Here is a 115,343-nt window from a genome sequence, read left to right as displayed (position 1 = left end):
GTCGAACGCCTGGTCGATTCGGAAGTAGATGATTTGCAGCCCGAGCGGGTTGACACGCACAAACGCGTTCGGCACCTGCTCGCGCAGGACGAAATCCACTTGCGCGACGTAGGTCTCCCGGGACCGCTCTTGCCGGGTCCCGGGCGCGTAATGCACCTTCTGAAAGCCAATAGCGGCCTTGAAGGGCGGCCGGGTTAGCTCGCTCAGGCTGACGTTCTGGACGATGATATCGGTTTCATCAGCACCGGGATTGGTGACGAAGGACTCGATGCCCCGGGTTTGATCATTCTGCGCGATAGTGGCGTCAGCCAGCGTCGCATCGAGGAACAGCAGGGAGTCGGGATACTCGCGCTGAACAGTGGCCCGAATTCGGCTGAAGTGCTTGACTACGAATTGCGTCAGAAAATACCGGAGTTCTGGTGGTTGTGGCTGGTATCGGGTCGCGTCATACTCGACGGCTTCCGCTCGCCCGACCGAATCAATTCGGATCACCAACGGCTTTACTTGGGCGTATTTCGTCACGGTGTGGGCGTTGAGCGCAACCAGGCCGGCCGCCACCAGCGACACGAGAACGAGGGCAATCTTCAGGTAGGTGTTCAGCACCAGCGACGAGCCGTACAGCTCCACGAACTGGCGCTTCGCGTTCTCCAGCGTCTTGGGATTGATGTCGCCTACGGTCGGATTCATCGGGTGCTCGCTATCGAATAAGGTTCCAGCCAACCCAGATCACACCTGCGGCAAGACCCATCGCCCCAGCCACGATGAACCCTAAGACCATCGCTCGAGATGCTGCTCCAGAGGCCGGCGGTTCCTCGTCGTGGCTGCGCCCGGTTGGCCAACGTTTAGACATGATCAACTCCTGTTACCGCCGCGAGAATATTCGGCTGATGCTGACTCGGTTTGCCAAGGTGCTTTCCCCGCTCGATCCCGAGAAAATGGATTGGGTAAGCGAGGGCACCTGGAGAATCCCCATGCAAAAAGTGGCCACAACGGCAAACGCCTGCATCGCGTAGATTCCGTAATCTGCCTGCGTGATCACTGGCGGCAACGTCGTCACGTAGCGGAAGACGAATTGCTCGAAAATCATGAGGAAAGCTATGGCCACGACAGGGATGAACGAATACTGAATGAACGATCGGAGCCAGCCCCAGAACAGCCAGTCGAGCTTCGGAACTATGAAAAAAGGGACAAAGATTGGCCCCAGAAGTGCACATACCGCGCTGGCAATCAGTCCGAAAGAGATGACAGCCAGGGACACGGCCTTGGCGAATGCGATTAGAAACAAGACGGTCCAATAGATCAGGTTCGCCAGGATCGACCACGGATCAGGCTGCATGAAGTGAGCGGACAGCTCATCGAGGTGCCGATACACGTTGTCGAAGGCGCGCGCCTGAAGGACCGATTGGAAGTATCCGGCCTGGTCGGTGATGAGGTTGCTGAACGACACGCCGATGCCCGGAAGCGGGCTCTCATAGAAGGCGATCAGCGAGTAGCCGAACGAGATGAAGAGGAGCAGCTTGGCGAAGTCAAACATCTGTTCGCCGAGGCCGTCCCCGCTGAACATCACCCTGATGCCGTGCCAGGCGATCAGGATCACGGCGAACGACAGAAACAGCCGATAGCCGAACCGCAGGAACTCCGGCTCATATGTCAGCAACAAGCTGGTGATCGCCTGCTGAATGGTCGGAATAAGGTCGAGCGATGGGTGCGTCGGCATGACTTGGTTCCTATCCGATCAGGGCTGACGCCACGTCTGCAGGGCGGCTCCAGCGCCTGAAGCACGAGCGCTTGCGATGACCTCGCGGTAGCGCCATTCCGACAGCTGCATGTTCATGGTTGCCGCGTGGGTATCCCGTTCCCGCTTGGTGTCGACCATGAGTTGCTCGACTAGGCCAATCATCAGGTTTGTGCGGGCCTGGCGCTGGCGTGCCGCAATCAGTGAGGCACCGCTTATCTTGTCCAGAACGGCGGTAGCGCTTTGCTCGAGGGTGCCGTTGGTCACATCTCGCTCGAGCGCCTCGATCGCACGTAGCTCGGCGCGGCCCGCATAGCGGAGACGGCCGCTGTTGTGGATGGTTGCCACGCTGACGGCATCGGCGGCATCAATGGTCGACAGTTGATGCTCAAGCACCCTCCGGGCCACAGGCGGCAAACCCGCCGCTAATTCGTCGAAGCCGGCAATCTGCTCTGTAACGCTGCGGTAGCCCAAGCCCTCGGAGTCTCCGAAATCGAGTGCGGACTGGAACGCGGCGGCTACCTCGTCGCCCTCACCAGCATAGCCAGGATGGGTGCGCCAGCGAGGAGCGTCCGGGGCGCCGTACTTGCCCAGATCCGTGAACATGCTGAGCCGCTGCGCCCATCGGCGAAGCTGACCGTGTTGGGCCACCTGTGTCTCGAGCAGGTACTCCCTCAGCGTGGCGGTAACGGCATTTCTCACCGTGACAGAGGTGTCGTGCACCACGATCTGGGCATGTCCAGGTGAGGCAGCGGACAGGATGGCAACCACAATCAGGGCGTGTTTCTTCAAGGCGACCTCCTTCTAGGGTTGACGCCACGTTCTCAGCGCATCAGAACTGCCCTTGACCATGGCGTCGTTCGCACCCTTGCCACTGCGCCACGTCTCCAATTGCATGTTCATCGTCGCGGCCTCGGCATCGCGGAGCCGCTTTCCGCGCGCGAGCAGCTGCTCCACGGCGTGAGACAGGAGCTGATTCGCCGCCATATCCTGGCGCCGGCCCAGCAGCTCGGCACCGGCGACCTTGTCGAGGATCGCGGTCAGCTCGTGATATCGGAGCAGGCCGTTCATGACATCGTCCTCAAGACCTTGAACCGATTGCTGCAACCGGTCGCTGTATTGCCGAATCGCGCCCACCTGGTGGCTGGCCATCATGGCGACTGAGTCTGCGATCTCCACCGTCGCGATCTGCCTGGAGAACGCCCCCTGAGCCTTTGCGGACATTCGGGCAGGTAGCTGAGGGAACGAACCCAATGGGACTGTTGTGGCCGCATAGGCCGCACCCGTTGGATCGCCGGAGTTCAAACCTCTGAGCCAGGGCTCCGCGTGCGACCAACGGCCGGAGTCGTGCTTCGCGCCGGAGATCGGCGGCATTCGGTATCCCTCCATGTTGCCCAAACCTTGCGACATTCGCAGGATCGTTCGGTACTGCGCGGTCAATTCTTCCAGGTGTCGCTGTGTTCGTTGAGCGATCAACACCGCCTGCTCGAGGTTCGATGGGTCGATTACCGCGAGTTGCCCGCGGGCGGGGACCGCGGTGAACGTGATGACGGCGAGGGCTAGAGCCAAGCGCGAAAACATCTATCACCTCCTATTGGTCAACGCCGGTTGTGGCTACGCTCCACGCCGGCAGTTCCAGGTCGCTGGTCACATAGACCTTCACGCGGTGACCTTCTCGGATGGTGATCGTGGGCATGCGATTGAGAAATCGATTGAGCGATTGAGCGCTGGCCTGGGATGCTGCGTCCGCCGAGCCCGCCATAATCACCGTCCGGTCTCCGTCTCCGCTGCCTAACGCGGCGCTCCCGAGCAACTGCGATAGCCCGCCAACCAGACCTACGGCAGCCGCAGCACCGAACGTGGACCAGTAGTGCTGGTTGACGCGATCCTTCAGCCCGGAATCACCACGCTGGTTCAGTCCCTTGAAGTGGTCAAGGGGAACCGATTGTCCGCCCGGCATCACGATGCGATGGAAGCCGACCGCCAACCGTGTATCGCTCAAGCCCTCGACTTGTCTCGTTTCGCCGAGGATCCGCGCCCCAGACGGCACCAGAATGTGTTGACCGTCCTGGGAGTAGACCGGATTCGTCACCAGGCAGTTGACCGGCGAGGCCGCCGCGCCATCCAGGCGATTCGTCAGGACGGTGTCGATGATGGTGCCTTCGACGATCCGGTGCAGATTGCCGGCAAGAATCGAATACTCGCGGGCATTCACGGCCACACGTCGCGTGGCTCCTGGCACAGACGCGTTCTCGGAGGCGGGTCTGGCCGCGACCTTTTGAGGGCTGTTGCGTGTTGTCGCCCGGACAACCGCGTCAGCGATGGCGTCCAGGGATGGCTCGTTCCCGGCTAGGCGCGGCCGTTCGTCGGCCTGAACTCCGGACTGGTCCGCCCTCGCGTCTGGTCTCTGCAGCGGTGCTCGCCGGCTCACGACGACATTGCTGGCGAACAGGCTTTCGTAGTCTCGCCGCTGCCGCTCGCCGGCAAGGGGATCAACGGGCTGAGGCGGGAGGTCGTCCTGAAAGGCAGGAGGGAGGGAAGGCTCGCCTCTCAGGTCTGGGGCCGACAGGCCGTTGAGGGCGCTGAGGCGCTCCTGATAGTCACGAACCCTGTCAGGGCTGACGGCCTGCTGCGCCGGGCTCGCCGCATGGCCACGTTCGGGGGCCTGAGGCTGCCCGGTAAGGAAGATGATCAGGACAATTCCGAGTGCCAAGGCGACCATGAGCCAGGTCTGGATGCCCTTCGGCAGGACACCGCGCGGAACCGGCCGTCGGTCGACCACGGGCGCCGCGCCTTGTGTGTCAGTTGCGCTCATGGTTACTGCTCCCGCTGCTCGAACGACAGCCGTGCGTTACCCAGGGCCAGGTACCCACGGTCGAGAACCTTCGGGATGACGTAGACGCCGCTTCGTACCTGGAAGTTAACGATCGACGGCTTTCCATCCTTCAGTTCATAGAGCGCGGGAAGTTCGCGGGCATCGGCTTTGAGAAACGTGAAGGCCCCGTCGTGCCAGATTGCCTGGACGAAAAATGGCTTCTCATACTTCGGTGTGCCATACGCAAACCGGAGCTTGCTGGGATAGTCCTGATTGGCCGCCGCCACCGCCTCCTTTGCGCGCTGTTCCGAACGGACGACCGCGGCTTTTGCCTCGGTCAGCTCCGAGTCCAGCCGTTCGACATCAGCTGCGCTGTAGTACTTCTGATGGCCGGCAGGTGCGCTTTGATTCGCGTTCACGTAGATCTTCAAGTCCGGCTGGCCTGAACCGGCCTTCTCCTTCAGCAGGAAGGAGTAGATCGCTCCCTTTGCGGTGACCAAATTGAGATTGGTCTCGGCGTCGGCTTTCGCGGGCTTGACGTGGGCGACGTTCTGAACGGCACTGATGACCCAGAAGTCGCGGTCGCCGCAGATCACATCGAGGATCTCATCGCCGTCCGGAAGGACGATCATCGTCGTATAGCGCAGCCGAGTGTTCAAGGGGATGACATTGCGGTCGGTCGCGGTCACTTCTCGGATGCCACCGGCTTGTGCGGCAGCAGGGCAAACGTCGAGGGAAGCCCAGGTCAGCGAAGCGACGATCGGAATCAGTAGTGCGCGCATCCAGCACCTCGTTTCAGGCAGAGGCGGCCAGGCGATCCAGCCCGGCCGCGAATCCAAACTCACGGAACACCGAAGCCACCCGCTCGTTGTCAATCGGGGTGTTCGTATAGATCCAATAGCTCTTGGGATCCACGTTCAGGTCGAGCACCTTCGCGAGGTGAGCCCGCTTGAGCAGCACTTGGCGGCGGGGCAGCAGGTTCGCCATCAAGCTCAGCTCCATCTCGTTCATCTGCAGAAGGTCGCGATACTGCTCGGGATTCATGGAGGGGTTCGCCAAGAGCAGCCGCGTCGGACAGCTCTCCACAACCGTCCTCAGCAGGTCGACCGACGAAAAGTCTTCGATGCTCTGGGTGGCGACCAGCATGGCGCCATTTCGCTTGCGCCAGGTCTTCAGGGCTTCCTGCACATACGACCGCACCGCCGGGTGCTGAATGAGGCGCCAGGCCTCGTCCAGAACGCATACCTTGAGGCCGGGATCTCCGGAATCGTGGACGCACTGGCTCACCCGATGCAGGATGTAGAAGAGCAGCGGCTCCAGAACCGCGGGATACGACCGCATGGCCTCGAAGTCGAAGACCTGAAGCCGGTCGAGTGCCAGGGTGTCGGTCGCGTTGTCGAACATCGAGGCGTATCGACCGCCCTCAACCCATTTGTGCAGTCGTCCCCCGACGGCCCTCGGAAGCAGGCTCGAGAGGGTAAATAGCCTCCGCTGCGACCGTTCAAGAACATACAAGTTCTCGATGGCTTCGTACACTTCGCGGTCCTCGAGGTGGCTCAATCGGTAGCCGTCTTCTCCTTCAATCAGAACCTTGGTGAACGCATGGAGGAAGTGCAGTTGCTCCGGCGTTGGCGAGGAGATGTCGAAAGGATTGATTGTGACCGCTTGGCGCCCGAGGCCCAGCTCGACATAGCTGCCTTGGAGAAGTGCCGTCAGCTTCCTGTAGCTGTGACCCAGATCGAGCACGATGGTGAGCGGGTCATGCTGCTGAAGCTGCGTGATCAGGAAGTTGAGCAAGAAGCTCTTGCCACTGCCGGTTGAACCCAGAACCAGTGTGTGGCCGACATCATCCACATGGAGGTTGAAGTGGTAAGGCGCCAGCTGCGGAGTCTCAAACACCGCCAATGCAGGTTGACCAAGATGAGGGCACAAAGGCTCGCCGTGGTCCTGGCTGAAGATGAAACTCAAATCCGCGCAATTGGTCTCCATGAGGGCAATGCGCCGGAGGTTGTAGGCGCCGTTGCCGGGGACGATGCTTAGCCAGGCGTTGAGAAGGTTATAGGTCTCCTCGACAAAGACTCCGTCATGGGAGGCCAGAAGCTTCGCCGCCTCCGCACTGGCCATCTCCAGTGCCCTCGTATCGCGGTCGTGGAGCACGAGCGTCAGGGAGGCCGAGCCAAAGAAGTGCCCGTTGACCTCAAGCTCGGTGAGCGCGTCGCCGAGCTGGCCGACCGTCGCCCCTGCGGAGTCGTCCACCAGCATCTCGTCCGGTGAGGTGTCGGCCGACACGTAGTTCACTAGCGACACCCGTTTGTTGAAGAAATGCCGCCGGCGCGAGTGAATGTCGCGCCGCACTTTGTCGTTTGGGAGGCGTTGCCACTCGGCGCATGCCACGAACTCACCTGGTAGCTGCACCAGGTCTGAGAGCATGTGTGCGTAGGTCTGGCTCGGCGGCTCCTTCATGGAGAGCAGCTTCAGCGACCGTGTGCCAACCCGCAAGTGGTCGCGATGGCATTCGATCGCGGAGTCGGCAACGAAATAGTCTAGGTGTGTGTCGTAGCGCAGGCTGCTGGCCTCGGCGACACTGGGATCGAGGTTCAGGAGTCGCCGGAAGAACGCGAACATCTCCGACTTCGGGAGACGCCGGAGGTGGCAATCGGGCAGTTGTACAGCGAACGCCGAGGCGGCCTGGTCGAGCGTGCGGGAGGCCTCATCAAGCTGCGACTCGAGCAGGTGGAACGTGTGCGTCAGCGATAGTTGCTCCCTTATGGTCGTGAGCGGTTGTCGGATGAATCGCCGCAGCGACCGATCGAGGCGCCCGATGCCAGTCTGATCCGACAGCAGCACCAGATACTGATCGACTTGGAACAACCGATCGCGCCGGCCGTTCAGGTACTCGGCCCGGCGCTGGAAGGCCTCCCGAGCTACTGCTCGCGAACAGCCTGGGACCGCAAACGCGTCGGCGTGCCGCTTGAGCAAGTATTGGTAGAGGCGGGTCTTCTCATCCAACTGCCGCAATCCGGCTTCGAACTGGTGCGTGACGCGCTGTCTCTGCTCGTGGGGCAATGCCTCGGCGTCGGGCCCCTTTACCTGGAACATAACGCCAACGCTCCCGCTCTTGGTAACGAAAGTGACGTCATCCAGGAAGCCCCACAAGGCAATCAGTGAGTTGATGGCCCCGGACTCTTGATAGTCTCGAAAGATTCGATCGAAGCGCGTCATCGGCTCATCCTCACCTCGGCAGGCTGGTGCTTCAGTGGATCGAACCGCCTCCGTGCCTTCGACGAAGACAGGAGGATGCGAAGCATCTCGGGGTCCCGGTCAGTGGCCCACAGAGAAAAGCCATAGAGGGCGACGAACATCAGCAGCCCGGCCAGGAACGAATAGAACAGGTTGAACGTTGCGGCGCCCAGGAGCATCGCCAGAAAGAACAGCCGACGTTCGACGCCCCAGATGGTGAGCCGCCGATGGAGCCCCTTGTAAGTGACTCGGACGGACGGTCGCGCCGTTTGAAGTGCGTTGGTTGTCATGGCCGGTCAGAACAACCACGTCATGAACTGGGCTGCGAACAGAGCCAGTCCGCCACCGAATACGATCCCGGAGATCTGTCGCTTGGCCCCACCTTCGCCAAACATGAACATGAGGCCACCGATCACGATGGCTACTAGGGCGAGCGACCGCGCGAGCGGCCCGGTGAACGTGAACTCGAGATTGCTGGCGGCCCGCTCCCAAGGTGACTGCTGCGCAAACGCGACGGCTGGCAGCAGAAGCACAACCGTAATGAAGGCTTCAAGGATTGACGCGATCGACCAGCGTCGTGGCCGCGTGTTCGACGAGTCTTCCCGAAACTTTGCGCTTGAAATCGTCTGTGTGACGACGGTAGATTCTCGACTGGATCGAGAAACACGATGGATGCGATCTGGCATGTCGTTCACCTCGAATCCGACGACGACCTTTCCCCAAGATCGTCCCGTAACCGATTGAACGCCATCGGGCACTGAAACCTTACACGTCTGAGTAACGTAGAGAGTCAGTTCGATACTGAAACAATCGCTTCCCGCCGCCTCCCCGGCGATTAGGGACGCACCATGGAGCACCTACGAACGATGGGGCTGCTCGATAGCGATGGAACACCGTTCCACCCGCGACTTGAGCGAGTGCTCACCCAGTTGGCCGCCCGACTCCGCCGGGAATTTCCGGCACTGCATGACGAAGTGACGGTTACCGAAGTGATAGAAGAAGCAGGGCGTCGAATCAGTAGGCGCGAGCAGCGAGCCGGTCCGGTCGAGAAGCTTCACGGCTACGCTTGGGTCGTGATCCGTAGCGTGGCGACATCACAGCTTCGGCTCGGCTCTACCCGAGTAATGCAGAAGACTCTTGACTCGGAGGCGAGCTCAGCGAGGCTGGCGGCCGCACCCTGCAGGACGGGAACAGCGGAGGATATCGAACGGCAAGTATTGCTCCGTGAGCTGTTGGCGAAGCTGTCACGTGAAGAACGGCTGATTTGCTTGTGGAAGCAGGCCGGCTTTTCAAGCCAGGAGATTGCCAATCACCGGCAACGATCGGTGGTCTCGGTGGATACGATATTCTCTCGGGCGAAACAGAAGATCCGGCGCGTTCTCGGCGCCGCGGACCGCGCCACCGAGAAGCCCTTCGACATCCCACCTGAGGATGGGTGTAGAGAACCGTAAATGGCCAACGATGATCAGCCGAAAGGTGACCCTGAGTTTCAGGAGGATCTCGATGAGGTTTTGGGCACGGCCAATCCCAATCCCAGCCGCGTCGGCTGTCTGTCGCCAAAGATCCTCTCAGAGCTCGCCGGCCGCAACCAGCCGCTCGGGGATCCAGCCTACGAGCACCTACTGACCTGTTCGGAGTGCTATCGCGAGTTCAGGCGACTGCAGAATCAAAAGCACGGCGTTCGACGTGAGTCGTAGCGGATAAGCAGGGATTCGTTGCCGTGCTGTCGTTCTCAGGCTGTGAGGCAAGAGGGACTTAGGCGTTCGGGGCGATTGACGAGCGCGATCTCCGGTGTCGAGAATCTCTGCCGACGATCTCACGGCTGAAGGTCGTTCGCAGGGAATCCGTCTGTTCCATGCCGCCATTTGCGACCCCTTGCGCTTCGACAGGGCGGTCCATTAGACTCCTGTCGAAGCGAAAGGAGAGCGAGTATGACGTCAGCGCGAGTGGAACTGCCACAAGGGACTCTGGATCTACTAATCCTCAAGACCTTGGCCACTGAGTCACGCCATGGCTGGGCGATCGCCGAGCGGCTCCATCAGATATCCAGCGCTACGCTGGACATCCGTCAAGGCTCGCTGTATCCCGCTCTCCATAGGCTCGAGCGAGCGGGCCTGGTCAGGACGGAATGGGGAACGTCAGACAACAACCGGCGGGCCAAGTACTACGAGCTGACAAAGCGCGGTCGCGCGCGTCTGGAGACCGAGATCTCCGCTTGGAACAAGCTGAGCGTCGCCGTGGCACTCGTCCTCGACAGGACATAGGAGGACGATGTGCTCAACGATTGGTGGTGCCGATGCCGTTCCCTCTTCCGGCGAGACGCTGTCGAGCGCGAGCTGGATGAAGAGATTCGCAGCCACTTCGAGAACCTCGTAGAGGCCCATATCCGCCGGGGGCTGACACGAGATGAAGCCGTCCGAGCATCCCGGATTGAGTTCGGCGGGTTCGATCAGGTGAAGGAGGCGCACCGCGACGTGCGGGGAACCGCCTTCATCGAAGCCATCGTGTGCGACGTCCGGTACGCAATCCGGCAGGGGAGGAAGTCGCCAGGCGTCACTGCGCTGGCCATCCTCTGTCTCGGCCTCGGGATTGGGGTCAACACCGCGATATTCGGCGTGCTGAACGCCGTGTTGCTCCGGCCGATGCCGGTGACTGAACCCGACCGGTTGCTGCGGGTCGAGCGTGGCCAAGGCGGGGCATTCTCCTATCGCGCTTACCAGGCGTATCGCGATCGAGCGCAAACTCTCTCGGGCATCGCCGCCAGCGTGCCGATGGAATCAGATTTGGACGTCGATGGCGACAGCGACATCGCAGTTGCGGAAGTAGTCTCAGCTAATTATGGCGACATCATTGGCATGCGGCTGTTAGCTGGCCGGTGGTTTAGCGATGACCACGAGCTCGGAGCCGTGATCAGCGACTCGGTCTGGGAGCGCAAGTTTCAGCGCCGACTGGACGCCATCGGTCGGACCATTCGGTCCGAGTCACAGACCTACACGATCGTCGGGGTGACCGCGCCAGACTTTGGGGGCGTCTTCGCGCCGATGCGGACCGACCTCTGGGTGCCCACGCAAACGCGCCCGCGGCTGGCCGCACGGCTGGCCGAGGACCGACCCTTCAACATGCTGATGATGTTCGGAAGGCTGAGTCCTGGGGCGACTGCCGGTCAGGCAAATGCTGAACTGAATGCGATCGACGCGCAACTCCGCACGGAACGATTCGCATCGGATCCAGCGCCGTCGCCAATCGTCACCACGGTGGTTCGCGGGCAACCAAATAGCCCCGGCCGGGCCACGGCAGCGTCGCTGATGACGCTACTGGGAGCTGTCGTGGGGCTGGTTCTGCTGATCGCGTGCGCCAACGTGGGCCACCTCCTGTTGGCGCGCGGTGCGCTCCGCCGACGCGAGTTGGTCATGCGACGCGCGCTGGGCGCCTCCAGGGCGCGCTTGGTGCAGCAGTTGCTGACGGAGGCCGTCATGCTGGCAGGGGCCGGTGCCATTACCGGCATCTTACTCGCCACCTGGGCAAATAGGCTGCTGCAGGCGACATTCCCGCCGTCCGTTGCGGTGTTCGCGCTCCACGTTGATCTGTCTCTGGATTGGCGAGCACTGGTCTTCACGTCGGCGGTGACGGTGGTGGCAGCGGCTTTATGCGGTGTTTTGCCAGCGTGGCGCGCATCGGACGTTGCCGTCTCGTTTCCGCGCGATGTGCGTGGCGGTCGTCTCCGGCGCCTACCATGGGGGTTAGTAGGTCAGGTCGTTATGTCGCTCGTCCTGCTCTTTGTTGCTGGCAGCTTCTTGCAAGGTCTGGCACAACTGCGGAGTAGCGATCCTGGATTCGCGGTCACCGGCCGCCTCTACGCGCACACCGCACTCCCTCCGGCATCCTCCGATCTCGATCGACGTCGGCATTTCTACGCCGACGCTCTGGAGCGTCTGCGTGCGATCCCAGGTATTGAGGCCGCCGCCCTGACATCGATTCTGCCGCTGATACCGGCAGGATCGGACTGTTTGTCGTCGCCTGGCGGAGCGAAGGTCGCGACCACTGCCAGCGAGATCGGCGCCGGCTACCTTAGGACGCTCGGCATCCGCTTGGTGGCAGGGGAGGAGTTCGAGATTGATGGACCTCAAGGCGCTGCTACGCCAATCATCGTCAACGAGAGTCTCGCCCGAACCGTGTGGCCGGGCCGCTCGCCGGTGGGTCAGCCTGTCTTGATCGGATGCGACTCGTCAGAGTCCGCCGTAGTCTCCGGCGTCGCCGGAGATTCCGCGATTCGGCAGATGGGTGAATTACCAAAACCGCACCTCTATCGTCCCCTCATGCGACGGCCCGGCGGCACGTTCACGACCATTGTCTTGGTCACGAGCGGTGACCCAGCGGCATTAACGCAGCCGGTGCGACGAGCGCTTCTCGGCATGGGTCAAGGAATCCGGGTCTACGACGTGCAGCCGCTCGCGGTTCCAGTCGGCGAGTCACGCGCAGCTGAGAGCTGGCTGACCTCGGTGCTAGCGGTCTTTGGGCTTCTGGCGCTGGTATTGGCCGCGGTGGGCTTATGCGGGACGATCGCCTATCGTGTGAGCCTTCGCACACAGGAGATCGGTGTGCGGATGGCACTGGGGGCCAGCCGGGCCGCCGTCTTCCGGGAGGTCATGGGCCAGGGGCTCATGATCGTACTGGCCGGTGTTGGGATCGGTGAAGTCTTGACAGCAGCACTAACTGGTATGGCGGCTTCGACCCTAGAGGGAATTGCACGACCGGGGTTCTTGCTGCACGTAGCCGTGGGCACTATCTGGATCGTGGTGGCGTTGGTCGCCTGCTATCTACCCTCGGCCAGGGCGGCCCGCGTGGACCCGTTGATAGCGTTGCGCCACGACTGAGTGATTGGTCGGAGCATCCGACACTGGAAAAGACGCTCAGATGGCCACTAGTAGAGATGGATGGTTGTGACCGAGCGAAGGCCTGTATAGGCTTCGCGAATGGCTGACCTTCCAAAGGATCCTCGAAACGCGGCGCTTGAAGACTGAACGAATTTGAGTTCCGCCACAACTCGCGCAAGATGGACGACGGCCAGCGCAGGAGCCCTTAGCGGCCAAGTGCGATGCAACCGGAGGCCCAGCCTCGGATCGGTGGGAGACCACTTGCCTATCACCGTACAGATCGCTCGATTGGGGCCATGAAGCGCCGCACAAATTGATGTGCAATGGCGTTCCGGGGGGCGCTCACGATGATGGTGGTCTTGCGATGCCGACGCTCAAAATACTCGGGTCGCCCGTTGTCGCTGGGACATCGATGTCCAGAATGAAGTCTCGTGCGAGCCCCCCAAGCCTGGGATCACCGAGAAGGCGCCTCGCATAACCCAACGCAAGCTCGCGCTGGCCAAGAACCTTCGCTACGATCGCCGCGCCGTACAGCGACGACGCCTGCCATTGCTCGAGCCGCAAGATCTCGCCGGCCTGAGCCTTGACGACTCCAGCCAGCAGTGCCGCCTCCTGGTCCGCAATCGCCCGATTGAAACACGACGCCGACGCGTCGAGTCCATCGAGGGCTTTGCGCAACATATTGTCCTTGGCGTCCATTTGCGCCAAGTACGACCGCGACTCACAGTCACCGGGGTCCAGCGCGAGGGCTTGGGTAAAGTGGACGCGCGCCTCATTGTATTGTGCGAGCGCGCGCGCCGTCAGTCCCGCAAGCCGCTCGACGTGCGATGACGGCCAGAATCTAAGTGCTTCGAGAGCGTCCTTGTGCGCGGCCTGACTCTGCGACATGCTGAGCAGATTCCAGGCCCGCCAGTAGTAATTCTCGCCGGGACTCGGCGCACTGCGTTCTATCAAGGAGCTGAGGATTGTGACGGCCTCGACGTGGCGGCCCAGATAGGTCAATGCTTTCGCCTGGCCTAGCAGTGCCGACGGCTGGCCGTTCAGACCATGCGGGGCCGTGAAGAGGTGAAGGGCTTCCTCAAACCTAGACAAGGCAAGGCTGGTATTTGCCAACGAGAGGGTCACAACGGCGCTGTGTGGCAGCCCCTTCCAGGCCAGGGCGAATTGTTCATGTGCCGAGATGAGCTGGCCATGGTACAGAGCCGCCAGACCAGATTGATAGTGAACTTCCGCAAATCTTGGATCCCTCTCGATAAAGACGCTAGCGTCGTCGGCCGCCGCTGCGGTTGAGCAAGTTAGCTCCGCATAGCGCAGGGACAGGTTGGCCCGTCGGATCTGCACCCACCAATCGGAGGAGGCTGGTATGTCGCTGGATGCCGGCCTTGGGCAGGTAATCGCCAACGCGTACGCCACCGCGACATTCCGCGTGGCCGGCTTCGTCAGGAGCTGGGTCAACGCAGTGGTGGTGGCATCGGCCGGCGCCGGAGAATCTGTATCGATCGGCTTATCCCGGTCGTCCAGCTGACGGAGGACCATGGCGAATACGTCCAAAGGTAGTGGCGATGCCCAGGGAATCGCGATGACGGCGCGGTCCGCCCCGGAGTTGGGAAGTGCCAACTCCCTCTCACGAAATGCCATTAACGTCAGGGCCAGTTGCCGCTGCCTGATGGCTCGCTCGTGCATACGTGACCCAGACGGCCCGCGCGCATAGAGCTGCACCGCCTCAGCCAAGCATGCGTAGCAGCCGGTCGACACCAAGGCTTCGACCCGGTCGAACTGCGGCTGAACCGCCGTCGGCTCACGTCGACGCGAACTCGCGCATCCCGCGATAGCCGCGGCAAGAATCAAGACACAAACGCTGGGGAGACGTGCGGTCATTTGCCGAAAGCGAGAGCACGATGGACCGATTCGGCGAGCGCCTGGCGTACGTCGTCGGACAGCTCGGCGTCCTCGATCGCGAGCAGCGTAGCCAATGCCCTGGTGGATGAACCTTGGAAGAACGTCTCCACAACATGCTTCATCGCTGTCACGCGCGCCTGGTGCCGTGGCACTGTGGGCGTATAGATGTAGCGGAGGCCTTGCTCAATGTGTCGGACGTGTCCCTTGCGCTCCAGCACCCGCAACTGCGCGCGGACCGTTGAGTTGCCTCCAATCCCAATCGCATCCTGCACCTCAGAGACGGTCGCGCGGCCGACGCGGTAGAGCACGTCCAGGATCTGTCTTTCTCGCTTCGTTAGAACCAGTCGCGCCTGCTTTGTCATGAGCCAAGGTCGAAGTGTTATAAATATAACAATAAAACATCGTTGGGTGTGTTATAAAAATAACGGCCATGGGGAATCTAGGGAACCAGATGGGCAGCCTCGTCGCAGACTTGGCTGACGACACGGCGTACGCGTTCCGTGGGCTTCGGCGGAGTCCCGGCTTCACGATTGCCGCGGTCCTCACGCTTGCCCTTGGCATAGGTGCCGCCACAGCGGTGTTCAGCGTCATCAACACCGTGCTGCTCGAGCCGCTGCCGTACCGGGATTCCGATCGCCTGGTGCGAATCGTGGAGCGGGCGGCACCTGCGAATCCTGGCTCGCCGCTGCTACGCCGAACCGGCATGTCGTGGGCCGAGATGGCGGAATGGCGGAAGGTCACCACCACCATCTCGGACATGGCGTTCAGCCTGACGCCCCCGATCACATTGATGCCGACAGCGGCCGGTTCCGCACGACTGACCGGCGCGCTGGTCTCGGCGAACACATTCGCCATGCTCGGCGCCAGCGCCCGCCTCGGTCGCACGCTCGACCCCGCCGACGAGGCCCCCGGATCGACGGTCGTCGTCATCAGCACAGGCGCGTGGCAGCGCTACTTTCAGGGCGACCCCGGCATTCTTGGGCGCACCATCACACTCAAGACACTCGGGCCGGAAGCAGGATTCCTGGACGGGACACCGCTGACGATCGTCGGCGTCATGCCGGCCAGCTTCGACTTTCCGATTCCGAACGCGGACTACTGGGCGCCCATCCCCGAAGGCTCGCCGGCCCGGAAGTGGCCCGGCGGAGGCGTCATGGCCAAGCTGCAGGAGGGGATAACGCTGGCCGTTGCGGTCGACGAAGCCAATGCCATCGGCGACGGCCTCCGCCCCAAGCCGACGTCGGGACCGATGTCGAGAGCGCTACCGACCGGTGAACGGCGCTTTACGGTGGAAGGTGTCAAGGAGCAGGTCGTCGCCTCGAGCCGTCCTGCGCTTCGCGTGATCGCGATCGCCGTCACTGCGGTACTGCTCATCGTGTGCGCGAACGTCGCCGGCCTGTTGCTCGCCCGCGGTACCGCACGCCAGCGCGAAGTGGCGGTTCGCCTGGCCATTGGCGCCGGTCGTGGGCGCATCCTCCGGCAATTCCTGACCGAGAGCATGGTGCTGGCTGTAATCGGCGGCGTGCTCGGTGCCATCATGGCGGTGGGCTTCATCGACCTGCTCCGCGAGTTCGCCTCACCGCACGCGCAAGGCGTGTTTCAACTGTCGTTTGGCGGCGCCATGTTGCCACGGCTGCACGAGGTCGGGGTTGACCTCGGTCTCCTGGCGTTGGCAATGAGCCTGGCGATGGCTACCGCGCTGATGGTTGGCGTTCTGCCAGCCTTCAGGATGTCGCGCGTCGATCACGCGCAGGTCATGAACTACCGGGGCGCCGGCGGGCAAGGCGGTGCCCGTCGCGGCGACACGCGGGCCCGCAGCGCACTGGTTGTCGCCCAACTGGCGTTGGCCACGATGCTGCTCGTTGGCGCCGGCTTGTTAATCAATTCCTTCTCCCGGCTGGCGCGCGTGGACCCTGGCTGGAATGCGTCGGGGCTGCTCACCTTTTATCTGGTGATGCCGCAAGACTATTCGACCGCGCGCAAGGCGGCGTTGATCGATGCCCTGCTCACGGAACTCCGCCGCCAGCCCGACGCACAAGGTGTCGGCTATACCTATGCCGGGCCATTGCTGGGGATCGTCGATCGGCTCGGCGTGTTCGTGCCGGCGGGTCGCACGCCGGACGAGATGCGCGACAGCCCCGACAACCCGCAGATCCGCGCTGTCAGCTATGACTACCTGCAGACGGTAGGTGCTCGCCTGGTGTCGGGGCGCTGGTTCGCCCCGAGCGACGATGCCGGTGCGCCGCCGGTGATCATCGTCAACCGCACAGTCGTGCGGCGATTGTTCAACAACGAAGACCCGGTTGGTCGCCTCGTGCACCTGGACGGGCGTATGGACTTTCCGCCCCAGCAGATCATCGGCGTCGTGGAGGACATGCGGCAGTCACGTCTCGACGCGGAACCGGCACCGCAGATGTTCGTTGACTATCGACAGATGCTGGCCCTGACGCAGGCCCGCAAGATGCCGACGGCTGGGCAGGAACGCCTGGCGTTTGGCTTTCTGTCCTTCTTTGTGCGCACCGATCGTGATCCGGCCACGCTAATGCCGGCGGTGCGGTCGGTGGTCAATCGCGTGGATTCGGCGGCGGGCATCGATGCGATGCTGCCCATGGAGCAGTTGGTTGCGTCGTCGCTCACCCGGCAGCGTTTCTATGCCCTGCTACTCGGTCTGTTCGCCCTGGTCGCAACAGTCATTGCGGCGATTGGTATCTACGGCGTCCTAACCTATGCGGTCGGTCAACGCACACAGGAGATTGGTATTCGGATGGCGCTCGGCGCTGAGCGCGGCGCCGTGCTGAGGATGGTGCTCCGGCACGGCGTCGTGCTGGCGACGGTCGGCATCGGGCTCGGTCTCTCCGGCGCGGTCGCGCTGACGAGCTACCTATCGGGGATGCTGTACGACCTCACCCCGCTCGATCTGCCCACCTACGTAGCGGTCGCGGCCCTGTTCACAATGGTCGCCGTGGTGGCCTCGTATCTCCCTGCGCGCCGGGCTACCCAAGTCGACCCGGTAGTCGCATTGAGACACGACTAGTCCTGCCGTGGTCCGAGCGTCGCGAGAGGAACTGGCGCCCGGCTCCAATGGTCGACAATTGGGGCCTGTAACCGACACTCAGGCCCGCAGGCGCCAGAGGTGCTGTGAGATCTGAAGGCGCCTTGGCTTCCTCGAAGGAACGTCCGGCGTACGCCGTCGACATTCTCAGTCATTCACAGCTTGAAAACGGAGGACGGCCGAGGCGTTGGGCTTTACATACCGTCATCCCGCGCAGCGTTTCTTAGCGCTTGGCCGTGTCCATCGACTTCTCTGAAAACTACGAATGAAAGAATATCGAGGATGGGAAGTAGCATCCCTTCGCATCGTGCTAGCGTGCAAAGGTCAACCCATCTAATAGCGCTGACGCGTCGAGAGAAGCCGAGCCGTAGCCTGCTCGGGTTCTAACGGACCCGCCACCGGCCTCTGAGTTGAGGCGAGACCTTGCCAGGCCAAAAGGCTACCCACCAGCAGCAATCCCACATTGCCTACACCAAGCACGAGCGCTTGATCCGCCCTCACGAAGTCCTGCATGAATTTGAACGCGTACTGCCCCCAACTATTCAGCGCGCCGTGAGCGATGGTCACCAGCCACATGCTTTCCGACCGGAGCCAAAGCCATCCAATGACTAATCCCGCACCGACCTGGCCGATCGGCATGATCATCGCCGTCGCCGCTTGAGACATCCCATCGATGTAAAGGATGCCGGACAATGCGAACGGTGTATGCCAGAACGCCCAGATAACAGCGGTGATGACAATGGCCCGCCGGGCGCCCATCCGATCCGCGAGCCGTGGGAGCAGCCATGCTCGCCAACCGACTTCTTCAAAGAAGGCCAGCAATGACACGAACAGTATGCCAGCGCCCGCGTTCGCCACGACGCGACCCATGAGCCCCGTTGCCGTCATCGTTCCCCACCCACGCGACTCCGGCGTGTGAAACAGACCATCCGCCTGCGGCGTCAACCACTCGTGCCATTGCAGGCCACCTTCCAACATGGCTGTCAACGGCAGCATGACAGCGTGCAGCACGGCGGGCATCAGCAAGACGAGAGGCAGGTATTTCAGAGGAAATCGGCTCAAGCCTACCGACGAAACCCTCTCGCCCATGGCGAACCGGACGACGAGCACGGCGGTGGCCGGAATGAACATCGAGAGAAACCCGAGGCCGGCGATCGGACTGGCGTGGCCACCTGTAAGACCAACGACGAGACTGAGAGCGATCGACAGCGCGTATGCGATGGCAACAAAGACGAGGATCGCTCGATCCATTCTTCAGAATCCTAGAAACCCGTCGGAGGGCTTTGACGGAAAGCGGAGATCCTATGTCCGAGCCAGCCGCCCAAGGTGCCCCATATCCAAGACTCCGGCAATCTGAACAGCGGGGAGGCGATCACGCTCAGTGGGGCTGGTGAATTGGGATGCGCGCTGTAGTACGTGTACGTGAGCCCATGCTCGTGAAACGTTGTCGGCACGTCCCCCGGCCCCAGGACGACAAGGCTCAGGACACCAAACCCCATCAAAATACCGGCGAGCATGATAGGGAGACCGGCTATGAAGCAAATTCTCATGGCCGCCACGCCAGACTGCGACACCTTGCCACCGCGCCGCAGATTGATCCAACAAGCGAACCCCATCAGGAATAGAAGATAAGCTTCAGAGGCCAGAGGTCTTACAGTGATGGTCGGCAGCGTCTTTGTGGATGGCTGAAGCAATTCGGTCGAGGCGTGACCATACGGCTGTGGAGCGGCAATGTTCCAGAGGACTCCGCTCAGGATCACCAGCATCACGATCAACCCCATGACCGTGGAAGGCTCGACGGACCGCACGCGCTCCCGCAGACCACTCAAGAGGACATCGGCAATGATGTTCGCACCCAGTGGCCGAGTCAGGAGCATGTCCGTAAGCTCGGGGCCGTATTCGCTCCGCCAAGCCGAAGGGTAGAGGCGCAGAAGCAGCGTGACGACCCGATCCCTGATGTTCATGCGGGGCGCAACCTCATGAGACCTGCTGCCGCTACGCGACGCATGTCGTTGAGTTGTTCAGCCAGGCTGACTGCTCCCTTGGCAGTCAGCCGGTACGGGCGCTGCCGCCCGGCGCTCGATGTCGGCGCGATAAGTCCTTTCTCGACTAGGCGCGTAATCGCCGTGTAAAGCGTGCCGGGGCCGACCGTGACGCCCGCGAAGACTTCGATATCGCCCATTATGGCGTAACCATGTTTGGGCCCCTCGGCGAGGCTCGAGAGGATCAGGAGTTCGGGGTCGGAGGCTGGGCCGGTTCGCGGCTTTCGCGCCATACTATGAATTACGATATATCATATTGTAATTCACGGCAACTCCACCTCAGAAGCCCGCTGTAAGGCTAGCGCAAACGGCTTGAAGCGCTGGCCGAAGTACTGCCGAACCCAGGCGAAGCTCTTGGCAGTACAGCGCAAACGTCAAAAGTTGTTATCTGGCTACGTCATTCAGCGCGTAGCGCTGTTACAGGGTCGATCTGCGTCGCGCGTCTGGCGGGGACGTAAGCCGCCGTCAGGGCCGTCAGCAAGAATGCACCGATGGCCGTTAAGTAAACAGACGGGTCGTGCGGTTGGACTTCGAACAGATATGCGCCCAATGCTTGCGTCAGCAGCAGCGCGGCAGGCAAACCGAGCAATACCCCAATTGTGAGGTACTGCAGTGCGCCCCTCAGGACCATCCTCAGGACCGCGCCGGGCGAGGCGCCGATGGCCACTCGGCCGCCGATCTCCTTGGTTCGTTCAGCGACGGAATAGGCCACCACGCCGAAGATGCCTGCCCCAGCGATCACTACTGCAAGAAGGCCGAAGAGCCCCATCAGAACCATCATGAACCGCCGCTGAGCGACCTGGCCATCGTGTAGGCGGTCGAGGGGGAATTGGTCGGGAATGGGCAGGTCCGGGAACTCTACGAGCGTCCATTTCTAAGTTGGTGATGGCGCGTGACTTCTGGCTCTAAGGGGTTGAGTCCCAACCGCTTACAGCATTCTGCGAGTTCTCTGGCGTACACTGCAATCCGCGCGACTCAACCGCAGTTTTGGAAACGTGTTGGAGACGGTCCACGGTGCAGGCCGGCGATATACTCCCGCATGCTTCAAGATCTTCGGCTTGGCATGCGCCGGGTGCTTCGCACCCCTGGCTTCTCCCTTTCAGTCGTCTTGATCCTCAGCGTTGGCGTCGCCGCCGCTACGGCGATGGGCAGCGTACTCTACGCGCTGGCCCTGAAGCCTCTGAGCCTTTCCGAGCCTGGAACACTGGTCGCCGTTTCATCGGTTGATCAACGCAGTACGCCACGCAACACGCCATTGCCGGCCCTCGACCACTTGCGTGGCGCGACGCTGGTGGCCGATGGCTGGTGCGCCTACAACAGCACAATCGACGCGACCGAATCGGGCGGCCGTGTAATGGAAGCGTATGGCGAGTTGCTGAGCGGTGATTGCCTGAAGGTGGTCGGCGTCTCGCCCGCGATGGGTCGCTGGTTCACGAACGAGGAAATGCCGCTGACCGGATCGGGCCAGCCGTTGATCATCATCAGTGATCGCTATTGGAAGAGGATGTTTGACCGGGCACCAGACGTGCTGGGCCGCACCGTCCGCATGCAGGACGTGAACGCGACCGTGATCGGCGTGATGCCAGCACAATACCAGGGCTTCTCACGGGACCTTTCCAGCGACTTCATCATTCCCTTCAACGCTCATCGTCCATCGTCCGGCGGCTTTATGTACCTTGGCCGGATGCGGCCGGGTGCCACGGTGGAACAACTGCGGACACAAGTCCGCGCGGTGTGGCCATCGCTGCTTGACGCCGTGCTGCCGGCAAGTCCCACACGCGCGCAGACACTCGGGGAGTGGAGCGCCGACGCGCAATTGATTCCCGGCGGCTTCTCGACCCTGCGCCGACTCTACGCGGAGCCGGTGCGCCGACTCACCGTGCTTACCATCGTTCTCCTGGCGCTCGTCTGCGTGAATGTAGGCGGTCTGATGGTCTCGCGATTCACGAGTCGCCTGCAGGAAACGACCGCGATGCGCGCCATCGGCGCGACGACCATGCGGATTGTGTACCCGCTGGCGGCGGAAAGCGTGATTCTAGCCGTGAGCGGCACTGCGCTCGGCGTGCCGCTTGCCATCCTGGCGTCCGCGGCATTCAGCGGACTGTTTCCCGCCGGCAACATGGCCTGGACGATGACGACGACGCCGGAGGGAGTGGTGTTTGTGGCCGCTGCCGTCGGCTCGATCGTGATGGCGCTGATGATTTCGGCATTGCCGATCTGGCTGGTGGCTCGGCATTCGCCGCAACTGCGCACCGATCGAACGGTGTCTCGCGCGACCAGCCGCTGGGCCCAGGCGATGCTTGTGTCGCAAGTGGCCATCACGGTCACTCTCGTGTTCACGTGCGGTCTCGTCGTTCGGTCATTTTACGGACTGCAAACCGTTGACCGCGGCTTCAAGAGCGACCATTTACTGTCGCTGCGGTTGGCCGCGAACCCCGGCGGCTACAAAGACCTTGATGCGGCGGCGTACTACAACTCGCTGGTGCAACGGCTGGCCTCACTACCGGGCGTCCAGTCCGTCGGTCTGGGACGATATTTCGGAACGATCAACGCGCAGCTGCCAGAACAACCGATCGGCTTTGTGGGCAGCTCCGAGAATCCGGCCTCTGCGGCAATGGACTTCGTGTCCCCGGGATTCTTTGCGACGCTCGGAGTGCCACTCTTACGCGGGCGCGATTTGCTGTGGACGGACCTCCCGCCGACTGAACGCGTTGCCCTGGTCAGCGAGAACGTCGCGCGGATGCTGGCGCCGGACGGCGATGTGGTCGGCCGCGTAATCCGCTACGGCAACACACCCGCGTACGCACGGTTGCAGATCGTTGGCGTCGTCGGCAACATCAGCATTGGCAACCTGCGAAAGACCGAGGAACACATGATCTACACGTCCTCAATCCAGGCCGGCGAAACCACTTTCGCGAGCGTCCACTTGCGAACCGACGGTCCGCCGATGCAACTCGCGGCCGCGGCCTCCGCGGCAGTGATGGCGATGGGCCGCGAACATCCCCTTGGGGTCTATCCCGACATGCTGTTCGGTAACAGCGTCGTGGCGGAGCGAATGGGCACCGCCGTGAGCAGCATTGTCGCCTTGCTAGCGCTGACCATTTCGTGCATCGGCGTCTTTGCGCTGCTGTCGCATTCGGTCGAACGCCGCACCCGTGAGCTTGGCATCCGGATGGCCATCGGTGCCACGCCCGGCGCGATCTCAAGGCTCGTGATGAGCGATGCATTGCTGCTGGTTGTGTGTGGACTGGTGGTCGGCATCCCTGGTGCGCTCGGTGCCACATCGCTGGTGCGGTCACTGCTGTACGGCGTCACGTCCACCGACGCCGTCACGCTCACGATAAGCGTCGTCGTGTTGCTGGCAACGGCCGTGATGGCAGCGTTGCAGCCAACGATACGCGCGGTGAGGGTTGATCCCGCCACGGCGTTAAGAGCGGAGTGACCCAGCCTGCCAGGCCAGCCAAGCAGCCAATCATCGATCGAAATAGAGCCGGACGAGACAAGGTCAATCGTGCGGCCATTGGTCGCACGCCGGGTTGAGATGCGCGACATGCTGACCCTTGATGCGCTCAGGCTCGAGGCAAGGCTTGGTCTTGAGGTGCCAGTTGGAGCCAAATTCACGCCAGCGGGTCTGACTAGATGGAATGACGCTCAGAAAGTAGCGGCTAGCAGTGGCTGGGAAAAAACTTAGCCACATGAACAACACTGACGCTGAAAGAGCAGTTCAGTCCGCGCGTAGCGCCATCGACGGGTTCAGCCGAATCGCGCCCATGGCTGGAAGCAATGATGCGGCCGCCGCGGCCACAATCACCACGGCGGTGCCTGCGCCGTAGATCCAGGGGTCAATAACCGGAACAAGGCCGACGACTGCAGAGACGCCGCGGATCAAACCAAAGGTCGCCGCCAGTCCGATTGCCGCGGCGACGATAGCCGTTCTAACGGTTCCTCCAACTACACTCTTCATGATGTGCCCTGCGGTAGCCCCGAGGGCCATCCGGATGCCAAACTCACGACGCCGCTGCGCCATCACAAAGGCGACGACGCCATAGGTGCCGGCAAACGATAGCAGCACGCCAATTACAGCCGGAATGGCGGCAATCGTAGAGAAGGCATTGAACGACCATACCTGCAGAGCCGCGCGCTCCTGAAGCGGCGCAATCTGAATGGAAGCCGCCGGGTGCGCAGCCTCAATAGCTGCTGCGATCGATCGAAGCGCGACCGCGGAATCTCCGCGCGTCCGGATCAAGAGCCGGGTGACATTCGGCGAAGTCACAGTGGTTGGGAAATACAGTGTGGTTCGGGCCACGCCGTCGAGCAACGTGCCGTTGACCACATCCTCGGCAACGCCAATCACCGTGACGCGTGAATGTGATGGCTGGCGTTGCGTGTCGTTAGCGGGTGGAACAATCAATAGCGATTGGCCGATCGGATCCTCTCGTGGCCAGAACAAACGGGCCGTATTCTCGCTCACGATCACGACAGCTGCATCCTGCAGCGCCTCGAGCTCGGAGAACATCCGCCCGCGTCGAACCTGCACACCCATGGTTTCGAAGTACTCCGGCGAAACAGCTAAGAAGCCGGTTGACTGCTGTCTATTGCCAGGCAGCGCGACGCGCATGAATTGCATCGTTGACACGATGGGCGCGCGCCAGACGGCTGCGACTCTCTCTACATCGCCACGGGTCGCGAGCTCGCGGGCAATCACAGCCCGGACACTGTCAGACGTGCGAAGATCCAAGACTCGCTGATAGTCTAGGCCAGTGTCGACGGTCGCCATCTTGCGCGATTCCGCGACCAAACCAATTGCGGCAACCAGAAACAGGACGCACGTGCCAATCTGAACGGCCACAAACACACTGCGGAGACGTGACAGGCGCGTGTTCGGGCCGAGCGTGCCCCGCATTGCGTCAATCAGGCTCGTCCGCGTAAGCTGCAGCGCCGGACTCAATCCCGCGAGCAAGGCCGCCAAGAAGCCAGAAGCGATCAACAGAGCAATTACGCGAACATCCGGATCGAAGGGAGCAATAAATAGGCTGGCGGTCCCCGCTCCGGCCGGAATGGTGGCGGTGACCAATCTCGGAAAAACCCATGCACTGAAGTAGGTCAGAGCCAAGCCCAACACTGCCGCCGGGACGGACAGCACGAGACTCTCGATGATTAGTTGGCGGACGATGCGCGAGCGGGCCGCGCCGAGAGAGAGTCTCACGCCGAGCTCGCGTTGGCGGCCGAGGCCACGGGCGAGCAGCATGTTCGTTACGTTGGCACACGCCACAAGCAGCACTAAGCCGAACGCTGCCGTCAGCATGGAAAACAGCGTCACGGTGCTTCGGTTCACCGGGATGCGAGTCGCGAGCGAGTCGACCCGCGTGCGCGTCGGTGCGATCGCTGTTCCCGATGGGAAGCGCTGGCGGGCCCAGGTGTCGAACCACGCGACCACCCGCTCGACCTGTACATCAGCGCGGCGACGACCCACCACGAACAACGCATGTCCGTCACTTTGCGCCGGATCCGCCATGCCAAACACTGGCGCCGCGAGCAGCGGCGCCCAGAATCCAATCTGCTCGTCGCCCGGTAGCACCGCGTTTGGGGGAGTCACTCCAATCACGACGAACCTGCCACCGGCCAGCGTGATCTCTTTGCCGACGATGGCCGAGTCGGCGTTGAAGTGATTCCGCCAGCCTTCGTGTGACAACACGATCACGGCACTGTCAGATTGAGCAGCAAAGTCTGCCGCCGTGATTGTCCGTCCCATTGCCGCGGATCCCCCCACGACGCCGAAGTAATCAGGGGTCACCAGGTGCCCGAAGATTTGGGCGCCTTGCTGTCCGGTTGTCACCGGACGGCCAGCGGCCAGGCGCGAGAACACCGGGTTGCTCTCCGCCAGTGCCTCGAAGTCCGCGAGCGAAAACTCGTGACGCTGAACCGTTGCGGTGTCCCAACTCAGCGCGTAAAGCTGCTGGGGTTCGGGCAGGTTGACGGCCTTGAACAGGTACGCATTGATGATTGTGAACGCGGAACAGAGGATACCGAGACCGATGCCGATCGTACCAGCCACGCTTGCGGCAAAGAGCGGAGAGCGCCGCATGCCGCGCAGCGCGTACCGAACGTCCTGAACGATTGACTCGGCGAGCATGACCTCTGGGTAGGAATAGACGGGCGCCGCCTAGGCGGAGTTCCATGGCGGGAAGTTCGGAGGACTGCCGCCTGTAGTCTGGGTGGCCCCGTCACTCACGGTCGCCAGTGTCACCGCAACGCAGAAGCAGGATTGGCGCGGAGAATCCTGACGGTAGGAAGGGCCGCCGACACCGCGCACGATCCCATCAAGATCGCGGCGATCGCCAGAGAAGGCGGTATCGCCGTGGCGATTGAGTTGCCGGGTATGTATCCGAAGGAGGCCCCGACTGCCAGCGCGCTGGCCTCGCCTATCAGAATACCCGCCAAAGTGGCCCTGGCCGCATGAGACATGACCAACTCGAAAAGATGCTTCCTACGCGCACCGACGGCGACCCGAACCGCCAGTTCGTCCTGCCGGCTGCGGACGGAATGCCTGGTCAATAAAAAGGGTCCAATCAAGGCGAATAGCAGAATCATTACAGAGCATGCGCCCACGAAGACCATCGCAACTTGCTCGCGCCTGACGGCCGTTTGTAGGTGGAGGTCGAGGGTCGTTTCACGATCGATCTCTGGATTGTCTATCGAGCGCACGACTTCGGCGATGGCAGGGATCATCCTCGACGCTTGCCCCTCCGTCCTCGTCACAAGGTGTAGTCCTGATAGATACATGGTCGACAGTGGTACGAAGACCGTAGGCCTAACGGATTCCGCCATCTTCCGATACTTAGCGTCCGACACGACGCCGATGATCTCGAGGCGCCTGCCGGTGTCTGTCAGGAGATGTTGACGCAGCGCACCGTCAGCAAACAGAGTTTGCGCAAGAGGTAAGTTGACTATCGCGGCATCAGCGCGTGTTGCGTCGTGTTCAGCATTGAACTCGCGGCCGTTTAGGATGGGGTGGCGCATGGTCTCGAAGTACCCTGACGAGATCATTACGGTGTCGTAAGGCAAGAACGGACCGGCCTCATCTCGCGAGTATCCTGTGCGGCTGGTTTTGACCAAAGGGAGGCTGCTCGTCCAGGCCGCTGACTCAACGCCTGGAGTCCTGGATACTCGTTCCAGAACCTCGTACTGAAATCGCCGTCCTCGTGCCGGGTCTTCATAACGCTTTTGGGTGATCGCGTGAATGACGGCGACGCCTGAGGACGTGAGACCCGGGCCTACCTGCAAGGTGTGATTCAGTCCATCGCGCAACATGGCCGCACCAATAAGCGACGCGCTCGCGACGGCAACTTGAGCGACCACTAATGGCCCGCTTGGACGGGCGCCTTTTGCCTTAATCGATAGGTTGCTGGACCCTGCCTGGAGGAATGGCAATCCGAGCCCGGACGCGAACCGGGCGCACGAGAAGAATACAGCTGCACACAAGGCCAGAGTCAGCCCACTCGTAGCGAGCGTCGCGCTGGCGCTAAAGCTTTCCTCCACGATCGCCGCCTGTTCGGGAGAGAAGAACCCGAACATTGTCTGTCGCGTCCAGAACGCGAAGACCCCACCCAAGGCCGAAGCCATCAAGGAGAGGACTACGCCTTCAGCGAAGAGTTGCCGCAACAGTCGGCTGGGCGTGCCGCCGATGCTGGCACGAATTGCGAACTCGCCTAGGCGCGTCCGGTACTGGTTAGTCAAAAGAGTGGCAAGGTTGACACAGGCGGCAACAAGAACCATTCCTCCGGCGAGCAGCAGCACCGCAGCGATCGGCAGAACTGCCGCCAGGGGGTCGTCGGCCTTGGCGCCGCCAAGAATGACATCGTCAATGATGAGACGTGTCATCGGTCTGGATTCACGCGCCAGGTGTAGATACGGAGCCAACACACTTACCGCCAGGTTTACAGCCACGCCCAGAAATCCGCTCGCCGTTGCCACTGTCAGCACAACGGAAGCGGCAAACGTCCGTTGCGAGCGAAACAAGCGGAGTGCGGACCGGGCGTCATGAATGGCAAGTGGTGTCATCGTCGGACGATCTTTCCCAATAACGCACAACGGGGTCGCAAATGAAGGGGCACCATCGCAGGGCAGTGCAAGCGCAATGCCGGCGGCTGAGTTCGGTTCAGTCGACCTGGTGTGGTGTCCTGTTGACTATCAACACGAGATGTGAGACCTTCTGTTGCCTATCAACATGTCAACCAATTCCGAAGTCCCGTACGGCACCCTCGATCTCATGGTCCTCAAGACGCTGGCCGCCCTCAGCCCGCTGCACGGCTACGGCATTGCCCGACGCATCGAGCAGGTGGCGCAAGGCTCGCTGGCGCTGAACCAGGGGACCATTTATCCGGCTCTCCTTCGGCTCGAGCAGAAGGGCTGGATTAAGAGCGACTGGGGCATGAGCGAGAACAACCGGCGCGCCCGCTTCTACACGATCACTGCCGCCGGCAAGCGGCAGCTCTCGGCTGAAGCCGACTTGTGGGCGCAAACGGTGGCGACGGTCAATCGACTGCTCGAGGAATCGTGATCGATGCGAACCATCCTCTCGCGACTGGTTGACTTCCTGCTTCGGCGTCGGCGCGAGGACCGCCTGACGGAGGAGATCCAGGCTCATCTCGACCTCATGGCCGACGACTACCTCGCGCAAGGCATGTCACCCGCCGATGCGCGCTTCGCGGCGCGCAAGGCGTTCGGCGGCGTCGATCAGATCAAGGAGCGCTACCGCGACGAGCGCGGCTTGCCGCTCCTCGACACCCTGGCGCAGGACCTGCGCTTCGCCGTCCGGCTGATGCTCAAGGCGCCGGCATTCACGCTCACTGCAGCCGGGTCGCTCGCGTTCAGCATTGGCGCGCTCACGCTCGCCTATTCCGCCGTCAACGCGATCGTCTTCAAGTCGCTGCCGATCGCCGATCCGGCGCGCGTGTTCTTCGTGCAGAACGGCAACGGCGGCTGGTCGTATCCCGACTACCGCGATCTGCGTGAGCGTCTCGATGTCGATGCGCTCGCGGGCTACCGCATCGCGATGATGAACGTCGGCCTCGAACCGGCGCCGGCGATTCTTTGGGGCTACCTCGCCACTGGTGACTACTTCGATGCGCTCGGCCTCACGCCGGCCGCCGGACGATTCTTCACCCAACGGGATGACGACAGCGGGGCGCCGATCGCGGTGCTCGCCTATGACACCTGGCAGGGACGTTTTGGTGGCCGCGCCGGCATGGTCGGCGGCACGATTCAGATCAATGGACGGCCGTTCACCATCGTCGGCATCGCGCCGCGTGGGTTCCACGGCACGGAAACGCTCTACCGGTCCGAGGTTTGGGTCCCGATGCGGCTGCAACCGGACATCGAAGCGCGCGGCTCGTGGCTCGAGAGGCGACTTACGCAGAACGTCATGGTGATCGCGAGGCTACGTCACGGTGACCGGAAGGAGGCGGCCGAAGCCGAGATCGGCGCCGTCGTTGCGCAGTTGAGCGCGGAGCATGAGCGTAACGGTCCGCTGCAACTGCGCCTGACGCGACCGGGCCTGTTCGGCGATGGCCTCGGCGCGGCAGCGCGAGCGTTCGTGTGGGGTCTGTTCGGCCTCGGCGTGGTGCTGATGCTGGCGGGCTGCTCCAACCTCGCGGGCCTGCTGCTCGCGCGCGGCAACGACCGTGCGCGTGAGATTGCGCTGCGCAGCGCGCTGGGGGCCGGCAAGTCGCGCATCGCCCGTCAGCTCCTGACCGAGTCTGTGTTTCTCGCCCTGTGCGGCGGCATCGGCGGCGGTGCGCTGGCGTGGGTCGGCACGCGCGTCGTGAGCGCGTGGCCGCTTCCGACCGAACTCCCGGTTCGGCTCGACCTGACCGCCGACCTCGGGGTGTGGTCGTTCGCCACGGCCGCGGCGATCGTCGTGGGACTCGTCGTCGGCCTGGCGCCGGCGAGGTTTGCGTCGCGGCTCGATCTTAATCGCTCCCTCAAGGGCACGTCGGCGTTCGCACTCGGTGGGCGGCGCATCCAGGGTCGCGAGCTTCTCGTCTGCCTGCAAGTGGCGTTCTGCATCGTGCTGCTGCACGCCTCTTTCCTGGCGATGCGCGGCCTGCAGCGGGCGGCCACGGCGTCGCTCGGGTGGAACCCCGATGGCATCGCGATGGCCGCCACCGAGCTCGGCCTGGCCCGCTACACTCGGTCACAGGCTGACGCGTATTGGCGCGCCGTTCTCGAGGAAGCGCGCGCGTTCCCAGGGGTAGTGTCAGCAGCAACCTCGAACTCCCTGCCGCTCCACCTCGACCAGTCGACCACCCCGCTATTCAGCACGACCGCAACAGCGCCCGAGGGCGGTATTTCGGCGTCAAGCTACCAAGTGTCACCCGGTTACTTCGCGACGCTCCAGATCCCGCTTCGCGAAGGCCGAGACTTCAGCGACTTCGACGGTCAAGGCAGCCCGTTGGTCGCGATTGTCAATCGGGCCGCAGCGGACCGGCTTTTCGGCGGCAAGGCCCTTGGCCGACAGCTCACCGAAGGACGTGGCGGCACGCCCATCCAGATCGTCGGCGTCGTCGAAGACGGCAAGTATGTCGGCCTCGCCGAAGCTCGGCGCGCGGCAATTTTTCGCCCGTTGTCGCAGCAGTACAACAACTCGTCGATGCTGATCGTGCGCGGCGCCAGGCCCGGAGCGGTGAGCAGCAACGACGCACGCGAAATCATCCGGCTCATCGACCCGGGGCTGCCGATCCGCAGTGCGGCAACTGGCGCGCAGATCACGGCGCTACCGTTGCTGCCCTATCGCGCTGCGGTGGCAGCGCTCGGGCTACTCGGCCTGATCGCCAGTGGCCTGCTGCTTTCCGGCCTGCACGCCATGCTCGCCTACGCGGTGGTCAGGCGGCAACGTGAAATCGGCATCCGCGTGGCCCTCGGCGCCGACCGGGTATCGGTCGTGCGGGCGATGCTGACGCGCGTGGCCTGGACCCTTGCCATCGGAGTGGCCCTGGGCGCCTTCCTGACGGCCGGCACCGGCCCCGCGATCTCGTCAATGGTGCTGGGAGTCTCTCCCATCGAACCGCAGCTGGTCGTGGCGATTGCCGTCATGCTGACCCTGATCGCCGGGGCGTCGTGTGCCGGACCGATTCGCCGTTCGCTGCACATCGACCCGTTGAAGGCGTTGAGGGAGGAATAGATGGGGACATGTTGTCACGCCTCAGCGAGATTCTGTTCCGACACTCCCGGGAAGAGCGGCCTGCTATGCGCCGGCACGGCGCGCCGCACGGCTGGGTCCAGCTGTCACCTTACGCAACGACTGAGCGCGACCAACGATCAGGGCCAAAAGTGACGCGGAACCCAAGCCTATGAGAACCTCCCTTTCGCGATTGCTTGATCTCGTGCTGCGGCGCCAACGAGAAGAGCGGCTGACGGAGGAGCTGCAGTCGCATCTCGACATGCTCACCGATGAACACGTCGCGAACGGGCTGTCGCCGGCTGAGGCCCGGCTGGCCGCGCGCAAGAGCTTTGGCGGCGTTGACCAGACGAAGATGCGCTACCGCGAGCAACGCGGCTTCCCCATTGTCGAGACGGTGCTGCAGGACGTTCGCTTCGCAATCCGAGTGCTCACGCGCGATCGTGGCTTCGCGCTGACCGCCATCCTCGTGTTGGGTGTGGGGCTCGGAGTCAACAACATGTTCTTCACTTTGGTCTACGCGCACAAGTTTCGAGGCGTCGACATCAAAGACGTCGAACAGGTGATGCACATTTCCACGTTCGACGATCGCGGCACCAATCGCCTGATGTCGCTGCCGGAATTCCACGACCTGCAAGCAGCGGCAACCAGCTTCGACGGTTTGGCCGCCTACGTGAACGGCATCGCGACCGTTGGCGATGAGGGACGTGCGCCGGACCGGTTCAGTGCGGCCTATGTCAGCTCCAACGCCTTTCCGCTGTTGAACCTGTCCCCATCGTTGGGACGCCTGCCGTCTGCCGACGATGATCGTCCCGGTGGTGAGCCGGTTGTACTGCTGGGCAGCGATGCGTGGCGACAGCGCTACAACGGCGACCCGCAGGTTCTGGGCCGCACGGTGCTCATCAACGGATCACCGGCGATGGTGATCGGCATCATCCCAGAGCGATCCGGCTTCCCGAGCGCAGCGAGCATCTGGCTGCCGCTTGGTCAGTTCCCGGAACTGAAGTCTGATCGTTCAGCGAAGCCACTGAACGTGGTCGGCCGGCTGCAAGACGGCGCAGGCGAGGAAGCGGCGCGCAGCGAAGTCGAAACAATTTTCGGCGGCTTCGAGGCCGCCCATCCCGACACCAACCGCAACGTGCGTGCCCGGGTCGTGCCGCTCAACCAGCGACTGCTCGGGAGTCTCGACGGCTGGATGCCGTTCATCTGGGCTGGCATTATCGTGATCCTGGTCGCGTGCGCCAACGCGGCAAACCTGATGATGGCGCGCGCGGTCCATCGCGCCCCCGAGATTGCCATCCGCACGTCACTCGGTGCCAGCCGCACCCGCATCGTCGGCCAGCTCCTGATCGAAGCGGTGGTGATCGCCAGCGCTGCGGCCATGGTAGGCGCCGTGATCTCCGTTGTTGGGGTCCGCGCGGTGCAGTCAGGCATTCCCGAAGGCACCCTGCCTTACTGGAACGACTACGCGATGGACCGAGCGGTGTTCGGCGGATTAGTCGCGCTATCGCTCGCGACGGTTGCGGTGTTCGGGTTGATTCCTGCCATTTACGCATCGGGCACCGACGTAAGTTGCACTCTCAAGGACGGCGGCCGCGCCAAGACCCGCGGGGGAATGGGTGTCGTAACTGGTGGGTTTTTGAGCGTGGAGTTAGCTCTGGCGATGATTCTGCTCGCCCAAGTGGCGCTCGCTTCCTACATCGCGAACCAGCCGATGCCAACCGACGCCAACATCAACACTACGGAGATTGTCACGGCTGCCGTGACACTTCCGACCGCGTCATACGCCACGGCACAGCAACGGAGCGACTATTTCGTACGGCTTGAGGAGCGCTTGCAATCGCGCGCGGAGGTCGTCAGCGTATCACGCGCCACCGTGCTGCCTGGCGGCGGGACGAGCCCACAGCGCCTGCAGATCCGCGGCCAGAAGCCGCCTCAAGGCGAACCGCTGCCAACGGTGCTGACCATCGACACCTCGCCACGGTATTTTGAAACGCTGGCGCTCGACATGCTGAAGGGACGTGACTTCACCCTCGTCGACGGCGGCCCCAACAGCGCCGTGGCGATCGTCAACGATCGTTTCGCGCAGGTGTTCCTGGACGGCGCCGATGCCATCGGCCTGCAACTCGCCCTCACCGCGGCGAATGCCCCTGCCAATACCGAACCGCGCTGGGTGACGGTGATTGGCGTCGCTCCGACCGTGCGCCAGCAGGGTCCGGGCGGCGTCGAACAAAGAACGCCGGTGGTCTACGTGCCGATTGCCGCTGCGGCGCCTGCAACCTCGGCGGTGCTCATCAGGCATCGGGTGGACGCTGAGCGCGCCGCCGGCGTGTTGCGCGCTGAAGCACAGGCGACTGACCCCAACGTGGCCTTTTACAGCATGCGCACGATGGAGCGAGCGGTCAGGGAAGCGCAATGGAACCGCCACATGTCGGCGGTACTGGCGGACACGGTAACGTGGATGAGCGTGTTGTTAGCGATGGTCGGGCTCTATGCCGTGACCGCGCAGCGGGTCACGCTCAAGACGCGAGAGATCGGCCTGCGCATGGCCCTCGGGGCACGATCGGCGCAGGTCGCCGAGACGATCGTCGCCGGCCTACGAGTGCCGTTGCTCGCCGGCTTGCTGCTCGGCACGGCGGGCGCGATGGCGTGGGACGGGGCGTACTCCTCAGGCATCGCCGGCGTCTACGCCAGCGCGCCGCCAACGCTGCTCAAGATTGCCGGCTTCATTGTCGCGCTTATGGTCGTGTCGTGTTTCATTCCGCTGCGCCGCGCGATGCGGATGAGTCCCGTGTCGGCCCTTCGTGACGACTGATACAGATGCCAATCGGCCGGGCCACAGGTCGTGTGGATCCGGTGCGCGCGTTACGTTCCGAGTAAGAGCGCCCCGATGTTCACAGAAGCGAATCAATGCATGCGGCACTGTGGCCTCGAATCTGATACACCACCGAGTATTCGGCTTTCGCTTGTCCCCGTGCTGAGCTGGGACTAGACTCCGGCGCATGGGCGTACCCGTCTCCAACGATTGTCGCTACGCGTTCCGCCATCTGGCGCGATCGCCGCTCTTCTTCCTCGCTGCCGTGCTGACCCTCGCGCTCTCGCTCGGCGCGAACGCGGCGATGTTCAGCCTGCAGAACGCGATCGTGCTCCGCACGCTGCCGATTCCGGATCCGAACGGGTTGATCGGGATTTCAGGACGAAGCGCGCAGGACCAGTTGCGGCTGACGCCGATCCCCGCTGTCGCTGAACTTTCAAAGGACGGTAATCCATTCGTCGGTACCTGTGGCTACAACGCGGGGGTTGTGCTCGCGGTTGCGTCTGAGAGTGCCACGTCGCAGGCGATTGGAGGGTTGGTCACCGGACGCTGTTTCGACACCTTTGGCGTTCGTCCTATCCTCGGGCGCACCATTTCGGACCAGGATGCGCCGCTAGATCGTCCGGGAAGCATGGTCGCGGTTATCAGCCACCGGCTATGGATGCGCATCTTTGGCGGACAGCCCTCGGCAATTGGCCAATCGCTGCGCGTCGAGGGCGCGCGGCTGGTCGTGATCGGCGTGATGCCAAAGGGATTCGATGGCCTGGAGCTCGATGCTGGTGTCGACGTCTACGTACCGTTCGACACCATCTTTCCTGCGCGGGCGGATCGGCGCCCGGCTGCCAGCTATATCCTGGCGCGCTTACGTGACGGCGCCAGCTTCGAGAGCAGTGCGCAGCAGGTAACCGCCGGGTGGCCGACCCTCCTGGACGCGGTCGTTCCAGCGTCCGTGCCCGCCGCAGAACGGGCCAGCCTGCTAGAGGCGCGCCCGCGCGTCGAACGCTTGTCGACGGGCTTCTCATTCCTTCGCACCAACTACGCGCGGCCACTAACGATCATGTCCGGGCTTGCCGGAATTCTGTTGATCCTGGCGTGCATCAATCTCGGCAGCCTGTTGTTATCGCGCGCGATCGAGCGGATGCCTGAGATGTCGATGCGACTGTCGCTCGGCGGAAGCCGTCTGCAAATGGCGAGACAGCTTTTGATCGAGAATGCGATGTTGTCGATGCTAGGCGCCGGACTGGCGATCCTAGTCGCCTTCGCCATTGTCGAGGGCGTCACTTCCTTCCTGCCCGTTGGCAACATCGCCCGCACCATCTCACTCACGCCGGATGCGTTCGTGATCCAGTCAACGCTCGCAGCAGGCTTGGCGAGTGGGATCGTGATGAGCATCCTGCCGATCGCCATGGCTTGGCCTCGCCGGGAGGACCTCGTCATCGCCTGGCATCGCACGGCCGCTCGCGGGACGACGCGGTGGGTGCGAGGGTTGGTGGTGGCGCAGGTCGCGCTCTCGCTGGTACTGGTGGTTGGCGCTGGACTGCTGGGGAGATCCCTATATCTGTTGCAGTCCGTCGATCCCGGAATCGATTCTAGCGACTTGTTGATGGTCAGACTGATGCCGCTCCCAGATGGCTACAAGGACATCGACAACGCTGCCTACTATCCGCCGTTGATCGAGCGTGTGCGGGCGTTGCCTGGCGTGCGATCCGTTGGCCTTGGCCGGGCTTTCCCGCGCATGTTTGGTGCAGGGGGCACCCAGGTGATCAGCGTCATCGGGGAGCCGGCCGAGGGCGTCGGCGCCTTCCTTGAGATCACGTCTCCTGCCTATTTCGAAACTCTTGGCATTTCGTTGCTCGAGGGGCGCACTACCACGTGGGACGACAATGTTCGGACACGTCCGGTCGTGGTTGTGAGCGAACGGCTGGCGCGAATGCTGAGCGCTGACGGCCGCGTCATCGGACGCCGGGTGAAGTTCGGCACCGACCCAATCAACCAGGACGTCGAGATTGTCGGGGTGGTGCGAAGCGCGACGATGGGCAATCCGCGCAACCCGAGCACGCCGGTGTTTTACAGGCCGGCGCTGCAGATGGCGAGGTATGCCAACTACGGAAGTCTCTTCATTCGTGCTGACGAGAGTGTGCACGGGTCGATCAGCGCCGCAACGCGACAGATCGTAGCTGAGGCCGGCCGTGAGTTCGTGCCAGAGATCAGCACCGTCGGCGACGTGCTGAACCGCGCCCCGGCGAGCGAGCGCATGAGCGCCACGCTTGCGGCCACGCTCGGCTTTCTCGCGATGCTGCTGGCGTTCATTGGAGTGTTTGCGGTGCTCGCCTACGACGTCGCTCGGCGCACGCGGGAAATTGGCATCCGCAGCGCCATCGGTGCAACGCCGCGGCAAGTCGTGCGACTGGTCCTTGGTGAAGGAGCGTTGCTGACCGGGCTGGGCGTGATCATCGGCTTGCCGATTGCCTATCTCGGTGCGCGGGTGCTCGGTAACCTGCTATACGGCATTCCTCAATTCGATCCCGCGACGTTTGCGATTGCGGCAGTCTTGTTCATCGCTCTGGGCCTAGCTGCTGGCGTCGTGCCGGCTCGGCGGGCCGCGCGGGTCAATCCGGTGATCGCGCTGAGGGCCGAATAGAGCAGGTCATCAAAGTTGGCACTCGGCTGCATGCCGGTTCGATTCTCGTGTGCGAGGCATCGGAGCCTACGGTAGTCGGACATCTTCGATTGCTGCAATCGAGCGATAGTGGCGGCCGAAGGCCATCACTTTGAGCACCCGCTCTGTGCCGCCAACCAACTGAGAGGCAGGCTGCCTTTGCCGACTTCAGACGGACCGTCCCATAGGTCGTCCGGCTTCACGCCTTCTTGGTATGGCGTTCCTGTCCGGTCCACAAAAGCCCCAGTCGTCAAATTGAGGAGGGAGCCGTCGGACAGAGGGAAGACACGGTTTGCGGTCGTCAGCCCGCGCGTCGTTGCTCCAAACAAGCGCGTTGAGGAACGGCCACGGAACGCAATCGCGATGGCCTCGCCGGAACTGGCTGTGGCCGGCCCGACTAAGACCGCAACCGGCGGCGCATCGACATGAAGATTGACCGTAGGGTTGAGGGTCCTCGCGAGGGTGCGACCATCGGATTTCGCCTCGCCGTTCTCGTAGGACCACGAGGCGCCACTGCCGTCGGGATTCCGAAATGAACCGAGGCGGCCCGCACCCAAAACCGGGCCGATACCAGCCAGCATTGGCCACATATTGCCACCGCCATTTGTACGCAAATCGACGATCCACCCGCAGGGCATAGAAGCCTCAACCGAACCGATTACCCCTTGGAGGTCGGTTGCGAACTTGTCTATTAGCGCTTGATCCGGCGAACCGAATGTGGGGACCAGCACATACCCAAAGCGATCATCAACAATCCGGCCCACAGGTGCGCCCGCTGCCGCCGCACTGCGCGCCGGCAGCGACTTAAGCGCTGCGGGGTCGAGGAAGGCGCTGTGGCGGTCTCCTAGCGCTGTCACAAGCCATTGGACGGCGGCGTGCGTATCGGCCGGCACTTGAGCACCTGCGGCTCGGGAGAGAACCTCCCGTCGCACCATTGGCCAGTCAATTGTGGCCCGGTTGATCGAGTTGGTCTGAGCCAATGTGATCACCGACTCGACGTAGTTGCGAGCGGTGTCTGAGAGGGCCGGCGACGATGCGGTTTGTGCTGTCGCCAACGAACAACTGGCTACCCACACGAGGTACGTAAGAATCATTCTAGCGACGGGCGCAATTCGGCTGTCCTTGGGCATGATGTCCTCTGGCAAGAGATTCAGTGAGAGCTGAAGGAAAACTACTCCGAGCGTAGCGCGATAACAGGGTCGACGTTCGCAGCCTTGCGCGCAGGAAGAATCCCGGCCAGCAGGCCAATCACCAGGAAGATCGCTCCGGAAGCAATGAAGGTGAGCGTGTCGGTTTCGGAAATTCCGAACAGCATCGCCCTCAACAATCGGGCGGCTAGGAAAGCCGCTGGAACGCCGACGGCCAATCCGATCATAGTGAGGACGCTGGCGTCCCTGATTACCGACCGTGCCACCATCCCCGGGTCCGCGCCAACCGCGACGCGCACGCCAATCTCGCGCGTGCGGCGGGTCACGGAGTAGGACAGGACGCCATGAATGCCGATTACGGCGAGCAAAACCGCCAGCCCGCCCATCACGCCGGCCAGTGTCGCGGTCATACGCTCACTCGAGGGAGCGCGCGCGAACAATTCTTCGAGGGTCACGATCTCCCGGGCATACTCCCTTCCGGTTTCCGCCAAGATTGCGCGAACGGCGGGTGCAGTCGATTCCAGGCTGTTGGTCGTTGCGATCAGGATGTTCGGCGCGCTGAAGTTCGCGCCTGATAGCGCCGGTGGCACGAACGCAATCGGCGGCTGTTCAACACGGAGGTTGCCGAGATTGAGGTTGCCGACCACGCCAACGATGGTCATGTCCTGGCGGTCCCGCAGCGTGCCGAACCGAATACGGCGCTGCAGTACATCGCCATCCGGCCGTAACTGTCGTGCGAGGCTTTCCGTAACGATGCAAACCCGGGCCGCGGCCGCGCTGTCCGACCACGTAAAAAATCGTCCGGCGATCAGTGGTGTGCCGACAGTCTCGAAGAACCCCGGCGACGCGGTGTCGGCTAGCGATAGGATGTCCGACTCGGGCTCGCCGACGAACGAGACCGGGGTCGCAGGGGCGAAAGTCTGTCGCGGAAATGCCTGCGACATCCCGACGGATTGCACGCCGGGCAACGCTGCGATCCGCTCGAGCATTGCCGGGTAATGGGAGTCGGAGATGGTGCCCGTCGCGGACGCCGGCGTCGCCGAGCGGCCACGAGGCAGTGGAAACAGGTCGACGTCGATGACATTCGCAGTCCTGACTCCGATGTCCACGCGCTGAAGCAAGTACAGGGACTTCACGAGCAAGCCGGCGCCGATCACAATCACCACCGCTACTGCGACCTGCACGATCAGCAGGCCACGCACCCACCTATTCGTCGACGGGGCGACCGTCCGGTCCCAGGTAAACGGAGCGGAAACCTGCCGGCGGACAGCAAGCCATACTGGCAGTGCTGTAATCAGCACACCGGCCAGCACCCCAATTACCGCCATCAGCGCAAGAATCGACGCATCCGGTGTCAGGTCGATTGTCCGGTGGATGCGGCTTTGCGGCATGAACGAATCGATCTGTGCGACGAGCGCGTACGACAGCGGAATTGCCAACGCGGTGCCCAAAATAGAGAGGACCAGTCCCTCGACCAGCATCTGCTGCGCGATACGGTAACGACTACCACCGAGCGCGAGCCTCACCGCCAGTTCGTTGCTGCGTGCGCTGAGCCGCGTCAACAGCAGGCCGCCGACGTTCACGCACATCAGCACCAGCAGCAGCGTCGTCAATGCGGCCACGATGCGAAAAGCCGTGCCGTACCGGCGGCGCAATGTTGAGGAAATGCCTGTCCCGATCTGCGCAAGGTTCGTGGTGTTTCCGTAAAGATTCGCCCCTTCGGAGGCCTTGGTGACGTCGCCGGTGGTGGCGGACCTTATTTCCGGCCACATCGCGGCGACCCGCGCGGAAGCCTGTTCGAACGAAACGCCATCCCGCAGCCGGCCGACGAGTTGGGTCGCGACGGGCCGCCGTTCCTTTGGCGCGGGAAAGATCGTGTCGGGAGGCACAAAGAAGTCGACCGCCGTATCCACGTGCAAACCGCCGAATCCTTCCGGTGTCACGCCGATGACGGTCAGCTCGATGGTTTCAACGCGAAAGGTCCTGCCGATTACTGCGGGATCGCGGCTGAACATCCGAGTCCAGAAGCGGTGACTGATGACCGCGACTTTGTTGCCCGGCGCCGACCATGGGGCATCGTCGGCAACAATCGGCCGGCCCATGAATGGCGCGACACCAAAGATCTCGAAGCAGCCGCCGGAGATAAACGCATACAGAGCCATGGCGGGAATGCCGTTCGCCTCCACGGTCGAGACGCCACCGCCGTTGTAGCCGCACAATGTGGAGAAGGGCCCAGTCGCGAGGAATGCGTGAACGGCAGCATAGGGCAAATAGCGTTCACGCCCGCGTTCGTCAACGGTTGTCAGACTGACGAGGCCGTCGGGATTGGGAACCGGCAGCCGTTTGTATACCAGGGCATTGAGAACGCTCACCATGGTGGCATTGGCGCCGATGCCGATGGCGAGCGTGAGCACCGCCGACGCCGCGAATCCGGGCGAGCGGCGCATCTGACGGAACGCGCACTTCAGATCCTGAAAAGCTGTTTCTATCAGCATCCCCATCCTGATGTCCCGCACCTGTTCCTTGATCGGCTCGATCCGATTGAGTTCGATCATCGCCCGGCGACGCGCTTCAATTGGCGCGAGGCCGGCTGCAATCTTCTCGTCAATCAAGAGATCGAGTGTCGAGTTCATCTCGTCATCCAGGTCGCGTTCGACTCGATCGCGGTGGCGGAGATTGCGCCAGAGGCTACGCAGGCGTGAGACCAGCACGGTTACGTCTCAAGCGCGTGGCCAATCGCCATCGCTACACGATTCCACTGGGCGGTTTCATCCCCGAGACGCCGTCGCCCCGACTTGGTGAGCGCGTAGAACTTGGCGCGCCGGTTGTTCTCTGACGGTTGCCAGTCCGACGATAGAGCCCCGGCCTCCTCGAGACGGTGCAAAGCGGGAAAGAGCGAACCGGGCTGGACAGAGAAGGTGCCCCGGGTGATCTGCTCGATGCGCCGAGAGACGCCCAAGCCATGCAACTCGCCGGGGCTGAGCGCCTTGAGAATCAGAAGATCCAGCGTGCCTTGCAGAACGGTTGCTCGAGTATCGTTCATCGGGGCTCCTATCGAGATTCGATAGGAGTCTCACCCAACTAGCTACTTGGCGGCAAGCGGTATTTCATGACGTCATGATTCGTATGGAAATAACCTTGCGGGCCGGCCCTAGATGCATGAGCCCCAAAGATGGACCTGCTCCGGCCGCAGTTCGCTCCAGAATTGCGCACGGATCGGTCGGCCTACGGCCAGTGCTGGCACGCGCCGCCTACTCTTACCCGACGACGTAACTCAACACATACCGTAAATCTGGTCGCTGCTGACAATACCCTGCGCCGCCTACCCATGTGCCAACGGCCTCAGACGTCACGCGGCCGGGGAGCATGCCCTGCGGGGTAACTTCCTCAAGGGGAAAGAACCTCGATGGCATCGAGACCGGGAATCACGATAACTGGGAGCAGACGGAATACAGCGAAAGCCACTGGATCCAGTGCTTCGCGGAGCGCGGCGGCGTCTGCGTCGCCCAGAGCGACAGATTCATCATCAATATCTGGAACCCCGCGTTTCCCGCTTAGGGCGCTTTTGCGCCAGCACACACAAGTCAGGCATCGCGAGGTTTACTTGCCCATGTCCTGCACCAGAAGGACGATGGCAGCTGCCGTCGCGGTCACGGCATATTGCGCGACGTGACGGTCTACGTTGCGCACGGTGGACCCGCCGCCATGCGAGCTGCTCAAGCGATTGCGCATTCGGGCGACGAGTGTGAGTGGTTCCTGAAACGTGCCGGCGTCGAGCGTCGACTTCGCCAGAACGGCCGGAATGAGATGCCCGGAGGTGTCTTTGCCCGGTTGAACCGTGATGCCATTCCTCTTGCAGAGGACCTTCAGCACGCTCTCGAAGGCGCTGCCGCACTTCCCGAGGCAGTCGGCATAGTCCGCGGCCCGGTAGTCCTGCAACGCTCGGCGGAACTCGTCGTCCGCGCCCGCATAGACGGGGTCGGCGAGCACCGAGAGCGCCGGGAGCACGGCTTCAGTGTGCGCGGCCTCCTCATCCACGCGCACCACGCGCGGGAACGCCACGCGGATGATGCTGACGTAGCGCGGGCCCGGCTCTTCCCGCGTGATGCCTGGAAGAAGCTGGAACGGTGCGCCGTCTCGTCGGAAGATGTCGTTAAGTGCAGCGACGAATTGATTCTCCTCGCCGAGCATGCGTGACGACACGTCCAGCTTGAAGCTCGCCTCGATGAAATCAAAGAGATGCTCCGCCGTGCACTGATTCGTGAAGGCCATGACGTCTTCGGCTTCGCTGCGCTGCCGCTGTTCGGCGAGATTCGCCCGTCCGTAAAGCAGTCGCAGGGCCTGGTGAATCTGAGCGAAGAACGCGGCGCCGTGGTCTTCGGCGTAGCCCCATCCGCGCGTATTCAGGCGTCCAGAGATGACCTCGTCGTAAAGCAGTAGGATTCGCCCGTGCAACTCGCGCGAAATGGTCGGTGGCTTGTAGCCGGGGCCGTGAGCCTTCTGGCGGTTCGAGAAGACATCGAACAACTGGCCAAGACGGTCCGTCAGAGACATGGATGGCGGCAATTCTATTCGGCATGCTCTCGATGGTCCACAAGCTCGCTGTGGGGCTAGCCTCAACGGCTGGAAGCGTTAGCAGCGATGCCGATCGCAAGCGAAGCCCCTGGGAGCAAGGCCCAAGCGTCGGGAGATCAACCGCTACGTCATTCAGCGCGTAGCGCCGTTACCGGGTCGATCTGCATCGCGCGTCTGGCGGGGACGTAGGCTGCCGTCAAGGCCGTCAGCAAGAAGGCACCCAATGACCACTAGGTACACAGACGGGTCGTGCGGTTGGATCTCGAACAGATATGCGCCCAATGCTTGCGTCAGCAGCAGCGCGGCAGGCAAGCCGAGCAACAGGGGTCACATGCGCTGCGGGAGTGTGCAGGAAGGGCTTACGAGGTGTTCTCCGTATGCTCATGATCCCGAGACATTAGGCTCTTGAGGGTCTCAGTGCAGCAAGTCGTAGCGCCGTTCTCTTCGACGAAAGGCGTCCGTGCCTCCTTCGAGGATCCGGCAGACCTGTTGCTTTATGCCGGCCTGGGGTGGCCGATCGTCCTCTAGCGCCCCACTCACGTAGGTGATGTGCGGCAGGCCGTTCGGCTGTCGGGAACAGTGCGCTACGACGACCTGTTCGGAATCAGCGTTCACAACGAGATTGGGGTTGTGAGTGATCAGAATGATCTGCCGTCGCGTCTTGGCCGCCCTGAAATAAGCCGTCAAGAGCTGAAAGATCGACTCGTTGTCGAGGTTTTCATCCGGCTGGTCGACAATCAAGGGCCGTGAATCTCTAGTGTCCATGCCCAAATACAAGATCAGCAAGACGATCCCCTTGGTGCCGGGCGACAGTTTTTCGAGGTCCACGCCGTTGTACTTCAACCCATAGCGCAACGAGATGTGAGCGACGTCATAGAGCCATGTAAGAAACTGCTCCACCGTCGTGTCGCCCCTGAGATAGTCTCGATGGGACTGTTTCTTGAATTCCGCGACAAACATCTCTACGGCCGGCTTGATTGTGGCCGGGTCACCTGAAGTCCAAGCAGGAACGAGAATGTTCTTTGCCGCCTTACCGAGCTCAGCGAACGTGCCATAGGGCAGGGTTCGGCGCTGATCAAACAGAGCGACACCACGTGCGAGCCACTGTTCCAGATCCGCCTCCCACTGAATAGCGAACTCAAGCTCCTTTTCTGTGGCAGATGCCGATTCCGATCCCAAATGTTTCTTCACCGGACCGTAGAGTTCTTGCAATGTCTTGTGCTCAGCCGTTAGGTTTGCAAAATAGCCGACATAGGCCGCACTTCGCTCCTCATATGCAGCTGCAATCCGTAGCTTCTCCGGTCCTTCTATCTGCTTAATCTCGGCGTCCAAGCGCATGAGCTCAGCCTCAATCAATGCGATGCGCATCTGGATCGATTGAATGCGGGACTGACGGGCCTTGTCTACAGACTCCTTGGCCACAAGGGCTTTGATCTGCGCCTCAAGCCATCGCATGGTGTGCTCAGCCGGATTGTCGTTCCCTCCCTCCAGGGCCGCTACGGATGCTTTCAATTCTGTGGTCCGCTTCAAGAGTGGGCTGTCCGTATCGCCGGAGAAGGTTGCTTTGAAGGCGGCATGCTCTTCGGCAGGAATACCCGCTTCGCTCAGGAGCGCAGCCAGATCGGCACTAAACCGACCGGCGGTCACCGTGAACTGCTGCACTCGGGCTCTAATATCGGCTACCTTCTGCAGGCGTTGCTTTTCGCTGGCAATCTTCTGTTGTATTGCTACAAGGGCTGCTCGCTTGCCCTGCAACTCTACCTGTAGCTTCGCTTCCTCCTCAGTCGCGGGCTTCGGCATCTGTTTCAACAGGCCGACCTTTTCTTCCGTCAGGGTCGTGACGCGCTTGCGCTTCTCGGGCAGCCGGCTCTGACTATCGCGAAGACGACACTCCTCTCGAATCAGATCGCGCACCTCAGAGGCGAGCCGCTGCGCTTCTGTCCTGATTGCATGAGTCCGCTCTGACCTGAGTTCCTGGAAGTTTGAAGCGTTCAGGGTCTCGGTTGGGTCAATATGAGTAAATACAACATCCTCAATTTCTCGAACCAGCTCGCCTCCGATGTGGTCATCCGAGCAGAGCCTTTCGACAAACTTCTGAGATAGATAGCGAACTTCCCGATTAGCAGGCTGGGCATCGCCAAGTCTTGCCTTGGTGGTTCTCCCATCCAGCCAATTCAGGCTGACGGTTAGGTCGTTCAGGTTGGCGCCCGCTCTGTTCAGGAAGCTCGTAGGTTCGTCGGTGTCCCAACTGCCAGCCGTGTAGGCCGACATTTCGGCGAGCGCAGACTTGCCCGAGCCCTTCTGGCCGATGATTGACACAAGGCCAGAGTTGAGAGCAATCTCGCGCTCCTCGAACCAGCCGTTGGCTTTACTGAGACCGATCGACTTAATAATGCGGGCTTCGTCGTGGTAGATGGGCGGCGTCGGGCCGATGTGAATTCGATCAGCCGGCTCATAGAGCAGCTGGCGCAAGCCCTCAAACGTCGGGTTTGCTTTGACCCAGCATTGTCGATCTTGATCCGGCTTGAAGAGCTTTTCAATCGAATGGGCGTCCGAGCCGTGGATGCATGGTTTCGGGCCTCCGAGCTTCTTAACCGTGTCCGCGTCTTCGCCGGCCCCCTGTGCAAGCCAAAACTCACGCTCGCCTGGACGTCCTGAGAACAGCATGTGACTAAATCGTGTAATTTCCTCCCGATGGGCGGCCCAACCGCCCTGTTTAAGAAAACCTGAAAGGCCGTCGTCGCCAGCGGAAACTACGACGAGGCTGTTCGTCTTTAGCCAATGCTCATCCTCGTACCAACTTCGAAAGGCCGTGAAATCGATCTTGAATTGCTCGACGCCCTTGGTGAGGGCTTTGACCTCGTCGCTGATCGATGGGTCAAATGCCTTTCCCAAGTCAATCAACTGAGCGCGCGTACACGAGTAGGGACGCCGGTTGTATGTCCACGAGAGGCGTGTCAATGCTTCATTGATCAGTTTTTCGTGATCAGCATTGTCCGGGCAAACGAGGAGGTGGATATTGACCGGCGTGGCCTTGTCGGTTGGCGGAGCGAAGCGGAATTCGATGTTTGGAATCAGCAGCTCGACGCTCGGAATGCGCCCTGACGCCTTCTCAGATTTCAGCCGTGAATAGCCTTCTAAGGTGAGGTAGTCGGTCACGCCGATTACACGAACATCGGTATGCGCTTCGATTGCCTTGAGGTACTCCTCCCAGTCACCGAACTGGTTGTTCATGTTTGTTGCAGGGGTGTGGACATGGAGGTCCCACCGCCGCCACTCTGATCCCTTTGAGAACATTGATACCCCAGCGGTCGCTGCTATCCGTCCGCGTCTGCAGGAATATGGCACGACTACCGTTGAGCTGCCAGCGGTATCTAATCCATAGCCGTAGCGCGTTAGCCATGAATCCTCGCAGACTTATTCGGCGGTCAGGATATCGCTTGGGGATGTTAACGACGGTCGACGCACACACGCAACAACCACAATTATCGACAGTGTCAGCATCGTGGCGATGACCCCAACGGCGCCCACTAGGTCAAAGGGCGAAAGTGAGTTCGCGACTAAGTCGGCGTAGCGCCACGCCAAGCCGATGGCGAACACCGACCCCGCCATGCTCCCGGCGGCAACGGGCCACAAGTGACTGCCGACCAGCAAGGTGACAATTTGTTTCGGCGTTGATCCCAAGGCGAGCCGCAGTGCGATCTCGCGCCGCCGCCGCGCCACGTTGTAGCTGACCAGACCAAGGAGAGCGGTCGTCGTAAGTAGCACGCCACCGACTCCGAAAAAGGTGAACAGGACGGCCAAGGCACGCGCGGGAAAAGATGCTTTAGCCACGCGATCCGAGAATGCGTACCCGCCACCGGCGGCCCCCGGGGCTGCCGCGTCGATCGAGCGAGACAGTTCCGTGATCGCTGTTGACGCATTGTGTCGCGTTCTCACGACAAAGCTTGAACTGGTCGAGGCGAGCGTATGAATCAAGGGCGGCGGCGTTTCTCCAGGGACTCGGAATGGAGTATCAGCGGAAACACCGACGACATGGATAGGCACGGGTGGACGACCATCAACATGGCGCCAGAGGGTCAAACCAACAGCCGACTGGCTGCCGAACACACGCCGGGCCAGCGTCGAATTGATCACCGCGATTGAGGACTCAGAAGGCTGGAGGATGTCGCGGTCGACAAATTCGCGTCCATCAAGGACGCCAATACCCAAAGTGTGAAAATAGCCAGGCCCCACACCCTGCTCGATCGCCTTCACCTCAATCGCGCTCTCCCCGGACTGTGAGCGGAGGATTGGTTCACCGTATGCGGCCTGAAATGGCAGGTACCAAGCCCAAGACACGCTCTCCACGTCAGGGTGCTGTTCAAGCGCCTGGCGTATCCGGCCTCTTGTGGCAGTTCGCTCTGCGGGTGGAAGGCGCCGATCAAAGACGACATCGACCCAGGCGGCACGTTCGACTTCAAATCCTGGACTTTGCGCGCCGATGACTCGTGTGTTCTGCCACGCCAATTGAGTCACGAAGAGCAGGACGGTTGAGAGACACACCTGAATCGCCAGGAGCCATCGACGGGCCTTCGGCTCTCCGTTGATCGCGCGCACGCTCATCCCTGCAAGGCCGGCGCGGCGAATCTGAAGGATTGGCCAGAATCCAGTCACGGCTGTACTGCCTGCCCCTAATGCGGCGCATATCGCGATCGTGCCGAGGTTCGGTGAGAAAGCCATCGACAGCATGACGTCCTGCACTGGAATCTCGACAGCCGAGGCTAGCCGAGCCGAGGCGGCACAAACGAGGACACCTGTACCCGCGCCGAGCAACCCGAGCATCGATGACTCAAGCACTTGCTGCCGCACCAAGTGAGCCGAGGTCGCACCTAGAGCCCGGCAGACCTGGTGCTGTGGAATGCGCTTCGTCGATCTGGCCAGAAGCATCCCTGCGGCATTGCTGCATGCGATGGCCATAAAGAGGATCGCAATGCTGCCAATGACGCTGGCGACGATCACGACGGCTCGATCGAATCCCTCCGACGCGTACTTCGCTAATCCACTGGCCGGGGTCAAGCGTAGCCGGCTTGCCTGAGCTTCATCCAGCATGGGCACAAGCTGCTGGCGAGTACTTTCGATTGTTGCTCCCGGTCGAAGGCGCGCTACTGGCCAGAACCGATCTCTCGCCGGAGCGCTGCGATCCAAAGCTTGAGGATGCAAGTCGAGGTTAAATGGGATGAACACGTCGGGTGTGACGCCGTATCCCTGAATCGCCCTGTAGGTAGGCGACATGACCCCGATGACCGTGTACGGCACATCGTTGAGCACCAGCGTTTGCCCCAGAACCTCTCGATCGGTGCCAATTCTTCTAGAGAATCGGTGTCCGAGAACGATAACCCGGGGATTCGATTCGAGGCGGGTTTCATTCCCTGTCCACAAGCGGCCGAACGCCGCGGTTCCGCCAATCGCGTCCCAGAAATTGGCCGACAAGCAGTTCGCGACGATTGGTCGCAGCTGATCGCCCTGCCGCCAGCGCACCGGGCTGGCACATTGCCCACCCGCCGCGACCTCATCGAAGATTCCGCTGTCGCGCACTTCACGCCAGATCGGGTAGGACACCGACGAGAATCGGACAAGGCGTTCGGGTTGCCGAGCGGTGACGTCGTGGAGCATCACCGCATCGACGAGGGCAAATACCGTCACGACGACGCCGATTCCCAAGCCGAGGCACAGTGTCACTGCGACGGACGTCAGCCGATCTCGCCAAATGCTGCGCCACGCGTATCGCACGTCTCGCGCCAGTCCGTCCACAGGTGATGCCAACACGGCGTCAACGGTCTGAGCGCGAATAAGTGAGGGGTCGCCAAACCGGTCGCGTGCAGCTGCTCGGGCTTCGTCTGCGTCAGTCCCGTCCTTCTCCAGTTCGGCCTGAATTCGACTGTAGTGATAGCCGATCTCTTCAGCAATGTCATCGTTTGGATCGTCCCGTCGCTTGCGGCCGAACCACGCCATATCAAGACTCCAGCACGAGGGACATCGCTCGAACGACGGCGCACCAGCGCTCTTGTTCACTTTGGAGTCGACGACGACCGCGTGCGGTCAGCGCGTAATACCTGGCGCGGCGATTGTTATCGGAGATCGCCCACTTGCCGGTAACGAATCCGTCGCGCTCCAGTCGCCGGAGGGCCGGGTAGAGCGAACCTTCTTCGATCCGGAGCACGGATCGTGATTGGAGTTCGATTGACCGGGCAATGCCCCAACCGTGCATCGGTTCCTGTGACAGAGCCTTGAGAATCAGTAAGTCCAGAGTGCCTTGCACCAGCTCACCGCCCGATCGTTTTGCACTCATCCATGAATCCTTCGGTCAACAAGTTGGGCGATTCTCCTATCATGCGTCTAGGGAAGTCAAGGGGAGCACCCGGCCGTCTGTTCAAGAGCCCTTGGCTGATGATGTCGACTTCAGGTATATGGGTAGTGCCAATCAGTTGTGAGATCGCGTTTTCGCGCGAAGCGATGCTTCGGAAAGAAGGGCTCGAATGAGGTGTGCGAGGCGATCAGCCATCAGGCGAACCCTGGGTTTTACGATTGCTGTCGTGGCACTCGGGTGTTCTTCGGAGCCCACGTCGGCCGGAGGCTACGTCAATATTATCCACTCTGAACGCGCCGCCAAGGACGCCGCGCTTCGCGATGCGTCAGAGCCTATTCCGGAAGCCCTCAAGCCCACCCTGTTACCACTTAAATACTACGCGGTAGACGAACGGTGCGATATCCCGGCAGCGATGACTCCTTTCAGCGGCGCCCTTCCGCAATCGATGGTTTACTCGGACGGCGCGGTGAGAAAAGTTCGGCGCGTCGGCACACTCCGGTTTCGACTAAATGGGCGGGCGCTTGAACTGAATGCATTCGTAGAAGTTGGTGCCTCCGAGCAGGACCTGTTCGTCCCTTTCGGCGACCTTACGAACGGCACCGAGACCTACCCGGCAGGTCGAATGTTAGATGTCAGGCGCACCGTGACTGATCTCTACGATTTGGACTTCAATAAAGCGTATAACCCCAGCTGCTACTACAATCCGGCTTACTCTTGTCCGATTCCGCCCAGGGAGAACCGGCTAGCGGTTGCTGTGACCGCGGGCGAACACGTCAACCCTAGGCACCCGTAGACCGGCCCACGCCCGTTGGGCTGACAATACGGCGAGTTTCACCATGCGGCGATTCCGACTCCACGTGACCGGCAACCAAGGGCACATGAGGCCATTCAGACCTCGCCAGTTAGCCGGGATTTGCACGGGCCTGTCACGGTGAGCTGCCGCTCTCTGGATATGTCGCGGCCTCTGTCAGTCTATTTTCCAACGTGCAAACGATTCTAAGGACAAATAGGCTAATGACGCGTGGCAATCAGCAGAGTAAGCCTCTCAACCTTCGCGCAATCAATGCGCTCTGATATCGCAGGCGGCAAAGTCATCTTTCTCGCTGGGGCCGGTATTTCGATGATTCCGCCTTCGGCATTTCCCTCGGGTTTCGCGCTTAAGGATCTAGCGGTCGAGGCGTTGTGCACTACGCGCGACCTGAGACGAGCACTGAATAGAGCAAGGCGGAATCCTCGTTACGCTACGATCACGCCGGAAATCGTGTTTCAACGGTTTCATGCATCCTTAGCGCAGGGGTCAATCCGGCCGTTTTTTAACATCTTCAATTGTGGCGTGCCCAATGACGTCCACAAAGCTCTAGCCGGCTTCGCGCGGGCCGGAAGTGTCCTCTACACGACAAATTTTGACATGTTGTTTGAGGCTGCCGGTGCGCCCCGCAAACGTGTCGAACACCTGCATGGAGCTGTATCGAGACCAGCGAGCCTGGTCGCCAGGATTCATCAAGTTCGGCTGGGGTTACCCCATAAGGTTGAAGCCGACTTCAAGAGACGGCTGGCGGGCCGGACATTGTGTGTCCTTGGTTACTCTGGCAACGACGAGGAGGTCCGACGAGCAGTGACCTCAAGTGGACTCAAGCGAATCCTGTGGCTAACACGCGACTCGAACGACTGGGCTTGGACAAATGTGCCGCGTTACGCAGACCGCCATCCAGTTCAAGTCGCCAACGGCGACCTTTGCTCACTCCTGACTGTATCGCCGGCGTCGACGTTGAGCATCTCCGTGAATCGACAAAACGTAGAGACGCGGCAGCGCATCATTGCTGAATGGGCGCAAGGCACCAGACTGGTCGACCGTTATGCATGCATCAGCGAGCTTATGTTCGAGCTGGATGACTTTCGAGGAGCCTACTCGATTTCCAAGCGAGCTTTGGAAATCGCTCGCGGAACTGAGTTGGCGGGATGGTTTCGTATTCAGATGGCCGACGCACTAAAGATCATGGGGCAATTCGCTAAGGCGGAAAGACTCGTCCGCCAGGCAATTCGCATCAACAACCGGCTGAACGACCCATATGAGATCGCGGGCGCCTACAACAATTTCGGCGTGTTCTTGACTGAAAAGGAGCGACCCGAACCACGACGGGCGCTACCGCTTCTTCAGCGAGCGGTTGATGCATGCGAGAGTGTTGATTTGCGTAAGGTGGACGCTCGGCGTCGCGAAGGTCTGAAGTTGGTTCGAGGACGAGCTCTCAACAACTTGGGCTTGACGCATGAGACGTTGAGGAACTACGAAATTGCTCTAGATTTCTATAGGAAATCGCTAGCAGCGAAGTGCAATGTTGGTGATGTGCTGGGTGAAGCAAAGACGCTCGGCAATATCTGTATCGTCGAGGCGATCATGAACGATCCAAATGCGGCTGAGTCAAGGGAGCGTGCGTTTGCATTGATGGATAAGTATGAGCTCTGGTCGCAGAAGGCTTACGTTCTCAGGCGGCTCGGCAAGTTCGCATGCGACCAGGAACGAACTGTCGACGGCCGACGGCTTCTGAAGGAAGCGCTAGATCTGTATCGCTCAATCGGTGCTATGGACTTTGACAAAAAACTAACCGAGGCTGCATTACGGGGCTGTTGCTGAATAGTGCGGGGTTACAAGCACTTCTGTATCGGGCGACTACAGAACGCTCAGGTCGAGACTACTCGTGCTCCTTGGGTCAATGAATCGATTGTGTTCGAGAGGCTGGCTTGGCGCGTCCCTGTTTCACACTCGGAGTACCGGTGGCTTTCTTTCGATGACGGAGTGACGGTGTCGGCTCCCAAGTCAGTCGGACGTCAGCCTCGAGTTGTTCCTGCCTCGCTCTTACCCAAGGTGAGTAGTGGCGCTCGGTCACCTTCACGGAGCTATGCCCGAGCAGGATTGACACGTGAGATAACTCGACGCCTTTCAGGAGCAGCGAAATTGCGAACGTGTCTCGGAACCGATGAGCATGACCACCGACGACTGGCGGATCGGTGGTTGAGAACAGCTTCTGAAACACCCGGTTCCAGCTCTTTACCGTTGTCTCGCGCTCGCTCTTGCCATCCCAGAAAAAATACTCTGCTCTCTCGTTGACTAACGCTCCGAGAGCCTTTGTCACTTCTGGTGGAAGCGGACAGTAGACGGGAGTGCCTGTCTTCTGCGTGTAGAGAAATAGCTTGTCACCAGTCAACCGACTGCGCTCAAGACAAGCAGCATCCTGGAGTCGCAAGCCTGAATAACGCAGGAGGAGCACCATCGCCTTTACCTTAGGTCCGAACGAGCCCCATTCCGCCAACTTGTCGGCCGCTTCAAGTGCCCGCTTGACGTCCTGTTCTTCGAACGGCAGCGTCGGCGATTGGGTGACCTTTGGGGGCTTAATCGCCCTCGCAGGATTCCGTTCGATCCACTCCGACTCTTCGCAGAACCGCATGAACCCGCGCAAGTATTCGAGCCTCTTGACCGCCGAAATCGCGGAGAACTTCCAGGTCTTGCGAAAACTGCGAAGCGCATCCACGTTTAGGTCTTTGAGCCGGCTGAAACCTTTCGTTTCGCAATAAGGAAGCAGCTTTCCTTCGAGCAGCTCGCGGCGCTTTCGGACGGTCGAGGGTGCGAGGTGGCGGGCCTCGACGTCGTCAAAATATTTCTGAAGCGCCTGTTTGATCGTCGGGACTTCTTGCCTCCTGCCGCCGATCTCTTTCGCCGCCTCCCATTCGTGAATCGTTGCGGCGGCCACGCTCCAATCGCGAGTGTTCAGGGATCGCTTGATCCACTCGCCACCCAGGGACCCCTGAGCCCAGACGGCACAATTACATCTGGTCCACCGCCGCCCCTTGGAACGGTGTGGGCATGTGCGAGCATGCCAGCGAAATAGAGCTAAACTTCCAGCAGGCATATATTGGATTTAGCCTAGCAAAGCGAAGGGGCTGTATTCCAGTTTTATTCCAGTAACGACGAATTTCGAGGATTCTGTTGTTTCTATTGAGGCGTATTTCCGAATGTTTTAGCGTTTGTGGTGTTGAGGAAGGTCCGAATCCCACCCTCTCCGCCATCTCACTCAATCTGGCGTCTCGTTCGATGGCGGCTCGGGTGCGCCTCGGGCTCAATGGCCGGCGCTTCGCGCCGCCCACAGTGCGAATCCCTCAAGCCTCCGCCATCACTCGACATTCCGCGTGAAAATACTTTGACGCGCGGCGTGCCGTCTGATACATGTATGCGCATCTATCTACCAATGTCACGCCCTCGAAAGCCCCCATCTCCTCGTCGCGCGTCGACAGCGCTTCCGGCGGCCGGCGACCTGTTCGCCCTGCCCTGCGCCTGCGCCAACATCCGGCGGCTGTCGCGACAGGTGACGCGCTTCTACGACGCTGAGCTCCGCGACTCGGGGCTCGAAGTGACGCAGTTTGGCGTGCTGAGCGCGCTCAACCGGCTCGGCGACGCCACGCACGGGCAGTTGGCGAAGGGCTTCGGGATGGACAGCACTACGATGACCCGGGTGATGGCCGTGCTGGAGCGGCGCGGCTGGGTCGCGCGGCGGGCGGGAACCGACCGGCGACAGCGCATCTATCAGACGTCGCCGGAGGGTCGTGAGCAGCTCGACGCCGCGCGCGCCGGGTGGCGCCGCGCACAGGAGCGGCTGCGCGCCCTGCTGGGCGACGACACGCTGTCGGCCCTCACCAACGCCACGACGAAGTTGCGCACGATCGGCTAGGAGCCCTTGAGTGATGCCGCACCAATGCGCGTGAGCCCGATCCTCGTCTTGGTCGCGGCCGGACTCGCGAGCCTTGGCGCCGGCCGGGTCTCCGCCCAACCGGCGCCGGCCCGCCCGGCTCAAGCCGCGCCGGGTCCGCCTCCTCCCACGCTGCCAGAGACGATCGCGCGCGATGACCAGGGGCGCGCCACCGTGCGCGCGGTGCGTGTCACGACGCCCATGCGCATCGACGGGCGGCTCGACGAGGCGGCCTACAGCCGCGTGCAACCCGCGTCCGGCTTCATTCAGATGGAGCCGGACGCGGGTCAGCCCGCCAGTGAGAAGACCGAGGTCTGGGTCTTCTACGACGACGACAACGTGTATGTCGCCTTCAGAGCGTGGGAAAGCGAGCCTGGCCGCCGCATCGCCAACGAGATGCGGCGCGACAGCAACAACATCCGCCAGGGCGACTCGGTCGAGTTTGCCTTCGACACATTCCGGGATCGCCGCAACGCCATCTTGTTCGAGGCCAATCCACTGGGGGGACGGACGGAACTGCAGAGCGTGAACGAGCGCCAGTTCAACCCAGACTGGAACCCGGTGTGGAGCCTCAAAGCGGGCACCTTCGAGGGTGGTTGGACCATCGAGGCCGCCGTGCCATTCAAGTCGATTCGCTACGGACCCGGCAACGTGCAGGATTGGGGGTTCCAAGCCCGCCGCTCGGTCAAGGCCAAGAACGAGATTGCCTACCTGACCAAGCTGCCGCCGTCGCTTGGGCTGGGCCGCGCCGACTTCTCGGCATCGCTGTACGCGAGTCTGGTTGGGCTCGAAGCGCCGAAGGTCACTGGCACCTTCGAAGTGAAGCCATACGCCATTGCCGATCTCACGTCGGATAACACGTCGACGCCGAAGCGCACGAACGACGTCAGCGGCGACCTCGGCGTTGACGCGAAGTACGGCATCACGAAGAACCTCACCCTGGATCTCACCTACAACACCGACTTCGCGCAGGTGGAAGGCGACGAGCAGCAAGTGAACCTCACACGCTTCAGCCTGTTCTTTCCTGAGAAGCGCGACTTCTTCCTCGAAAATCAGGGTCTGTTTACCTTCGGCAACAACAGCTTCTCCGGGGGCGCCGCCGCCAACACCTCCGACCTGCCGTTGCTGTTCTACAGTCGCCGGCTGGGCCTGTCGGGCAGCCGCGAGGTGCCGATCCTGGGCGGCGGACGCCTGACCGGGCGCGTCGGCCGCTACTCGATTGGCATGGTCAACATGCAGACCAGAGCAGATGCCGCGGCAAACGCGGCCGCCACGAATTTCTCGGTCGTCCGGGTGAAGCGAGACATCCTGCGCCGGAGCAGTATCGGCGTGCTGGCCACGGCGCGGTCGAAGGCGCAGACGCTACCTGGGTCGAACCAGGTCTACGGCGTGGATGGCACGTTTGCCTTTTTCAACAACCTCACGTTTGCCACCTACGTCGCCAAGAGCGTGTCCGACCGCGTCACCTCCGCCGACATGAGCTATCGCGCGCAGATGGAGTACGGCGGCGATCGCTACGGTGTTCAGCTGGAACGCCTGTCGATCGATCGGGACTTCAATCCCGAAGTCGGCTTCCTGCGGCGGGCCGACATCCGCAAGAACTACGCGCAACTGCGCTTCAGCCCTCGCCCGAGGAGGAGCAGGCGCGTCCGCAAGGTCTCGAACATCGCGCAGTTCACCTACCTCGAGGACAGCGCCGGCCGGCTCAGCACGCGCATTGCCGACGGCGAAGTCGCGGTCGAGTTTCAGAACAGCGACCGGCTGAGCGTGGGCCTGAACGACGACTACGAGCTCATCACCCGCGCGTTCACGCTGGTGCCGGGCGCACGCGTGCCGATTGGCGGCTACCGGTTCACGACGGCCCGCGTCGGCTACAACATGGGGCAGCAGCGGCGCCTGAGCGGCAACGTGCTCGTCGAGAAGGGCTCGTTCTATGGCGGCAACCGCACGGCGGTCACCTTCAATCGGTCGCGGATCAATGTCACGTCGCAGCTCTCGATCGAGCCGAATATCTCGGTGAACTGGCTCGACCTGCCGGCCGGTGCGTTTGTGAACCGGCTGGCGGGGTCGCGCGTCACCTATACCGCGACGCCGCTGCTCTTTGCGAGCGCGCTCGTGCAGTACAACTCGAGCACGCATGCGGTCAGCGCGAACGTCCGTCTGCGCTGGGAATACCGTCCTGGCAGTGAGCTCTTCGTGGTGTTCAACCAGGAACGAGACAGCGATGCGCGGCTGGGCGCGCCCGGCCTGCTGAACCAGGCCTTGATCGTGAAGGTCAACCGGTTCCTCCGCTTCTAACAAACCAATGGTCAGGAGATCAGCGAAGGGAGTCCGTCCAGGCCGCGAGGCACTCAAGGCCTTCCTTGCGGCTCCGTCGCGTCCGGCCGGGACGGAGCAGTATCAGCAACTGCAAGGCTTCCTCTTTAGCGTCACCAGTTCGCCCGAATTGATCCTTCCGTGATGGGGGAGGGAGGCCAAGTACGCCGCCATCGGGCGCTTCGCGGGAGTCACGCCAGGAGCGTTACTTCTGCTTTTCGACCACCACCCGCCCCTCGGCATTCAGGTAGACCCGATACTTGTTCCCGTCCTTGCACGACGCAGCGTAGTCGCTGTCGGCCAGTACCTTTACGGCGACGACCTGGCCACACGGCAATCCGTGGAGCGCAATGACCGCCGTCAGGTCCTTCTTGAGCGCCTCGTCGTCCTGGGCCTGGGGCGGCACGGCGAGCCACGCCACGACGACCAGCGATTGGACGAGAGCCACGGTGGGTGCATTCATAGTTTCTCTCCCGCGTTCAACCCTGGAGGGCCGCGAACTTCTTCGGATCCGCGAGCAGGCCCCAGATCGCCTCGCGCGAGGACACGATGGCCGACGACAGCGCCTGGTCTTCGTCCTGCAGTAGCGAGAGCACCTTCATCATCATCAGCTCGTAGGACCGACGGAGATCGGTCATGGTGACCTTCGCCTTGCCCTGGTGGTACGCGCGGAACTGGTCCAGCAGATCGTCGACCTGGTTCTTGAGCGTGATCTTGGTGAAGAAGCCAATGGCCTTGGTCTCCTTGAGCCGCTCTGTCAGTGCGTTCAGGTCCAGCGATGGCGCCGGGGCGGGAGCCTTAGCGACGGGCGGGCCTGCCTTTGGCGCGGCCGGTGGCGCCGGAGTGCCCGCGCGCGGTGCAGGCGCAGGGGCCTTGGGGGGCGCGGGCCGTGGTGCCGCCGGCTCCGCTGGCGTGGGAGCCGGCGGCGGCGTCCGGGGACGTGGCGCGGCGACCTGGGGTTCAGGCACCGTCGTCTCGGGCTTGCTGCGCGCGCAGCTTACGGCGAGCAGCAGCAGAAGCGCAGCGTGGGCGAGGCGCATGGGCAAATCCTCAGCGATCGATCTCGGTGGCGAGGGCCGAAGCCCTCGCCCTTCATAACCGCACCCGTGGCCCCTCAGAACTGAAGCCGGAACGTGAACTGCACCATCCGCATGTTGTTCGCCTGATTCCTGATCTGGCCGAACGAGGCGTTACCGAACGCCGAGCTGGCCGGCGCGGCCCACTGCACGAGGTTCAGCATGTTCAGGACCTCGATGCGCGCCGATAGCGAGGTGCGGCCGCCGGTCTTGATGTTCTTGCTCACCGACAGGTCCACGTTGTTCCGCCAGGGCGAGTAGACGCCCGGCAGCGTGCGCGGCGCGTTGCCGAACTGGTTGGCCGCCACGGCGACGAAAGCCCTCCCGTTCAAGTACAGGTTGTCAGTGGGGCTGGCAGTGATGCGGTCGGTGATGTCGCCGGGGACGAGGAAGTCTTGTCCGGGCACGAGGTTCGGCCGCAGGTTGTTACCAAGCAGGAACCCCGTCGAAGTCTGGTTCTGGCTGACGCCCATCGGGAATCCGCTCGAGAAGGTGATCACCGGCGTAATCGACCATCCGCCAAGAAATATGTCGGCGACGCGGCTGTCGGCCAGGTACTTCTGGCCTTCGCCAAAGGGCAGGTTCAGCGTCGGCGCGACGACGATCTTGTGCGGAGAATCGAGAAGGCTCAGGCCGTACTCCTGGTCCGGGTTGTAGTACGGCGAGTCGGGCACCACGGTGTAGTTGTTCTGCAGGCCGGGCGCGCTCGTGTAGTAGTTGCCCTCCCCGAACTGGTTGTCTTTCAGCCGGCTGTAGGTGTAGCTGAAGTTGCCGCCCCAGATGCCGGTGCTGCGCTTGCGGATCTGGAAGATGCCGGCGTGGTACTGCGAGTGCGCTCCGGTCGACTGCATCATCAGGACGTCGCCGAACTGCGGGTACGGACGCAGGAGCTGCCCCCGCTGGATCGTGGACTGCCGCGAGAACTGGCCGGCCGCGGCCACCCCGAAGAACGGGTTGGGCACCTGCTGCAGCGTGTTGATGCCGGAGGTCTGGTACTTCGGATCGAGCTGGTTGATGTTGATGGTGGCGTTGCTCGAGCCGCCCCAGCTCATGTTCGAGCCGGTGAGGCCGGCGTAGCCCACCGAAACGCTGATGCCCCAGGGCATCTCACGCTGGAGGTCGAACGAGTACTGCTGGACGCGCGGTGCGCCTTTGGTGGGATCGATGTAGCGGATTTCTCCGCCGGCGCCGGTGAGCAAGCCCAGGCTGCTGCCGCTCGGTTGCACGAGCCCGCCCGGGAACGGGTTGCTCAGCGAGATGGTCGGCACCGCGCCGGTCCCCTGCGGCTGGATGATCTCGGTGGTGGCCGAGTAGCCGATCTGACCCCAGCCGTTGGTGCCGGCCGCCGGATAGTTCCACGGCGAGTAGTAGAGCCCCCACCCGGCGCGGAGCACCGTCTTCGGGCTGAAGCTGTAGACCGCGCCGATGCGGGGCGCGATCTTCACGGCCGGCTGGTTGCCCTGCTCGGTGGCCGCGCCGCCCTCGCCGGCGTAGACCAGGCCGCCCATGATCTGCCGGCGCGCGCCGGTAATCGGATCGAGGACGTTCACCAGCGAGTCGAGCGGGCTCGCCGTGGTCTTGGCGAAGTCCACCGTCATGTTGTTGTTCTTCTCCCGCATGCCCGTTTCGCTCTCCAGGCGGATGCCGAAGTTCAGCGTGAATTTGTCGTTGATGCGCCAGTCGTCCTGCGCGTAGGCGGCGTAGTAGTTCACGAAGCCGTCGAGCTCCGTGTTGAGGGGCACGTTGCCGCTCTGCGGATAGCCCAGCAGCACGTCAGCGGCGGCGTTGCCGCTGTAGGTGCCGGTGAAGGTGTAGGTGCCCGTGGAGGCGCCGTAGTTGAGCGAGCGGACGCCGAGCACGCGGTAGTCGCCACCGAACTTGTAACTGTGCGAGCCCGACAGCTTGCTCAGCGTGCCGTTGACGCCGTACTGGTAGTAGCCGTTCGCCTGCCGCTGGGTCCAGCCCGTGCCCTTGTAGTCGGTGATCGCCGTCGTCGGGAAGCGGTTGGTGTCGGAGAACTGGCCGGTCAGCGCGGGGTTGTTCCACAGCGCCTTGGCGTCGAACTCGAACGGCAGGTTGTAGTTGTCGTCGAAGCTGTTGTAGCCGCCGCGTAGCGTCAGCACGGTGGAGTTGTTCAGGACGTAGGTGTTGTTGATCACGAACGTGCCAATCACGCGATCGAGCTGGTAGCTGCCCCCGACGAACTTGTTCTCGGGGTTGTAGTTGGAGTTGGCCTCGTGCGTCACCTGGCGCAGGACGAACCCGCTCAACGCGATCGAGCTGTTGAACTGGTGGTTCACCTTGGTGGTGATCTGGTACGCCTGGTTCGGCAACAGGTCGGTCATGCTGAAATTCGACGCGCCGTTGTCCACTTCCGAGTCGGGCTTGGGAAAGTACCCCAGGATTTTCGCGCCGACCGGATCGATGCGGTTGGCCGGGATCTGGTTGCCGGGAAACGCCTGCCCCGTGAGCGGGTCACGGATGGTCACCGGCTGACCGTTGCGCAGCAGGCCGGAGAAGTCACCGTTGCGCTCCGCCGTTGTCGGCAGGAGAAACGAGTTCTGCTGCGGCTGATTGTTGACGTACTTCTCGCCCGCCACCCAGAAGAAGGTCTTGTTCTTGATGATCGGGCCGCCGCCGCCGCCGCCGCCGTTGCGCCAGTACTCCGGCACGTTCGGCTGTTTCTGGAGTTTGGGAATGAGCAGCTGCTCCACCAGCGATTCGGGCCGGAGCACCCCGTAGGCCGAGCCGCGCCACTCGTTGCCGCCCGAGCGCGCGGACATGTTCATCACGCCGCCGCCGGTGCGGCCCATCTCGGCGTCGTAGGTGTGGACCTGGACCTTCATCTCCTGCACCGCTTCCATCGACGGGTTGGTCGAGGCGCGGTTCTGGAGGTCGGTCACGGGGAAGCCGTCCACCAGGAAGTTGTTGGCGCGGACCGGGCCGCCGCCCATCGAGACGGCCGAGTTGCCCACCTGGTCCTGCATGCGGTTCCAATGCGCGTTACCGCTGGCCTGCACGGTGGGCTCCAGCGTCGCCATCAGGAACACACTGCGGCCGGAGCTGGGAATCGCCTCGAGCGCCGCGCTGTCGATCACGCCGCCCACCGAGGCGTTGGTGGATTCGATCAGCGGGGCGTCGGCCGTCACGGTGATGGTCTCTTCGAGCGTGCCCACTTCCAGCACGATCTCCAGGCCGACGTTCTGCTGCGTGCCAATGCGCACGCCCTTGCGCTCGAACGACCGGAAGCCGGTCACGGCCGCCTTGACGGTGTAGGTCGACGGCTCAATGGCCGGGAACGAGTATTCACCCGACGCGTTGGTCACGGTCTCCCGCGAGATGGTGGTCGATTCGTTTACCAGCGCGACGGTCACGCCGGGAATCACGCCCTGGGCATCCTTGACGACGCCGCGCAGGCTGCCTGTGGACGACTGGGCATGCAAGCTGAGAGGTGAAGCCGCCAGCAGCGCCGCGGCGCACACCGCCCAAAACGCTGACGCGGGAGCCTTTCGGATCATCACGCACCTCCAAATTGAAAAGGCAAATGCCACCGACTGCGAGTGGTCGAGGAGACCGAGAACTGACCACGAATGAGGGGGATATTAGTAAGTGAGTGGAGATGGAATGTCACCACTCGTAGACAATCGTAAGACGCAGATCGCGTGACGATTCATCTCGTCAACCGGTCCACCGCGCGTGCCACCCGGCAGGTCGTCGTGGTTTGACAAGCTGGAGGCGCGAAAGTATTGTTGGCTTCTCCCTTCTGCTTTGTTCACGACCGCATTTCTCTCGAGGGGGCATCAATGAAGCGCATCGTCTCGATCGCCGTTCTGGCCTGCCTTCTGGGTTCGGGGACCGCTGCCCAACAAAGGCAGCAAGACCAACAAGGCAAGCAAGACAGAGACGACCGAGACGACGGTCCTGAGAACACCTCGCAACAGAACCCGCTGGTCATTACGAGCGTCACCACAGACGCGTCGTTTCTCTACATCGCGGGCATCAATTTTGGCGCCAGGCCAAGTGTCTTCCTGAGCGGGATGCCGCTCAGTCGCGTGGTGAATGCGGCTCGCACGCAGATTACGGCGTCATTGCCGACGCTGCCTGCCGGTTCCTATCTCCTGCACGTGTCGCGCGGCAATGCGCCGCACCAGAATTTTTCCTTTTCGGTGGCGATCGGCGCGATGGGACCGGCGGGTGAACCGGGCCCGACGGGTCAAACCGGTCTGACCGGTTCGGCAGGTGATCCGGGTCCCGCGGGCCCTGCGGGTCCGGCAGGTGCCACGGGCCCGGCTGGCCCAGTGGGCGCGGCAGGTCCGATGGGTCCGATAGGTCCGGCGGGTCCGGTGGGGCCGATGGGTCCAATGGGGCTGATGGGTTTGACAGGTGCGCAGGGGCCGGCCGGCGCGGCGGGCGCAGCCGGCGCAACCGGCGCGGCGGGGCCGAACCCGTTTGCCGGCCTTTCTTGCCCGCCGGGGCAGGCGGCCGTGGCGTTCTCGCTGACCGAACCCATTCAAGTCCAGTGCGCGGTCGTACCGGGACTCTCGAATGACCAGACCGTGCCGAGCACGCTGGCGACCTACACGAATCAGGTCATCACCGTCTCGTTCGATCCGACCAACCGCAACCTGCCGCACCCCACCTACAACGGTGCGCCGACGATCTTCAAGGCGATCGCGCGCAACTGCACCGGCGACATTGTTTATTCGTGGGATTTCGGCGACGGCAATTCGTCGGGAGACATCACCACCACGAATCGCTATGACCTGTCGGCATCGCATCAATATGCCATTGGCTACGAGGATGTCGCGTACAACGCGGCCATTACCGTCGTCAGCTGCAATGGCGTGGCCCAGACCGCGAACAACCAGGCGGTGTATCCGGTCATGCACTACGGATCGATCCTCGCGGCCGAGGCCGACGCGATTCGCAGCGCTCCCGCCGAGAACATCGACCTCACGAAGAACTACGCCGCCAACGGCCTCGGCCGCCAGTGGCGGAAGCGGATGAGCGACAAGGCGATCGAGGATGGCTTGTGGCGCCTGCACAACGACGTCGCGAACCGCGCCGGAGACGGTACCGCGACGATGACCGCGAGCATCGGGTCGAGTTATCCCGTGGCGAACGTGGCGATCGCCATGACGGCGATGCAGAAGCGGAAGCACATGGCGGCGTATCCGCCGGGAACGTACGCCGACGCCACGCCGTCGCCCACCTGGCTCGCCGAAAACGATCTACGGTACGCGAGCGACCCCTATGCCGAGGATTTGGTTCGGCTGTTCAATTACAACCTCTCCCAGATGGGCGTCGTTGGCGTCGCTGCGGCTGACGAGGCCGACGACCTCGCCACCCCGATTGCCGGCACCAACGACGGCATTGGCTTGAGTTTTACTGTCAACCCCGTAAATGAGGCATATGTCTCCGGGATCGCGGCCGCGGCACTCGCCACCTCCGGCATGGCCGGAACTGTGGCCCAGGTAGGGGATACGAACCGGGTCCGCTTCAAGCCCATCGAATTCATCGCCCAGCAGGCGGTGGACTACCTGGTGTGGTTCCAGAACGACAGCGGATCGCATCCCGGCAGTTTTTACTACACCCCGAACGCGAACGCCCCCGACGCATCCACGTCCCAGTGGATGTATTCCGCACTGCACGCCATGGCGACGTCGCCCATGGCCGCCCGCGGCGTGTATGTCAACAACATGGTGAAGGCCCGTGTCGGGTCGTTTCTTCGAGCCACGATACACAATACGGGCGCGGCAGTGGCCGCGGGCCGTCCCTACGGCAGCGGCGGGTTTTCCTATACCCCGTCTCTCACGGGCTATTCCTTCCAGTTGTCGGCGGGCCCACTGATGGCGATGGGGCTGATGGGCTGGAACAACCCCCTGTGGGAAGGCAGCACCGCATTGATCCCGAACGATGCCGGCTTCACTGGCACCACCCGCGGACAGGCCTACACCACGTTCCGCCAGGTCTTCGACTACATCGGCGACGACTGGTATGGCACGGGCGGCCAGGATGTGCAGTCCTGGGGCTTGGGGCAGTGGGCGGGCGGCGCCACCGGATATCTGCTCAACGATAACGACTACAACCTGTACTCCATGCATTGGGCGGCGAAGGGACTGTCTGCGGTTGGCGCCGTGTGCGTCGGCGGGATGGACGCTCAGGACGCCAATGGCGCGTGCACCGATGGCAACGACTGGAGGCACCAGCACTCCGTCCTGCTGGTGCGTCGTCAAGCGGTGACCACCGCAGGCGCGACATGGACGTCGACCCGCGGCAACCCAGTGCAGTACATGGATGCGACGATGAAGAACTCAATTGCGGTCCTGACGCTGGCGTTGGCGCAATAAGGCGCGCCGACGTGATTCGCGCCGCCGTGTGCCTGGTCCTCGCCCTCGCCGGTGCGGCATTTCCGGTGCATGCCCAGACTCCGGCCACCGTCGTGGAGATCGCGGCATCGCTGCACGTGCTCGTGCTGCTGTCGGACGGTTCGGTCGTCGCCCTCGGCGAAAACCGCTCCGGGCAACTAGGCCGGCCCAAGGCTGGCCTTCCGTGCACTGAGCAGTCAGTGCACACTGCGCAACAGCTGGCAATCTGGAATTCATCCTCGATCGCTCAGGAAATAGCAGTATCGGCAGGTCACATGTAACTATTCAGTTACAACAGCTCATTTTGTGAGCACGCGCGATTATTTCGTCAACATCTTATTGACAGTCCTTTTTTCTGGGCGGATGATGCCTTGTTGGCTGGATGATACGGCTCAATCTGTATTACTCAGCTTTGGCAGGTTTGGCATAGACCTCCACGAGGAACGTCATGCGGAAATCGCCTTCGCAGATCTGGTTGATCACCGCGTTGTGCGGCGCACTCGCTTCCATCGCCCTTCACAGCGCGGGCGCGGCCAATCCGGACCATGTTGCGACCTTCAAGAAAACCCTCCGGTGCCCTGGCTGTGATCTCTCGCAGGCCAGTCTCATGGGCATTCAGGCGCCCAACGCCCAACTGCAAAACGCGGACTTGAGCCACGCCGATCTGTACGGCGGGAGTTTGCGGAACGCGGACCTGAGCGGCGCGATTCTGAATGGCACCAACCTGGAGATGGTAGACCTCACCGGCGCGATCGGCGCGGTCCTCGAGCCCGCGAAGACCGATAGCCGGACCACCTGTCCGGATGGCACTGGAGGTCCCTGCAGTTAACTGATCGCGTTCGGTACACCGGCGAGGTTTCCGTAGGGGGACTGTATGACCGCCATGGCGTCTGCTGTTTACCGCCAGACTCGCGTGCTGGCCGGCTTTTCGGTCATGTTGGGGTTGCTGCTCGCGCCAACAGTTACCCAAGCACAAGAACTGTGGTGGAACGACGAGGGCGCCGGGTTCGCCACCTTCGGCCCCAACGCCTCGGTGACCATCAACACAGGCTTCTACAATGGCGGGCAGTGCGGCGCCTTTTTTCCCGTCGTCCACATCTACGTCGTCAGCGCATCCACGTTGAGCGACGGAGAACACATCACCGACGTGTCGAACCCCGGTGGGATCCCGAACACGGTGACGGACCTCGCCTGGGGCGGTATGTTCATTTACGAGACCATCGCCAATACGGCGCCCAGCGGCTATCTCGGGCCTGGCACGTACGGCGTGGTCTACAAGGCGTGCAAGGACGACATCTATCACGCAGGTGTCGACGCGTTCTTCCCTTCCGCCTTCGCGGTGGTGATTCCCGCGAACATCCCAATCCTCCCGAACGGATCGATCGCCGCGATCAAGGCGCAGGCCAACGCCCAGGGATCCCATTGGCAGGGGCTGATCGATGACCTCGATGCGCTGGAGAAGCTGCAGCAGATCAAGGAGGCCATCGAATGTGTTGCCGACCCGGTCGGTTGCGTGGTCGGGTACGTCGTCAGCGCCATCGAGGACTACGCCAAGGCGCAGTTGATGGGACTGTTCGGTTTCGTAGATCCGAAAGAGGCGGCCAAGAACACGGTCATCAACACGATCTCACACTACGGCGGCATCGCGGCCGATCCGCCAGATCCAAGTTTCCAGCAGGTGACACCGCTCGGCCCGGTGGCGCGCATCGCCGACACGAGTGACGATCCAATCGTCAAGAAATACATCGCGATCGGCAACGCGGAGCGGAACGAATCGGCCATTCTGGCGGCGTTGCTGCACTCGATCGAACGCTATCAGGGCGCTGACGCCGCGGACGACTCCACCTGGGCGCTGGTGCACGCGCGCGCGATTCAGTCGTACTCGGCCGTGCTTGCGGCGCAGCTGTCGTCGACCAACAGCGCGTTGTCCGACCTGGGCGCCACGCTCGCGGCTGACACGCGGGATTTCGACGCGTTGTCGGCGGCGGTCGCGCCGATTCACACCCAGATTGTCTCGGCCGGCTTCAATGCGCTGCAACTGCAGGCGCTGAGCAATTTCGGCATCGCGGATCAAGCCGGGGCCCTGCGCACCTTCATCGCCCGCACGGCATCGTTGAACTTCACCGAAGCGGGCATGCAGAGCGCCATCGACGTCGTGCTGGCCGCCGACGCCGATCTGACGTCAGTCCTCGCGACGCTCATAGCCGACATGGACGGCGTCGTTACCACGCTCGCAGGCCCCGACAACCTCCCGAGCACCCGGCCCGTCGCACATGCCGGGGGCCCGTACGCCGCCAACGAAGGGGCGTCCTTCGCGCTCAACGGCTCGGCTTCGGCCGATCCTGGCGGTGCCATCACCGGTTACGCCTGGGATGTCGACGGCGACGGCCAGTTCGACGACGCGGCCGGCGCGACGCCGACCGGGAGTTTCCCGTCCGCCTTCGACGGGTTTATCGGCCTCCAGGTGTCCGATGCTGACGGGAACACCAGCGTGGCCTATGCGCACGTCACGATCGCCGACGTCAACCACCCGCCGTCCATTGACGCGTTTACGCCGGCATCGGCGCAGCAGCAGGTGCTGGCCGGAGCGAACCTGCCCTTTACCGTAACGCCGAGCGATCCGGACGGCGATGCGGTCAGCGTCCAGTGGCTGGTCGACCTTTCGCCGGCGGGCGCCGGCTCGAGCTTCACCTACAGCCCCGCCATTGGCGCGCTCGGCGCGCACGTGGTAAGCGCCGAGGTCTCCGACGGGAACGCCGCGGGCGGCACCGTGGCGCATGAATGGTCCGTGTCGGTCCTGATGCCCGACGCCGACGGCGACGGCTGGAACGCGAACGTGGACTGCAACGACGCCGATCCTGCGGTGAACCCCGGCCAGTCCGAGATCGCCGCGAACGGGAAAGACGACGACTGTAATCCCGCAACGCTCGACATGGATCCCGACATCGACCACGACGGGATCCTGAACGCCGCCGACAACTGCGTGTATGTCCCGAACCCCGGCCAGGCCGACGTCGACGGCAACGGCATTGGTGACGCCTGTCAGGACACGGACGCGGATACCGTGCTCGATGTCAACGACAACTGCCCGACGGTGGCGAGCACGAACCTGTCGGACCTCGACGGCGACGGCATCGGCGATGTCTGCGACCCCGACAAAGACAACGACAGCGTGCTCAACGCGGCAGACAATTGCCCGACCACCGCCAATGCGACCCAGGCGGACGTGGACGGCGATGGCCTCGGCGATGCCTGCGACGCGGACCTCGACAACGACGGGGTGGCCAACGGCAGCGACAACTGCGTGGCCGTTCCCAACAGCAACCAGCGCGATACCGACGGCGACCTGCTCGGCGACGCGTGCGATCCGGACATCGACAACGACACCGTGGCCAACGCGGCCGACAACTGTCCGATCACGCCCAATCCGACGCAGATCGACACGGACGGCGATGGCTTCGGCGATGCGTGCGACTCGGATATGGACAACGACGGGCTCCCCAACGGACGGGACAACTGCATGTTGGTGGTCAATCCCGATCAGGCCGACGTCGACGGCAACGGCATCGGTAACGCCTGTCAGGACACGGATGCCGACACCGTGCTCGACATCAACGACAACTGCCCGACAGTGGCAAACACGAACCAGGCGAAGTCGAACCCCTTCGGAGTCGGTGATGCATGCGTGACGGCTCCCATCACGGTGCCGTGGCTGGGCGTGCCGACGCAGCCGCACCAGGTGTATAGCGGCGGTTCGCTGGTCCTGCAGGGCGTGGCCGTGTACCCCGACTACTCGCCGGCCGTCATCACGGCCGCAACATGGGATCCGGGTGACGGCAGCGGGCCGGTGGCGGTCAGCATTGCGAACCCGCGCGCGCTGGAGCGGACGCATACCTACACTGGCGCCCCCGGCACGCCGTACACGGCCGTGCTAACAGTCACGTTCCTGGGTGGCTTCACGCGGAGCGATGACTTCAAAGTGATCGTCCAGGCCAAGACGCTCGACGTCGAGGCGAACATGGCTATCGACCGAGGCCTCTGGAACCTCCACAAGCGGATTAACCGGACCACCGCTGGCACCATTCCGGCCGGGTATTGGACAAGCCCGGAAGCCGTGTCGGCGACGTCTTCCACGGTGCAGGCGTTGGAGATCAACAACCACCGCGAAGCTGGGGATCGGTTGGAAGATCCGTACGTGGACGATGTCGCGCGCGGGCTTGCGTGGCTCGAGACCCAGTTGAGCGGGGTGACCATCGGCGCGCAGGCGGCCGGGAATCCTGACACGAACGGCAACACCATTGGCCTGCAATACGCGGGCAATCCCATCTACATCACCGGCCAGGTAGCCGACGCGTTTGTCGCCAGCGGCACGCCCGACGCCGTGGCCGTCGCCGGTCTCGCCACGTGGGTGAAAGGGCGCAAATACCGGGACCTCGTGCAGGACATGATGGACATGTACTGGTGGGGTCAGGTCGATCCGGGGAATTGGGGGCGCGGCGGCTGGCATTACGGCTGGAACTATGGATCCGCGGACAACTCGACCGCCCAGTGGGGCGCCATCACCGGGCTGGCCGGGGAGAACGCCTGGAACATTCCCGTCCCGGCTTTCGTGAAGACCGAAAACCTGAACAACTGGCTCAAGAACTCCCAGACCATGAGTTCCGGCTTCTACAATGGCTCGCTCGGCTACGGCGGCACCGGCTGCGCCTGGTCTGGCTGCATGGCCACTACGCCCTCGGGCATGGTGCAGATGGACTTCGACGGCGTGAGGAACGACCCGAACGCCACCACCGACAACGAGCTGCGGTTCCAGGCGGGCGTCCGGTTCATGGCGCGCGGGATGAGAGCGAACTGGCACCTGTCCGATCCAACCTGGGGCAGCCATAACCTCTACTCGCTCTATGCGATGGCCAAGGCATTCCGGTTGGCGACGGGTCTCGATTCTGATGGACACGTGATCGCCAACCCCGTTGTCATCATCAACGACGATCCAGCCACTCCGAGCCGGGCCTTCGACTGGTACCGGAGCGACCCCACGACCGGCGGCACCGGGCCGACCGGGGTCGCGCGGCTCCTGATTTCGAGGCAACTGGCCGGTGGCGACTGGTACGGCGGCAGCGGATACTGGCCCCAGGGCGATCTGAGCACCGCGTACGCGATCATCATCCTGTCGCCGACCATTTTCGAGTTGGGCCCGGCAGCTGTCTGCACGGTGGTTCCCTCTACCATCGGGGCCGGAGACTCGGCCAGGTTCAATGGCGGCGGGTCGTTCCACAACGACCCGGGCGGCACGATCGCAAGCTACTCCTGGGACTTCCTGGACGGCTCGCCCATCCTGACCAATACGGCTCCGACCTCGACGGCGAGCCACACGTTCACCAATCTGGGCGGATATAACGTGCAGCTGACCGTCACGGATGGCAACGGCCTCACGGCGACCACCAGTTGCCCCGTCAACGTGATTGCCGGCAACCTGCCGCCCGTCGCCGAGCCGGGCGGCCCGTACGATTTCTGCGTGGGCAGCCCGATGGTGCTTGACGCGACGGCGTCGAGCGATCCCGAAGGCGGGGCGTTGACGTTTGCGTGGGACCTGAGCAGTCCGCTGAACTTTACGGGCGCCGAGGGCACGACGGCGGTCTTCGATGCGACGGCCGCGTTCTCGTCGCGGGCGCCAGGCACCTACCAGATCGGCCTTCGGGTGACCGACGACAACGCGTACGCGACCCCGGTGTTCCCGACCATCACGATCCATGCAGCGACGGACCCGGTGTTCTGCAACACGGCGCCGACGCTGACGGTGCCGCCAAACCTGACGGCACCCGCGACTGGCCCCGGCGGCGCGGCGGTGACCTTCTTACCGGCACCGACGGGCTCCGATTTTCAGGACGGCGCGCTGACGCCCGTCTGCACGCCGCCATCGGGTTCGATGTTCGCGATCGGGACCACGACGGTGGCCTGCACCGTGACCGACTCGGGCGGTGCGACGGCGACCGGGTCGTTCACCGTCACGGTGACCAACAACGCGCCGACGTTTACGCCGCATGTCGACCTCACGACCGCCGCGACCAGCGCGGCGGGCGCGACGGTGACCTTCACGGCGGCGGGCAGCGACATCGAGGACGGCGCGCTGCTGGCCGTCTGCGAGCCGGCGTCGGGCACGACGTTCGCGATCGGGACCACGACGGTGGCCTGCACGGTGACCGACACGGGCGGTCTGACAGCGACCGGGTCGTTCACCGTCACGGTGACCAACAACGCGCCGACGTTCACGCCGCCGGCCAACATCATGACCGAAGCGACGAGCGCGGCGGGCGCGACGGTGACCTTCACGGCGGCGGGCAGCGACATCGAGGACGGCGCGCTGACGCCCGTCTGCGAGCCGGCGTCGGGTTCGATGTTCCCGATTGGGACCACGACGGTGGCCTGCACCGTGACCGACTCGGGCGGTCTGACGACGACGGGGTCATTCACCGTGACGGTCGTCGACACTACGCCGCCGGCCTTCACGGTCAGCGATCTGACCGCGCATGCCACGAGCGCTGCCGGCGCCGTGGTGAGCTACGCCTTCACGGCGACCGACATCGTGGACGGGACCGTGCCGGTGACATGCGTGCCCCTGACGGGCAGCATCTTCGCGATTGGCGTGACGTCGGTGCGCTGCACGGCAACGGATGCGCACGGCAACGTGGCGACGCGCACGTTCACCGTGACGGTGTTCAACACGGCGCCGTCCTGCGTGGCGACGCCGAGCCTGCCGAGCCTGTGGCCGCCGAACCATCAGTGGGTGCCAATTACCATCAACGGCGCCAGCGACCCGGATGGCGACCCGGTGGGGATCACCATTGTCAGCATCTTCCAGGATGAGCCGATCAATGGCCTCGGCGATGGGGATGCGGCACCCGATGGCGCCGGCCTCGGCACCACCACGGCGCGCGTCCGCGCCGAGCGGACGGGCACGCCGAGGGTGCCGGGCAACGGGCGTGTCTACTACATCAACTTCGCTGGCAATGACGGCCGCGGCGGCACCTGCACCGGCACGGCGACCGTGGGTGTGCCGCACGACCAGTCGCCGCAACGGGGGACCGCCATTGGGGACGGTCCGCTGTTTAACTCTGTGACCGGGGCGAGGCAGTAAGCCGGGCTGGACCCGCGACCATTCGAGAATCCGCAGGGGCGGTCGGCCCGCCGCCTGCGGATTGTCGTGAGGATGAGGCCGCGATGAATTGCGGTCAGGCAGACCCTTCACCGCATTCGCGCGCGATACCAGATCCAGCCGCCCACCGCCACCGCCAGGCGTCCGCCGCCGATAGGCCGCCGGGCCGCGCGTCGAGCTCGGTGAGGACCGTCTCGACGGGCGCGGACCAGAACGGCGCCACGGTGCGAGCTATCCGCGCATCGCGCGCTCGTGAACCGACTTCAGCGCCTGCCAGCCGGCCGACACCGCGCCTTCCTGCCAGTCGGGCTCGGAATGCGGGGTCGTCGCCGCCGAGCCGATGATGATGCGGTTGTCCACCTTCGACAGCTGCTCACGCCGCACGGGATTGCGGCCGCTGGCGTAGCCGCCCATGTTGTACTTGACCTTCTTCCAGTACACCGCGTAGGCGCTCTCGAACTCGGTGCGGATCTGCGGATGCACCTTGCTGGCGTGCGTCAGCACGTGCTCGATGCGCGCCGCGATCGGCTGGTCGAGCAGCGTGCCGATTGGCCCGTTGGAGTAGAGGCCGAGCAGCACGCCCTTCTTGGTGAAGTAGTCGTTCGACGGGTACGAGAATTCCCCGATCGGCAGGTTCGAATACAGGTGGCCGCCGAAGATGCCATCGTCTTCTTCCCAGAAGCGGCGCTTCATGGCGAGACCGATCTTGGCGCTGTTGCTGTACGGCACCGCCTTGACCGCTTCCATCATCTCGGCCGCCAGGTTAATGTCGAGGCCGGCGACGATGTTCAACGGCATCGAGACGATGACGTAGTCGGCGGAGATTTCGGTCTTCTTGCCGCTCTTGGTGTCGAGATACACGACCTTGACGCCGGCGTCGCCTTGGTGCACCGACTGGATCTCGGCATTGAAGGTGATGCGCTTCGGGCCCATCGCGCGCTGGAAGCCCTTGGCGATCTGATCCATGCCGCCGACCGGCTGGAACATCGGCGCGGCGGTGGTGCCTTCCATCGCCGGCACCGAACGCAGCCGATTGCCGAACCCGGCCTGCAGCAGCGCGGTCAGTTGATACGGGTCGCCTTCGCCGCGGTTGGCGAACGCCTTGTAGGTCCGGGTGGTGGAGTCGAGGTAGCCCTGGCCCAGGAGGTAATTGGTCAGCCGCTTCTGGTCGTCGGCGGTCAGTGGGAGGTCGAGCTTGTTCTGATCGATCGCCTTGATCAGGAGTTCGTTGACCTGGCCGGTGATGTCGGCCTTGACCTCGCGCAACCGCACGCGCTTGTTGGCCAGCGATCCGGCCGCGGGGCCTTCGTAGTAGAAGTAGGACGCGTCGGACTCGTTGAGGAACACCTGCATCGGCACGCCGAGTTCCTTGCAGTAGTTCAGGACGCCGTGGTGCGAGTGCGGAATGCGCCAGGCGCCGACGTTGACGTAATGCCCTTCATCGAACGTGCAGACCTGCCGATCGCCGCCGGCTTCAGTGTGCTCCGATCCCCGCCGCACGCTCCACTGCAGTCCGCCGACGCGATCGCGCGCCTCGAGCAACTGGTAGTCGTAGCCGAGCTTGCCGAGCTCGTAGCCAGCCACGAGGCCCGACAGGCCGCCGCCGAGTACCAGCACTTTGGCCTTGGCCGGACGGCCGCTCAGTTCAGGCCGCTGACCCGCCGAACCGGCCATCAGGTCCCACGAACTCATGGCGCTCATGACGAGGGACGAACCGCCAACGGCCCCGAGTTGCTCGAGGAACCGTCGTCGTGTCAGGGGGGGGAAGGATGAGGAAGAACGATGCGTACTCATGCCTTCAGGTTATAACAGAAGCGGGAGCACGATCAGCCACTCGGCCCCACGTTGCGTTTACTTCTGCCGCGGCGCCAGCGCGCCTCGGAGCTTGTCGGCGAGCGAGCCCATCCCGCCCGACGACGGGACCTCCGTGCGGGCCCTGTAGTCGCGCAGTTCTTCTTTCTCCGCCGCGTCCAGCACCGCCTTGCGGCTGACGCGGATGCGCCGGCCCGAGGCGTCGGCCTCGAGCACGATCACCTCGACCTCCGCGCCGGCCGGAAACGCCTTTGCCACGTCGGCTTCCCTGGTGAGGCCCGTCTCGCTCAACGGCATGAGGCCGGTGCGCCCCGGGGCGAGGAACACGAACACGCCGAACGTCTCGTGTCGCTCGACCTTGCCGGTGACGCGTGCCCCAGGCACGATCCCCGACGGCGCGGACGCCGTTCCGCCGCTTCGCGCCGCACCCTCCTGGACCAGCGCGAGACCAATCCGCTTCTTTTCCGGATCGATGCTCAGGATCTCGAATTCCGCCGTCATGCCCACGGCGACCGACCGGGACCAGGCCTGCGATTGTCCCGTCGGCGCGAAGGTGGAGGCGTGCGCCAACCCTTCGATCCCCGGCTCCAGCTCGACGAAGGCGCCGAACTCGGCGAGCCGCGTGACGCGGCCGGTGCGCACCTGGCCCACCGCGCAGGTGGATTGGACCGTCGTCCACGGATCGGCGCCGAGCTGCTTCAAGCCGAGGGAGATCTTCTGCCCGCCCTCGTCAACGCGCAGCACCTTGACGGAAATCTCCTGGCCCGGCGACAGCACCTGCGACGGGTCCGCCACGCGGGACCACGCCATCTCCGAGACGTGGAGCAGGCCCTGCACGCCGGCGCCCAGCTCGATGAATGCGCCGAAGTCGCGGACCGAGGCCACGCGCCCGGTCATCACCGCGCCGGCCACGATCGATTTCCGGACCTCGCCGGCATTCGCCCGCTGCTCCTCCTCGAGCAGCGCGCGCCTCGAGACCACGAGGTTCTTGCCGCCGTCCTTGTACTCGATGATGCGGAAGGAGTAGACGCGCCCGACGTGCTGCGCCGGGTCGGTGGTCCGGACCGTGTCGATCTGGGAGAACGGGCAGAAGGCCCGCTGCCCGCCGATGCGGACCTCGTAGCCGCCCTTCACGTCGCGCTCGATCTTGCCTTCCACCGCCAGCCCGGCGCGGAACGCGTCTTCGATCTGGCGATTGGTGGCGGCGCCTCGCGCCAGCTTCCGCGACAGCGTCAGCCCGCCCTCGGTGGACACGACCGTCGCCTGGATGCGATCGCCGACGGCGACCTCGAGCGCGCCATCGGCATCCTTGAGTTCGTCGATCTCGATCAGGGCCTCGCCCTTGCCACCGACGTTGACGAACGCCACCTCCGGGCCAATCGCGACGATGGTGCCCTCGATGGTCTGGCCCCGCTCGAAGCGCTTCGCCTTGAGCGAAGCCTCGAACATCGTGGCGAAATCTTCTTCTGGCTCGGTCACGGCGCGTTCTCCTAAGGACAAGTGAAGACTTCAATTATACGGGCGGGGCGCAGCGGGAGCCCGATATGGAATGATCGATGTGGACCATTCATACAAGGAGACCGGTTATGTGCCAGCGAGTTCAGTGCCCGAAATGCGGAAAGCCGAGCTGGGTGGGATGCGGCCAGCACGTGGAGCAGGTGCTGGGCGACGTGCCGAAGGATCAGCGCTGCCAGTGCCCGCGGCCGAAGTCGTTCCTGCAGAAGCTGTTCAGCCGCTAGCGGCGCGCCCGCGGCGTCTCGGCCGCCGCCTTCGCTTCATCTGGTTTCGGCCGCCACAGCACGAGTATCTTGCCCACGCGCTGGACCTCCGCCGCATCCGCCCGGGCGGCGATGGCCTCGCACAGCGCTTCGCGGGCGTCGCGATCCGCCCCGTTGATTCTCACCTTGATCAGCTCATGAGCGGTCAGCGCGCGGTCCACTTCCGCCGCCACCTTATCCGTGAGTCCGGCATTCCCGACCTGCACGACGGGTTCGAGCGCGTAGGCGCGGGCTTTCAGGTGGGCGCGCTCGCGCGGCGTGAGTGAAACGGGCATACCCCAATTGTAATGGACCCTGGAACGCTTCCCAGGTTGAGAATGCAGGGACCGATATGAACCGCATCCGCACCGTCACCTGGAACTGGCGGTGCCAAGCAGGGTCGTCACCACGTCCGCCGCGGTGTAATCGGCGGCGCCGTGGACCAGGAACCGGCTGACGCCGGCGAGATCGTCGCCGGCGGTGACCAGGCCCTTCTCGACGTACTTCCCGCCGCGAATCTGCGCCTGGCCGATGTTCGAGATCAAGGCGTTGCAGATGCACTTGCGGTCGGTGGTCTGCTCGAGGCTGCCGCCCTTGGAGATGTAGAGTGACTGCGGCTCGGCGGGACAGCGAAACCCGATCGTGCCGTCCGGCGTCCGGTACGCCTCGCGCAGGTAGCCGAGATCGCAGATGCGCGGCCGCGCCAGGTAGTCATCGTGGCTGGACAGCGTGCCGTCGAGCCCGGCGATCTTGAATGGAAAGCCCGTCGGCGACGCCAACGGATCGGTAAAGACCGTCGCCGTCCCGGCGACGATGTTCTCGAGCAAGGCGGCGCGGTAGTCCGCCCTGAGGCCCGACTCGGCGCACAGCGCGAAGGCGGTCCCGACCTGGATGCCGGTGGCGCCAACGGCGAGGGCGTCGCGGAGTCGTTCGGGGCTGCCGTATCCGCCCGCCAGCCAGAAGGGGAGACCGAGGCCGCTCAACTTGTGCAGGTCCACGTGATCGCGCTCGCCATACACCGGCTCACCGCTGTCGTTGAGCTGCAGCTTGCCGCGCGGCGGCGCGTTGTGGCCGCCGGCCGTGGGACCTTCAACGATGAACCCGTCCACGCGACCGGTGGACTTGCGCTGCAGCGTGATCGCCAGCACGTCGGATGCGATGATCGCGAGAAAACGCGGGCGCGTCAGCGGCGGCAGCGCGCCCTCGGTGAACTCGTCCGGCGTGAACGTGAGTGTCGTGTCGTCGCCGGGCATCGCGCCCGTCACCGTCAGCGGGTAGGTGGCGGGCTCGTGGTGAACAAAGCGATCGAGCACGCCGGGGATCTTCAGCGGGATGCCGGCGCCCATCAGCACGTAGTCGACGCCCGCGAGCATGGCTCCGTAGATCGACGGCAAGTGCGGAATCTGGATCTTCTCGAGGTAGTTGATGCCGACCGGCTGGTCGTGGCCCTGGCGGGCGAGGAACACTTCCACGAAGTTGGCGACGATGCACAGTTCGCGGAAGTCGCGCGTGCCTTCTCGTGATTGAAGCGGCAGGGTCTGGTACGGCTGGCGCGCGCCCTTGCCGCCGGGCACGTGGTAGGCCTGCCAGATCCGATCGGCCATCGCCTTGACCGGGAAGTGATCGAGGCCGCGCCGCATGTGCCCTCCCGGGTCGCCGTCCTGGAGGCGCCTCGCCAGGATCTGATCGAGCGCGGTGCCGGAGACGACGCCCAACTGGCCGAGCCGCGAGACCGATTGCGCCAGCCGCCAGTGGGACACACCAACGCCCATGCCACCCTGAATAATCCTGGGAAGCTCACGCATGCCTCCAGTATCGCAGCCGCCACCTATGACGCCTGTCATGCCGGACGGGCTCCCGCCTTGGTCCGCGCGGAATCACGGGAAAAGTCGTAAGATCCAGTCGGCCCTGATCTTGCTCCCACCACGGTAATGCCACCTCCTGTCGTTGAGTTCGACCACGTCTCGCTGGCGTTCGACGATAACGTCGTCTTGAACGACGTCAGCTTCGCCATTCCGAAAGGGGAGATGCGGATCCTGCTGGGCCGGAGCGGCTCAGGGAAGACCGTTCTCCTCAAGCTCATCCTCGGCCTGTTGCGGCCCGACTCCGGCTCGGTCACGGTCAACGGCGAACCGGTGAACCAGATGACCGAGCACGATCTGCTGCACGTGCGGACCGGCATCGGCATGGTGTTCCAGGACAACGCCCTGTTCGATTCGCTGACGGTCGCAGAAAACGTCGGCTACGGATTGTCCGAGGCGCACGTGTCTCGGGAGCGGCTGCGCGCCCGTGTCGAGGAAGTCGTCGGGTTCATCGGCCTCCGTGAGTACATCGACCGGCTGCCCTCGGAACTCTCCGGCGGCCAGCGCCGGCGCGTCGCGATTGCCCGCGCCATGGCGCCGGAACCGGGGCTCCTGCTGTTCGACGATCCCATCACCGGTCTCGATCCGATCATCGCGATGACGGTGGACAACGAAATCATCAAGCTGCGCGACCTGGGAAAGGTCACCTCGATCCTCGTCACGCACCAGATTCGCGACGCCTACTACATTGCCTCTCACCAGGCCGTCCATCGCAACCAACGCGTGCACATCGTGGACGCCGACGCCGCCAAGGTCGCGCAGGTCGAGTTCATGGTTCTTAACGCCGGGAAGATCCATTTCAAGGGCAGCGCCGCCGAACTGCTGGCGTCCCCGGATCCCTTCCTGAAGGGTTACCTGCAGAACACGCTGCCGCCCTGGTAAGGTCCATTCCTGCACCTCCGACGGGCCTGTTCGACGACAGGCGGACCGTTCCAGAGCAGACCCTGTGCCAGCGGGAACGCCAGCAAATCCGGGTCCAGCCGGCTCCAGGCACGTGAGATTTCACCCAGCCTGCGAAGTTCTCCGCATTTGGCGATCCCGGCTCGCGCCCTCGATTGAGGAGGGCCCCGGCGGCGGTGACCAGGTGCACACGGCGAAGTCGGGCGCAGGACTTGCAGTTCAGGGTGGTAGATCTGACCCACGAGTAACCTCAAGTGCCCCGCTTCGTTCACGTTCTCGTCACCCTCGGCACGGTTGCCGTTTTCGGGATGGGCGCCGTCGGGGCGCAACGCCCTGCCGGCGCTCCGGCCGCCCCGGACGTCGAGACCCTGCTCCAGCATCTTGACGACCTCTACCGCTCCAAGAGCAGCATCGCGCGGATCCAGATCGACGTTACCAGTCCCCGCAGCTCGCGCAGCATCCGCGTGAAGGCGTGGACGCGGGGCGAAGAGCACGTGCTGGTGGTGATCGAGGCGCCGCCCCGCGAAGCCGGCACCGCGACACTGCGCGTCGGCAACAACCTGTGGAACCACCTCCCGCGGATCGCGCGCACCATTCGCGTGCCGCCGGCGGCCATGCTCGGGTCGTGGATGGGCACCGATTTCACCAACGACGACCTGGTCAAGGAGTCGTCGCTGCGAAAAGACTTCAACGCGCGCATCGACCGCCGTTCCGACGCGCCGGCCGGCTGGTGGCTCGCACTCGAGGTCAAACCGGGCGTGGTGGGCCGCTGGGCGCGCATCGACATCCTGGTCTCCGACGATCGCCTGCCGGTTGAGGAGCGCCACTTCGATCGCAAGGGCCGCCTGGCCCGGACGATGCGGTTCGACGAGGTGCGGATGCTCGGCGGGCGCCGCCTGCCCGCCCGGATTGAGATGGTGCCCACCGACACCCAGGGCCAGAAGACCGAGATGCGGTATCTCGAGGTGCAGTTCGACGTGCCGCTCCCCGACGACACCTTCAGCCTGTCGCGCCTGGAGCAGGTGAAATGACGAGCGTCCTGATCCCGTCGCGCAGTACCGCGCGGATGGCGTGGCGCAATCTCTGGCGCAACCGCCGCCGGACCATCCTGGCGCTGGTGGCGATTGGCCTCTCGGTGACGCTGGTCATCGCCTACACCTCGCTCATGCGCGCCTACTCAGGCTGGATTGTCGAGACCATTACCGGCCCAATGCTGGGCCACGTCCAGATGCACGCACCGAAGTGGCGAAAGGATCGCCTGATGGATCGCACGCTCCGCGACGCCGGCGCTCTGCTCGACCAGGTGCGCCGCGATCCGAATGTGGCGGATGCCACGGGCCGCATCTACGCGCCGGCGCTGGCGGCACTGGGAGAGGAAGGCTTCGCGGTGATGGTGGTCGGCGTCGACACGGTCGCCGAGTCTGGGCCCACCAGGTTGATCAACGAGGTCATCGGGCCGCTGACGGCCCGGCAGGCGCTGGTCGGCCGGCAGCTGGCCGAACTCATGGGTGTGCGCACCGGTGACGAGATTGCCGTGGTCGGCCAGGGCATCGACGGCTCCCTCGCCAACGACCTGTTCACGGTGAAGGCCATCGTCACGACCCCGGTTGACCTGGTCAACCGGCAGGGCATCATCATCGGCGTCGCGGAGGCGCAGACCCTGTTTGCGATGCGGGACGAAGTGCACGAGATCGTCGTTCACGCGCGCCGGGCAGAGGCGGCGGCGCCACTGGCGCAACGCCTGTCGGCCGGCCCGGCCTTCAGCGGCGCCGAGGTGCTGGATTGGCAGACGCTGGCGCCCGAGATGGTGAACCTGGTGCGAATCGCCGACCTGGCCGGCATGTTCGTGCTGATTCTCGTGTTCATCGCCGCGGCTGCGGGCGTGGCGAACACCATGGTGATGGCCACCTTCGAACGCACGCGCGAGTTCGGGATGCTGCTGGCCCTGGGCACGCACCCGGTCCGGCTGGTGCAACTGGTGGTCGCCGAGTCCCTGGCGCTGGGCTTCATCGGCGCGCTGGTTGGCTCGGCCATCGGGGTCGCCATCGTCGCGGTGACCCACCGGACCGGCATCGACTACGCGATGCTGACCGGTGGCGGTCCCAGCGAGCTGTCGTTCGCCGGCATGCGGTTCTCGCTCCGCTTCTACCCAACCCTCGACGCCATCGATGTCGTTCGCGCCATTGGCGCCGTCGCGGTCACCTCGCTGGTCGCCTCGATTTGGCCGGCCGTTCGCGCCAGCCGGCTGCAGCCGGTGCGCGCGCTGAGGGGCGCATGACGGGCCCGGCCTGGACCTACGCCGTCCGCAGCCTGGGCCGCAACTCGCGCCGCACTTGGCTGTCGATTGTCGGCATCGGTGTCGGCTGCGCGCTGGCGCTGATCACGGAGAGCACCAATCGCGGGAGCGAGGAGTTGTTCGCCCGGATGGGCGCCTACGCCGGGTCCGGTCACGTCAGCATCGTCCCGGCCGGCTGGCGCGAGCGTCGCGACCCGCGATTGCGGCTGGCCGACTGGCAGGCGGCGTCCGCCCGCGCGCGCGAACTCCCTGGCGTGGCCGCCGTGACCACTCGCGCCCGCGCGCAGGCCCTGGTGGCCATGGGCACGCACGTCGTGCCCGTCGAGATCGCCGGCGTCGATCCCGGCACCGAGCCGGGCACCAACCGCTTCGTGCGGACGATGTCGCAGGGCCGCTACTTGCAGGCGTCGGACAGCGGCGCGGTGGTCGTCGGCCAGGCGCTGGCCGATCGGCTGGTCGCCGGCCTCGACGACGAGATCCTCGTCACCGCGGTGGGTAAGAGCGGCGACATCGAGAGCATGTTGCTCAGGATCGTCGGCCTGGTGACTACCGGCAGCGAGGAGATCGACTCCACCATCTGCCAGGTGGTCCGGTTGGACGTCGAGCGCCTCACGGGACTCGGCGGCGCCGGCGAAGTGACGCTGATTCTCGATGACTGGGAGGCCGCCGATGCCGTCAAGGCCGCGTTGAGCCGCGTGCTGGCCGGTGGTGACGAGGCGCTGACGTGGGGCGAGATCAGCCCGGAGTTCAAGGGCCACCTCGAACAGGACGCGGCGGTGTCGCGCGTGATCAGCCTGATCGTGCTGCTGATCGTGACGCTCGGCGTCGCCAGTGCGCAGTTGGCCGCGGTGCTCGAGCGGCGCCGGGAGTTCGCGGTGCTGTCGGCCCTCGGCATGCGCGGCCGGACGATCGTGATGATCCTGCTCGAGGAGGCGGTCGTCATCGGCGCGGCGAGTGCCGCGCTCGGCCTGGCGATCGGGCTGCCGGTGGTGTGGTACATCGCCACCCACGGCATCGACCTGACCGCCTACATGGGCGCGAACTACACCTTCCAGGGCGTGCTGTTCGATCCGATCTTCTACGGCGACATCGGTTCGTGGGCCCTGTGGTACGTGTTCACCGTGGCCATTGTGGTGACGGTGCTGGCATCGCTCTATCCCGCGTGGTTTGCGACCACGACGGATCCAGCCGACGCGTTGCGGGTGGCGTGATGCGCGAACCCATTCTGATTGCACGGGGGCTGACCAAGGTCTTCCAGACCGGCGCCACCGAAGTGCGCGCGCTGCGGGGCGTCGACCTCGAGGTGCACGAGCGCGAGTTCATGGCGCTGGTCGGTCCGTCGGGCAGCGGCAAGACGACGCTGCTGAACCTGATTGGCGCGCTCGACGTGCCGACGTCGGGTGAGCTGATCGTGCTCGGGCACCAGGTGGCCGCGCTGTCCCGCCGCGAGCGCGCCGAGCTGCGGCTGCGATCGATCGGGTTCGTGTTCCAGGCCTACAACCTGGTGCCGGTATTGACCGCCGTCGAGAACGTCGAATTCGTGCTGGAACTGCAGGGGCTTGGGCCGGAGCGGCGCGACCGGGCGCGGGCCGTCCTGCAGGAACTGGGCCTCGCCGATTTGGCCGACCGGCGGCCCAGCGAACTGTCGGGCGGCCAGCAGCAGCGGGTGGCGGTGGCGCGGGCGATTGCCGCGCGGCCGGCCCTGGTGCTGGCCGACGAGCCGACGGCGAACCTCGATGGCGAGAACGCGGAAGTCCTGATGCACATGATGCGCGACCTCCGCGACCGGCACGGGATGACGTTCCTGTTCTCGACCCACGATGCCAGGGTGATTGCGCACGCCGTGCGGGTCGTGACGCTGGTTGATGGACGGGTGGCCGGCGACGAGCGCACCGCCGGCGAGGCGCCGCACGAGATCGTGCCCCGCATCGGCAAGGCGCCCACCGCGATCGGCGGACCACATGCGCCGGCTCCTTAGCGCCGCCGCGGCCACGATGGCCGTCGCCTTGAGCCCGTTGCCGGCCACCGCCCAGGCGGCCGCGCCATCGGGCGCGCCGCCGCCGACGTTCAGCGTCCGCACCTCCATCAAGACCAGCTCGATGCTGTTCAGGGCGCCCGATGCGCCTGAACTCTTCCCGGAGCGGACCGGCGCGGAATCGGTGTGGCGGTTTCGGGTCGAGCCGGAAGCGCGAGTCGGGAATGCGGTGTTCGCCGTGTCGTACGAGCAGCGGTTGCGGTACCGCACCGGCCAGGGCGGCGTGACCGCCGTCGGGATTCTGCCGGCGCAAAGCGCCGCACCCTTCCGCATCCGGCAACTGGACTGGAACCTGGCCGAGACATCCAGCGCGTCGTGGCGCCACGAGATCGATCGGGCGAGCGCGGAACTGCACGCCGGCCGCGCCCACCTGACCATTGGCCGGCAGGCGATTGGCTGGGGGCGCGGCGTGATGTTCGGCGCCGTCGATCTGTTCGCGCCGTTCTCGCCGCTCGAGGCGGATCGCGAGTGGCGACGCGGCGTCGATGCCGTCCGCGCCGACATCAAGTTGACCAACCGGTCGTCGCTCGATCTGGTTGGCGCCGTCGGCACCAGTTGGGATCAGTCGGCGGTGGCGGCGCGGGTGCGCGGCTATGCCGGCGCGGTTGACATCGAGGTGATCGGCGGCCGGCGCGCGCGCGACGTGTTCGGCGGCGTCACCACGTCGGCGGCGGTCGGCGACGCCGAGCTCCATGGCGAACTGGCGGCCTTTCGCGTTGACGCCGACGCCCTCCACGCTGCCGCCCGCGTCGTCTGGAAGGCGGTGGCGGGCGGTTCGTACCGCTTCCCGATCGGCTCGGGCATCCTCGCCTACGCCGAGTATCACTATTCGGGGTTCGGCGCCGCGCGCGCCGAGGACATCCTGCCGCTGTTCTCAACGCCGGGCTTCGCGGAGCGATACCTGCGAGGCGACACGCAAATCCTGTCTCGCCATGCCGTGGCGGTGACGGGCTTCTACGAATCGTCACCGGAGTTCAGCTATTCGGGATCCTGGCTGCACAATCCGCGCGACCACTCGGGTATCGTCACTCCCGGTGTGACCTACACCGTGAGCGATCAGATGTCGCTGCTCGGCACGGGGTACCTGCCGTACGGACGGACACCGCGTGGCCTCTTGCTGCGAAGCGAGTTCGGCACGGCGTCATTGTCGGCGCTGCTCCAGATTCGCCTGTATCTTTAGTGTTGAGGAAAGGCAGGGACTGTCATGACGCAGGGATTAGGTTTTGAAATCGAGTTACCGCTGGCGTTCGATGCGGCGGTCACGCGCGTGAAGGACGCGCTCAAGCAGGAAGGCTTCGGTGTGCTGACCGAGATCGACCTGCAGGCGGCGTTCAAGGAGAAGCTCGGGCGCGAATTCCGGCCGTACGTCATCCTCGGCGCCTGCAATCCGCCGCTGGCGTACGCGGCCGTGAACGCCGACCCGTCGGTGGGCCTGCTGCTGCCCTGCAATGTGACCGTCGAGTTGCTCGACCCGGCACGGTCGCTCGTGCGGCTGACGGATCCGGCGGCCCTGCTGGGCGGCGCCGGGTTGATCCCGTCCGCGGACCTGGCCACCATCGCCCGCGATGCACGGGAGCGGATGGAGCGGGTGGCGGCATCGCTGAAGCGCGCCGGCGGTTAAGCAGGGGGATAAAATCAGGCATGCAGACACAACGCTTTCTCATCACCGGCGGCAGCCAGGGCATTGGCGCCGCGCTCGTCGCCCAGGCGCGCCAGGCCGGTCACCAGGTCGTCTTCACCGGCCGCAACGCGGCGCAGATCGCGGAGGTCGCCACGGCCACCGGCGCGCACGGCGTCAAGGCCGACGTCGCCGTGGACGCCGACAACGCGCGGGTCGTCGAGGCCTGCCGCGGCCAGATGGGCGGCATCGACGTGCTCATCAACAACGCCGGCACCGGCTACTCGGCGGAAATCGGCGCCCTCGACATCGACAAGATGCGGCAACTGTTCGGCACCAACGTCTTCGGGATGGTGGATCTCACCAATCGCGTGGTGCCGCTGATGAAGGCGCAGGGCAGCGGCGACATCGTCAACCTGGCGTCCACGTCGGGCATGAAGGGCGCCAAGGGTGGTACCGCCTACGCGGGCAGCAAGTGGGCGGTGCGCGGCATCAGTCAGTGCTGGCAAGCCGAGCTGCGGCCGCTCGGCATCCGCGTGGTGTGCATCTGCCCGTCGGAGGTCCAGACTAACTGGATGGGCCGCAGCGGGCGCAACAACCCGAACAAGCTTTACGCCGACGACATCGCGGCGACGATCATGGCCGGCCTCAACCTGCCGCGGCGCGTGCTGTGGCCGGAGGTGGCGGTCTTCGCCAACAATCCCTGGAAGGAAGACTGACGCGCATGGATCTGCTCGGCATCCACCACCTCACCGCCATCTCCGCGAAAATCCGCGAGAACCATCGCTTCTACACCCAGACACTGGGGATGCGCCTGGTCAAGCGCTCGGTGAATCAGGACGACGTGCGCGCGTATCACCTGTTTTACGCGGATGCGAAGGGCAGCCCCGGCACCGACCTGACCTTCTTCGACTGGCCCGCGCCGCGCGAGCAGCGGGGCACCCGCAGCCTGGTCTGCACCGGATTGCGCGTGGCGGGGCCCGCCGCCTTGACGTGGTGGGCGAGCCGCTTCGACGAGCTCGGCGTGCGCCACGGCGCGATGGCCGAACACGACGGGCGCCTGATGCTCAACTTCGAAGATCCCGAAGGGCAACGGCTGGCGCTGATCGACGCCGGCGGCGCCGGCGATCCGCCGGTGGCCTGGGCCAGGAGCCCGGTGCCGGTGGAGCACCAGATTCGCGGGCTCGGGCCCATCATGATGAGCGCGCCGATGCTCGAACCGACCGACGTGCTGCTGACGAAGGTGCTCCACATGCACCAGGTACGCGATTATCCGCATCCGGAGAACCCGTCCAACAAGGTTCATGTGTTCGCCATGGGCAAGGGCGGCGCGCACGCGGAGCTGCACGTCGCGGTGCAGCCCGACTTGCGCGAGGCGCGGCAAGGCGCCGGCGGGGTGCATCACGTCGCGTTCCGCACGCCGGACGCGGATTACGACGCCTGGGCGGAACGGCTGACGGAACTCGGCATTTCCAACAGCGGCAAGGTCGATCGCTACTGGTTCCGCAGCTTGTACCTGCGCGAGCCGAACGGCGTGCTCTTCGAGATCGCCACTGACGGTCCGGGCTTCGCCGTGGACGAGGACCCCGCCACGCTCGGCGAGAAAATCGTGCTGCCGCCGTTCCTCGAGGGGCGGCGCGAAGAAATTGTCGGCAACCTCCTGCCGATCGACTGACCGCCATGGCCAACCACCTCGACCCTCATGCCGGCCAGCCGGTCCTGCACCGCGGCGCGGCAATTGCCGGGGCGCGGCTCGCCGCGATCCTGGTCCACGGCCGCGGCGCGTCCGCGGAAGACATCCTCGGATTGTCGGAGGAGTTCAGCGCGACCGACGTCGCGTTTCTGGCGCCGCGGGCGGCGGGCGCGACCTGGTATCCGTATTCGTTCCTGGCGCCGATCGCGCAGAACGAGCCGTATCTCGGCTCCGCGCTCGGTGTCATCGCGGCCATGGTCGATCAACTGGCGCAGCAGGGCCTTCCCGCCGACCGCGTGGTGTTGATGGGGTTTTCGCAGGGCGCCTGCCTGGCGTCGGAATTCGCCGCCCGCCACGCGCGCCGGTATGCCGGCCTCGCGGCGCTCAGCGGCGGCCTGATCGGGCCGCCGGGCACCGCGCGCGTGTATGCGGGAGCGTTCGACGGCACTCCGGTGTTCATGGGCTGCAGCGACGTGGACCCGCACATCCCGGTCGAGCGGGTGCGCGAGTCCGCCGAGGTCTTCCGCCGCATGGGGGCCGTGGTGGATGAACGGATCTATCCCGGCATGGGCCACACCGTCAGCCGGAATGAGATCGAGGCGGTGAATACCCTCCTCGCGACGTAACCGGCGAGCGGGCGCCCGGCCCAAACGCTGAGGATTCATTCCCAGTCCTGCGAAAGACTCCCTGCCCGCGCCCTGGAAGGGCCGACGCGCGCCGCCATTCTCCAACAAAACCGCGAGTTGTCCGTGGTACCGCAGTTGCATTGCACACCTGTGGCGGAGGCCGTACATGAAGACTCGCACAGCCGTTCTCTGGGTCGTCGCGTTTTGCCTGTCGGGCACCACCTGGGTGGCCGCGCAGCGCGCCGAACCGATTCAACCGATCGCACCGGTGATGGCGGTTGATCCGCACATGATGGAGCTTGGAAAGAAGCTCTACTTCGACCCGCGCCTCTCGAAATCCGGGTTCATCTCGTGCAACTCGTGCCACAACCTGAGCATGGGCGGGTCAGACAACCTGTCCACCTCCATCGGCCACAACTGGCAGAAGGGCCCGATCAACGCGCCCACCGTGCTGAACTCCAGCATGAACGTGGCGCAGTTCTGGGACGGCCGCGCCCGCAACCTGAAAGAGCAGGCGGGCGGCCCCATCGCCAACCCGGGCGAGATGGCCTTCACTCACGAACTCGCGGTCGGAGTGATCGCGTCCATTCCCCAGTACGTGAACGATTTCGAGAAGGTGTTCGGCACGCGCCAGGTGGACATCGACAAGGTGACGCGGGCGATCGCCGCGTTCGAGGAAACCCTGGTGACGCCCAACTCGCGTTTCGACAAGTGGCTGCTCGGCAACGACGCGGCGCTGACGGCAACCGAGGTCGAGGGCTATCAGCTGTTCAGGAGCAGCGGCTGCACCGCCTGCCACAACGGCCCGGCCGCCGGCGGCACGTCGTTCCGCAAGATGGGGCTCGTCGAACCGTATCGGACCGACAACCCGGCCGAGGGGCGCGTCGCCGTGACGGGGCGTGACGCGGATCGCTTCAACTTCAAGGTGCCGACGATCCGCAACGTGGAACTGACCTATCCCTACTTCCACGATGGCGCCGCTGACACCCTGACCACGGCCGTCGAGGTGATGGGGCGCGTGCAGCTCGGCCGGCGGTATACCGACGAGGACAACGCCAGGATCGTGGCGTTCCTCAAGACCCTGACCGGCGATCAGCCGGCGTTCAAGCTGCCGCAGCTGCCGCCATCGTCCGACACGACGCCGCGACCGAACCCGTTCAAGTGAACGGGTCGAGTGGGGAGATCAACCAGGCGAGAGGAACGCGCGGAGTCGCGATAATTCGGCGTCCACCTCTCGCTTGAACGCGCGGTCGCGTGGCGGTCCAGCGCCGGCATAACCAAACGCCGCCGAGACCTCTCCGTCTTTCGCGGACACGTTCCCCCAGCCCACGACGCGGTCGCGCCAGAGGAGCGGCAGGGCGTAGTACCCAAGTTTGCGCTTCGGCTCCGGCGTGTAGGCCTCGAATCGATACGCCCATCCCCACAGCAACTCGAAGCGGCGGCGATCCCACACCACCGGATCGAACGGCGCGAGCAGGCGGACCTCATCGGGGGCGGGCGTGGACGAGAGGCGCTCGCCCTCGGGCCAGTACCAGGTGATGCCATCCACCTGCGCTTGGGAGAGCCGCTTCTTCGCCCGCGTTACGGCGGCAGGGAGGTCGGCGCGCCACTGGGGAACGGCGTAACGAAGGCGGCTGATCACAAACGACAGGCTGGACGCCGGCAAGGGCGCGTACTTGTGGACCACCGCATCCACCAGCGCATCGATGCGGGCGCGGCGCGCCGGCGCGCCCGTCGGCTCCGCCGCCGGCTCGCGCGCGGCGTAGAGGCGGATGCCGGCGTCACGCCCGGCCACACGCAGCAGACCCTTGTAGTGCATGGCTTCCAGCAGGTGGGTGGTCGCGCTCGATGACCCGCCCCAATAGTTGGTGACGCGGCCATGGGCGAAGTGCGCGTCCGCATCCCGCGGATGCACCTGGCCGTGCTCGCGGACGAAGGCCAGCACCGCTTGCGCGCGCTTGTTCGCCGCCGTCGGCGACAGCCCGGTGCGCGGGTGCATCAGGCCATGCAGGTCACGCGTGACGAAGCCGTAGTTGATGAAGATGTCTTCTTCGATCGGGAGGGAGGCGTAGCGCCGCTCGAGGTCGCCGGCGCGATAGCCCTTGACGCGATGGCGCAGCGTGAGATCCTGCGCGCGCGCCGGGGCGCGGATGGGATCGGCCTGGACGAACCCCAGCGTGTCGATGGCGCGCTCGAGCGTCGTCGGCCGGAACAGGCTGCGCGTGACAGCGGCGCGCCGGATGTCGTCGAGCGTCGGCATGCTGATCGGCGGTCCGGATTACGGGGTGGCCGTGCGAACGGCGACGCGTCCGACCACCCGCACCCACTGGACGGACCCGTCTGCGCCACGGATGAACTCGATCGACTGGCCGCGGTCGGCGCCATCGGTCACCACGGCGCGATCGGGGCCGAAGAAGGCGATCGGCATCTCGGGCCTCGCCTCGCCGGTGTTGGGGCGTTCCTGTACGAACACCCGGTTGCCGTCGGCGCGGACGACCACCGCGTTCGACGGCCGCAGATACCGGCCGACGTACGGCGCCGGATTCGGCTGCGCCGCCAACGGTTCAACGCTGGGCAGCGTTTCGACGAGGCCGCGATGAGCAATGGCCTGGTTCTTCGCGAAGGTGGCGCCGTGATACGCCGACAGCGCCGCGCGCTCCACGTCCTGGATCAGCCGCCACCCGTTCTGGGCGTTGGTGAGGATGGCGATGGCGAAGTTGCGCTCCGGCACGATCTCCAGCAGGAGGATGTGCCCGGCCAGCGTGCCGCCGTGGGCGGCCACCCGGAGCGGGCCCACGGCGCGCAGGTGCCACGCCAGGCCGATGTCGTCATCGGTGCCCTGCTTGTGCAGCTGCACGGTCCGCATCTGCTCGAGGGAGGCGCGGGTCAGCACGCGCTCGCCCGTGGCTGACGTGCCGTCGCCCAGGTGGAACTGCGCGTACTTCAACAGGTCGGTGATGCACAGGCCGACGCCGCCGGCGGTCACGCTGGTCGAGGGGGAGAACGGCCGCTGCAGCGCGGGCGGGTTGTCGCCGCGATTGGCATGCCCGGCGGCGAATCGATTGACGATGAAGTCGCCGGCCGTGGTGCCGGCGTGCGCCAGCCCGAGCGGGATGAACACCAGGTCGCGAATTGCGCGGTTGATCGACGTGCCGGTGACGGCCTCGATCACGCGGCCGGCCACGCTGAAGCCGGCGTTGTTGTAGCTCCATGCCGCGCCCGGCGGAGCCAGTTGCATCAGGTCGGGTATGGTCGTCGCGACGAAATTCCGCAGCGTGTCTTCACCGCGCTCCGGGCCCGACACCTGGCCCTCCCAGCCGCTGGAATGCGTCAGGAGGTTCCACACCGTGACGTCGCGGCTCACCGCCTCGTCTCGCACCTTGAAGTCGGGTAGATACTTGCGCACCGGCGCCTTCAGATCCACCTTGCCTTGCTCGACCAGGCGCATCATGGCAGTGGCGGCGAAGGTCTTCGAGATCGAAGCGATCGGGAACACCGTGTGCTCGGTGACCGGCAGCGGATCCTCGACGTTGGTCACGCCCAGGCCGCGCGTGGTGAGCACGCCGTTGTCGATGATGCCGATCGCGACGCCCGGCACGCCGTACTCGCGCATCCTGGCTTCCGCGAGCGACACGATCGACGCGAAGCGCGCATCCGTCCGTTCCTGCGCCTGCGCCGGTGACTGGAGTCCGGCGTACACGGCGACGAGCGCAACGATGAGCTTGTTCATGGGAATGGGAGATTGTAGCCGACTCCGATTCTCGCGGTCGCGGCGCGAACACCAATCGCAGGTGGTAGACTGGAATTCCCCCCGGCTGAAAGGCACTTCACCTTTGTTGTCCTTGAGTAAGGTCGTGCTTCACGTGTGGAGCGACGGCACCTGCAGTCTATTGACCGTACCGCTGAGTTGGCGCCAGGACCAGCCGCTGCCGCCTGATGTACCCGACGAGCGCTTCGAGACGCCCACGGCGGCCATGGCCGCGCTGGCCGAGACCGGCCGCGCGCAGAACCCGGCAATGCGATTCCACCGCGGCGAGCCGCCCGCGCCGGCTATTTCACCGGCTGAAATGTCCGCGGATTAATCTTCGAGTTGATGCGGTAGCGGTCAACGATGTTCAGGACCGTGCCCGTGGCCGGCCCCACCCTTCTGTTTACCGCCCGAGCAGACCGGCTATAGTTTCGACATGCGCCGACTGCTTCCGTTGCTGCTTCTGGTCATTCCGGTCCTCATGTCGGGCCAGGCCCCGGCCTACGATCTCGTGCTTCGGGGCGGCCGCATCGTCGACGGCACCGCGAGCCCGTGGTACCAGGCCGACCTCGCCATCAAGGGCGACACCATCGTCCGCATCGCGCCCCAGATCACTGAGCCGGCCGCACGCGTCATCGACGTCAAGGGCCTGGTCGTGGCGCCCGGTTTCATCGATATTCATACGCACGCCCGCCGCGGCATTTTCGAGGTGCCGACGGCCGACAACTACGTGCGGCAGGGCGTGACGACCCTGATCGAAGGGCCGGATGGGAGCTCGCCGTTGCCGCTCGGTCCGTTCCTGGCGAAAATCCAGGCCCTGCGCATCACGCCGAACTTCGCGTCGTTCGTCGGCCAGGGCACGGTGCGCAGCGAGGTGATGGGCGAGGTCGATCGCCCGGCGACTCGGGCCGAGCTCGATCGCATGCGCACGCTGGTCACGCAGGGGATGGAAGACGGCGCGTTCGGCCTCAGCTCGGGTTTGTTCTACGTGCCGGGCAACTTCACCCCGACCGAGGAAGTGATCGAGCTCGCCAAGGTCGCGGGCCGCATGGGCGGCACCTACATTTCGCACATGCGCGACGAGGCCAGGGGCCTGACCGACAGCGTCCGCGAGACACTCGCGATTGGCGAGAAGGGCGGCCTGCCGACGCAGATCACGCACCACAAGGTCGTTGGCAAGAAGTACTGGGGCGCTTCGGTCGAGACGCTGCGCATGGTGGACGAGGCCCGCGCCCGCGGCGTCGATGCGACCATCGATCAGTATCCGTACACCGCGTCGGCCACCAGCATCGGCTCGGCGCTGCTGCCGGCGTGGGCGCTGGAAGGCGGCCGCGAGTCTACCCTCAAGCGCCTGAAGGACCCGGCGACGCGGGCGAAGATCAGGGCCGAGAGCACGGCGATCATTCGCGATGAACGCGGCGGCGGCGACCCGAAGAACGTGTCGGTGTCGTCGTGCGAGTTCGATTCGAAGCTGGCGGGGCAGAACCTCGCCCAGGTCACGCAAGGCCGTGGCCTCACGGTCACGCTCGAGAACGCCGCCGACACCGCGATGTGGATCGTGGAACAGGGCGGTTGCCGCGGCATCTTCCACGCCATTGGCGAAGAGGACCTGCAGCGCATTCTGGTTCACCCGGCGACGATGATCGCCTCCGACGGCGAGGTGGTGGTGTTCGGCCGCGACGTGCCGCACCCGCGCAGCTACGGCACCTTCGCGCGCGTGCTCGGGCTCTACGCGCGCGACAAGAAGCTGCTGCCGCTCGAAGTCGCGGTGCAGAAGATGTCGGCGTTCCCCGCGCAGCGGCTTGGCCTGAGCGACCGCGGCGTGCTCCGCACCGGGTTGAAGGCCGACATCGCCGTCTTCGACGCGGCGCGCGTGCGTGACACCGCCACGTTCGAGAGGCCGCACAGCTACGCCGAAGGCGTCAGCGTCGTCATCGTCAACGGCCAGGTGGCGTTCGAGGGCGAGAAGATGACGGCGGCCCGGCCCGGCCGCGTGTTGTACGGGCCGTCGACGAGGCCCCGGCCGTGAGGCGCGCGCTGCTGGCCGCCGCGCTGTGCCTCGGCCTCGGCGCCGCGGTCCCGGCGCGGCAAGGCTCGTGGAGCGTCACCGGCGCCCAGCTCGCGGTGGCGGCCATCGGGAAGGCCGAGTCCTTGGTCGCTTGCTCAGGAAATATGTTAGGTATATTATTTCTGTAGGTATGTTTGGCCCAGTTGCTGAAAGCGCCGTTTCCCAGCCTGTTGACGATGCGGCGGTCGTCACGAAGGCGGTGCTGCGCGCGGCCGAACGGCTGGGGGTGTCGAACCGGCTGCTTGCCGTCGTTATCGGCTGCTCCGAGGCCACGGTCTCGCGCATGGGGTCTGGCGCCTATCAGCTCTCGCCTGGCGACAAGCCCTTTGAACTTGCCGTCCTCTTCCTCCGCCTGTTCCGCTCCCTTGATGCCATTGTCGGCGGCGATGCGGCGGCCGCGCGCGCGTGGCTGCAGAACGACAATCTCGTCCTCAATGCGCCGCCGGTCCGCTTGATCGTGACGGTGGCCGGCCTGGTCACCGTCGTTGGCTACCTGGACGCCCGCCGCGCTCTCGTCTAGCGCGCGCCGCCTCTCCGGCACCTGCTGGCGCGTCGTCGAGGCCCAGCACGTCGTCTCGACGCTGGCGCTGGTGGATACGATGGCGGAGCAGCAGCGCCTGGAGCAGTTGCTGGACGAGAGCAAGCCGCCGGTGCCTCCCGAGTGCCGTGCGCTGCACTACCTGCTCGCGACGCCGTTTCGCTACGGCGCGCCTTATCCCAATGGGTCGCGGTTTCGTCGCGCCGGTTTCACGCCGGGCGTCTACTACGCATCGACGTCGGTGGCCACGGCGGTGGCGGAGATGTCGTTTCGGCGGCTGTTGTTCTTTGCCGAGTCACCGGCCACGCCCTGGCCGGCCAACGCGGGCGAGTACACCGCGTTCTCGGTGCGGTTCAGGACCAGCCGCGGATTGGACCTCGACGTCACGCCGTTCGACAAGCCTGCCGGACGCTGGCGGCACCCCACCGATTACACCGCGTGCCAGCAACTGGCCGACACGGCCCGTGTGGCCGGCGTCGAAGTGCTGCGCTATAACTCGGCTCGTGCGCCGGGACGCAATGTGGCGCTGCTCACGGGAAAGGCGTTCGCCTCGCGCGAGCCGCAGGAGCGGCAGGTGTGGCGGCTGCATACCGGTCCGCCTGGCGTGCGCGCGATCTGTTCGTGGCCCGAGCAGCGGCTCGCGTTCGACCGCCAGGCATTCGCCGCCGATCCGCGCATTGCATCGTTGAATTGGGAGAGATGAGTTCACAGGACAAACCTGAAGGTTTGTCCCCACCTGAAGGAAGGATGATCAGATGGCGCAGAAAAAATCTGCGCCATCTGTGTCATCTGCGGCCCTGGTGTTATCTGACCGCCATCGGCGTCAGAATTCGTATCTGAGTGCGAACTGCATGCAACGTCCGGCCTGCGCGTCACAGGTCGCCAGCGTGCCGTTGTAGCGGCCGAAGCCCGAGATGTCGGGCGTGTTGGTCAGCTGGCCGACGTCGAACTTCGCCGCGTTGGTGGCGTTGAACACGTCCCAGCGGAAGCGCAGGCGGTGATCGGCGATACCGATCGTGAAGGCCTTGCTGAGGCTGAGGTCGACGTTGAAGTAGCCGTCGCCGCGGAACACGTTGCGCAGGCCGACTTCACCAGGCAGCTGGCGCCGGAACATCGCGATGGCGCCCTGGGGATCGACAAACGGGCTCGGCCGGTTGTCCACCTTGTTCAGTGTGGTTTCGGTTTCCGGCAACTTGTTGGGATCCACCAGCATGGCGTTGCCCTGCAGGTTCCAGTTGGTGGCCCAGCAGGATCGGCAATTGGCGACGTTGAAGGGGAACCCGCTCGTCCAGCGCACGAGGCCGGCGAGCGACCAGTCGCCGATGAAGTGGTTGACGAGGTTGCCGACGCCGCCGCCGAAGCGCTTGCCCTGGCCGAACGGCAGCTCCGCGAGCCAGTTGGCGTTGACCTGGTGGCGCACGTCGAAGTCGGAGGTGCCGTAGTTCAGCTCGGGTTCGAACGAGTTGATCAGGAACCCCGAGTTGCCGCCATTGCTGAAGTTGCCGAAGCCGCTGCCGCGCTCGACTTGCGACCCCATGTCTTCGGACTTCGACAGGGTGTAGTTGATGTCGAACTGCACGCCATCGGAGAACCGGCGGCGCAGGGTGAGGTTGAGGCCGTTGTAGTTGGAGCGGCCGATCGAGCTGATCGCGGCCAGCGAGTCGTACTGCTCGGCGAAGTAGGCGTAGGGCCCGAACTTGCTGCAGGCCGGCGAGCAGGACGTGTCGAGGTCATACAGCGCGGTGATGTAGTCGGGACCGTTCTGCATGTAGGCCCGGGTGATGGCTTGCGTGGCGGTGAGGCCATTGGCGGCGGCCCCCGGGAAGATGTTCTGCCAGTAGGCGACGGCCGGCAGCCCCGCATAAGCGGAGGCCGGTGAGCCGCTGGTCAGGCCGGCGGCCTGCGCGGCACGGATGATCTGCTGGGCCGCGGTGAAGTAGTCGCTGCCCGACGCCGGATCCACCAGGTTGAGCGGCATCGCCAGGTCGCGGCGCACCAGCAGGTCGCGGCCGAAGCGGCCGACGTAGCCCGCCTCGATCGTGTAGTTGCGGCCGAAGTCGATGCCGACGATCGCGCTCCCCATGTGGGCCGACGGCGTCACCAGCGTGTCGTCGATGCTCTGCGTGATGATGCCGGCGCGAATGGGCGGCGTCTGCGGGAAGCCGCCCTTTGGCGCCGCTGGCATCGTCGGCGGCATCTGGTCGATGCCGCGGAAGCGCGCGGCCGGGTTGGTCTCGTAGGCGCCGCCGAACGGGCTGCTGATCTGCGTCGACATGCCGTAGGCGAAACCTTCGTCGAAGTTGGTCGCCAGGCCGACGCCGACGCGATCGAACACCTTCGAGTAGCCGCCGCGAACGACGATGCGGGCGGTCGGCGTCCACGCCACGGCGAGGCGCGGCGCGATGTTGTCCTTATCCCAGTCGTAGAAGCCCTTCTTGCCGTTCTTCGGGCCGGCCAGGTCGAAGGTGACGATCTCGCTGGCGTTGGAGGGGATGCCCTTGAGCGCGTTGGCGGCGCGGGTGTCGAACCACTGGCCCATGCTGATGGTCGGGGCGACCTGCAGGCCGTTGGTTTCGTATGGCGGCGAGTAGACGCTGTAGCGCAGGCCGGCGGTGACGGTCAGGTTCGGGCGGACCTGCCACGCATCCTGCAGGTAGAACTCGTATTCATCCGAGGCGATCTCGCGCGCGACCGCACTGCCCGGCTCCTGCGGCGTGCCGTCCTTGTTGTAGTTGGCGCGCTGCGTCGCCTGGGACAGCACGCCCAGGATGTTGAGCCACGCATCGGCGTAGCCGGCCTGGAAGCCGGTGGCGACCGCCGGGATGCTGCACCCCGGGAGCGTGCAGAAGGAACTGCCCGGCATGTTGCGGCGGCCGACGCCGGCCACCCACGAGGGGTTGACCTGGGCGGTCAGGTACGAGGACTGGAAGCGCTCCTTTGGCACGCGGGTGAAGCGGATATTGGTGCCCACCTTGGCGGTGTGGCGGCCCTTGAACCACGACAGGTCGTTGACGAAGTTCTGCGTCGGCGTCTGCCGCGTGTCGGTGAAGGACGAGCCGAAGCCCTCGTACGGCGAGATAAATCGGAAGGTGACGTAGTTGGCCTTGGTCAGGCCGGCGTTGTTTTCGTCGATCTTGGTGAACCCGTAGCGGAAGCTGTTGGTCAGCGTCGGCGACAGCACCGCGTCGTAACCGATGGCGCCGCCGAAGTTGTTGAACAGTCGCTGGCGGAGCGGCTCCAGGCCGTCGAACTGCGGCGCGGTGTTGATGGTGTCGTCCTGCTTGCCGAAGCGGCCGAAGAAGCTGTGGTTGTCGGCCATCTTGTAGTCGACGCGGGTGATCAGATTCAGGAACTGGTTCTCGATCGGCGCCGCGAAGCGGTAGTCCATCAGGTTGCGGCCATCGCGTCCCGGGTCGTTGGGCGAGGGGTACTTGCGGAAGTACTCCATAACGGCGGCGCCGGGGCCGATGCCGAGCGGATCGATCGCGGCGATCTCAGCCGGGGTCATGCCGTAGTAGCCGGCCTGGACGGTGTGGTTGGCGGTGGCGCCGCGCACGGTGCCGCCCGGGCACAGCGCCGCGACCGCGCACTGGTAGATGAGCACGCCGTCGCGCATCGAGTTCGAGGGCACGTTGCGCAGCACCGGCGCTTCGCTCTGCTCCTTCAAGGCCTCGACGTTGCCGAAGAAGAACAGCTTGTTGCGGCGGATCGGGCCGCCAAATGATCCGCCGAAAATGTCCTTGTCCAGCTTGGGTGCCTGGCTGGGCTTGCCCGCCGCCAGCTGCGACAGCTTCAGGAAGTACTCGTTGCTCGAGGTGGCCGTGCGGCGCAGCGTCCAGTAGGCGGAGCCGTCGTACTGGTTGGTGCCGCTGCGGGTCACCAGCGACACCTGGGGTCCGCTGGACCGTCCCATCTCGGCGTTGTAGTTCGACGTGCTGACACGGAACTCCTGGAGCGCTTCCTGCGTCATGCGGATCGCCGACGTGTAGGCGGTGGCGAGTTGCGGGTCGTTGACGTCGATGCCGTCGAGCGTCACGCTCTGCTGGTCGGCGCGCGCGCCGCCCACTGAGCCGTATCGCGGATCAACCGTGGCCGGATTTGAGGTGGGAATGAAGACCGCGCCCGGCTGCAGGCTCAGCAAGTGCACCACATTCTGCGCTTCGACCGGCAGGCTGCGAATCTGCTCGCGCGACATGACGTTGCCGACGCTGGCGTCGGTCGTGTTCAGGTGGGTCGCCTCCGACACCACGTTGACCGTTTCCGAAATGCCGCCCAGTTCGAGAATGATGCTCTGGCGCGACACCGTGTCAACCTGGAGCTCCACGCGCTCGACCTGGGTGGTCTTGAACCCGCCGAGCTCGACCTTCAGGGTGTACAAGCCGGGCTGCACGTTGCCAAACCGGAAGCCGCCGCGCTCGTCGGTCACGGTGACCTGCGCAGCGCCGGTGCCCATGTGCGTGGCCGTGACGGTCGCGCCCGGCAACACCTGTTTCTGCGAGTCCAGGACCTCGCCGACCAGGGCCGCGGTGCCCGTCTGGGCCCACGCCGCCGGGCTGGCGACAAGTTGGAGCAGGAGAGCAAGAGCGACGGCGGTTAGTCCTCCGCGCAACGACGGACGGGACATTTTCACAACGACCTCCAGCAAGAACACCACAAACAACACACGCTCGTCCCTGAATGCAGCGTGATCGCACCCAGGATTCGGCAGTTGGCACCACGCGATCCCGCATAAAATGGCCCGGCGAGTCCGCCATGTCAAGAGATGCAACGGCGTTGGTTACCGGCATCCTGCTCGCGGCCGTAATCACTCCGCTGTCCGGTCAGCAGCCCACCTTTCGATCGGGCGTCGACCTGGTCACCGTCGATGCCACGGTGCTGAGTGGCGACGGGCATCCGATTGATTCGCTCGGCCCGGACGACTTTCAAATCAAGGTTGACGGCCGGCCCCGGCGGGTGGTGTCTGCACAGTTTGTTTCGCAGGCTGCTCGCAGCACACGCCCATCACGGCCGGCCGCCGCTCATTTCACCTCGAACGAAGACGCCGACGCCGGCCGCGTGGTGATCGTGGCGGTGGACCAGGCGCACATCCGCCGCCTTGAAGGGCGGCCCGCGCTTCAGGCTGCCGACGCGTTCATCGAACGGCTGGACCCGTCGGATCGGGTCGCCGTGATCGGCCTCGCGCGGCTCGGGTCGCTCGCCCTCACGCGCGATCGTGTGGACCTCACGCAGCGGCTGGCGGCGCTGGCCGGACAGGCCGACCCGGTCTCCCACCAGTTCAACGTCGGGCTGAGCGAGGCGCTCGAGATTGCCGAGGGCAGCCGCACGCGACTGGCCGATGCCGTGCTCCGCGAGTGCGGGCGCGCCCTCACCGACTACGTCAACCTGGCGCGCGCGGCCGACGATGCGGCCGGCGGGCGCGATGCGTGTCCCGAGCAGGTCGAGCAGGAAGCGCGCGCGACGGCCCAGCACGCGCACATCCAGGCGCGCATTTCGCTGAGCGCCCTCGAAGCGCTGGTCGCGAGCCTCAAGGACCTCCCCGGCCCGAAGACCGTCATCGTGCTGTCGGAAGGCATGGTGGCCGACCCTCGCCGCGTGGACGTGATGAAGCTGGCGGCGGAAGCACAGGCGGCCCGCGTCACCATTTACGCCCTGCACCTCGAGGTGCCGGCCTTTGAAGCCGCGCAGGACCGGGTCTCGCCGACGTTCGTGCGCGACATCCAGGTGCTGGGTGACGGCCTGGCGCGCGTGGCCGGCGCCGCCCGCGGCACCGTGTTCCGGCTGGCCGGGAGCGATCCGAAGCCGTTCGATCGGATTGCCCGCGAGCTCTCCGGCTACTACCTGCTCGCGTTTGCCCCGCTCGACGCGGAGCGCGACGGCCGCTCGCATCGCATCCAGGTCGCGCTGGCCCGGGGCCGCGGCGACGTGCGGGCCCGCACCGGGTTCACGCTGCCCGTCGCGCCGACCTCGGCGCCGACCCGCGACGCGCGGCTCGCCGCGGTGCTGCGCGCGGCGGCGCCGTCAACCGAGCTGCCGGTGCGGGTGTCCACCTACACCTACGCCGAGCCGGATTCAGCCAGGCTGAGGGTCGTCGTGAGCGCCGAGACCGGCTCCGGCGAACGGGCGCCGTCGAGCGCGCTGCTGGGCTTCGTGGTGATCGACGCCCGCGGTGTGATCGCCGCGACGGCCGGCCACGAGTCGCCGACGGGGCGCTATGCGTTCAGCGCCACCGTGCCGGGTGGCGACTACACGCTGCGGGTCGGGGCATTGGATTCGTTCGGGCGGCAGGGCAGTGTCGAGCGCCCGTTCGCGGCACGCCTGATCGAATCAGGTGGCGTGCGCATCAGCGACCTGATGCTGGCCCCGCTGCCGGCACGGCCCAGGGATCCGCTGGAGCCGCTGGTCGATCGCGTGAGCCCCGGCAACGTGATCGCGTACCTGGAAATGCTGGCCGCGGCCCGCGAGCAACTGCCCAATCTCGTCCGCATCGTCGTGGTGCCGGAAGACGGAGGCGACAGCCTGGTGGCGGTGACGGCCGACCTGACCGCGCCGGGCGCGGCCCGCTCCCTCGAGAAGGGCATTGCGACCGGGGCCTTGTCGATCGCCCGCGCCGTCCTGCCGACGGCGACGCTGCGCCCCGGCCGCTACGTCGCCAGAGCGGAGGTGCTGTTCGGCGACACCGTGGTCACGCGAGTGGCGCGGCCGTTCAGCATTCCCGACTGAGCAACGCCGGGCGCGGCGCCGGCCTCATAGCTTCTCGATCTTCTGGTAGAAGCCGCTGGTCTTGAGCTTGATGGTGACCGGCTCCCAGGTGAGGTTCTGCCAAAACCAGCCGTGGCGGCCGTCGAAAGGCGCATGGAACGTGCCGTGCGCGCTCGACGCCTCGTCGCCCTTCCAGTAGCTGGCCTCGCCTCCGGACCCATCGGGATGCTCGCCGTGCATGTCGAACTCGACGGTGCCGCCGTCAACGGTCCAACTGAACACGTAGCTGCCGCCGCGCGCCATGGTGGCCTTGATCTCGGCGCCCTCGCCCGGCTTCAGCGTGAGCGTGATCTCGTCGCTGCGGTAGGCCACGGCCGACCTGGTGACGGTGGCCGCGGCCTCGGCGGTGACGGGAATCGACATGTCCACCACCGCCGCGGGCGGACGCAGCAGGCCCACGGCACCGCCGATTCCAGAGGGGTCGATGCCGTATTCCGCTGGCAGGACGGCGACCACCAGGATGATCGCCGCGGCCACCACCGCCACGCCGATTGCGCGCAGCAGTCGAGACACGGACGGCAGCGGTGGCGTGGCGGGCGTGGTCATGCCGGAGATCCTATTGAATGGCGAAGCCGGCGAGCTGATAGCCCGCCAGGATGAAGCCGCACGTCATCACGATCACGTTGGCGGCGTAGGCGTGGTGGGTGAAGCCCGCCGACCGGCGCCAGAAGCCCATCGCGATCAGGATCGCGCTGAGGCCCAGCACCTGCCCGAGCTCGACGCCGACGTTGAAGGCCAGGATGTTGGGCACCAGCCCGTCGGCGGAGAGCGAGAAATCCTGGAGCTTGGTGCCGAGCCCCAGTCCGTGGAAGAGACCGAAGATCCACACCGCGAGCCTGGTGTTGGGCTGGAAGCCGAGCAGGCGGTGGAGCCCGCCGATGTTGTCGAGCGCCTTGTAGACCACCGACAGGCCGATGATGGCGTCGATGATGAACGGGTTGACGTGCGTGCCGCTCAACACCGCATAGAGCAGCGTCACGCTGTGGCCGACCGCGAACAGCGTCACGTAGATCGCCACTTCCTTGAGCCGATAGAGGAAGAAGATCACGCCGAACAGGAACAGCAGGTGGTCGTAGCCGGTGACCATGTGCTTGGCGCCGAGGTAGAGGAACACCGCGAGCTGGCGGCCCTGCGTGATCAGGTCCTTGTCACTGGCCGCCACGCCGTGCGCCAGCACGTCGGTCGCCAACGGGGCGGCAATCAGCAGCAGGAGCGCGGCGATCCAGCGGATGGTGTGGCGGGGGGGCACGACCATTGGATTCTACCCGCATGGTCGGGCTGCTGGATTTTCCGCAGTTCGGCCCGGGAGATTCCACCACCCCCAGGCCAGCCGAGGCGCCGAACGCGGGAAATTCGCCCGGGGACGAGCCGGGCGGTTCGGCGCGTGGCTTGCACGCCAGACGGGGTGTGCCCATGGCGAGGCAATCACAGGGCGTCCACCGGGCCGTCGCCGGGCGCGGCCTGCAATACGCATTGACCGCCCTTGCGGTGGCGGTGTCGCTGTCCGGCGGCAGCGTCACCGGCCTCTCGCTGCCGAGCCGGCCCGAGTCACTCAAGTTCGCCGTCCTGGGGGACTTTGGCGACGGCGATCAACCGGAGTACGACGTCGCCGCCCAGATGGCGCGCGTGCGCGAGCGGTTTCCCTTCGAGTTCGTCATCACCACCGGCGACAACTTCCTCGGCAGCCAGGAAGACCCGCACCACCTGGCCGAAAAGTTCGAGCGGCCGTTCGCCCCGCTCCTCCAGGCTGGCGTGCGCTTCTACGCCTCGCTCGGCAACCACGACAAGCCGTCAATCAGCCAATACCCGCTGTTCAACATGAGCGGACGCCAGTACTACACGTTCGCCAGGAAGAACGTCCGCTTCTTCGTGCTCGACACCAACTACTACGATCGCCGGCAGGCGGCGTGGCTGGAGGAGGCGCTCCGCAGCAGCCAGGACGACTGGAAGATCTGCTACTTCCATCATCCCCTCTACTCCAACGGCAGCTCCCACGGCCCGGAGATCGAACTGCGAATCCTGCTCGAGCCGCTGTTTGCCCGCTACGGTGTCGACGTCGTCTTCTCGGGGCACGAGCACGTCTACGAGCGCCTGACGCCGCAAAAGGGCATTCAGTACTTCGTCAACGGCTCCGGCGGCCAGGCGATCGGCAAGATCGAGCCGGGCGGTTCCACCGTGGCCGCATACGCGGACGACCAGAGCTTCATGATGGCCGAAGTGATCGGCCACGATCTGTACTTCGAAACCGTGTCACGCACGGGCGCGACGGTGGATGGCGGCGTTTTCCGCCGGCCGCCAAGGAATTGAGGCCCGAAAGTGATCAACAACTTCCTGCTCTTGCCGATTGGCGCCGCGCTGGCGTTGGTGTGGGCCAACGTGGCCGCCGAGAGCTACTTCCGCGTCGCCCTGGCCCTGCGCTTCGCGGTCAACGATATCGGGATGGTGTTCTTTGTCGGCCTGGTCACCGAGGAGGTCATCGAAGCGGTGCGGCCGGGCGGCACGCTCCACCATTGGCGCCGAACGCTGCTGCCGGTGGCCGCCGCCGTCGGCGGCACGCTGGGGTCGGTGGCCGTCTACCTGGCATTCGTGCACTCGTATGGCGAGTTCAGGCTGCTGCGTGGCTGGCCGGTCGCCGCTGCCCAGGACGTGGCGTTCGCCTACCTCATTGCCAGGCTGATCTTCCCGAGGCGTCGCGGGCCCGTCGCGTTCCTGCTGGCAGTCGCGATCGTCAGCAACGCGCTGGGCATCCTCAGCATTGCGATCTGGTTCCCGGAACCGGGCGCGTATCCGATCGGCCTGTTCCTGATGGCGGCGGCGGTGCTGATGGCGGCGCTGCTGCGCTTCATGGGGACCAACGCCATCTGGCCGTACCTGGTGACCAGTGGTGCCGTCTCATGGCTGGCCTGTTACTGGAGCGGCATCCAGCCGGCGTTGGCGCTGGTGCCCATCGTGCCCTTCCTGCCGCACCGGCCGCGTGCGCTCGACGCGTCCGCCGATCGGCCGGACGACCAGCGCCTGCCGCAGCGGCGGTTCGAGCACATCTTCAAGTACCCGGTGCAGGTGGTGCTGTTCTTGTTCGGCCTGGTCAACGGCGGCGTGCTGCTGACGGCAGGGATGACGGGCGCGTGGGCCGTGCTCACCGCGGCACTGGTCGGCCGCCCAGTCGGTATTCTCGTCGCGAGTGGCCTGGCGGTCATGGCCGGCTTGCGCCTCCCCGCGCACTTGCGCTGGCGCGAGCTCGTCGTGGTGTCCCTGGCGGCGTCGGCCGGATTCTCCTTTGCGCTGTTCTTCGCGACTGCAGTGGTGCCGCCGGGTCCGCACCTGTCCGATCTGAAACTCGGCGCGCTGTCCACCGTCGCCGGCGCCCTCGTTGCGATCGCGGCCGGCCGCCTGTTGCACGTCGGCCGCTTCGGCCGGCGCCCGCCTCAGGCCGCGACGGCCTGACCACGTCTCAATCCGCGCGCGTTGTATAGTGGAACCGACGCATGCTTCGACACACCGCGCGCCTGCTCGTCTTCGCCCTCATCCTGGGTTCGGGCCGTTTGCTGGCTTGCGGGTGGGAGTGCATCGACGAGCTGGCGGCCCCGGCCGAGGCGTCGTGCCACCAGAAGTCCGCGCCGGCTGGTCCCGTGCTCGAAGGTGGCGCGCCCCACGCGTGCCTGCCGGACGTGATCGAGACGCCGGTTACTGTCGCCCAGAAAGCCGGCGCCGCATCAATGGACCCGATCGCGTTGGCCGGCGTGCCGGTGACGATTCGTCCCGGCGTCGATGCCAGGGCCCACTCCCTGCTTCGTTCTTCAGGCCCATCTGCGGGCTATCGCGCCCGCGTGACATCGGTCCTTCGCGTCTGATCCTCCGCTTCTGTTAGCCAGTAGGGCCGCACTTCAGTGCGGCCGAGAAGCCCCGCGTGACGTGTGTACGCGGCCCGAGGAAGAGGCAGATGATCAATCGACGTACTTTCGTGAAGGGACTGGCCGTGAGCGGCGCCGCGGCCGGTCTTGGCTTATGGCCGTCCCGCGGCTTCGCGCAAGCCGGCGCCCGGCCCAGCCCCGCCACGTTGCGCGGCACCGAGTTCGATCTCCGGATCGCGGAAGCACCGCTGAACTTCACCGGTGCCACCCGCATGGGCATCACGGTGAACGGTTCGGTGCCGGCGCCCCTCGTGCGATGGCAAGAGGGCGACACCGTGACGATGCGCGTCGCCAATGCGCTAGAGGAAGACACCTCCATCCACTGGCACGGCATCATCCTGCCGGCCAACATGGACGGCGTGCCCGGGCTGAGCTTCCACGGCATCCATCCCGGCGAGACCTACACCTACCGGTTCACCGTCCGCCAGGGCGGCACCTACTGGTACCACAGCCACTCCGGCTTCCAGGAACAGCGCGGGCTCTACGGCCCGCTGGTGATCGATCCGCGCGAGCCCGAGCCGTTCCGCTTCGATCGCGAGCACGTCGTGATGCTCACCGACTGGACCGACGAGGACCCCAAGCGCGTGCTGGCGAAGCTGAAGAAGCAGTCGGACTACTACAACCACGATCGCCGCACCTTCCAGGACTTTCTCCGCGACGCCAAGCAGAACGGCCTCGCGGCCACCATCGCCGATCGCCGCGCCTGGGGCGACATGCGCATGTCGCCGACGGACCTCTCCGACGTGTCGGGGCACACCTACACGCACCTGATGAACGGCGTCACGCCCTCGGGCAACTGGACCGGCCTGTTCAACCCGGGCGAACGCGTGCGGCTCCGCTTCATCAACGGCTCCGCCATGACCTACTTCGACGTCCGCATTCCCGGGCTGAAGATGACGGTGGTCGCCGCCGACGGCCAGTACGTGCATCCGGTCAGCGTCGATGAGTTCCGGATCGCGTGCGCCGAGACCTTCGACGTGATCGTGGAGCCGTCGGGACAGGACGCGTTCACGATTTTCGCGCAGGCCATGGATCGCACCGCCTACGCCGCCGGCACGCTCGCCGTTCGCGAGGGCCTGCGGGCGCCGGTGCCGTCGATGGATCCGCGTCCGCTCTTGACAATGGCCGACATGGGGCACGGCGGCGCGGGTCACGACATGGCGGCGATGGCGAAGCCCGCCGCCGATGCGGCGGCCGCCGACCCGCACGCCGGGCACACCATGCCCGCGCCGCCTCCGGATCCGCATGCCGGGCACACCATGCCTGCAGCCGCCGGTGCCGCGATCGTGCATCCCGAGACCGAGCGCGGCAACACGCTCGTGGACATGCAGGCGATGATGGCCACCGCGAAGCTGGACGATCCCGGCATTGGCCTCCGCAACAACGGCCGGCGCGTCTTGACCTACGCCGACTTGCGAAGCACGTTTCCGGATCCCGACGGGCGTGAGCCCGGCCGCACCGTGGAACTGCACCTCACCGGGCACATGGAACGCTTCGCCTGGTCGTTCAACGGCGTCAAGTTCGCGGATGCCGGACCCCTTCGCCTCACCTACGGCGAGCGCCTGCGCATCGTCCTGGTCAACGACACGATGATGACGCACCCCATCCACCTTCACGGCATGTGGAGCGACCTCGAAGACGAGGCCGGCAACTTCCAGGTGCGCAAGCACACCATCGACATGCCGCCAGGAACCCGGCGCACCTATCGGGTGCGCGCGGATGCGCTGGGACGATGGGCGTATCACTGCCACTTGCTGTTTCACATGGAGACCGGCATGTTCCGCGAAGTGCGGGTGGAGGAGTAATGCGCCGCCTTGCGCTCTCCACTGTCGTCGCGCTCCTGCTGGTCGGCGCGCTGGCCGCCAACGCCGGCGCGCAGGCGACCCCACCACCGCCGCCCACGGAGGGCGAGAGGGCCGCGGCCTTTCCACCGGATCTGCAGGGGCACGCGGTGCACGATGGGACCCTGAACTTCATGGTCCTGTTCGATCAACTGGAATGGCAGCGGTCCGGTGTCAACGGCGCGATCTGGGACACCAAGACCTGGGTCGGCGGCGACGTGAACCGGATCTGGCTCCGATCCGAGGGCGACGTGCAAGGCGGGACGGTTGAAGACGCCGAAGCGCACCTGATGCTGGGCCGCGCCGTGTCGCGCTGGTGGGACGTGGTCGCCGGGGTGCGCCAGGACTTCGCGCCCGGTACGGGCCGCACGTGGGCCGCCCTCGGCATCCAGGGACTGGCGCCGCAGTGGTTCGAGGTGGAAGCGACGGCATATCTGGGCGAATCAGCCCGCACTGCCGTTCGGCTGGAGGTGGAGTACGAACTCCTCCTGACCAACCGCCTGGTCGTGCAGCCGCTCCTGGAAGTGAACGTGTTCGGCAAGGCGGATCCGGAGCGGGAGGTCGGCGCCGGCCTCAGCACGGTGGAAGTGGGCGCCCGGCTGCGCTACGAGATCAAGCGGGAGCTGGCCCCGTACGTGGGCCTGGTGTGGCATCGCAAGGTGTTCGCCACCGGCGACCTGGCGCGGGAACACGGCGGCGATGCCGGCGGATGGCGACTTGTCAGCGGGCTGCGGGTGTGGTTTTGAAATCTGCGCTACATTCTTAGCCAATCATGCGCCGCATTCTCCTCTGCCTGATGCTGTTCGTGGCCGTGTCAGATCCGGCCACGGCCCACGAGAAGATCCGCATCGTCGGGGTGATCGTCAAGGTGCAGGCCACCCAGCTCGATGTGAAAGCGGTGGATGGCGCGACCTACGAGACCGACATGAACGACTCCACGCAGGTCATGCGAGGCATGAAGAAGGTGCCGCAGTCGGAATTGCGGCCCGGGCAGCGAGTGGTGGTCGATGCCCTGGGCCATGACATGTTCGATCTGGAGGCCGTGTTGGTGACGCTGCAGTAGCTGCCGGTGGAACGCCGGCTGGTCGTCCGGCTAAAGCCGGACGCCACATTGGCGCGCCCGCTCGAGGAGCAGGTCGCGCTGGCGGGCGTTGCGGGTCAGCGTGGCGGCGCGCTCGAACTCCGCGCGCGCCTCGTCGAAACGTTCGAGCTTGAAGAGCAGGTCGCCGCGCACGCCGGGCAGGAAGGGATAGCCGTTCAGGGACGGTTCCGACATGAGGGGATCTACCAGCTTGAGGGCGGCCTCGGGGCCGAACGCCATCGAGTGGGCCACCGCGCGATTGAGCTCGACCACTGGCGACGGCGACAGCACGGCCAGCGCGTCGTAGCCGGCGGCAATGCGGCGCCAGTCCGTCTCGCCGGCCGTGGCCGCGCGCGCATGGCAGGCGGCAATCGCGGCTTGAAGCGTGTAGGGCCCGACGGTGCCCAGTGATTCAGCCCGGGCCAGCGCCGCCAGCCCGCGCTGGATCAGCAGTTGGTTCCAGCGGGAGCGATCCTGATCGAGCAGCAGGATCGCTTCGCCTGAAAGGCCGACGCGCGCGGCCGCCCGCGACGCCTGGATCTCCATCAACGCCACGAGGCCGTGCACCTCGGCCTCCAGCGGCGCCAGCTCCGCCAACACCCGCCCCAACCTCATCGCGTCGTCACAGAGTGCCGGGCGCATCCAGTCGTCGCCGGCCGTGGCGGAGTAACCCTCGTTGAAGACGAGGTAGATCACTTCGAGGACCGACGACAGGCGCGCGGCCATCTCGGGGCCCCGCGGCACTTCGAACGGGACCTTCTTGTCGGCCAGGGTTCGTTTGGCGCGCACGATGCGCTGGGCGATGGTCGGCTCCGGCGAGAGAAAGGCTCGTGCAATCTCTTCGGTGGTGAGGCCGCCCAGGAGGCGCAAAGTCAGCGCCACCCGCGCCTCCGTGGAGAGCACCGGATGGCACGAGATGAAGATCAGGCGGAGCAGATCGTCGCCCACGTTGTCGTCCAGCGCGGCGTCGAGTTCAGCGGCGCTGTCGTCCTGCCGGGATTCGAGTTCGTAGCCGAGCTCCTCGTGCTTGCGCTCGATGCGCTGGTTGCGGCGGAAGTGGTCGACGGCGCGCCGCTTGGCAATGGCCATCAGCCAGGCGCCGGGGTTGCTCGGCACGCCGGAGGCGGGCCACTGCTCGAGCGCCGCCACCAGCGCGTCCTGTGCCACCTCTTCGGCGACGCCGACGTCGCGGACGATGCGGGTCAGGGCGGCGATGATCCGGGGAGACTCGATGCGCCAGACCGCGTCGATGGCACGGTGCGTGTCGGTGGCCGTCACAGCCACCGATCACACCATCAGAAGTTGGAAGTGAAAAGTGAAAAGTTCGGTGGCATCGTGCCGGCCGCCGCAGTTTCGTAGCCCTTCGGAATCATCAACATCATGAATCGCATGGCAAGTCTCGCTCCTTACCCATACGTCGAATGGCGCCGCCGAAGATCGACAGCGGCGCGCGCGAATCTTTCAGCGCGTGGGGCTCGCGCCTCCCGGCGCTCGTCGGGCTCGCTCGCTGCGCTCGCTTTGTCGGGCTCACTTCGTTTGTGGGGAAGGGATTCCCCCCACGAGCGCCGAAGGCGCGAGCCCTACGAGGCGCGGAGCGCCGAGCCCCACGCCGCCGTTACTTCGCCAGGAGCCTGAACTTCTGTACCCGGCGGCCGGTGGAGGCTTCCCCGACGAACAGGTTGCCCTTCGAGTCGATGCTCATGCCGTGCGGGCGCAGCATTTGGCCCACCTGGCGTCCGCCGCGGCCGAACTCGCCGACCACATCCATGGTCGAGCGATTCAAGATCCACACCTTGTGGTTGGTGCCGTCGGCCAGGTACAGCCACTGCTGCTGGGCGTCGGGTGAGAGCACGATGACGAACGCCGAGCCTGACGACAGCGTCGCCGGCGCGATCACCTTCTCGGAGAGGAACTTGCCCTTCTGGTCGAAGATCTGGATGCGGTTGCCGCGGCGGTCGGCCACGTAGATCTTGCCGTCGTTCGATCCGGTGATACCGTGCGGTGTTGAGAACTGCTTGGGCAGCGCGCCCGTGACCATGGTCTTGGAATCGAACTTCTCGGTGTCATCCGGCACGTTGCCGTAGGCGCCCCAATGCCGCAGGTACTTGCCCGTGGCACCGTCGACCACGATCACGCGACGGTTGCGATAGCCGTCGGAGATAAAGGCTTCGTTGGTCTTGGGATCCACCCAGATGCCCGACGGCCCGCCAAGAAGGTGCGTGTCAGCGCTGCCGCCGGTCTTCTCGTACTCGCCGATCGTGAGCAGGTGCTTGCCCTCGCGCGTGAATTTCATCACGCGGTGACGGTTATAGCTGCCCACCCACACGAAATCGTTGTGATCGACGAAGATGCCGTGCGGTTCGCGCGGCCAATCCGTGAAGTCGGTCATCGAGCCCTGGCCCCAGCCCTGCACGAGCTTGCCCGCGGCGTCGAACTCGAGCACGGGAGGCGCGGCCTTACAGCACGTGCCCATCGGCGGCTTCTGTTGTTCGTAGAGTTCTTCTTCCGTCAGCGTCTCGGGCAGGTGCGTGACCCACACGTGCTGCCTGGCGTCGACGAAGACGCCGGTGACGGCGCCCATGACCCAGTGGTTGGGCATTTCGAGCGGCCACGAAGGATCGATCTGGAATCGCGGGGCGGCCGGCTTGGCCTGCGCGCTGGCGACTTCGCGTTGCGACGCGATGCCGCCGACGAGAACGGTGAGGAGAATGATCAGGGACAGGTGCCAATTCGTTCGCATGGCGAAGAACGATAGCATGGCCGTCCGATCGTCAGCCACAAGCGGCCCTGCGTGGCATGCCCGTTGCACGGTTGAGGGCGATGTCCCGCCTGTTGTCGCGCCCCAAGCCGCTTTGGATTCGCGCCGTGGTCACTGCCTTCGCGCTCGCCCTGGCTGCTTTCGCGTGGGTTTTCTACGACTTGGTGTCGGGCATGCCCGGGCGGGACGAGTTGCGCGCCTTCCAGCTGATGCCGAGCGCGACCGTGCTGTATGACTCGGCCGACCGTGCAGTTTTTACCATCGCCAAGGAACACCGGATTGAGGTGCCCCTTGACGCCATTTCGCCCTGGCTGGTCAAGGCGGTCATTGCGGTTGAAGACCGGCGCTTCTTCGATCACGACGGGTTCGATCCGATTCGCATGGCCGGGTCGGCGCTGGCTGACCTGCGCGCGGGCGGGGCCGTGCAGGGCGCCAGCACGATCACGCAGCAACTGGCCCGGCAGTCGGTGGGCCGCCGGAAGACGGTGCGCCGCAAGCTGAAGGAGCTGATGTTTGCCGTGCAGCTGGAGCGCTACTTCACCAAGGCGGAGATCCTCGAGTTGTACCTGAACAAGGTGTATTTCGGGGATGGCCTCTATGGCGCCGAGGCCGCGTCACGCGGTTACTTCGGCAAGCCAGCGGCCGACGTCACGCTGGCCGAAGCGGCGCTGCTGGCGGGGTTGCTGAAGGCGCCATCGAACTACGCGCCGACCGTGAACGCGGCAAAGGCCGAATCGCGGCAGGGCGTGGTGCTCGAGGCCATGCTGGATTCGAAGGTGGTCTCCAAGGCTGACTACGCCCAGGCGGTTCATGCCACGGTCGTCATTCACGACGGTTTGCGCGCCAGCGAGCCCTACGGGCCGTACTTCAAGAACGAAGTGCGCCGCCAGCTTGTGGAGCGCTTCGGCGCGCCGCGCGTGTCGGAAGGCGGCCTGCACGTCTACACCACGATCGACCCGTTGATGCAACGCGCGGCCGAGGCCGCGCTCGATCGCAGCTTGAAGGAGATCGACACCACGTTGCCGGCGCGCGGTGCCGGCGAGCCGCCGCTCGAGGCCGCGCTGATTGCGATCGACCCGGCGACCGGGGCGGTCCGCGCCTTGGTTGGCGGCCGCGACTTTGCCCGCAGTTCCTACGATCGCGCGCTGCAGGCCCGCCGCCAGCCGGGCTCCGCGTTCAAGCCCTTCGTCTACGCCGCGGCGCTTGAAGCCGGCTTCGGACCCGATGACACGATCGATGGACTCAATGAGCCCCTGCGGGTCGCCAATACCTCGTGGTCTCCGGACGACGAGCACGTGACCGACGAGTCGTTGACCTTGCGCGACGGCTTGCGGCTGTCGAGCAACCGCGCCGCCGTGCGGTTGCTGGACGAGATTGGCCTGCCGCGCGTGCTGCAATCGGCGCGCGCGTTCGGCTTTACCGATCTGCCGGGCGTTCCGTCGGTGGCGCTCGGCTCCGGCGAAGTCACGCTGGCGGCGATGACCTCCGCCTACACCGCGTTCGCCAACGGCGGCGTCGTGACCCCGCCGTGGTTGATTCGCAAGGTGGTGGACGCCGATGGCGCGTTGCTCTTCGAGTCGGTGGCGGCGCCCCGCCAAGCCATTCAGCCGGTCACCGCGTACCTGATGGCCGACATGTTGCGCGGCGTGATCGACGCCGGCACTGGATCCGCCGCGCGGCGTGATGGATTCACGCTGCCCGCTGGCGGCAAGACCGGCACCACCAATGACTACCGCGATGCCTGGTTCGTGGGTTTCACGCCGGCGGTGGCCGCCGGCGTGTGGATCGGCTTCGACCAGCCGCGCACCATTCGCCGCGGCGGCTACGCATCGGAACTGGCGGTGCCGATGTGGGCGCGCTTCATGAAGGCGGCGACCCGCGGGGCCGCCGCGGCGTGGGTGCCGCGCCCGCCCGGCGCCGCGCGCGACGCGCGGGTGGAGCCGCCGCCGAACAAGCGCGGCTTCTGGGCCCGCTTGTTCGGAAGGGGTGGAGACAAAGACAATAAGGAATGACCCAGCCCCGCCACCCGTTTGCCGCGCCCGCGCCGGGCGAGCCGCGCCTGTTCTGCGCCAGAATCAAGGAATGAAACCCAACGCCACGGTGACAGTGACTCGCGAAGGCGCGGGCGGGGTGCAGGCGTTTGTCCTGCGCATCGATGGCGAACGACTCGGCTCGCTCGACTTCACGCAGCCGGATGCCGGCATGATGCGGATCGAATATGTCGAGGTCGCGCCGGAACTCCGGGGCACCGGACTGGGCCGCCAACTGGTCCAGGCCGCCGTCGATTGGGCGCGGGAAAGCCACCTGGCGGTGGTGCCGATTTGTGGCTATGCCCGCGCCGTCATCACCCGCGACCCGGAGATGAGCGCGTTGCTGCGCTAACCCAGGGCCGCAGATGACATAGATGACGCCGATGCCGTCACGGTGACCGGCGCGCCCTGGTATTGGGATACCTGGCCCGCGGACACCGGCGAAGCCGGTGTCGGGCTGCGACCTGCGGCCACTCCGCGCGCCCCGGATCTTGCGATTGTTGTAGGGTATCGGCATGCCGCTCATGACCCTCAACGCCCTGCCCATGCGCGAGATCTTCCCAGGCCTGCGCGCCCGGCTCATTCACACCGACCGCCAGACCCACTCGTGGGTCGAAGTGGACGCCGGCGCGGCGTTCCCCGAGCACCAGCATCCGCATGAGCAGATCGTCAGCGTGCTCGAGGGGGAACTGGAACTGGTCGTGGACGGGATCGCCCATCGGCTGACCCCGGGGATGGTGTTCGTGATTCCGCCGGACGCGCGGCACTCGGGCCGCGGCATCACCGCGTGCCGCGTGCTCGACGCGTTCGCGCCGGCGCGCGACGACTATCGGTGACACAGCCCCCGGCACTACTTGCGTCTGGCCACGAATCAGGCGACGCGAATTCAAGAGAAACTGTCGGCTGTGATGGGTCTCTCTTGAATTCGCGTCGCCTGATTCGTGGCAGCGGCCTGCGGCCGCTCCGCGGGCCACAGCCAATCTGTGAAATCTGCGAAATCTGCGGCTGAGACAACGGGGCGGGCCGCGACGAAGACGCGAAAGAGCTCTCGGCGGCTAGGTTCGGCGGCCCAGCGTGATGCGCACGACGTGCGTCGCGCCGTCATCGACGAGCGGCATCGCCAGGTGATTCACCTGGCTGCCATCGAGTTCGGCGCGGATCACGCCGTTCCAGAGGCGATCGGGGTTCGTCACCTGGATGTCATATCGCGACGATCCGTGGCGCCACTCGATTGAGTACTCGCCCCACGACGAGGGCACGCACGGGTCCACCATGAACGTGTCGCCGCGGCGGCGGAGGCCGAGGATGTTTTCGAGGCCGGCCCGGTACAGCCATCCGGCCGATCCGGTGTACCAGCTCCAGCCACCCCGGCCGGCGTGCGGCGGCCGCGCGTAGACATCACCGGCCAGCACGTACGGTTCGAGCCGGTAGCGCGCCACTTCCGCGGCCGTGCGCGAGTGGTTGATCGGGTTGATCATGTGGAACAGCTCGCTGGCCTCGTCGCCGCTGCCCAGCTTGGCGATGGCCATCACCACCCACACCGCCGCATGGGTGTACTGGCCGCCGTTCTCGCGGACGCTCGGCGGGTAGCCCTTGATGTAGCCGGGATCCTGGTCGGACTTGTCGAAGGGCGGCGTGAGCAGCAGGATGACCTTCGACTGGCGGGCGATCAGCGATGCGCGCACGGCGTCGATGGCGCGCTCGGCGAAGCGCTGGGGCACCGCCCCCGACAGCACCGCCCACGACTGCGAGATGGAATCGATCACGCACTCGTCGTTCTGCGCCGACCCCAGCGGCCGGCCATTGTCGTAGTAGCCGCGGCGATACCATTCGCCATCCCACGCCTCTTCGAGCCGCGACGACAGGTGGCGCGTCTGCTGGCGGAATCGCGCGGCCACGGCGTGTTCCCCCCGGGCCTCGCACACGGGAATGAAGTTGGTCAGCACGGTGTGGATGAAGAAGCCGAGCCACACGCTTTCGCCGCGGCCCTCGGCGCCGACCCGGTTCATGCCGTCGTTCCAGTCGCCGGCGCCGATCAGCGGCAGGCCGTGCGCGCCGCTGGTCAGGCCGCGATCGATCGCGCGCCGGCAGTGCTCGAAGACGGTGCCCATCTCGCCCGACAGGGTCGGCTGCTCGTAGGCCTCGGGCTCGCCCTCCGGCAGCGGCGGCGCCGACAGGAACGGGACCTGCTCGTCGAGCACGCCGGTGTCGCCGGTGGTGCGGACGTACTCCGCGACGACGAAGGGCAGCCACAGCAGGTCGTCGGAACAGCGGCTGCGCAAGCCGCGGCCGGCCGGTTCGTGCCACCAGTGCTGCACGTCGCCTTCCGCGAACTGCCGCCCCGCCGCGCGCAGGATGTGCTGGCGCGCCAGCTGCGGCGCCGCCAGCATCAGCGCCATCACGTCCTGCAATTGATCGCGGAACCCGTAGGCGCCGCCCGGCTGGTAATAGCCGGCGCGCGCCCAGATGCGGCACGACAGGTCCTGGTAGAGCAGCCAGCGATTCATCATCAGGTCGAACGAATCGTCCGGCGTGTGGACCTTCACCACGTCGAGGGTGCGATCCCAGAAGGCCTGGACCTGGTCGAGCGCCGCAGCGGCCTGGTCCGGGGAACCGTGGGCTTCGATCAGCTTCAGCGCATGCACGCGGTCGCGGCCCTCGCCGAGCAGGAAGACCAGCTTGCGCGACTCGCCCGGGTTGAGCGTGATGCGAAGCTGGAGGGCCGCGCACGGGTCGAGGCCGGCGCCGAACTCGCCGGTCAGGCTGTCGTCACGCAGCGCCGACGGCTGCCCGGCCGAACCGTTGCGGCCGATGAACGATCGCCGGTTGCCGGTGGCCGACACCGGCTGTTCGCTGGCCGCCGCAAAGCAGACGCGGCCCGCGAACTCGGTGTTGTAGGCGTTGGTGGCCAGCACCGCGCCGCGCACGGCGTCGTAGCCGGTGGTCACGTGACGCTGTTCGCCTTCGCGCGGCGGCCCGATCACCCAGTCGTTGTAGGCGAACACGCTCAGGTGGCGTTGCGTCTGCGTCGTGTTGACCAGGGTCAAGTGGGAGTACTTCACCGGGTCGTCGGCATCGACGAAGACCTCGAGTTGATGATGCACGCCCTGGAACGACCGCGAGAACCGCGTCACCCCGGCACCATGCCGGATCAGGAAGCGCCCGCTGGTCCGCTGGCGCGGCAAGGGGCCGGGTGTCGGCGACCACGCCGCCCCGCTGTCGTCGTCGCGGATGTAGATCGCTTCGCCGCTGGGGTCGGTGACCGGGTCGTTGGCAAACGGCGTCAACCGGTTCTCTCGGCTGTTCTCCGACCATGTCGTCGCCGCTCCGCTGGAGCTCACCACGGTGCCGAACCGCGGGTTGCTGATCACGTTGGACCACGGCGCCGGCGTGTCCTGGTCGCCTTCGAGCACGATCGCGTAGGTCTTGCCGCCGTCGGCGAAGCCGCCGAGTCCGTTGCCCATCGTCAGGGCCGGCGCGCTCACGCTCATGCTCGGCCAGGACGGGTGCGCCAGGTCGGGTGAGGCAACCCCCGGCAGCTTGTCGCCGGAGGTGAGCGCGACGGAGGCGACCGGCGCGAGGGGCGGCCGCGCGAGGTGGGCGCGGAGGTCGCCGCGGCTGGTATCCATGACCGCGCGGGCGACCGCATGGAACAGCATGCGCTCACCGTGGCCCATGACGTCGGTCCGCAACAGGAACACGCCCCCAGGCTGGTGCTTCCACATGCGCCACGGGCCGTCGTCCAGGAGGGAGGTCAGGCGCGCCTGGACTTCGTCCATGTAACTGACCGGGTGCTCGTTGAGGATGACCAGGTCCACTTTCAGGCCCTTCATCCGCCAGTATTCCTGCGCCTCGAGCGCTTCGCGGACCAGGTTCAGCTGCTCGTCCAGCACGCGCACCAGCAGGAGGGGCAAGTCGCCGGAGATGCCGTGCGGCCACAAGCTGTTCTGCCCGAGCTCGTTGGCCGCCAGCACGTCGGCGCGGGGCCGCAGCGAGCCGTCGCCGCCGACGACGCGCGACGCCAGCCGCTCGAAGAGCACGGCCTCGTCGGCGGAGATGTCCATGTGCCGCCGCGTGCTCTGCGAGTTCGCGAGCGCGAGGGCCAGGGTTCGTGCCGCGGTGCTCGGGTCGCGATAGGTTTGCGCGAGGGCCCGCGCCGTCTCGCGATCCGGGGCAATGCCGGTGGCGAAGCACAGGCGCGCCGATTCGCCGGGCGAGATGCGGATGCGCTGGCGCAAGCTGAGGATCGGATCCAGCACGTAGCCCGTGGTCCCCGACAAGGGGCGGCCGTCGAGCGCGATCGGATCGGCGAGCGTGCGCCCGCGGCCGATGAAGCGGGCGCGGTCGGTTTCCCATTCGAGCGAGCCCTGGGGCCGGCCTTCGAGGCTCATCACGTGCATCGCCCAAATGCCGGGGTCGCGCGCGTCGCGCGGGCGGCGGTGGCATAGCAGCGCCGACCGCTCCGGCATGTACTCCGTTTCGACGAACAGCTTGCCGAAGGCGGGATGGGCGAAGTCGTCACGCAGCGACGCCAGCGCGACCTCGACGTAGCTGGTGACGTCGATCTCACGGATGCGGTCGCTGTGGTTGACCAGCTGCAGGTAGCGGATGTCAACGTCGTGTTCGGGCGCCACCGCGACTTCGAGACGCGCCGCGATCTCCTGGTGCTTCGAATCGAAGGTGGCCTTGTCGGGCATGAAGGTGGCCAGGTAGCTGTCCGCTTCCTGCCGCACCGGCTGATAGGTGGGCGACCACACCGCTTCGCTGCGGATGTCGCGCAGGTAGATGAACTGGCTGCCGGGGTCGGTGGTCGCATCCTGCCGCCAGCGCGTGACGGCGGAGCGGTCGATGAAGCTGGCGCCGCCGCCGGCGTTGGTCACCACGGTCACGTACTTGCCGTTCGAGAGGAACTGCGAGTGCGGGAACACCGTGTGCGCGGTCTTGTAGCGGCGGATCGGCACGCCCAGCGACGGCGCCGTCACCAGCATCTGGTTCAACGGCCGCGGCTCGGTAATCGGCTGCTGCCGGGGAATGCGTTCCTGCAGCAGCAGTTCGGTAGCCCGCACGCGCGGGTCGCCGTGGAAGCGCTCGATCATCCGGTCGCGGGTGATGGCGTTGGCGAGCGCGACCATTGACATGCCGGCGTGGTGGGCGAAGAAGGCGGGGACCACCATGCCCTGCCCGGTCTTGCGCGGCGCGCCGCTGCCGCGATCGGTGTAGTCGATCGCCTCGTAGAACCCGTAGTCGCCGAACAGCCCGGCTTCGGCCAGACGCCGCAGGTTGCGGGCGCCCTTGGCCGGGTCGATCATCACCGCCAGCGCCGTGGCGTACGGCGCCACGACCACCTCGTCACCGAGACCGCGCCTGAGCCCGAGTCCGGGCACGCCGAAGGCCTTGTACTGGTAGTTGCCGTGGCGGTCGACGGAGGTGTACGCCGATTCCGAGATGCCCCATGGCAAGCCGCGGGTGGCGCCGTAGTCGATCTGCCGCCGCACCGCCATGCGGCACGACGAGTCGAGCAGCGTCGCCGGGTAGCTGCGCATCAGCAGCAGCGGCATCAGGTACTCGAAGATCGTGGCCGACCACGACAGCAGCACCGGCGCGCCGTGCACGCTGGTGATCAGCCGGCCGAGGCGGAACCAGTGGACTTCGGGCACGTCGCCTTTGGCGATGGCGATGAAGCTGGCCAGGCGCGCTTCCGAGGCCAGCAGGTCGTAGAACGAGGTGTCGAGCCGCGCCGCGCCGAGGCTGTCGGCCAGGCGGTAGCCAATCGCAAACAACCGGCGCTTGCGGTCGTAGAGGAACGAGAAGTTCATCTCGTCGAAGTAGGCCGAGGCGCGCCCGGCGAGCGAGTCGAGCCGCGCCGCCTGCTCGGGTCCGGTGTCCGCGTGCTTCGCCAGCGCCCGCAGGCCGACCGCCAGCGCCAGCAGCGCGCCGGCCAGGTTGCCGCTGTCCACGGTGGAGACGTACTTCGGC

81 protein-coding genes and 4 pseudogenes (1 of these 85 running past the window's edge) are annotated in these 115,343 nt (G+C 64.8%); 46 read left to right on the top strand and 39 right to left on the bottom strand.

Annotation, left to right across the window (positions count from 1 at the left end; all coding sequences use genetic code 11):
• From WC815_17470 to WC815_17430, 9 genes are all read right to left on the bottom strand, one after another.
• Nucleotides 1-687: the 5' portion of a VirB8/TrbF family protein gene (locus WC815_17470; GenBank protein ID MFA5910574.1), read on the bottom strand. Its footprint begins 15 nt before the window's first position; only the first 687 of its 702 coding nucleotides appear in the window; the start codon lies at nt 685-687; the stop codon falls past the left edge of the window.
• A 175-nt stretch (nt 688-862) separates the two neighbouring features.
• Complete coding sequence (locus WC815_17465; protein ID MFA5910573.1) at nt 863-1,717, bottom strand: type IV secretion system protein; 855 nt, start codon at nt 1,715-1,717, stop codon at nt 863-865.
• Between the two features lie 18 nt (nt 1,718-1,735).
• Entirely contained in the window at nt 1,736-2,527 is a 792-nt protein-coding gene (locus tag WC815_17460) for a hypothetical protein (protein ID MFA5910572.1), read from the bottom strand.
• Nucleotides 2,528-2,539: 12 nt separating this feature from the next.
• Entirely contained in the window at nt 2,540-3,316 is a 777-nt protein-coding gene (locus tag WC815_17455) for a hypothetical protein (protein ID MFA5910571.1), read from the bottom strand.
• A gap of 10 nt (nt 3,317-3,326) precedes the next feature.
• Entirely contained in the window at nt 3,327-4,550 is a 1,224-nt protein-coding gene (locus tag WC815_17450) for a TrbI/VirB10 family protein (GenBank protein ID MFA5910570.1), read from the bottom strand.
• Nucleotides 4,551-4,552: 2 nt separating this feature from the next.
• Nucleotides 4,553-5,332, bottom strand: coding sequence for a TrbG/VirB9 family P-type conjugative transfer protein (locus WC815_17445; protein MFA5910569.1), 780 nt, complete (start codon nt 5,330-5,332; stop codon nt 4,553-4,555).
• A gap of 13 nt (nt 5,333-5,345) precedes the next feature.
• Complete coding sequence (locus WC815_17440) at nt 5,346-7,772, bottom strand: DUF87 domain-containing protein (GenBank protein MFA5910568.1); 2,427 nt, start codon at nt 7,770-7,772, stop codon at nt 5,346-5,348.
• Entirely contained in the window at nt 7,769-8,080 is a 312-nt protein-coding gene (locus tag WC815_17435; GenBank protein ID MFA5910567.1) for a VirB3 family type IV secretion system protein, read from the bottom strand. The genes WC815_17440 and WC815_17435 overlap by 4 nt, the downstream gene beginning before the upstream one ends.
• Nucleotides 8,081-8,086: 6 nt before the next feature.
• Nucleotides 8,087-8,548, bottom strand: a complete 462-nt coding sequence (locus tag WC815_17430) for a TrbC/VirB2 family protein (protein MFA5910566.1) — start codon at nt 8,546-8,548, stop codon at nt 8,087-8,089.
• Nucleotides 8,549-8,638: 90 nt separating this feature from the next.
• Between WC815_17430 and WC815_17425 the strand changes: the two genes are divergently transcribed.
• The 3 genes from WC815_17425 (at nt 8,639) to WC815_17415 (ending at nt 12,664) form a co-directional block, all read left to right on the top strand.
• Entirely contained in the window at nt 8,639-9,241 is a 603-nt protein-coding gene (locus WC815_17425; GenBank protein ID MFA5910565.1) for a sigma-70 family RNA polymerase sigma factor, read from the top strand.
• Nucleotides 9,242-9,487: a hypothetical protein gene (locus WC815_17420; protein MFA5910564.1), complete on the top strand. Its 246-nt coding sequence runs from the start codon at nt 9,242-9,244 to the stop codon at nt 9,485-9,487.
• Between the two features lie 576 nt (nt 9,488-10,063).
• Entirely contained in the window at nt 10,064-12,664 is a 2,601-nt protein-coding gene (locus WC815_17415) for an ABC transporter permease (GenBank protein ID MFA5910563.1), read from the top strand.
• 342 nt (nt 12,665-13,006) lie between these two features.
• On the opposite strand, the gene WC815_17410 is transcribed toward WC815_17415, so the two are convergent.
• Nucleotides 13,007-14,512 carry a tetratricopeptide repeat protein gene (locus WC815_17410; protein ID MFA5910562.1) on the bottom strand — a complete coding sequence of 502 codons (1,506 nt, stop codon included), beginning with the start codon at nt 14,510-14,512 and terminating at the stop codon, nt 13,007-13,009.
• Between the two features lie 26 nt (nt 14,513-14,538).
• On the bottom strand, nt 14,539-14,925 hold the full coding sequence (locus WC815_17405; GenBank protein MFA5910561.1) for a BlaI/MecI/CopY family transcriptional regulator: 387 nt from the start codon (nt 14,923-14,925) through the stop codon (nt 14,539-14,541).
• 68 nt (nt 14,926-14,993) lie between these two features.
• Here WC815_17405 and WC815_17400 point away from each other — a divergent pair, with 68 nt between their 5' ends.
• The gene (locus WC815_17400; GenBank protein ID MFA5910560.1) at nt 14,994-17,597 is read left to right on the top strand and encodes an ABC transporter permease; all 2,604 of its coding nucleotides are present in this window, start codon (nt 14,994-14,996) and stop codon (nt 17,595-17,597) included.
• Nucleotides 17,598-17,948: 351 nt separating this feature from the next.
• On the opposite strand, the gene WC815_17395 is transcribed toward WC815_17400, so the two are convergent.
• The 3 genes from WC815_17395 to WC815_17385 form a co-directional block, all read right to left on the bottom strand.
• Nucleotides 17,949-18,866, bottom strand: a complete 918-nt coding sequence (locus tag WC815_17395) for a CPBP family intramembrane glutamic endopeptidase (GenBank protein MFA5910559.1) — start codon at nt 18,864-18,866, stop codon at nt 17,949-17,951.
• Nucleotides 18,867-18,877: 11 nt separating this feature from the next.
• Nucleotides 18,878-19,579: a hypothetical protein gene (locus tag WC815_17390; protein ID MFA5910558.1), complete on the bottom strand. Its 702-nt coding sequence runs from the start codon at nt 19,577-19,579 to the stop codon at nt 18,878-18,880.
• 475 nt (nt 19,580-20,054) lie between these two features.
• Entirely contained in the window at nt 20,055-20,438 is a 384-nt protein-coding gene (locus WC815_17385) for an FtsX-like permease family protein (GenBank protein ID MFA5910557.1), read from the bottom strand.
• Nucleotides 20,439-20,696: 258 nt separating this feature from the next.
• Here WC815_17385 and WC815_17380 point away from each other — a divergent pair, with 258 nt between their 5' ends.
• Nucleotides 20,697-23,099, top strand: coding sequence for an ABC transporter permease (locus WC815_17380; GenBank protein MFA5910556.1), 2,403 nt, complete (start codon nt 20,697-20,699; stop codon nt 23,097-23,099).
• 282 nt (nt 23,100-23,381) lie between these two features.
• On the opposite strand, the gene WC815_17375 is transcribed toward WC815_17380, so the two are convergent.
• Together WC815_17375 and WC815_17370 are read right to left on the bottom strand one after the other, a co-directional pair.
• Nucleotides 23,382-25,790: an FtsX-like permease family protein gene (locus tag WC815_17375; GenBank protein ID MFA5910555.1), complete on the bottom strand. Its 2,409-nt coding sequence runs from the start codon at nt 25,788-25,790 to the stop codon at nt 23,382-23,384.
• Between the two features lie 110 nt (nt 25,791-25,900).
• A complete protein-coding gene (locus WC815_17370) occupies nt 25,901-27,718 on the bottom strand; it encodes an FtsX-like permease family protein (protein ID MFA5910554.1) in 1,818 nt (605 codons plus the stop codon).
• Nucleotides 27,719-27,884: 166 nt separating this feature from the next.
• On the opposite strand from WC815_17370, the gene WC815_17365 reads away from it, so the two are divergent.
• The 4 genes from WC815_17365 (at nt 27,885) to WC815_17350 (ending at nt 36,292) form a co-directional block, all read left to right on the top strand.
• Nucleotides 27,885-28,217, top strand: a complete 333-nt coding sequence (locus tag WC815_17365) for a PadR family transcriptional regulator (GenBank protein MFA5910553.1) — start codon at nt 27,885-27,887, stop codon at nt 28,215-28,217.
• Nucleotides 28,218-28,220: 3 nt separating this feature from the next.
• Complete coding sequence (locus tag WC815_17360) at nt 28,221-30,839, top strand: ABC transporter permease (GenBank protein MFA5910552.1); 2,619 nt, start codon at nt 28,221-28,223, stop codon at nt 30,837-30,839.
• 169 nt (nt 30,840-31,008) lie between these two features.
• Nucleotides 31,009-33,651 carry an ADOP family duplicated permease gene (locus WC815_17355; protein ID MFA5910551.1) on the top strand — a complete coding sequence of 881 codons (2,643 nt, stop codon included), beginning with the start codon at nt 31,009-31,011 and terminating at the stop codon, nt 33,649-33,651.
• 187 nt (nt 33,652-33,838) lie between these two features.
• Nucleotides 33,839-36,292, top strand: a complete 2,454-nt coding sequence (locus WC815_17350; protein MFA5910550.1) for an ADOP family duplicated permease — start codon at nt 33,839-33,841, stop codon at nt 36,290-36,292.
• A gap of 125 nt (nt 36,293-36,417) precedes the next feature.
• On the opposite strand, the gene WC815_17345 is transcribed toward WC815_17350, so the two are convergent.
• From WC815_17345 to WC815_17315, 7 genes are all read right to left on the bottom strand, one after another.
• A complete protein-coding gene (locus tag WC815_17345) occupies nt 36,418-37,365 on the bottom strand; it encodes a S41 family peptidase (GenBank protein MFA5910549.1) in 948 nt (315 codons plus the stop codon).
• A 116-nt stretch (nt 37,366-37,481) separates the two neighbouring features.
• Nucleotides 37,482-40,169 (bottom strand): ADOP family duplicated permease, encoded by a 2,688-nt coding sequence (locus WC815_17340; GenBank protein MFA5910548.1) that lies wholly within the window; start codon nt 40,167-40,169, stop codon nt 37,482-37,484.
• Between the two features lie 2 nt (nt 40,170-40,171).
• The gene (locus WC815_17335) at nt 40,172-40,501 is read right to left on the bottom strand and encodes a PadR family transcriptional regulator (protein MFA5910547.1); all 330 of its coding nucleotides are present in this window, start codon (nt 40,499-40,501) and stop codon (nt 40,172-40,174) included.
• A 557-nt stretch (nt 40,502-41,058) separates the two neighbouring features.
• Nucleotides 41,059-42,012, bottom strand: a complete 954-nt coding sequence (locus WC815_17330) for a hypothetical protein (GenBank protein ID MFA5910546.1) — start codon at nt 42,010-42,012, stop codon at nt 41,059-41,061.
• A 435-nt stretch (nt 42,013-42,447) separates the two neighbouring features.
• A complete protein-coding gene (locus WC815_17325) occupies nt 42,448-45,267 on the bottom strand; it encodes a hypothetical protein (GenBank protein ID MFA5910545.1) in 2,820 nt (939 codons plus the stop codon).
• 183 nt (nt 45,268-45,450) lie between these two features.
• Nucleotides 45,451-48,027: an ABC transporter permease gene (locus WC815_17320; GenBank protein ID MFA5910544.1), complete on the bottom strand. Its 2,577-nt coding sequence runs from the start codon at nt 48,025-48,027 to the stop codon at nt 45,451-45,453.
• Between the two features lies 1 nt (nt 48,028).
• A complete protein-coding gene (locus tag WC815_17315; protein MFA5910543.1) occupies nt 48,029-48,364 on the bottom strand; it encodes a PadR family transcriptional regulator in 336 nt (111 codons plus the stop codon).
• A 244-nt stretch (nt 48,365-48,608) separates the two neighbouring features.
• Between WC815_17315 and WC815_17310 the strand changes: the two genes are divergently transcribed.
• Nucleotides 48,609-49,175, top strand: coding sequence for a DUF1684 domain-containing protein (locus WC815_17310; GenBank protein ID MFA5910542.1), 567 nt, complete (start codon nt 48,609-48,611; stop codon nt 49,173-49,175).
• A 228-nt stretch (nt 49,176-49,403) separates the two neighbouring features.
• Nucleotides 49,404-51,014, top strand: a complete 1,611-nt coding sequence (locus WC815_17305; GenBank protein MFA5910541.1) for a tetratricopeptide repeat protein — start codon at nt 49,404-49,406, stop codon at nt 51,012-51,014.
• A 76-nt stretch (nt 51,015-51,090) separates the two neighbouring features.
• Here WC815_17305 and WC815_17300 read toward each other — a convergent pair whose 3' ends face one another.
• Nucleotides 51,091-52,128, bottom strand: a complete 1,038-nt coding sequence (locus WC815_17300; protein ID MFA5910540.1) for a site-specific integrase — start codon at nt 52,126-52,128, stop codon at nt 51,091-51,093.
• A gap of 495 nt (nt 52,129-52,623) precedes the next feature.
• Here WC815_17300 and WC815_17295 point away from each other — a divergent pair, with 495 nt between their 5' ends.
• Both WC815_17295 and WC815_17290 read left to right on the top strand, forming a co-directional pair.
• The gene (locus tag WC815_17295; protein MFA5910539.1) at nt 52,624-53,103 is read left to right on the top strand and encodes a MarR family winged helix-turn-helix transcriptional regulator; all 480 of its coding nucleotides are present in this window, start codon (nt 52,624-52,626) and stop codon (nt 53,101-53,103) included.
• Nucleotides 53,104-53,127: 24 nt separating this feature from the next.
• A complete protein-coding gene (locus WC815_17290) occupies nt 53,128-55,419 on the top strand; it encodes a DUF5916 domain-containing protein (GenBank protein MFA5910538.1) in 2,292 nt (763 codons plus the stop codon).
• A 223-nt stretch (nt 55,420-55,642) separates the two neighbouring features.
• On the opposite strand, the gene WC815_17285 is transcribed toward WC815_17290, so the two are convergent.
• The 3 genes from WC815_17285 to WC815_17275 all read right to left on the bottom strand — a co-directional run bounded on the left by WC815_17285 (nt 55,643) and on the right by WC815_17275 (nt 60,031).
• The gene (locus WC815_17285; protein MFA5910537.1) at nt 55,643-55,885 is read right to left on the bottom strand and encodes a hypothetical protein; all 243 of its coding nucleotides are present in this window, start codon (nt 55,883-55,885) and stop codon (nt 55,643-55,645) included.
• Nucleotides 55,886-55,916: 31 nt separating this feature from the next.
• Nucleotides 55,917-56,477, bottom strand: a complete 561-nt coding sequence (locus WC815_17280) for a hypothetical protein (GenBank protein MFA5910536.1) — start codon at nt 56,475-56,477, stop codon at nt 55,917-55,919.
• Between the two features lie 74 nt (nt 56,478-56,551).
• Nucleotides 56,552-60,031, bottom strand: a complete 3,480-nt coding sequence (locus WC815_17275) for a TonB-dependent receptor (protein ID MFA5910535.1) — start codon at nt 60,029-60,031, stop codon at nt 56,552-56,554.
• 285 nt (nt 60,032-60,316) lie between these two features.
• On the opposite strand from WC815_17275, the gene WC815_17270 reads away from it, so the two are divergent.
• The 8 genes and pseudogenes from WC815_17270 (at nt 60,317) to WC815_17235 (ending at nt 70,016) form a co-directional block, all read left to right on the top strand.
• A complete protein-coding gene (locus WC815_17270) occupies nt 60,317-62,863 on the top strand; it encodes a hypothetical protein (protein MFA5910534.1) in 2,547 nt (848 codons plus the stop codon).
• Nucleotides 62,864-62,874: 11 nt separating this feature from the next.
• Nucleotides 62,875-63,162 carry a hypothetical protein gene (locus WC815_17265; protein ID MFA5910533.1) on the top strand — a complete coding sequence of 96 codons (288 nt, stop codon included), beginning with the start codon at nt 62,875-62,877 and terminating at the stop codon, nt 63,160-63,162.
• Nucleotides 63,163-63,329: 167 nt separating this feature from the next.
• A complete protein-coding gene (locus WC815_17260) occupies nt 63,330-63,710 on the top strand; it encodes a pentapeptide repeat-containing protein (protein ID MFA5910532.1) in 381 nt (126 codons plus the stop codon).
• Between the two features lie 45 nt (nt 63,711-63,755).
• Nucleotides 63,756-65,378, top strand: a pseudogene (locus WC815_17255) (PKD domain-containing protein).
• A gap of 303 nt (nt 65,379-65,681) precedes the next feature.
• Nucleotides 65,682-65,975: pseudogene (locus tag WC815_17250) on the top strand (thrombospondin type 3 repeat-containing protein).
• A pseudogene (locus tag WC815_17245) lies at nt 65,976-66,089 on the top strand (thrombospondin type 3 repeat-containing protein). It abuts the pseudogene before it with no gap.
• 18 nt (nt 66,090-66,107) lie between these two features.
• A pseudogene (locus tag WC815_17240) lies at nt 66,108-66,413 on the top strand (thrombospondin type 3 repeat-containing protein).
• The gene (locus WC815_17235) at nt 66,402-70,016 is read left to right on the top strand and encodes an HYR domain-containing protein (GenBank protein ID MFA5910531.1); all 3,615 of its coding nucleotides are present in this window, start codon (nt 66,402-66,404) and stop codon (nt 70,014-70,016) included. The pseudogene WC815_17240 and the gene WC815_17235 overlap by 12 nt, the downstream one beginning before the upstream one ends.
• Nucleotides 70,017-70,265: 249 nt before the next feature.
• Here the strand turns inward: WC815_17235 and WC815_17230 are convergent, their stop codons facing one another.
• The 4 genes from WC815_17230 to WC815_17215 form a co-directional block, all read right to left on the bottom strand.
• Complete coding sequence (locus WC815_17230; GenBank protein ID MFA5910530.1) at nt 70,266-71,726, bottom strand: FAD-dependent oxidoreductase; 1,461 nt, start codon at nt 71,724-71,726, stop codon at nt 70,266-70,268.
• Between the two features lie 159 nt (nt 71,727-71,885).
• A complete protein-coding gene (locus WC815_17225) occupies nt 71,886-73,325 on the bottom strand; it encodes a S1 RNA-binding domain-containing protein (protein ID MFA5910529.1) in 1,440 nt (479 codons plus the stop codon).
• Nucleotides 73,326-73,581: 256 nt separating this feature from the next.
• Nucleotides 73,582-73,899: a ribosome assembly RNA-binding protein YhbY gene (yhbY, locus tag WC815_17220; GenBank protein MFA5910528.1), complete on the bottom strand. Its 318-nt coding sequence runs from the start codon at nt 73,897-73,899 to the stop codon at nt 73,582-73,584.
• A 75-nt stretch (nt 73,900-73,974) separates the two neighbouring features.
• The gene (locus WC815_17215) at nt 73,975-75,408 is read right to left on the bottom strand and encodes a nitronate monooxygenase (GenBank protein MFA5910527.1); all 1,434 of its coding nucleotides are present in this window, start codon (nt 75,406-75,408) and stop codon (nt 73,975-73,977) included.
• A 126-nt stretch (nt 75,409-75,534) separates the two neighbouring features.
• On the opposite strand from WC815_17215, the gene WC815_17210 reads away from it, so the two are divergent.
• The 11 genes from WC815_17210 (at nt 75,535) to WC815_17160 (ending at nt 85,798) form a co-directional block, all read left to right on the top strand.
• On the top strand, nt 75,535-76,347 hold the full coding sequence (locus tag WC815_17210) for an ATP-binding cassette domain-containing protein (GenBank protein ID MFA5910526.1): 813 nt from the start codon (nt 75,535-75,537) through the stop codon (nt 76,345-76,347).
• A 272-nt stretch (nt 76,348-76,619) separates the two neighbouring features.
• On the top strand, nt 76,620-77,396 hold the full coding sequence (locus WC815_17205) for an outer membrane lipoprotein-sorting protein (protein MFA5910525.1): 777 nt from the start codon (nt 76,620-76,622) through the stop codon (nt 77,394-77,396).
• On the top strand, nt 77,393-78,643 hold the full coding sequence (locus tag WC815_17200; protein ID MFA5910524.1) for an FtsX-like permease family protein: 1,251 nt from the start codon (nt 77,393-77,395) through the stop codon (nt 78,641-78,643). The genes WC815_17205 and WC815_17200 overlap by 4 nt, the downstream gene beginning before the upstream one ends.
• Entirely contained in the window at nt 78,640-79,872 is a 1,233-nt protein-coding gene (locus WC815_17195; protein MFA5910523.1) for an FtsX-like permease family protein, read from the top strand. The genes WC815_17200 and WC815_17195 overlap by 4 nt, the downstream gene beginning before the upstream one ends.
• The gene (locus WC815_17190; protein ID MFA5910522.1) at nt 79,872-80,639 is read left to right on the top strand and encodes an ABC transporter ATP-binding protein; all 768 of its coding nucleotides are present in this window, start codon (nt 79,872-79,874) and stop codon (nt 80,637-80,639) included. Before WC815_17195 ends, WC815_17190 begins: the two co-directional genes overlap by 1 nt.
• Nucleotides 80,623-81,876, top strand: a complete 1,254-nt coding sequence (locus WC815_17185; GenBank protein ID MFA5910521.1) for a hypothetical protein — start codon at nt 80,623-80,625, stop codon at nt 81,874-81,876. The genes WC815_17190 and WC815_17185 overlap by 17 nt, the downstream gene beginning before the upstream one ends.
• A 24-nt stretch (nt 81,877-81,900) precedes the next feature.
• On the top strand, nt 81,901-82,317 hold the full coding sequence (locus WC815_17180) for a DUF302 domain-containing protein (GenBank protein ID MFA5910520.1): 417 nt from the start codon (nt 81,901-81,903) through the stop codon (nt 82,315-82,317).
• Between the two features lie 20 nt (nt 82,318-82,337).
• A complete protein-coding gene (locus tag WC815_17175) occupies nt 82,338-83,033 on the top strand; it encodes an SDR family NAD(P)-dependent oxidoreductase (GenBank protein ID MFA5910519.1) in 696 nt (231 codons plus the stop codon).
• Nucleotides 83,034-83,038: 5 nt separating this feature from the next.
• The gene (locus WC815_17170; protein ID MFA5910518.1) at nt 83,039-83,989 is read left to right on the top strand and encodes a ring-cleaving dioxygenase; all 951 of its coding nucleotides are present in this window, start codon (nt 83,039-83,041) and stop codon (nt 83,987-83,989) included.
• A 5-nt stretch (nt 83,990-83,994) separates the two neighbouring features.
• Nucleotides 83,995-84,633 carry an alpha/beta fold hydrolase gene (locus tag WC815_17165; protein ID MFA5910517.1) on the top strand — a complete coding sequence of 213 codons (639 nt, stop codon included), beginning with the start codon at nt 83,995-83,997 and terminating at the stop codon, nt 84,631-84,633.
• A 166-nt stretch (nt 84,634-84,799) separates the two neighbouring features.
• On the top strand, nt 84,800-85,798 hold the full coding sequence (locus tag WC815_17160) for a cytochrome-c peroxidase (GenBank protein MFA5910516.1): 999 nt from the start codon (nt 84,800-84,802) through the stop codon (nt 85,796-85,798).
• Nucleotides 85,799-85,816: 18 nt separating this feature from the next.
• On the opposite strand, the gene WC815_17155 is transcribed toward WC815_17160, so the two are convergent.
• Both WC815_17155 and WC815_17150 read right to left on the bottom strand, forming a co-directional pair.
• Nucleotides 85,817-86,893, bottom strand: a complete 1,077-nt coding sequence (locus tag WC815_17155; GenBank protein ID MFA5910515.1) for a crosslink repair DNA glycosylase YcaQ family protein — start codon at nt 86,891-86,893, stop codon at nt 85,817-85,819.
• Nucleotides 86,894-86,911: 18 nt separating this feature from the next.
• A complete protein-coding gene (locus WC815_17150; protein ID MFA5910514.1) occupies nt 86,912-88,363 on the bottom strand; it encodes a serine hydrolase domain-containing protein in 1,452 nt (483 codons plus the stop codon).
• Nucleotides 88,364-88,487: 124 nt separating this feature from the next.
• Here WC815_17150 and WC815_17145 point away from each other — a divergent pair, with 124 nt between their 5' ends.
• From WC815_17145 to WC815_17130, 4 genes are all read left to right on the top strand, one after another.
• Nucleotides 88,488-88,715, top strand: coding sequence for a hypothetical protein (locus WC815_17145; protein ID MFA5910513.1), 228 nt, complete (start codon nt 88,488-88,490; stop codon nt 88,713-88,715).
• A gap of 102 nt (nt 88,716-88,817) precedes the next feature.
• The gene (locus WC815_17140; GenBank protein ID MFA5910512.1) at nt 88,818-90,410 is read left to right on the top strand and encodes a D-aminoacylase; all 1,593 of its coding nucleotides are present in this window, start codon (nt 88,818-88,820) and stop codon (nt 90,408-90,410) included.
• Between the two features lie 169 nt (nt 90,411-90,579).
• Nucleotides 90,580-90,969 carry an MbcA/ParS/Xre antitoxin family protein gene (locus tag WC815_17135; GenBank protein MFA5910511.1) on the top strand — a complete coding sequence of 130 codons (390 nt, stop codon included), beginning with the start codon at nt 90,580-90,582 and terminating at the stop codon, nt 90,967-90,969.
• Complete coding sequence (locus WC815_17130) at nt 90,935-91,690, top strand: RES family NAD+ phosphorylase (GenBank protein ID MFA5910510.1); 756 nt, start codon at nt 90,935-90,937, stop codon at nt 91,688-91,690. The genes WC815_17135 and WC815_17130 overlap by 35 nt, the downstream gene beginning before the upstream one ends.
• Before the next feature lie 120 nt (nt 91,691-91,810).
• Here the strand turns inward: WC815_17130 and WC815_17125 are convergent, their stop codons facing one another.
• Nucleotides 91,811-95,596 carry a TonB-dependent receptor gene (locus WC815_17125; GenBank protein ID MFA5910509.1) on the bottom strand — a complete coding sequence of 1,262 codons (3,786 nt, stop codon included), beginning with the start codon at nt 95,594-95,596 and terminating at the stop codon, nt 91,811-91,813.
• Between the two features lie 143 nt (nt 95,597-95,739).
• Between WC815_17125 and WC815_17120 the strand changes: the two genes are divergently transcribed.
• The gene (locus WC815_17120) at nt 95,740-97,707 is read left to right on the top strand and encodes a VWA domain-containing protein (protein ID MFA5910508.1); all 1,968 of its coding nucleotides are present in this window, start codon (nt 95,740-95,742) and stop codon (nt 97,705-97,707) included.
• A gap of 24 nt (nt 97,708-97,731) precedes the next feature.
• Here the strand turns inward: WC815_17120 and WC815_17115 are convergent, their stop codons facing one another.
• Nucleotides 97,732-98,292: a hypothetical protein gene (locus WC815_17115; GenBank protein ID MFA5910507.1), complete on the bottom strand. Its 561-nt coding sequence runs from the start codon at nt 98,290-98,292 to the stop codon at nt 97,732-97,734.
• A 10-nt stretch (nt 98,293-98,302) separates the two neighbouring features.
• A complete protein-coding gene (locus WC815_17110; protein MFA5910506.1) occupies nt 98,303-98,995 on the bottom strand; it encodes a HupE/UreJ family protein in 693 nt (230 codons plus the stop codon).
• Nucleotides 98,996-99,159: 164 nt separating this feature from the next.
• Between WC815_17110 and WC815_17105 the strand changes: the two genes are divergently transcribed.
• From WC815_17105 to WC815_17080, 6 genes are all read left to right on the top strand, one after another.
• Entirely contained in the window at nt 99,160-100,053 is an 894-nt protein-coding gene (locus WC815_17105; protein ID MFA5910505.1) for a metallophosphoesterase, read from the top strand.
• 9 nt (nt 100,054-100,062) lie between these two features.
• Nucleotides 100,063-101,190 carry a Na+/H+ antiporter NhaA gene (locus WC815_17100; GenBank protein ID MFA5910504.1) on the top strand — a complete coding sequence of 376 codons (1,128 nt, stop codon included), beginning with the start codon at nt 100,063-100,065 and terminating at the stop codon, nt 101,188-101,190.
• Nucleotides 101,191-101,231: 41 nt separating this feature from the next.
• On the top strand, nt 101,232-101,597 hold the full coding sequence (locus WC815_17095) for a hypothetical protein (protein ID MFA5910503.1): 366 nt from the start codon (nt 101,232-101,234) through the stop codon (nt 101,595-101,597).
• Nucleotides 101,598-101,686: 89 nt separating this feature from the next.
• The gene (locus tag WC815_17090) at nt 101,687-103,462 is read left to right on the top strand and encodes a copper resistance system multicopper oxidase (GenBank protein MFA5910502.1); all 1,776 of its coding nucleotides are present in this window, start codon (nt 101,687-101,689) and stop codon (nt 103,460-103,462) included.
• Entirely contained in the window at nt 103,462-104,244 is a 783-nt protein-coding gene (locus WC815_17085) for a copper resistance protein B (protein ID MFA5910501.1), read from the top strand. Before WC815_17090 ends, WC815_17085 begins: the two co-directional genes overlap by 1 nt.
• A 26-nt stretch (nt 104,245-104,270) precedes the next feature.
• Entirely contained in the window at nt 104,271-104,561 is a 291-nt protein-coding gene (locus WC815_17080; GenBank protein ID MFA5910500.1) for a hypothetical protein, read from the top strand.
• A 30-nt stretch (nt 104,562-104,591) separates the two neighbouring features.
• Here the strand turns inward: WC815_17080 and WC815_17075 are convergent, their stop codons facing one another.
• Nucleotides 104,592-105,863 (bottom strand): RNA polymerase sigma factor, encoded by a 1,272-nt coding sequence (locus tag WC815_17075; protein MFA5910499.1) that lies wholly within the window; start codon nt 105,861-105,863, stop codon nt 104,592-104,594.
• A 331-nt stretch (nt 105,864-106,194) separates the two neighbouring features.
• A complete protein-coding gene (locus tag WC815_17070; GenBank protein ID MFA5910498.1) occupies nt 106,195-107,319 on the bottom strand; it encodes a hypothetical protein in 1,125 nt (374 codons plus the stop codon).
• A gap of 125 nt (nt 107,320-107,444) precedes the next feature.
• Between WC815_17070 and WC815_17065 the strand changes: the two genes are divergently transcribed.
• From WC815_17065 to WC815_17055, 3 genes are all read left to right on the top strand, one after another.
• The gene (locus WC815_17065; GenBank protein ID MFA5910497.1) at nt 107,445-109,349 is read left to right on the top strand and encodes a PBP1A family penicillin-binding protein; all 1,905 of its coding nucleotides are present in this window, start codon (nt 107,445-107,447) and stop codon (nt 109,347-109,349) included.
• A gap of 70 nt (nt 109,350-109,419) precedes the next feature.
• Nucleotides 109,420-109,719, top strand: coding sequence for a GNAT family N-acetyltransferase (locus tag WC815_17060; GenBank protein ID MFA5910496.1), 300 nt, complete (start codon nt 109,420-109,422; stop codon nt 109,717-109,719).
• Between the two features lie 163 nt (nt 109,720-109,882).
• Nucleotides 109,883-110,203 (top strand): cupin domain-containing protein, encoded by a 321-nt coding sequence (locus tag WC815_17055; protein MFA5910495.1) that lies wholly within the window; start codon nt 109,883-109,885, stop codon nt 110,201-110,203.
• Between the two features lie 219 nt (nt 110,204-110,422).
• Here WC815_17055 and WC815_17050 read toward each other — a convergent pair.
• A partial coding sequence (locus WC815_17050; protein MFA5910494.1) for a glucoamylase family protein occupies nt 110,423-115,343 on the bottom strand: 4,921 nt, incomplete at its 5' end.

Source organism: Vicinamibacterales bacterium (genome assembly GCA_041659285.1).
Classification (GTDB): domain Bacteria; phylum Acidobacteriota; class Vicinamibacteria; order Vicinamibacterales; family UBA2999; genus 12-FULL-67-14b.
Note: the sequence above shows the minus strand (reverse complement) of the source record. Positions and strands in the feature narration are given on the sequence as shown.

Bases quoted from the DNA above. Each gene is read 5' to 3' on its own strand.
- WC815_17435 (MFA5910567.1), bottom strand. From the start codon at position 8,080: ATGACAACCAACGCACTTCAAACGGCGCGACCGTCCGTCCGAGTCACT.
- yhbY (MFA5910528.1), bottom strand. From the start codon at position 73,899: ATGCCCGTTTCACTCACGCCGCGCGAGCGCGCCCACCTGAAAGCCCGC.
- WC815_17295 (MFA5910539.1), top strand. From the start codon at position 52,624: ATGTCACGCCCTCGAAAGCCCCCATCTCCTCGTCGCGCGTCGACAGCG.
- WC815_17235 (MFA5910531.1), top strand. From the start codon at position 66,402: ATGTTGGTGGTCAATCCCGATCAGGCCGACGTCGACGGCAACGGCATC.
- WC815_17360 (MFA5910552.1), top strand. From the start codon at position 28,221: ATGCGAACCATCCTCTCGCGACTGGTTGACTTCCTGCTTCGGCGTCGG.
- WC815_17105 (MFA5910505.1), top strand. From the start codon at position 99,160: ATGGCGAGGCAATCACAGGGCGTCCACCGGGCCGTCGCCGGGCGCGGC.
- WC815_17465 (MFA5910573.1), bottom strand. From the start codon at position 1,717: ATGCCGACGCACCCATCGCTCGACCTTATTCCGACCATTCAGCAGGCG.
- WC815_17375 (MFA5910555.1), bottom strand. From the start codon at position 25,790: ATGCTCGCCGAGTCAATCGTTCAGGACGTTCGGTACGCGCTGCGCGGC.
- WC815_17180 (MFA5910520.1), top strand. From the start codon at position 81,901: ATGACGCAGGGATTAGGTTTTGAAATCGAGTTACCGCTGGCGTTCGAT.
- WC815_17085 (MFA5910501.1), top strand. From the start codon at position 103,462: ATGCGCCGCCTTGCGCTCTCCACTGTCGTCGCGCTCCTGCTGGTCGGC.
- WC815_17425 (MFA5910565.1), top strand. From the start codon at position 8,639: ATGGAGCACCTACGAACGATGGGGCTGCTCGATAGCGATGGAACACCG.
- WC815_17215 (MFA5910527.1), bottom strand. From the start codon at position 75,408: ATGCGTGAGCTTCCCAGGATTATTCAGGGTGGCATGGGCGTTGGTGTG.
- WC815_17080 (MFA5910500.1), top strand. From the start codon at position 104,271: ATGCGCCGCATTCTCCTCTGCCTGATGCTGTTCGTGGCCGTGTCAGAT.
- WC815_17405 (MFA5910561.1), bottom strand. From the start codon at position 14,925: ATGACAAAGCAGGCGCGACTGGTTCTAACGAAGCGAGAAAGACAGATC.
- WC815_17155 (MFA5910515.1), bottom strand. From the start codon at position 86,893: ATGCCGACGCTCGACGACATCCGGCGCGCCGCTGTCACGCGCAGCCTG.
- WC815_17275 (MFA5910535.1), bottom strand. From the start codon at position 60,031: ATGATCCGAAAGGCTCCCGCGTCAGCGTTTTGGGCGGTGTGCGCCGCG.
- WC815_17370 (MFA5910554.1), bottom strand. From the start codon at position 27,718: ATGACACCACTTGCCATTCATGACGCCCGGTCCGCACTCCGCTTGTTT.
- WC815_17420 (MFA5910564.1), top strand. From the start codon at position 9,242: ATGGCCAACGATGATCAGCCGAAAGGTGACCCTGAGTTTCAGGAGGAT.
- WC815_17280 (MFA5910536.1), bottom strand. From the start codon at position 56,477: ATGCGCCTCGCCCACGCTGCGCTTCTGCTGCTGCTCGCCGTAAGCTGC.
- WC815_17455 (MFA5910571.1), bottom strand. From the start codon at position 3,316: ATGTTTTCGCGCTTGGCTCTAGCCCTCGCCGTCATCACGTTCACCGCG.
- WC815_17395 (MFA5910559.1), bottom strand. From the start codon at position 18,866: ATGGATCGAGCGATCCTCGTCTTTGTTGCCATCGCATACGCGCTGTCG.
- WC815_17260 (MFA5910532.1), top strand. From the start codon at position 63,330: ATGCGGAAATCGCCTTCGCAGATCTGGTTGATCACCGCGTTGTGCGGC.
- WC815_17315 (MFA5910543.1), bottom strand. From the start codon at position 48,364: ATGAGTGCAAAACGATCGGGCGGTGAGCTGGTGCAAGGCACTCTGGAC.
- WC815_17330 (MFA5910546.1), bottom strand. From the start codon at position 42,012: ATGTCTCTGACGGACCGTCTTGGCCAGTTGTTCGATGTCTTCTCGAAC.
- WC815_17400 (MFA5910560.1), top strand. From the start codon at position 14,994: ATGGGGAATCTAGGGAACCAGATGGGCAGCCTCGTCGCAGACTTGGCT.
- WC815_17365 (MFA5910553.1), top strand. From the start codon at position 27,885: ATGTCAACCAATTCCGAAGTCCCGTACGGCACCCTCGATCTCATGGTC.
- WC815_17200 (MFA5910524.1), top strand. From the start codon at position 77,393: ATGACGAGCGTCCTGATCCCGTCGCGCAGTACCGCGCGGATGGCGTGG.
- WC815_17350 (MFA5910550.1), top strand. From the start codon at position 33,839: ATGGGCGTACCCGTCTCCAACGATTGTCGCTACGCGTTCCGCCATCTG.
- WC815_17165 (MFA5910517.1), top strand. From the start codon at position 83,995: ATGGCCAACCACCTCGACCCTCATGCCGGCCAGCCGGTCCTGCACCGC.
- WC815_17185 (MFA5910521.1), top strand. From the start codon at position 80,623: ATGCGCCGGCTCCTTAGCGCCGCCGCGGCCACGATGGCCGTCGCCTTG.
- WC815_17210 (MFA5910526.1), top strand. From the start codon at position 75,535: ATGCCACCTCCTGTCGTTGAGTTCGACCACGTCTCGCTGGCGTTCGAC.
- WC815_17440 (MFA5910568.1), bottom strand. From the start codon at position 7,772: ATGACGCGCTTCGATCGAATCTTTCGAGACTATCAAGAGTCCGGGGCC.
- WC815_17335 (MFA5910547.1), bottom strand. From the start codon at position 40,501: ATGAACGATACTCGAGCAACCGTTCTGCAAGGCACGCTGGATCTTCTG.
- WC815_17175 (MFA5910519.1), top strand. From the start codon at position 82,338: ATGCAGACACAACGCTTTCTCATCACCGGCGGCAGCCAGGGCATTGGC.
- WC815_17055 (MFA5910495.1), top strand. From the start codon at position 109,883: ATGCCGCTCATGACCCTCAACGCCCTGCCCATGCGCGAGATCTTCCCA.
- WC815_17115 (MFA5910507.1), bottom strand. From the start codon at position 98,292: ATGACCACGCCCGCCACGCCACCGCTGCCGTCCGTGTCTCGACTGCTG.
- WC815_17270 (MFA5910534.1), top strand. From the start codon at position 60,317: ATGAAGCGCATCGTCTCGATCGCCGTTCTGGCCTGCCTTCTGGGTTCG.
- WC815_17325 (MFA5910545.1), bottom strand. From the start codon at position 45,267: ATGAACAACCAGTTCGGTGACTGGGAGGAGTACCTCAAGGCAATCGAA.
- WC815_17450 (MFA5910570.1), bottom strand. From the start codon at position 4,550: ATGAGCGCAACTGACACACAAGGCGCGGCGCCCGTGGTCGACCGACGG.
- WC815_17060 (MFA5910496.1), top strand. From the start codon at position 109,420: ATGAAACCCAACGCCACGGTGACAGTGACTCGCGAAGGCGCGGGCGGG.
- WC815_17170 (MFA5910518.1), top strand. From the start codon at position 83,039: ATGGATCTGCTCGGCATCCACCACCTCACCGCCATCTCCGCGAAAATC.
- WC815_17150 (MFA5910514.1), bottom strand. From the start codon at position 88,363: ATGAACAAGCTCATCGTTGCGCTCGTCGCCGTGTACGCCGGACTCCAG.
- WC815_17070 (MFA5910498.1), bottom strand. From the start codon at position 107,319: ATGCGAACGAATTGGCACCTGTCCCTGATCATTCTCCTCACCGTTCTC.
- WC815_17355 (MFA5910551.1), top strand. From the start codon at position 31,009: ATGAGAACCTCCCTTTCGCGATTGCTTGATCTCGTGCTGCGGCGCCAA.
- WC815_17190 (MFA5910522.1), top strand. From the start codon at position 79,872: ATGCGCGAACCCATTCTGATTGCACGGGGGCTGACCAAGGTCTTCCAG.
- WC815_17290 (MFA5910538.1), top strand. From the start codon at position 53,128: ATGCGCGTGAGCCCGATCCTCGTCTTGGTCGCGGCCGGACTCGCGAGC.
- WC815_17160 (MFA5910516.1), top strand. From the start codon at position 84,800: ATGAAGACTCGCACAGCCGTTCTCTGGGTCGTCGCGTTTTGCCTGTCG.
- WC815_17380 (MFA5910556.1), top strand. From the start codon at position 20,697: ATGCTTCAAGATCTTCGGCTTGGCATGCGCCGGGTGCTTCGCACCCCT.
- WC815_17140 (MFA5910512.1), top strand. From the start codon at position 88,818: ATGCGCCGACTGCTTCCGTTGCTGCTTCTGGTCATTCCGGTCCTCATG.
- WC815_17095 (MFA5910503.1), top strand. From the start codon at position 101,232: ATGCTTCGACACACCGCGCGCCTGCTCGTCTTCGCCCTCATCCTGGGT.
- WC815_17195 (MFA5910523.1), top strand. From the start codon at position 78,640: ATGACGGGCCCGGCCTGGACCTACGCCGTCCGCAGCCTGGGCCGCAAC.
- WC815_17385 (MFA5910557.1), bottom strand. From the start codon at position 20,438: ATGATGGTTCTGATGGGGCTCTTCGGCCTTCTTGCAGTAGTGATCGCT.
- WC815_17120 (MFA5910508.1), top strand. From the start codon at position 95,740: ATGTCAAGAGATGCAACGGCGTTGGTTACCGGCATCCTGCTCGCGGCC.
- WC815_17090 (MFA5910502.1), top strand. From the start codon at position 101,687: ATGATCAATCGACGTACTTTCGTGAAGGGACTGGCCGTGAGCGGCGCC.
- WC815_17230 (MFA5910530.1), bottom strand. From the start codon at position 71,726: ATGAGTTCGTGGGACCTGATGGCCGGTTCGGCGGGTCAGCGGCCTGAA.
- WC815_17390 (MFA5910558.1), bottom strand. From the start codon at position 19,579: ATGAACATCAGGGATCGGGTCGTCACGCTGCTTCTGCGCCTCTACCCT.
- WC815_17445 (MFA5910569.1), bottom strand. From the start codon at position 5,332: ATGCGCGCACTACTGATTCCGATCGTCGCTTCGCTGACCTGGGCTTCC.
- WC815_17320 (MFA5910544.1), bottom strand. From the start codon at position 48,027: ATGGCGTGGTTCGGCCGCAAGCGACGGGACGATCCAAACGATGACATT.
- WC815_17135 (MFA5910511.1), top strand. From the start codon at position 90,580: ATGTTTGGCCCAGTTGCTGAAAGCGCCGTTTCCCAGCCTGTTGACGAT.